Below are 115,343 nucleotides of genomic sequence, written 5' to 3'. Positions count from 1 at the left end.
GCTTGGCGAAGACCGCGAAACCCACGTTACGCAGCGCCTCCACCCACGGGCGGACGACATCCGCCCCGCCGGGGGTGACGTTGGTGAACACGGTCGCCTCCGCCTCGACGTGGGTGCCCGAGGTGTGCGAGAGCTCCCCGGCGCGGGCCAGCAACCACCGGCCGATGGCGTCGAAGCGGGGCCGGTACGCCGCGGTGGGGCGGCCGCCGAGGATGGCGCCCAGGCCCATGTCCAGGTTCGGGGCGTCCCACACGAGCAGCAGGTTGTCGGGGCCGCCGGTGGCCGGTGAGCCGTAGTGGTGGGTCGATTCGTGAAGGTCGCTCACGGTTGTCTCAATTCACAGAAAATAGGGGTTAGGCAGGCGCGTTGCTGCGCTGCCAGAGAAACTCGGTGATGGTGTGGTCCTTGTCCAGGCCCTTGCCCTCGAACTTGGTGATCACCTGCCGGTCCGTCAGCTGCGGGCACTGCGCCCACGGCCAGCCCCGGTACTCCAGCAGCGGCTCCACGTCGACGAGCTCGGAGATCCACTCCGCGTACCCGGCGTGGTCGGTGGCCACGTGCAGGACCCCGCCCGGCTTGAGGCGGGTGGCGATCAGGTGCAGGGTGCCCGACTGGATGATGCGGCGCTTGTGGTGCCGCGCCTTGGGCCACGGGTCGGGGAAGAAGATGCGCACGCCGTCGAGGGACGCCGGCTCGAACATCCGGGCCAGCACCTCCACGCCGTCGCCGCGCACCATCCGGATGTTGTCGATGCCGCCCCGGACCACCGACCCCAGCAGTTTCGCCAGGCCCGGCTTGTACAGCTCGACCGCGACGATGTTGGTGTCCGCCTCCAGCGGGGCCATCGCCGCGGTGGAGGTGCCGGTGCCGGAGCCGATCTCGAGGATGGTGCGCGCACCGGAACGGCCGAACCAGGCGTCGAGGTCGATGAGCTCGTCGTCGAGCAGCCGACCGAGGCGCGGCCAGTGCTCCTCCCAGAGCTTCTCCTGGTTCTCGGTGAGCGTGCCGCGACGGAAGCTCACGGCACCGAGGCGCGGGTAGTCGCGGTCGTCGCCGAAGTCGGTCTGCAGGGGGCGGCCGGCGGGCAGGTCGCCGAGCGGTCGACCGTCGCCGGAACCGGCGGCAGAACCAGCTGCGGAAGTGTCAGGAGAATCGGAGATAGACATCAGTCCCATTCTTCCCTTGTGATGGTCAAACTTCAATTTTCCCGCGCTGGTGACCGCGCAGGTGACAAGGGGGTAACAGGTTCGCCGGTGTGTGCCGTTGAAAGTAAATATATGGGAGACTGATTCGAATCGTCCCCGCCAGCCGACAGTTGTCGGTGTCTGTCCTCGTCGAAGGAAAGTAATGTCGCCCCGCCCCGCCCGCGTCCCGCACTATCTCTTCGTCAACGAGAACATCGGCGGTCACCGGACCGTCCACCGCTCCCTCAGGTCCATCCTCGCCGAGCGCGACGACGTCACCGTGGAGTTCATCGACGGCGAGGATCCCGGGCTGCTCGGGCGGATCCTCCGGGCCCCGGTGCCGCTGCTGTCCCGCCTGGACCTGGACCTGCAACCACTTCGCGGGCAGCTCGTGCACTCGTGGAACATGCGCCGCCGGGTCCGCCGGCGACTCGCCCGGGGCGGGGTGGACGCCATGCACGTCTACACCCAGAACTGCCTGCTCGGTGGAGCCGACCTGCTCCGTTCCCTGCCGTCGGTCATCACCACCGACAGCACCGGGCGGCTCAACGCGTTCAGCATCCCCTACCGCACCCCGACGAGGTTCACCGGGCCGATGAGCGTGTTCAACCTCCCCTTCGAGCGCCCGGTCCTCGATGCGGCGACGAAGGTGTTCGCCTGTTCCCGCGCGGTCGAGACCTCGCTGACCTCCCCGGACTACGAACTCCCACCGCAGCAGGTCGAACACCTGGAGATGGGCGTCCACTCGCCCTATTTCGCGCGGCCCCTCCCGCCCCGGGACCCTGCCCGCCGCCCCGGGATCGTGTTCGTGGGCACCTCGTTGGAACGCAAGGGCGGCACCCTGCTTCTCGACGTCTGGCGCAACCACCTCCGCGACCGCGCCGACCTCACCCTCATCACCCTGGAGACCCTGCCGCCGGAGGAGGGGCTGACGGTGATCAACGATCTCCAGCCGGGCGAGGACCGGTTGTGGGACATCCTCGCGGACGCGGACATCTTCTGCCTGCCCTCCCTCATCGACCAGGCCCCCAACGCCATCCTCGAGGCCATGGCCGCCGGCCTGCCCGTGGTGGCCCACCCCAACGGCGCGATCCCGGAGATGGTGATCGACGGTGAGACGGGGCTGCTCGTCGACGCCCACCACCCCGGGCCGGTCGCCGAGGCCCTCACCCGGCTCGTCGATGACCCGCAGCTGCGCGCCCGGATGGGGGCGGCCGGACACCGGCACGCCAGCGCGCACTACGACATGGCCGCCTCGGCGGAGACGATCCTCGCCGAACTGGCGCGGGCGGCGGACCTGCCCGCGGCCCCGGGGCCCGCGATGGAGTTCAGTGTGCACCGCGAGGTCGACGACGAGCTGCTCGCCCAGTGGCGGGAGCTGGCGGACCGGTGTTCCACCCGTTTCTCGTCGCGCCCCTCCTACGCCCTGAACTGGTTCCGCACCCTGGGTAAGGGGCGGCTGTCCGTGGCCACGGTCCACCGGGACGGCGTGCTCGTCGCCCTGCTGCCCCTGCACACCCGCAGCCGCCTCACGGTGACGGTGCGCCGGCTGACGGGCCATGGCCTGGGCACCGTCGGTGAGGCACTCGCGGAGGATGACGCCGCCCTGGTGGCCCTGGTCGACGGCCTGCACCGCCGACGCCTCCCGCTGGCGCTGACCCACCTGCCGGAGGATTCTCCGCTGGTGCGGGCCCTGCTGGATCACGGCGGGTGGACCCTCAACCATCAGCTCGATGACGTGTGCCCTGTCACGGTGCTTCCGCCGGGGACCACCGCCGCCGATCTGCGCAGCGGCCGTTCTCTCAAGCGCCTGCGCAGCGCCCGCAACCGGGCCGGCCGCGAGATGGGGGAGGTGACCTTCGAGGTGGTGCAGTCACCGGAGCACTTCGCCCGGGTGTGGCCGGAGATGGTCCGGGTGGCCGCCGTCGCCGAGGCGGCGGAGAAGGAGGCCCGTCTCAATCTCACCGCGGGTGTCCACGGCGAGTTCGCCCGGTCGTTCCTGTCGGAGGAGGCGGACCGTGGCGCGCTGCGGATCGTGCTGCTCCGGGTGGGTGGTCAGCTCGCCGCCTTCGACGTCATGATTCTCTCCGGTGGCCGGGCCGAGGCCTGGTTGACGCGATTCGATCCCGCCTACCGCGATCTGTCCGTCGGCCACCAGCTCATCGAGCACACGGTCAACGCCAGCGCGGAGGCCGGTATCACCGAGTTCGACCACATGATCGGCGAGAGTGACTACAAGGAACCGTGGCAGACGCAGTCGTACCATGTGAGCACGGTCGTGGCGGCCCCGTGGCGGGTGGCGCTGGTGTCCCTGCTCGCGGAGCGTGCGGTGCGCGGGCTCAGCGAATGGGCGCACGCGCGGGCCCATCGGGCCCGCAACGCGCTCGGATAAGCCGGGCTCCGGTTGCGGGCGGCGGGTGGACGGGTCATGCTGGGGTCACCACACGCTCCGGGGGAGGGCCGTTGGAGACACCCGACATGTTCATCCGCGCAGCCGACTGGGCCCACGCGCGCGAGTTCGGCTGCCCGGCCGGCGTCCAGCTGCGCCGCGTCCTGCACGAGCTCACCGGCCCGCCCCGGGTCGGCGCCTGCACCCTCGCCGCTCCGGTCCCGCTGGGGTGGGAGGGGATCCGGGAGGTCACCGTCACGTGGCCGGCGCTGAGCCCGGGTGTCGACGCCGCCGTGCTCGCTCACCCCGGTCCCCTCACCGCCGCGATCCGCGCCCGCGTCGAGGCGGGGCCGTGCCTCATCCTCGTCGTGCCCGACCTCCGGTCGCCGGAGCGGCTCCGGGCGGAGATCGAGGCCTCGCTGGTCACGGTGCGTACCCGGTTGCTCGCCGGGGAGCTGAACGCCCTGGCGCGCCGTCACCCCGGACATGCGGCGGCCCTGACCGCCATCGCCGGCGTGGCCCCGGCGCTGTCCGCCACACCCCGGGTCCCCCAGGTCACCGTCATCGGCCCCGACCCGGCGACCCGCGCCGTGGCGGTCGCGGACCTGTCCGGGACGGACCTGGTCGATCACGCCGAGGTCGACGCCGTCATCGCCGCCGCCCCGCCCGGCGGCTGGACCGACGCCGATGCCGTCACGCTCGCCGACGCCGCCCGGCGGACCGGCCGGCTCGTCTCCACCGCCCCGCTCCCCGCGGGCGTCGAGGGCACGGTGGTGCGTCCCGGCCTCCCGCTTCTCGACGCCCTCCACCTCGCCCTCGCCCGTCCCCGCACCCTCCCCACCGCCCGGCCGGGCGCCTGGGAGCGGGCGGCCGCCGGGCTGGAGCGACGCCGTCTCGCGCACGCGGACGCCGAGCTCACCCGCCTGCTCGACCGGGCCCGCGAGGACGGGGCCGGTGTCGCCGCGGATCTCGGGACCCTGGCCGCCGACCACGGGCGGATGCTCGGCCCGCGGCCCGACCCGCTGCCGGTCATGGCACAGGCCCTGCTGGTGGCCGCGGCCGCGGGCGTCACGGTGGGCCGACTCACCTGGGCGCTGCACCCGGCCGGGGCGGTCGTCGCCGGGTGCGCGGTGGCGGCGGTGACGGGCTGGCTGCGGTGGCGGTCGGGGCGTCGATACGCATGGGCGAGGTGGGCGGAGCGGGAAGGTGCCCACCTCCGGCGACACCTCGCCGCGCCGGGTATGACCAGCACCGGGCCTGGTGCGTGGCTGCGGCGGGAACTGGCCCGGGCGCAGGACTGAGTGGAGACGGAGGAGACGATGGAGCAGTGGTGGCTGAGCCTGCACGGGCTCGAGGTGATCGCGGCGGGTACCCCCGCGGGGGAGGGTGACCTGACCCTGCGGCTCGGTGGGGAGGAGTACGCGCTCGGGGCGGCGGGCGCCGATTCCGTCACCCTCAGCGACAGCAATGGAATTACCATTTACGCTGATCTGGACGGGGACGGAGAGATCGACCACATCTCCAGCATCCACGGCGACGGCGGATTTGACGTGTACTCGGCCGACCCGCACCGGGCGGCCTGGGGCCTGGCGGGTGGCGACGACCACACCGGAGCGGACGGACGGGCCGCATCGTGGGGTTTGCCCGCCGATTCCACCCCCGGAAAGGGGGCGCCGCGTAGTGGCGTAGATCAACAAACCGGCACATGGCTCCGAATTGAACAAGGATAAACGGGCTGGTCATCACCGCCGGATGATCCGGGACCCGGGAGAGGTGCCCGAGATCGTCCCGAAATAGATAACCTGTAAAAAGAGAACTCTGCCGAGTGACGCACATGTCAGGAGAACACATGACCACTGCCATCAAGGGCCTGCAGGGGCCTGCACCGACCGACAACGAGAAGCTCCTTTCCTGGATTGCAGAGGCAGTGGAGCTGTTCCAGCCGGAGAAGGTCGTCTTCGCCGATGGCTCGCAGGAGGAGTGGGGCCGACTGACCGCGGAGCTGGTGGACGCCGGCACCCTGATCAAACTCAATGAGGAGAAGCGCCCCAACAGCTTCCTCGCCCGCTCCAACCCGGACGACGTCGCCCGCGTCGAGTCCCGTACCTTCATCTGCTCCGAGAAGGAGGAGGACGCCGGCCCGACCAACAACTGGGCCGATCCGGCGAAGATGAAGGCCGAGATGACCGAGGTCTTCCGCGGCTCCATGAAGGGCCGCACCATGTACGTCGTCCCGTTCTGCATGGGCCCCATCGATGATCCGGACCCCAAGCTCGGCGTCCAGCTCACCGACTCCGCCTACGTCGTCCTCTCCATGAAGGTCATGACCCGCATGGGCAAGGACGCCCTGGACAAGATCGGCACCGACGGCGACTTCGTCCACGCCCTCCACACCGTGGGCGCCCCGCTCGAGCCGGGCGAGGAGGATGTGCCGTGGCCGTGCAACGACACCAAGTACATCACCCAGTTCCCGGACACCAAGGAGATCTGGTCCTTCGGCTCCGGCTACGGCGGCAACGCCATCCTGGCCAAGAAGTGCTACGCCCTGCGCATCGCCTCCGTCATGGCCAAGGAGGAGGGCTGGATGGCCGAACACATGCTCATCCTCAAGCTCAACTCCCCGGAGGGCAAGAGCTACCACATCGCCGCCGCCTTCCCGTCCGCCTGCGGTAAGACCAACCTCGCGATGATCACCCCGACCATCGAGGGCTGGACCGCCGAGGTCGTCGGCGACGACATCGCCTGGCTCAAGCTGCGCGAGGACGGCCTCTACGCCGTCAACCCGGAGAACGGCTTCTTCGGTGTCGCCCCGGGCACCAACTACGCCTCCAACCCGATCGCCATGAAGACCATGGAGCCGGGCAACACCCTGTTCACCAACGTCGGCCTCACCGACGACGGCGACGTCTGGTGGGAGGGCATGGACGGCGACAAGCCCGAGCACCTCATCGACTGGCTGGGCAACGACTGGACCCCGGACTCCGGCACCAACGCCGCCCACCCGAACTCCCGCTACTGTGTGCCGATCGAGCAGTGCCCGGTCGCCGCCCCGGAGTTCAACGACTGGCAGGGCGTCAAGATCGACGCCATCCTCTTCGGTGGCCGCCGCGCCGACACCGTCCCGCTGGTCACCCAGTCCTTCGACTGGGAGCACGGCACCATGATCGGCGCGACCCTGTCCTCCGGTCAGACCGCCGCCTCCGCCGAGGCCAAGGTCGGCTCCCTGCGCCACGACCCGATGGCCATGCTGCCGTTCATGGGCTACAACGCCGGTGACTACCTGCAGCACTGGATCGACATGGGCAACAAGGGCGGCGACCGCATGCCGGCCATCTTCCTGGTCAACTGGTTCCGCCGCGGCGAGGACGGCCGCTTCCTGTGGCCGGGCTTCGGCGACAACTCCCGCGTGCTCAAGTGGGTCGTCGACCGCATCGAGGGCACGGTCGAGGCCGACGAGACCGTCGTCGGCTACACCGCCCGCGTCGAGGACCTGGACCTGACCGGTCTGGACACCCCGCTCGAGGACGTCGAGGAGGCCCTGTCCACCTCCCCGTCCGACTGGGAGCGTGACATCGCCGACAACGAGGAGTACCTCGCCTTCCTCGGCCCGCGCGTCCCCTCCGAGGTCCACGAGCAGATGGGCAAGCTCAAGGAGCGCATCGAGGCCGCCAAGAAGTAGCCTCACACGCCTGTGAAGACCTCCGCCCTCCCGGCTGACCTCGGTCCCGGGAGGGCGGTTCTCTGTCCGGCTCCGGTGGTTGCGGGCGGGTCGCCGGGTGTGAGTACTTCCGCCGGGATTGATCCCGGCGACAATGCACAAACCCGGCGGGAATGGGGGTGGTCAGTTCTTCCGCAGCACCACCACGAGGTTGGACACACCGAACTCGCGGAGCAGTGGCACCCGGACCAGCCACCACGCCCACGACGGGTGGTAGCGGGGGAAGGTGGCCACCAGCTCCGCACCGGCCACGGACCGCGCCCAGCGCAGACCGTCGGCGCAGGACACGGCGAACAGGGACCGGCCGAACACGTTCTTCGGTTCCCGCCCGTGGCGGGCCGTGTAGCGGTCCCGGGCGAAGTCGCCGCCGACGTAGTGTTCCCACACGCCGGTCTCGTGGCCGCCGAAGGGGCCGAGCCACACGGTGTAGCTGAGCACGCACAGTCCGCCGGGGCCGGTGACGCGGAGCATCTCGTCGCCCATGGCCCAGGGGTCGGGGACGTGTTCGGCGACGTTGGAGGAGTAGACGAGGTCGAAGGCGTCGTCACGGAAGGGCAGGTCGAGGCCGGAGCCGCGGACGGCGCCGGGCACGGTGATGCCGGCGGCGGCCATCTCGCCGACGTCGGGTTCGACGGGGACATAGGTGGCGCCGCGGGCGGCGAAGGCGTCGGCGAAGTAGCCGGGGCCGCCGCCGACGTCGAGGACCCGGCGGCCGCGCAGTGAGGTGCCGAGCAGGTCGCGGTGCAGGGCCTCGAGCAGGGAGGCGGTGTCCCGGGCGAGGGGGCGGTAGAACTTCTCCGGTGTGGTCTGTTCGTGGCGCAGGGCCCGCAGCAGGGTCCACGAGCGGCGCAGGGTGGCGCGCTGACGGGTGGCTGACAGCATTCCTCCATGGTGCCATGTCCGGGTAGGCTGACCGTCGTCATGAAGATCCTTCTGTTGTGCTGGCGTGACTCGACCCATCCGCAGGGTGGCGGTTCCGAGCGTTATCTCGAGCGGGTCGGGGAGTACCTGGCGGCGCGGGGGCATGAGGTGGTCTACCGGACGGCGGGGCACACAGATGCGCCGCGCCGGTCGGAACGCAACGGGGTGCGGTTCTCGCGCAGCGGGGGCAAGTTCTCGGTGTACCCGAAGGCGTTGGGCGGGATCCTGCTGGGGCGGGTGGGCATCGGCACGTTGGGTGGCCTGGATGCGGTGGTGGACACGCAGAACGGCATCCCCTTCTTCGCCCGCCTGGTCACGGGTGCGCCGACGGTGCTGCTCACCCATCACTGCCACCGGGAGCAGTGGCCGGTGGCGGGCCCGCTGATCGCGCGGCTGGGCTGGTTCCTGGAGCGGCATGTCGCACCAAGGGTGTACCGGGGTGCGCCGTATGTGACGGTGTCGCAGGCGTCGAAGGATGATCTGGTGGACATCGGGGTCACCGCCGCCGACATCACGATCATCGGCAACGGCATCGATCCGGTGCCGGCGTCCGTGCCCACGCTGGCGCCGAGTCCGACGACGCATCTGGTGACTCTGTCGCGGCTGGTGCCGCACAAGCAGCTGGAGCACGCGATGGACACGCTCGCGGAGCTGTCCCCGGGTCGCGATCTGTGCCTGGACGTCATCGGTTCCGGCTGGTGGGAGGATGAGCTGCGGGAGTACGCGCGCCGGCGTGGCATCGCGGACCGGGTGACCTTCCACGGGCAGGTGACGGAGGACTACAAGCACGCCCTGCTCGCCCGCGCGGCGGTGCATCTCATGCCCTCGCGTAAGGAGGGGTGGGGCCTGGCGGTGGTGGAGGCGGCGCAGCACGGGGTGCCCACGGTCGGTTACCGCACGGCCGGTGGCCTGCGCGATTCCGTCCACGACGGGGAGACGGGTCTGCTCGCCGCGGACCCGGCCGAGCTCACCCGGTTCACCGCCCGCCTGCTTGACGACGCCGCCCTGCGCACCCGCCTCGGCACCGCCGCGCGGGAGTGGGTCACCGACATCTCGTGGGCGACGACGGGCGCGCGTTTCGAGCAGCTGCTGCGAGAACTGGCGGAATGAGCAGCCACCCGGCCAGCAGGAGCAGGCCGGGCCAGATCGGGCGGGCGGGGGCGGTGGTCTCCACGATCCGGTCGCCGTCGACGATGACCCCGACGCCGAGATCGGCGAGGGTGTCCAGGTCGCCGGCCCGCCACGCCTGGTGGGCGGCAACCCACCGGGGTGACGGCTGATCGACCACCTCTCCGTCGACCACCAGCGCCCCCGACTCGACGGCTGCCAGGGCCTTGTTCAGGGGGTGGATCACGGGCCGGCCGTCCGGGCGGTGGATGAGCGGGGGATGGTCGACGAGGAGGGTGTCGCGGCCGTCGGCACGCGCGACCAGCTCCTCGTCGACGTCGAGGTGCACCGGGGTCAGCTGGGCCAGCGCCCGCGGCGCATCGGGGACCTGGAGGAGCGCGAGGGCGATCGCCAGGCCGGCCGCCCAGGGACGTGACGACGCCGCCAGTGCCGCATAGGCGGGCAGTGCGAGGACGGTGAGTTTGCTGGCGTCGCGCAGCAGCCCGGCCCCCGGGATCTCCGCCACCGCCCACGCCAACGGGCCAGGCAGCAGCCACGCGGCCACCGCCCCGCCGAGGCCCAGCCCGGCGAGCACCAGCAGCGGGACGGGCACCCGACGGATACCGAGCAGGAGAAGCGCGAAGAGCGCCACCCCGGCGAGGGCGAAGCCGGACTCCCGGGAGGCGGGCACGGCGTCGGCGTTCCAGACCCCACCGAGGCCGAGAAGGGCGCCGAGGGTGCCCACGTGGGCCTCGGCACGCGGGGCGAATGCGGCGACCGAGTCGCCGGCGGCGGTGGAGCCGCCGAGCAGACCGGGGATGATCCACGGCAGAGAGCACGCCAGCCCGACCAGGACCGTCCAGCCCCGCCGCCCCCGCGCCACCGCCACGCCCGTGACCAGGGCGAGAAGCCCGCCGGTGGGGGTCAGCGAGGCGGCCCACATGGCCAGCCACGCCACCGGCCACCGGCCCGCGAGGGCGGCTGCGGCGATGAGCGGCAGCAGCCACCCGGCGATGACCAGCGACCAGTGGCCCTGCAGGAGTCGTTCAACGACGAAGGGGTTCCACAGCACCACCGTCACCGCGGCACACGCCCCGAGACGGCCGCCGCCGACCAGTCGCGCCAGCCACACCGCGCCGACCACCCCGGCGACGCCACCCGCGAGGATGAGCAGGCGGGCGACCCAGGAGGCGGGCAGCAGCAGGCCGGCCACCGCCAGCAGGCCGTCCTGGGGGACGTTGCGGGCGGCCAGGTCGCCGAGGCCGAGGGCCGACGGACTCAGGGCGGGGGAGTCGAGGACGAGCATGTCCCGCAGCGCGAGATCACCCGGCAGGGCCAGGGGCCACAGGAGCAGGGTGAGGAGGACGCCGGCGAGGGGGACCGCGGGCGTCGACAAGCGGGCGGGGCTCAGGGACGCTCCCGGCGGTGACGCACGATGGTGACCACGGCCCACGCGGCGACGAGGAAGGACGCCGCCTTCATCAGCACCGCGAAGATCTGCAGGACCCGCAGCCACGGCACGACCTCGTCCGCGGCGGCACGCTGCTGGGCGGTCGTGTCCCCGTCCCAGCGGCTCTCAGCGGCGAAGAGGACCCGGTCGGGGGAGGTGTCGAACGCCAGCTCCTCGGCCTGTCGCTGGTCGGTGGCCAGCTGGACGTGGACGTTCTCTGCGACATCGAGGATCGTGCCGGTGCGCGGCTCCACCCACAGGGTGCGTTCGACGGAGTAGAAGGGGCTGACCGCGACGATCTCACCGCCGGTGAAGCCGAAACGCGCCAGCTCCTCATCGGAGAAGAAACGGCTGGCCGGCCCGGAGGTGTGGCCCGCGCGGGTCATCGCCCGCTGCTCATCACTGAGCAGGCCGAACAACGCGCCCCCGGACGGCGGGGGCTCCGCGGTGAGCTCGGTGGGGTGGAGGTAGGCGCGGGCGACGGCCTCGGCCAGGGGAACGGCGGTGACGGTGTGGTGGAGCTCGTAGGCCTCGTGCCCGTTGTGTTCGCCCTCGCCGACGTAGTCGAGGGGAACGGTCAGCTGCGCGGTGGTGTCGAAGTAGTCGTAGGAGCGGCGCTCCAGGGTGAAGGGGAAGAAGTACTGCAGGCCGGTGCGGATGAACGGCTCCGGGGCCAGCTCGCCGGGCAGTCCCGGGGCGTCGATGACCAGGCGGCTGACGGGGTCGGACACCGGGTAACCGGAGGAGCGGGCCAGACGGACCTCGTCGTCGAGGCGGGCCGTGGGCTCACCGTCGAGCAGCAGCTCGCGGGTGGTCTCGGCGGTGATCTCGGTGCGGGTGTCCGTCGGGTGGGTCGTCGTGTGCTGCGTGGACACCGCCGCCACCTCGTCGACGAAGCAGGAGTGCGGGGCGAGATCCGGGGTGGCGCACTCGGGGCGGTCCGCGTTCGCCGGTGTCACGGTGTCGCCGGCGACGAGGGCGGAGGTCTCGGCGGTGCGGAAGGTGGCGTCGTAGTCCGTGGGCAGCGGTTTGAGCAGCTGGATGGTCAGCGGGGCGATGAACGAGCCGGCCATGAACAGCAGCGCCGCGACGAGGAAGGCGACGACGACGGATCGCCGGGACCGCGGGCGGACACTCCGGGTCGTCCGGGTAGTCCGGGTCTTCCGGGTCTGGGGCACGGCCGGTCCTTCCACTAAGATCGCCGGATAACTCCGGAAAGGCCATCGGGACAGCGGGAAAGGTGACGGCGTGAGCACACCGACGACACCTGCTGTGTCGGCCCCATCTTACAAAGCCGGGCGCATCTCCTCGCTGGAAGGCCTGCGCGCCGTCGCCGCCCTGGGCATCGTGCTCACCCACGTCGCCTTCCAGACCGGCCTCGACCCCACCAGCCCGGCCGGCTCCCTGCTCGCGCGCTTCGACTTCTTCGTCCCCGTCTTCTTCGCCCTCTCCGCCTTCCTCCTGTGGCGCCGGCACCGCGGCGACCACACCGCGGGCCGGGTCGGGCGTTACCTGTTCAGCCGCGCCGGGCGCATCCTGCCCGCCTACCTGGTGTGTGTGGTGGCGGTCATCCTCCTGCTGCCGGAGGCGTCGTCGATGAGCGGGACGCAGATCCTGGCCAACCTCACCCTCACCCAGGTCTACGTCCCCGACGCCCTGGCCCCGGGGCTGACACACCTGTGGTCGCTCAGCGTCGAGGTCGGCTTCTACCTGGCCCTGCCGTTGCTCGCCCTGAGCATCGGCCGTCTGCCCCGCCGCGGCCGGATCCTCGCGATCCTCGGGGTGGCGGTGCTCAGCCTCACCTGGGCGTTCCTCCCCTTCGTCGAGGCCAGCCCCGCCGAGGGGGTGCCCAACCGGCAGATCTGGCCCCCGGCCTACGGCGCGTGGTTCGCCGTCGGGATGCTCGCCGCCGAGGTGGAGGGTCGTGTCCCCGCCCGGGTGGACCGCCTCCTGCGGGCGCGGTGGCTGTGGTGGGCGGTGGCGATGGTCACCGCGTGGGTGGCCGGGCAGGAATGGTTCGGCCCCGTCGGCCTCACCCACCCGGAACCGGCCGAGTTCCTCCGCCGGGTGCTCGCCGGCACAGTCTTCGCCGCCGCCGTCGTGGTGCCGCACGCCCTCGCACCCGGCACCGGCTGGCTCACCTCCGCCCCGATGCAGGCCCTCGGCCGCTGGTCCTACGGCATCTTCCTCTGGCACGTGGCCCTGCTCTCCCTGGCGTTCCCCCTGCTGGGCGTCGGCCCCTTCCAGGGCGGTTTCTTCCCCGTCCTCGCCGTGACCCTCGCGCTGACGATCCCGGTGTCGGCCGCCAGCTATGTGCTGGTGGAGGAACCGTCCTCCCGCTGGACCCGGCGACTGCGGGCGCGGATCCGCGGCTCAGTCCCTGTCCACGCGCCCGGCAGCACGCACGCTAGACCCGCGGCGCACAGCCACGCCAGCACGTCCGAATCCCCGGCGTAGGTCCCGCTCGGCCACGGTCCACGCGCCAGCCACGCACCGGCGATGCCGACGAGCAGGGCGGCGAGCAGCCCGGCCGGGAAGACGGTGATCCGGCGGATGACCAGCGCCACCACCCCGGCGAGCAGGCCCGGCCACCCGGCGACCACGACCAGGCTGGCCGCCCCGAGGACCTGCAGGCCGATCCCGGACCCCGTCTCGGGCAGGTCGGGTGCCGGCCCGCGTCGCGTCCGGGCCAGGACGAGGACACACCCCACCGCGGTGAGCAGGGCGAGGATCCCGCCGCCGAACAGGAAGCCCCGGTAGGCGGGGTCGCCGGCGAAGGAGAACTCCACCGTGCCGGACACCCCGGCGGGCAGTCGGAAGGCCTGGCTGGCGGCGTCGACGGTCACCGGCTCCAGTGCCTGTCCGTCGACGGTGGCGCGTAGTCCAGGGTTGGCGGCCCTGCCCGTGAGCAGCAGGCGGTCCTCCCCGGCCGCGGTGATGTCCCGTCCGGTGGAGGTGGCCGGTGGGGAAGGCTCAGAGCCCTCCTCGGTCAGCGTCACCCACTCCGCGTCGGTGCCCAGGCGGTGGGTGCCCGCGGGCAGGTCGATGAGGTCGCCGGAGACGTGGACGGCGTCGTTGATGCGGACCTCGTGGTCGGTGGGGGCGTCGATACGCACGGTCATCGGGCGCGGGGCGGTGAACTCGCGGATGAGCACGCCGGTGTCCACCACCAGGCGCTGGAAGGCGAACTGGCGGACGTCCGGGGAGGTGTCGGGCACGGTGACCACCCGTTCGACCGGCGCGCCGTCGATGGACACCTCCGCGATGCCCACCGGGGTGGGCTCCGCCAGGGTGAGGCGCAGGGCGTCGGTGCGCCCGCGCAGGGCGATCTCGGTCGGTTCCTCGGCCTCGAGGGAGACCTCGACGGAGTTGATGCGCACGGTCGTGTCATCGGTGGCGGTGACCGTGACCACCGGATCAACCAACGGCTGATCGGGGCGGACCTGCAGCCACTGACCCTCGGCGGGGCCGGGGTGGGCCACCACGCGGTGTCCGGATGACCGTCGACGGCCGCGGTGAGCGAGCGCGCCGGGTCCGCCCCACCGAAGCTGGTGGCGTCCGCCGCGGAGCTGGCGGCGGTGACCTGCCCGCCGTGTTCGACGACACGGGTCAGGGGCCCGGCGGAGGGGTAGTCGGGGACGGCGTTGCGGACGTCGGACCCCTCGGCGAGGGTGGCCAGCGGGGCGGAGACCGCGCCGTCGAGGGTGCCGTAGTTGCGGACGGTAAGCAGCGGGGTGTCGGTGACCACGTCGGCGTCGGCGGCCACGAGTTCGCGGGGAGCTGGGCCGGAGTGGGCGTCGAGCAGCGCGAGGGACTCCCCGCCGCCGGCGACGCGGACCGGGTCGGCTGCGGAGAGGGCGAGGTCGGCGGACGGGTCGAGGATCACCACCTCGATCTGGCCGTCCGCGCCGAACTCCCGCACCGTGCCGCCGGCCTCGGCGAGCGCGTCGGCGTCGAGCGGGTCCATCGCGGCGACCCCCTCGGCGAGGTCGTGGCGGATGAGCACGGCGCCGATGCCCAGCCGGGTCAGTGCGGCGGCGCCGGCGGCGGGGTCGTCATGGAGCACGGCGAGCACCCCGTCGAGGCCCCGGATCGCCTCCGGGTGCACCAGCGGGACGGCATCGCGGGTGGCCCACGGGACGTCGAGCAGCGGCTGGGCCGGTTCGTCGCGGGTCCACCCCCAGTCCTGGCGGGCGAAGGAGGCGGGCGGGGTGATGAGCGTACGGGTGCCCGCGGCCTCGGCGTTGAGGAAGTTCGTCGCCTCCTGCCAGTACGCCGGCACGTGCTCGTAGGCCCCGCGTGGCAGGAGCCGGCCCGACCAGGCGGGAGCGAGCGCCGCGGCGACGACGAGGACGACCATGGCACCGGCCGCTTCCCGGCGTCCCGGCGACCACATCTGCGCCCGCGTCACCGGCAGGTTCAGCTGGGCGCCCAGCCCGGCCAGCCCCACGAGCAGCGGGAGGCGCACCAGCGGGTCGAACTTGTGCAGGTTACGCAGCGGGGCTCCGGCCCCGTCGAGGAAGGCCAGCCACTGGGCGGCGAACGGGCCGTGGGCCGCGCCGAGGACGGCCACGCCGACCAGGAGCATGCCCACCCACACCCGCCGGTGCGGGGTGGTGGGCAGGGTCAGCCCCCACAGGCCGAGCGCCGCGACGGCGACGGTGAACAGCACGAACGTCGGGGAGGAGACGAGTGCGTTGCCGGCGACCCGCTCGGTGTCGACGAACGGTGCCCAGCTCGTCGTGCCCCGGAGGATCTCGATGAGGTTGAGCCAGCGGGTGGTGACGAAGCTCGACTCGATGTAGTCCGTGAACGGTGCCGAGAAGCGCCCGAGGATGAGCAGCGGGCCGATCCACCACAGGCTGACCGCCAGGCACCCGGCCAGCCAGGCGCCCAGGGCCCGGCCCGCCCACCGGTCCCGCCGCAGCAGCCGCCACAGGAGGACCAGGCCGGCGGGGACACACGCCGCCAGGGTGGCCGTGGCATTGACCGCCCCCATGAGCGCGACCGGCAGCACCGCCGCCGCGACCGCCCGCCAGCCGAGCCGGCCGAACAACGGCACGAGTACCCAGGGGGCGAGCATGACCGGCCACGTCTCCGAGGAGATGGCCGTCAGCGTGGTCAGCGACCGCGGCGACAGGGCGAACAGCAACGCCGCCAGCACCCGGAACCCGGTCGTGCCCACCTGCAGGCGGGTGAGCAGCAGGAGGAATCCGGAGTAACCGACGCCCAGGACGAGCGTCCACCACAGGCGTTGGGCCACCCAGTCGGGGAGAAGATCCGTGAGCACGAAGAAGGCGCCGTGCGGGAAGAGGTAGCCGTAGGCCTGGTTCTGCAGCTGGCCGAGGGGGAAGATGTCGGTCCACGCGTGCAGGGCGCCGACGAGGAATCCGGCCGGGTCGACCGCGAGGTCATGTTTGGTGTCCGCCGCCGTCAGACCAGGGGACTGGAGGAAGATCACCACCGCCAGGACCACGATGCCCAGGGCATGGGGCAGGAGGGTGGGTGGGAGGCGGCGCTGCTGCGCCCGGTGCCTCATGGCGGTGGGGAGTCGCCGCGTCAGCCGCGGGTGCCGTACTCGGGGCCGCCGAGCAGGGCGTCATCGGCGGGGACGGCGTTGCCCTGCGGCACGGAGTCCTGCCCGGAGAAGGAGGCGATGCCGATCACGGAGACGACGCCGAGGGCCACACCGACGACCGTGCTGGCGACCGCCGAGCCCAGGGCGCGGCGGTTGACGGATTCGGAGCTGCGTGACATGGGTGCAGATCCTATCAGGACTCGGCGCCGGATTCGGTCTCCTGCTCCGGCGGCACGATGAACACCGGAATGCCGGCGTTCTGCAGGACACTGCCGGCGGTGGACGGCTGCCACAGGGACCGCCAGCCACTGACAGCCCGGGTGCCGGTGACGATGACGTCCGGGCGCAGCTCCCGGGCCGCATCCACGATCGCCGACCACACCGACGTCTCCGACTCGACCATGTGGGCCCGCGGCTCCAGCCCGAGGGACTCGGCGAGCAGGACGCCCTCCCGGCAGGTCTCCCGGGCGTCGGCGTAGGCGGGGTCGTCCTCGGCGGAGCTGGCCACCCACTCCGCCTGGTGCAGGCCCGACATACCGACGGTGCGGGCGGCGGTGCGGTGCAGGGGCTCCCAGGCGGTGAGGATCTCCACGTGGGTGGGCACGAGCAGCTGGGCGGCGTAGCTCATGGCACGTTTCGCCTCCCGTGACCCGTCGAAGGCGATGAGCATGGTCGTCTGCCGGTTCTGGTCGTCGGTCACGTGCGGTCCTCAATCCCGGATAGGAGAAAACTTGTCTTCTGCTTAAGTGTATCGCCAGGTCTGGGCCGTGCCGATGCCGCGCGGTACAGTCTCCTCTGGAATATCACCGCACCACCGTCACGAGGGAGGGACCCCATGCGCCACGCCGTAGGTCGGCTCGTCGCCGCCGTCACCGTGTCCACCCTCCTGGCCGCCTGCTCCCCGGGCGGATCCGACAGCGTATCGACGCCGCCCTCGACCCCCACCAGCGCCACTGCGGCGCCCGAAGCGGCGCCGCAGGCGCCGAAGGTGGGGCGGGGCACGACGGCGCAGAAAAGCGTCCCCCTGACCCCGGAGGAGCAGCGCGCGCAGGTGGCCTCGCTCATGGTCGTCGGCGTGACCGACTACGACGACGCGCTGGCGAAACTCCAGGAGGGTGCCGGCGGCATCTTCATCACCAGCTGGGCCAACCCGGAGCTGCTCACCACACCGGGGCGCAACATCGTCGCCCTGCGCGAAGCCGTCGGCCGGCCGTTCTCCGTGTCCATCGACTTCGAGGGCGGGCGGGTTCAGCGGCACTCCGGAATCCTCGGACCCCGCTACTCCCCGCGCCACCTCGCGGAGACGATGACGCCGCAGCAGGTGGAGGAACATGCCCGTCACCTGGGCAATTCCCTGCGCTGGCACGGCGTGACCGTCAACTTCGCGCCCGTGCTCGACGTGGACACCGCCGCCCTGGAGGTCGTCGGCGACCGCTCCTTCTCCCGCGACCCGCATGTGGCCGGCGAGTACGGTGCGGCCTTCGCCCAGGGGCTGCGTGCCGCCGGTATCGTGCCGGTGTACAAGCACTTCCCAGGCCACGGGCAGGCCAGCGGCGACACCCACCACGAGCTCGCGGTGACCCCGCCGCTGGACCAGCTCAAGGCCCACGACCTCGTGCCCTACACCGTGGCGCTGGCGGATGTTCCCGCCGCCGTCATGGTCGGCCACATGGTGGTGCCCGGCCTCGGTGACGGCCAGACCCCCTCGACCCTCGAGCCGGCGGCCTACGACCTGCTCCGCAGCGGCGACTACCCGGGTGGGGTGCCCTTCGACGGCCTCATCTACACCGACGACCTGTCCGGGATGCGGGCCATCACCGACCGGCACCCCCTCCCGTTGGCGGTGTCCCTGGCACTCGGCGCGGGAGCCGATCAGGCGCTGTTCTCCAACGTCACCGACTTCCCGGCGGTCATCGACGCGGTGGTGGCGGCGATCAACACCGGCCAGATCCCCGCCGGGCAGATCGCCGAATCGGCGCAACGGGTCCGACTCCAGCAGCGTGAGTCAGGCTTCTAGTTTTTCCCCGTATAAGTAGGTATTTCTCGTTTCGGCAATTACTGTGAGACGTGTGAGTGAGTCAAAGAGCCGGGATTCGGGCGGGCGAGGTGCCCGGGTCCTCATCGGTGTCATCGTCGGTCTGCTGGCCGTCTTCGGCATCGCCTACGGCGTGGATTACGCGCTGACCAGGGGCGATGTTCCCCGCGGCACGACCGTCGGCGGGATTGCCGTGGGCGGTATGAGCCCGTCGGGGGCCCGCGAGACCCTTGAACGCGAGCTCGGTGGCGTCGTCGACGAGCCCGCCGAGGCCACCGCCGGGGACATGACCTCGTCTTTCATCCCCGCGCAGGCCGGACTGTCCATCAACTGGGACGAGACCGTCGACCAGCTGGGCACCGAGTCCCTCAACCCGCTCGTCCGCCTCGGCGGCCTCTTCGGCACCGAGCGCGAAGCTGAGATTGTCTCAGACATCGACGAGGCACTGCTGACCCCCGAGCTCGACCGGGTCCGTGGTGAACTCTCCCGCGAACCCGCCGACGGCGCCGTCGCGCTTGTCGACGGCCGCGTCGACGTCACCGACCCTGTCAACGGCCAGACCGTCGACGGCGAGGAGCTGCGCTCCGCCGTCACCGCCGACTGGCTCAGGCCCGAGGGCGTGAGCGTCGAACCGGAGGTCACCGAACCCGCCATCGGCGAGGATGCCGTCACGGAGGCCGCCGAAGGCCCGGCCGCCGACGCCGTCTCCACCCCCATCGAGGTCGTCGGGCGGGACGACGTCACCGGCACCATCGCCCAGGACCGCCTCGGCGTCGTGGTCACCTTCGTCCCCGACGGTGAATCACTGCGCACCGACGTCAACACCGAGGCCGCCCAGATCCTCCTCGAGGAACAGCTCGCGGTCACCGAGTCCGAGCGCCAGAACGCCCAGATCAGCTTCTCCGGCGGCTCCCGCCAGATCACCCCGTCGGTCGACGGCGTGAAGATCAACTGGGAGCAGACCACGGAAGGCTTCGCCGACCGCGTACTCTCCGACGACCCGGACCAGCGCCGCTGGGATGCCGCCTACGAGGACGACCCGGCCACCTTCACCACCGAGATGGCCCAGACCGCCACCTTCGACGAGACCGTCGGCTCCTTCACCACCTCCGGTTACTCCGAGGCCTCCGGCATCAACATCTCCCGCGTGGCCTCCACCGTCAACGGCGCGATCGTCGCCCCCGGCGACACCTTCTCCCTCAACGGCTACACCGGACCCCGCGGAGCCGCCCAGGGCTACGTCGAGAGCGGCATCATCATCGAGGGTCGCGCCGGTGAGGCCGTCGGCGGTGGCATCAGCCAGTTCGCCACCACCCTCTACAACGCCGCCTACTTCGCCGGCATGGAGGACGTCGCCCACACCGCGCACAGCTACTACATCTCCCGCTACCCGGTCGGCCGTGAGGCCACCGTCTTCGAGGGCGCGATCGACCTGCAGTTCCGCAACAACTCGCAGTATCCGGTGCGCATCGAGACCTCCGTCGGCGGTGGCGACGTCACCGTCTCCCTCACCGGCGTCAAGACCGTCACCGTCGAATCCGTCAACGGCGGCCGCTGGGCACCCACCCAGCCCCGCGAGCAGCGCGTCTCCGGCTCCGACTGCATCCCCTCCGGCGGTGCCCCCGGCTTCACCACCTCCGACACCCGCATCATCCGCGACCTCGCCGGCAACGAGATCTCCCGCGAGACCCAGACCACCGTCTACGACCCGCAGCCGATCGTGCGGTGCTCCTGATGGCCTCCCCGGAGAAGGTCTTCGCCTACCCGTGGGCCGACATCTACCGCCTCTACGTGGCCAAGGTCGAGCGCAAGGGCCGCACCGTCGAGGAGCTCGAGGAGGTGCTCACCTGGCTCACCGGCTACGACAGTGAGCAGCTGCGCACCTTCGACGGTGACCTCCGGGCCTTCTTCGCCCAGGCACCCGCGATGACCCCGCACGTCGACCAGATCACCGGCGTCGTCTGCGGCGTACGTGTCGAGGACATCGAAGACCCTCTCATGCAGCAGATCCGCTGGGCCGACAAACTTGTCGACGAACTGGCCAAAGGCAAGAAGATGGAGAAGATCCTCCGGGGCTGATCTTTCCGGCGAGGTGCGCAGTGCGCGGCTGCGCACAAAAAAGGTGGAGACTGCGCACTCGAAAGTTGTACGCCGCGCGCTCGAAAGGTGGATATCGGGGCCCGGCAGTGGGGGTGGGGCACCCGGAATTCACGCGTATCTGATCGGCCTGCCGCATCCACCTGGGTTTTTGCCGAGGAGCGATGAAATCCGCGTGACTTCCGGGTGGGGGCACAACAATGGCCCGCATGCGGTGGGCATGCGGGCCGTGAATGGAGCCGGCGACGAGAATCGAACTCGCACTCTCAGCTTGGGAAGCTGATGTTCTACCACTAAACTACGCCGGCAGCTGCTCGGGAGGAGCTACCGAGGAAGTTTAGCACTGTGCCCGTGGGGTGCGGACAGCTGGGTCCTCGAGGGGCCGGGTACCGTAGACTGACCGACGTGCTTCTCTCCGATCGTGACATCCGTTCCGCCGTCGACTCCGGCGCGTTGGGTATCGAGCCCTTCGACCCCGCCAACATCCAGCCGTCGAGCGTGGACGTGCGCATGGACAAGTTCTTCCGGGTGTTCAACAACTCGAAGTACACCCACATCGATCCGAAGCTGCAGCAGGATGAGCTGACCAGCCTCGTCGAGGTCGCCGAGGGGGAGTCCTTCGTGCTCCACCCCGGCGAGTTCGTCCTGGCCTCCACCCTGGAGAAGTTCACCCTGCCGACAGATCTCGCCGGCCGCCTGGAGGGTAAATCCTCCCTGGGCCGCCTCGGCCTGCTCACGCACTCCACCGCCGGGTTCATCGACCCCGGGTTCTCGGGCTACATCACCCTGGAGCTGTCGAATGTGGCGAACCTGCCGATGACGCTGTGGCCGGGGATGAAGGTCGGTCAGCTGGCGCTGTTCACGATGTCCTCGCCGGCGGAGACCCCCTACGGCAGCGGTGCGCTGGGGTCGAAGTATCAGGGGCAGCGGGGGCCGACCCCGTCGAAGTCGTACCTCAACTTCCGCTGATCCGGTCGCGAGAAGCGCGCCATCGTTTCAGCACAATTTAAACTCATGTTCATGTGAGCGGGGTACAGTACCTCCTCATGCGTATGACTGTGATCGGCACCGGATACCTGGGTGCGACCCACGCGGCGTGCATGGCGGAACTCGGCCATGATGTGCTCGGCGTGGACGTGGACACCGCCAAGATTGAGTCGCTCAAGGCGGGCACGGTCCCGTTCTACGAGCCCGGGCTGCCGGAGGTGCTCACCCGCAATCTGGAGGCCGGTCGACTCGACTTCACCACCGATTACGCGGAGGCGGCACGGTTCGCCAACGTGCACTTCCTCGGGGTGGGCACGCCCCAGAAGCGGGGCTCCTACGCCGCGGACATGACCTACGTCCGCGCCGTGGTCCAGGACCTGGTGCCGTTGCTCGAGGGTGACCACATCATCCTGGGCAAGTCGACCGTGCCGGTGGGTACCGCCGCGGAGCTGCAGGAACTGGCCGATGAGCTGGCCCGCCCGGGAACGACGGTGGAGATCGCCTGGAACCCGGAGTTCCTCCGCGAGGGCTACGCCGTGAAGGACACGATCACCCCGGACCGCATCGTCCTCGGCGTGCGCAAGGAGGAGTCGCGCGCGGAGGAGGTGGCCCGCGAGGTGTATGCCACCCCGATCAGCCAGGGCACCCCGTTCCTGGTCATGGACCTGCCGACCGCGGAGCTGGTGAAGGTCTCGGCGAACGCGTTCCTGGCCACGAAGATCTCCTTCATCAACGCCGTGTCCGAGGTGTGCGAGTCCTCGGGCGGTGACATCACCGCCCTGGCGGACGCCATCGGTTTCGATGAGCGCATCGGCCGGAAGTTCCTCGGCGCGGGCCTCGGTTTCGGCGGTGGCTGTCTACCGAAGGACATCCGGGCGTTCATGGCGCGGGCCGGTGAACTGGGCGCGGATGACGCGCTCACGTTCCTCCGCGAGGTCGACGCGGTCAACATGCGGCGCCGGGACCGCGTGGTCCACCTGACCCGCAAGCTGTCGGGAGGCAACCTGCTGGGCAAGCGGGTCACCGTCCTCGGTGCGGCCTTCAAGCCGAACTCGGATGATGTGCGCGACTCCCCGGCCCTGTCGGTGGCGGGTTCGCTGTCCCTGGCCGGCGCCGCCGTGAGCGTCTACGACCCGGAGGCGATGGACAACGCCCGCAAGGTCTTCCCGACGCTCGACTACGCGGAGACCGTCGAGGAGGCCCTCGACGAGGCCGACATCGTCGTCCTGGCCACTGAGTGGCAGCAGTTCCGTGACCTGGACCCGGTTGCCACCGGCGAGCTGGTGAACAACAAGGTCATCATCGACGGCCGGAACGTCCTGCCCGTTCAGGCGTGGCAGGACGCGGGCTGGAACATCCAGGCCCTCGGCCGCAACCTGTAGGTCAGTACCCGATACCGAGCTCGTCGAGGACGGCGGCCAGGCGGGACGGGTAATCGGTGATGATGCCGTCCACGCCTGCCTCGATCTGCTCGCGCATGGTGGATTCGTCGTTGATGGTCCACGGCACGACCATGAGTCCGTTGGCGTGGGCGGCGGCGATGAACTCCGGGGTGGCCACCGGGTGGTAGTCCGCGTCGCCGGCGTTCGCACCGTAGGGCTGGGCGTATCCCGGCGACAGCACCTGGACGTCCAGCTGCCTGGCGGCGGCGATGATGTCGCCGTCCACGGCCGCGTGGTCGACCTCGCCGATCCACGGGGATCCCTCGAACCAGGTGGATTCGTCCCACAGCAGGACCAGCGGAATCTCCGGGGCCTGGGCACGCACGAGGGGGAGGGAGCGCCAGTCGAAGGACTGGATCATGGTGCGTCCGGAAACGCCGTACTCCTCGATGACCGGGAGGATCGCGTCGACGAACTGCTCCGGGGTGGCGGAGCGCTCCCGGTCCTCCCCCTCGATCTTGGTCTCGATGTTGTAGTGGACCGCATCGTCGTCACGGGTCAGCTCGAAGACGTCGCGCAGCTGGAGGAGCTGGTTCGTCTCGGGGTGGACGGCGTCCGGGTGACCCGGAAGCGGGAGGTTGCAGTTGAGCGTCTGCAGCTGGGCCCAGGTCAGGTCCCTGACCAGGTCGCCGACGTAGGGGAAGTCCGGGTCGTCACCACCGACGGGGGAGGTGTCGGTGCACTTGTCGGCCTGGATGACCGGATCGTGCCACACGACAGGTACGCCGTCGGCGGAGATGACGATGTCGAACTCGAGGGTGGTGACGTCCAGCTTCTGGAATTCGACCAGGCCCAGGGCGGATTCCTCGGTCCATTCGCCGCGGCCGAAGCGGTGGGACTGGAGGTCGAAGGTCTGTGGCAGGTTGGCGGCCGGGTCGACGGTTGGGACGGTGGAGGACAGGTCACTGCTGAGCCCGGAGGAGGGCGGTGGCGAGGATCGCGCGATGAGGTGTAATGGCCGTAGTGTCGCGACCTCGGCTGGCGGTGCGGTGACGATGAGATAAATAGTCAATGAAGGGCGTCATTAGGCTGGTCCGCATGGCCTCACCCTTCGAGCTTAGCGACGCCCCCGTCACCGCCCTGCCCGGCTATCGCCGGACCTTCGGTACCGGCCGCATGACCCTGGGGCTCATGCTGCCCATCGACGCCGGGCGGCCGGAGACCCCGGACGTGGACCCGCACACCCAGATCGACCTGATCCGGAAAGCGGAGGCCGCGGGCGTGGCGGCGGTGTACCTGCGGGACATTCCGTTGCGGGACCCTGACTTCGGTGATGTGGGCCAGGTGTGGGACCCGTTCGTCTACCTGGGGTACGTGGCGGCGTCGACAAGCGAGATCGCGGTGGGGACCGCGGCGGTGGTGGTGCCGGTGCGACATCCGCTGCACCTGGCGAAGGAGGCGGCGAGCGTGGACCGGCTCAGTGGAGGACGGTTCCTGTTCGGCGTGGCCACGGGTGACCGGAGTTCGGAGTTTCCGGCGTTCGGCGTCGAGGAGGGTGACCGCGGCGAGGTGTTCCGCGAGCACCTGGGCGTGATGAACCGCGCGTGGACGACGGAGCGGAAGGGGATCCGCTGGTCAGGTGGACGGATGTGGGGCGGTGACATCGTGCCGAAACCGACGGCCGTGCGCCCGCCGCTGATCACCGTGGGATCCTGCCAGCAGTCCATGGCGTGGAACGCGGAGCATTCCGACGCGTGGCTGACCTATCACCGGGATCCCGTGACGCAGGCGAAGTATCTGGCGCAGTGGCGCGAGCTCGCTGGCCCAGACAAGCCGTTCGCGCAGTCGATGTCGCTGGATCTGCACCCCGATCCGGACGCCCCGCCGGCCACCATCAAATTCGGCTACCGCGTGGGGCGGAATTGTCTGGTTCAGCTCCTGATGGATCTGGAGAAAATGGGGGTCGATCACGTTGTGCTGGGGTTTAAACGTGGCACTCGTCCGGCGCCGGACATGCTCGATGAGCTGCTCGAATACGTAGTACCAACACTAGCCCTGAGCTGAACCTGAGTTGGGTATAGTTTTACTCTCACAACTTGCTATGTCATGTATCCCTGCCGGTAAAGTGTCAATTTGATTCGGAGATGTTGTGAAATTGTGACCGTTTTCCCAGGGGAAATGGACGCGCCCACGCTCCGGACCTTTCGAGATCGGCTCTGGCAGAAATGAGAATCATGTCCATATACCTCAGCTCCCTCGCGGGCAGAAGGGCGGGCCTCCTGCGACTGATCGTCGCCGTCGTGGCCACCCTGGTGCTCATCCTGGGACTCATCCCGGCGGTCGCCCAGGCACAGAATTCGGACGGTGAGGTGCCCGACGTCCCCGTCGCCGAAGATGACTCCACAACCGACGAGGTTGTCATCGATGACACGATGACTGATCCGGAGGCCACCGTTCCGGATGCCACTCCCGGCACTGAGCCGGACGGTCTCGCCGAGGACATCAACGACATGATCATGCCGCTCCAGCAGACGACGGGGCCGGTCGTGATTGACAGGGTGCGAATCCTGGAATCCAACGATCCGATCCGTCAGTGGGAGAGGATCATCATCGGATGGGACTGGTCCGCGCCCGACGGTGTCCAGGACGGTCAGGAGTTCTCGGTGGCCTTCCCCGTGGAGCTGGAAATCACCGCCGACGAGAATTTCGCTCTGGTGGACACCGACGGCACTGTCGGCGGTACGTGTGTGGCTGTGCGCGCCACGGACGTCGTCACCTGCACGTTCAACAACGCCTTCGTGGACAAGGATGACGTCAACGGAACCATCGAGATCCGGGCCCACGCCGAAACTGTGACGGATGTGACCGAGGTGTCGTTCACCGACAGCAACTCCATTGAGCATGTCGTCGAGCTCGGTGAAGAGGGTATCCTCCCAGAGCTGATCGACATTAATCCTGAGGTGTACAAGCAGGGCTGGTACGAGGGTGACGGCATCACCGGCAACTGGCAGATCTGGATCCCCGGTAGCGATCTCCAGGGATACAGCGGTGACCTGGTCATTCAGGACGACCTCTCCGGACTTGAGCACGTGTACGTGGATAGGGGCCGCGAGAGCTCCGTCTGGACCTTCACCACGCTAGATGACGGCAGTCTGCAGCTGGATGAGAAGGTCGGCGACCTCAACGCGACGTTCGACCCTGACGGTCAGTCCATGACCATCACCCTCCAGGAGCCGGCCGGTGGCTGGAATTCCGACCACGTCTACCGAGTCCGGTACATGACCGAGACCAGCGACGGGGAGCCGGCAGATTTCGACGAAGCCACCACGAATTCCGCATCTGTCGACGGGCGAGAAGTGAATTCCCGGATCTGGCGGGTCTCCCAGGCTGACGGCACCATCTCCGGCGTTGACCGCAGGTCCTTCGAGGTGGCTAAGCGTCTCGACGCCCCCGACGACGTCCGTGCCCTCATCCCGGCGGGCACCATGTTCACCGTTGAGGCGACCTACGAGCTGAACGGCGAGGCGCAGACTGAGACCATTCAGGTCCCGCTCGACGGCTCCGCCGCCGGCAAGGAGTCCCTCCCCGCCGGCACCGTGGTCACCCTCACCGAGATCAATCTCCCGGAGATCCCCGGCGTGACCTTCGGTGAGCCGAGGTTCTCCGCCACCAACGACAATGACGAGAACGTCGAGATTTCCGCTGACGGCCGCACCGCGACCGTCACCATCATCGAGTCCGACAACGTCGACGTCACGCTGACCAACACCGCCGATGTCGCGACCGGTGAGTTCCTGGTGACCAAGACCGTCACCGACGATGCCGGGGAGAACACCCCGGAGGAGTTCACCATCAACTACGTCTGTGACGCGGACAGCGTCGACGGCACCATCGTCGCCGGCGAGGAGAACTCCGTCACCGTCGCCGATGGCGAGACCGCCAAGGTCGGCGACTTCCCCGGCGGCACCACCTGCCGCGTCACCGGTGAGGACGACGCTGAGGTCGACGGCTACACCCTGACCATCAACAGCGGCGAGGCCGTCACCGTCGTGGCCGGCGAGCAGAGCATCATTGAGGTCATCAACTCCTACTCCCAGCTCGGCTCGTTCGCCGTGACCAAGGAACTCGGCGGCCTGACCGGCAGCTCCGCCCGCGACGACGAGTTCGAGCTCCAGGCCACCTGGACCGTCGACGGCGTCGAGGAGACCCGCGAGTTCACCGTCCGCGCCGGCGAGACCTACACCGACTTCCCGGATCTCCCGGTCGGTACCGAGGTCACGCTGAGCGAGACCGCACCGTCCAACACCCTCGTCGCCCGCTGGAATACCCCGGCATTCTCCTCGAATACCCCGGGTGCCGTGGTGGACAACGGTGACGGCACCGCCACCCTGACCATCCAGCCGGACTCGGTCGACGAGGCCACATTGGTCACCGTCACCAACTCGGCCAACCCGCCGTGGTGGTGGATCCTCGTCCCGCTCATCCCGATCATCGGTTCCAGTGCGGGTTCCTCTGAGGGATCCTCCGCCGCCGGTTCCTCCGGCTCGTCCGAGGGTTCCTCCGGCTCCTCTACTGACACGCCGGACGCCCCCGGCACTCCGGACCAGCCGGACCAGCCGGACCAGCCGGGTCAGCCGGAGACCCCCGAGCAGCCGGGCACGCCGGGAACCCCCGGCACCCCGGACGCACCTGAGAAGGGTGAGCAACCGGGCGTCGGCAAGCAGGAGCAGGGCAAGCAGGAGCAGCCCCAGGCTCAGCCGCAGCGCACCCTGGCGCAGACCGGTGCCTCCGTGCTCGGGCTGATCGCCCTGGCGCTCGCACTCGGCGTCGCCGGTGTGTTCCTCATCCGCCGCGGACGCGCATAGCGCTCCGCTGAGCGGGATCGGGACGGGCCCGGCAGGAGAGATCCTGCCGGGCCCGAACTGCTTCTTTACTGCTTGTAGCTGACCAGGAAGTTGCCCAGTCGTTCGATGGCGTTCTCCAGCTGGGAGGCCCAGGGGAGGGTGACTACGCGGAAGTGGTCGGGTTCGGGCCAGTTGAAGCCGGTGCCCTGGACGAGGAGGATCTTCTCGGCGCGGAGGATGTCGAGCATGAGCTTCGCGTCGTCGTGGATCTCGTAGACGTTCGGGTCCAGGCGGGGGAAGGCGTAGAGGGCGCCCATGGGTTTGGTGACGGAGACGCCGGGGATCTCGTTGAGCTTCTCGTAGGCGATGTTGCGCTGGTTGAGCAGGCGTCCGCCGGTACCGGTGAGTTCGTAGACGGACTGGCGTCCGCCGAGAGCGACCTGGATGGCGTGCTGGGCGGGGACATTGGGGCACAGGCGGGTGCCGGCGAGGAGTTCGAGGCCCTCGATGAAGCCGCGGGCGTGGTCCTTCGGCCCGGTGATGACCATCCAGCCGGCGCGGTAGCCGGCGACGCGGTAGGCCTTGGACAGGCCGTTGTAGGTGATGGTGAGCAGGTCGGGGGCGAGGGTGGCGATGGAGATGTGCTCGGCGCCGTCGTAGAGGATGCGGTCGTAGATCTCGTCGGCGAGGATGAGCAGCTGGTGTTCGCGGGCGATCTCGACGATCTTCTCCAGCACCTCACGGGAGTAGACCGCGCCCGTGGGGTTGTTGGGGTTGATCACCACGATGGCCTTGGTCTTCTCGGTGATCTTGGCGCGGATGTCCTCGATGGACGGGTTCCAGTCGTCGGTCTCGTCGCAGAGGTAGTGCACCGGCTTGCCGCCGGCCAGCGAGGTGGCGGCGGTCCACAGCGGGTAGTCGGGGGCGGGGATGAGGACCTCGTCGCCGTCGTTGAGCAGCGCCTGGGTGGTCATGGTGATGAGCTCGGAGACGCCGTTGCCGAGGAAGACGTCGTCGACGTCGAAGTGGGGGAATCCGTCGATGAGCTCGTAGCGGGTGACGATGGCCCGGCGGGCCGGGATGATGCCCTTGGACGTGGAGTAGCCCTGGGAGGTGGGCAGGGCGGCGATCATGTCGCGCATGATGACGTCGGGGGCGTCGAAACCGAAGGTGGCGGGGTTGCCGGTGTTGAGCTTGAGGATGCGGTGGCCGTCCATCTCCAGGCGCTCCGCCTCCGCCGCCACGGGTCCGCGGATCTCGTAGAGGACGTCCTTCATCTTGTCGGACTGGTCGAAGACGCGCGGGCTGCGTCGGCGGATCGGGTTCGGGGAGTCGGTCTCACTCATGACGACCATGTTGCCACCTGCGGTGACGGGAGGAAAGAAAGGCAGGGCTACTTCTGCCGCTTCTCGATCGCCTTGTTGACGAATCCCAGCGCCCGCGTGGTCAGCTCCTCCGTCTGCACCCGACGCTGCGCCCGCAGCTCGGCGAGCCGGTCCTGCTCCGACAGGCGCAGCTCGGCGGCCCGCAGCTTCTCCGCCGTCCGCAGCTCCCGGATGCGCTGCTTATCGACGGCGCGCGCACTCGGCACGTGCCACTCCGCCGGCCCCACCTTCATGACGTAGAGCAGGATCCACACGACGGGGACGAGGAAGAGGAGGACGGCGGCGAAGGGGGAGGCCATCGCCCCGAGGACGCCGGTGCCGGCGAGAGCGCCAACGGTGGTCAGCCCGAGAACGCCGGCGCGGGTCTTCCGGCCGTCGCGGTGCGCGGCCTCGATCTCCTGGGCGCTGTAGAGCTGGTCGACCTCCTGGCCCACCGGGCCCTGGAAGTGGGGCAGATCAAGGAACAGGGGCTCGAGTTCGCCCTGGAACTGGGCGGCGGCGATGTCCTGGCAGCGGGTGTCGTACTCGTCGATGGTGAGACGGCCCTCGGCGAACGCGCGGCCGAGGGAGGCCATGGCGGCGGAACGCTCGGCGTCGCTGAGTCGGACGCTGCGGGCACGGTCAGAGGTGTCGAATCGATAGCTGCCAGTCACGGGTCCGAGTCTAGCGCCGGGATTCCCGGTTGCCATCGGGGTCATCCCTGATTTGTGCTGGCAGGAAACGTCCAGCAGGCTCCCGGGTATCGCGGAAGGTGATTGCTTAAATTAATCTGAGAAAATCAACTGAGAGGGTGCTGACGATGTGGAACAAACTGGCGGAGAACGTGACCACCTGGCGTTGGTGGTACGTCATCCCGGTGTTCCTGGCACTTCCGCTGGCCAGCGCCGCGGCCACCCTGCTGGGCATCGTCGCCGGTCCCGGGGTGCTCACCGCCTGGGCCGGCCCGCTGACCCTCCTGCTTCTGGGAATCTTCGCCCTCGTCATGGTCCGGGTGGTGTCCCGCCGGTGGCCCACCGTCCAGGATCTGGGGCTGCGCCGTGGGTTGAGCCGGCGGGATGTCGTTGTGGTGCTCGCCGTGTTCCTCATCTCCCACGCCCTGTTCTGGGTGCTCGGCAGGATCGGCGGCAGTTCCGAACTCAACAACGCCGAGAAGCTGTTCGCCGACTCCGGTTTCACCGGCCCGCTGCCCACCGTCATCGCCGCCATGCTCGCCAGTGTCATCCTGGCGCCGGTGGTGGAGGAGCTGGTCTACCGGGGAATCATCGTGCGCACCCTCCATGACTCCGTCTGCGGCCGGGTCTCCTCCGCGGTGGCCACCACGGTCGCCGTGACGGTCAGTGCCGTCGCCTTCGCCTTCCCGCATCTCGGCGGTTCCCTGACGGGTATCGACGCCCTCGCCTACATCCTCACCGGCGCCTTCTTCGGCATCGTCTACGTCCTCGCCGGCTCACTCACCGCGACGATGGTCGCCCATTCCCTGCAGTCCATGGCCGCCTTCGGGCAGATCCTCATCTTCGGTCGGGGTGACGCCGATGTCTCACCCGTCGTGTGGATCCTCGTCTTCGGCTGTCCGATCTGGGTCTATCTCTGCGCCCGCGCGCTCGCGGCGGTGCTCCCCGAGCGCGCCTGAGCCTGTTCGCCGGGGGTACGGACGTTCGCATATTGAACGCGAGAAGGTCGGGGTGAGCAGCGGGGATGGTGTGTGGGGCGCCAAAGGGGCCTGACCGCTGGTTTGTGAGGGGGTACGGCGAATGCACCCGAAGGTGGTCCGTGCCACAATTCTGGTCATGACTGTCTCCCATGATCAGAAAGTAGCCGTCGTCACCGGAGCTTCCGGCGGAATCGGCGCCGCCACCGCCGCGGCCCTGGCCAGGGACGGGTGGCAGGTGATCGTCGCCGCCCGCCGCAAGGACAAACTCGACGCCGTCGCCGCCGAGATCGGGGGCACCGCCATCGAGCTCGACGTGACCTCCGAGGAATCCGTCAACGCCTTCGTCGCCCAGATCGACCGCATCGACCTGCTGGTCAACAACGCCGGCGGCGCCAAGGGCATGGATTCGATCGCCGACGCCGACCTCGACGACTGGACCTGGATGTACGAGGTCAACGTCCTCGGCACCGTCCGCCTGACCAAGGCACTGCTGGACAAGCTCATCGCCAACGAGGGCCACGTCATCAACATCGGCTCCATGGCCTCCTTCACCGCCTACCCCGGCGGGGCCGGTTACAACGCCGCCAAGTTCGGCGAGGGCGCACTGACCCGCGTCCTGCGTCTCGAGCACGTCGGCGACCCTATCCGCGTCACCCAGATCGACCCGGGCCGCGTCGAGACCGACTTCTCCCTCGTCCGCTTCAAGGGTGACCAGGAGAAAGCCGCCGCCGTCTATGCTGACAAGCTCAACCTCACCGCCGCCGACGTCGCCGAGGCGATCCGCTGGGCCGCCTCCCAGCCCGCGCACGTCAACATCGACCGTATCCACATCATGCCGCGCGACCAGGCCTGATCCAGGCCTGATCACCGCCTCCAAGGAGCCCTCCATGGCTGTATCCCCCCTGCTCGCCATCGAGCGCCCGCAGCTGCCCCGACCGACCTTCCGGGAGATCCTCCGGGACCTCGGCCCCCAGGAGATCGGCAACGGCCTGGTCGCGCTCATCTTCTCCGCCTCCGGGCCGATCGCGGTCATTCTCGCGGCGGCCGCGGCCGGCAACCTGTCCCCGGACCAGACCTCATCGTGGATCCTCGGCGCCTTCCTGGGCAACGGCATTCTCACGCTGTTCCTCACCTACCTCTACCGCTCCCCGCAGGCCTATTTCTGGACCATCCCGGGTACCGTCCTGGCCGGTGACGCCCTGACCCACCTCACCTTCGGGGAGGTCATCGGCGCATACCTGGCCACCGGTGTCCTGGTGTTCCTGCTCGGCTGGACCGGCCTGATCGGCCGGATCATGGCGGCCCTGCCGCCGACGATCGTCATGGCCATGGTCGCCGGCATCTTCCTCCGCTTCGGCCTGGACCTGGTTAACGCCTCCATCACCGACCCGCTCATCGCCATCCCGATGGTCCTGGTGTTCGTGGGCCTGAGCATCATGCCGCGCGTGGCGGCCGTGGCTCCGCCCGTCGCACTCGCGGCCGTGGTGGGCACGGCCATCGCCATCGTCGCCGGGCGGCTGGAGTCCGGGATCCTCGACGACGGCATCGTCGCCGCCCCGGTGTTCACCGCCCCGGAGTTCTCCTTCGCGGCCATGACCGAACTGGTCCTGCCGCTGGCGATCACCGTGGTCATCGTCCAGAACGGCCAGGGTGTCGCGGTGCTCAGCGCCGCCGGCCACAAGCCGGGCGTCAACCTCGCTGCCGCGGCCAGTGGCCTGTGGTCGATCCCCAACGCGTTCATCGGCAACGTCACCACCTGCCTCACCGGTCCGACCAACGCGCTGATCACCTCGGGGCCCAACCGGCACCGCCACTACGCCGCTGCCATGGTCACCGCAGTCGGGGCGATCGTCGTGGGTGCCCTGGCACCTGCCTTCGTCGGTTTCATGCTCGCCATGCCCGTGTCATTCATCGCCGCCCTGGCCGGCATCGCGATGCTCACCCCGCTGAAGAACGCCTTCCTCGCCGGGTTCTCCGGCCCGTTCTCCACCGGCGCGCTCATCTGCTTCCTGGTCACCGTCTCCGAGATGACCCTGCTGGGCATCACCGCCCCGTTCTGGGGAATCGTGTTCGGCTGCATCATCGCCTACCTCATGGATCACGCCCCGAAGAAGTTCGCTCCGGTCCAGCGGACCGAGCCGACCGAGGTGGAGGATGCCGCTGAGGACGAGGGGGATGAGATGGTCGACAACGTCGAGGACGGCCTGGATCCGGATGACCACTACCGCCGGGACGCCGCCGGGAAGCGCGAGAGCTGTGAATCCACTGGGAAATAAGTATCACCATTGCTCGGCTTCAACGACCGGGAGTTCACAGACTAAACAGTGAAACCCCAGGACAGCCGGGCCCGACGCCACCACCGCAGCAGACGGTGAGCAGGCGTCGGGCCCGGCATTCCTCTTGCCAGGAGGCTTACGGTGGAGGTAACAGCCCATCCGAGTAACGCCCGACAATGCCCAAGGAGGACCCCGCCCATGCCCCAGTAGTCCGCAGGCCATCTCATCGCCGCATCCCTGGAGGCGCACGGCGTCGACCGCGTATTCAGCGTCCCCGGCGAAAGCTACCTCGACCTTCTCGACGGTCTCCACGACTCCGCCATCACCAACGTCGTCTGCCGCCAGGAAGGTGGCGCGACCTACATGGCCGAGGCCGTGGGCTAGGCCACCGGCCGACCCGGCGTCGCCATGGTCACCCGCGGCCCGGGCGCCGCCAACTCCTTCGTCGGCCTCCACCTCGCCTGGCAGGACGCCACCCCGCTGGTCCTGTTCGTCGGACTCGTCCCGGTCAACCACCGCGACCGGGAGGCGTTCCAGGAGTTCGACCCCCGGGCGTGGTTCGGCACCCAGGCCAAGGAGTGTTCATCCTCGACGAGGCTGACCGCGCCTCCGAGTACGTCGCCCGCGCCTTCCACATCGCCAGCACCGGACGGCCCGGCCCGGTGATCATCGGCGTGCCCGAGGACGTGCTCACCCACACCGCCGACGCCCCGGTCATCCCGCCGATCCCGGTCGCCGAAGGCGCGGTCAGCGACGATGACCTCGACGAGCTCACCGCCGCCCTCAACTCCGCGGAACGCCCCGCCATCCTCCTCGGCGGACCCCGGTGGACGCCCGAAGCCGCCGCCCAGGTCACCGCCTTCGCGGAGAACAACCACATCCCCGTCCTGTCCGACTGGCGCGCGGCCGACCGCATCCCCGCCGACTCCCCGGTCAAGGCCGGTGAAACCGGCTATGGCCACGGTCGCTTCACCACCACCATGCTTGACGACGCCGACCTGCTCCTCATCCTCGGCGGCACCCTCTCCGACGTGCCCACCGACGGTTTCACCCTCCGCCAGGGCCTGGACGAGCAGAACTGGATCATCAACCCCGACCCCGAGCTGCGCCAGCACAGCGGCGCCGTCACCCGGCACCTCGTGGCCGCCCCGGTCGCGTTCGGCCGGGCCGTCGCCGACCTGCGTCTCGACCCCGCCACCGACTGGAGCGCATGGACCGGCACGGCCGTTGAGGAGCACCGCGCGACGGTCGCCTTCACCAACCCCGGGGAGAACCGGGAGGGCACGGCGGACATGACCCTGGTGATGAAGGCACTGCGCGAGAAGCTGCCCGAGGACGCCAACGTCACCTTCGGCCCCGGCACCGCCTTCTACACCGACGGCCGGGGTGCGAACGAGGCCCGCCTGTCCTTCTTCCACCCCACCGAAGAGAAGATCGCCGAGGGCACCCGGATCCTCGGCGAGGTGTTCACCTAGGCGCTCGGGTAACTACTCGGGTAACTACTCGTCCGATTCGAACTGCGACTGGTGGAGGCGGGGTGGTACGCGCCCTCCGCCTTGAGCAGCTCGGCGTGCGTGCCCTGCTCGACGATGTGGCCAGGGCGGCGTTGGGTCGCGACTTCGGCACTGGACCGGCAAAGGCACTTTTCTGTCTACTTTGGGCCTTCCCGGCCCCGATTTTCGACCAACCTAGACACAAAAGTGCCTTTGTCAGCGCTAAACAGTCACCGGTGGATCCTCAGCGAGCTTCACCTCGGGATCAGCCCGTCGGGACCACTGTTTAATGATTCCTCCTCCATACATCGAATCGCCCTTTCGACAGACTGATCCCGACAGTCGGTTGGGAACGTTCGAGAAACCGGCTAGTCTTCCTTGGGCTTCGCCAGAGGAACGGCGCCACCAGGGGCAGGGGGGACGGCGGTACCAGGGGCCGGTGGAACTGCGGGCGATGGTGGCGTAACTGAACCAGGGATCTGTGGGGCCGGCGGAGTTGGAGGCGTCGGAGGCACAGCCGCCCCGGGTGCCGGTGGAACTGCCGCGCCGGGTGACTTTGGGGCAGATGGCGTGGGTGGAACTGCAGCCCCCGGAGCCGGAGGGGTGGCGTTGCCGGGTGCCGGTGGAACTGCGGCACCGGGTGCCTTGGGGGCAGATGGCGTGGGCGGAACTGCAGCCCCCGGTGCCTTAGGGGCAGAAGGAGCTGTTGGCACGGATGCGCCCGGTGCAGGCGGAACTGAAGTACCCGGTGCCTTGGGTGTCGCAGGCGCCGGCGGAACTGCAACCCCCGGTGCCTTAGGGGCAGAAGGAGCTGATGGTACGGATGCGCCCGGTGCAGGCGGAACAGAAGTACCCGGCGCCGGCGGTCCTGCTGCCCCTGGCGCCTTCGGGGTTGAGGGAGCGGGTGGAACGGCAGCGTCAGGCGCTGGGGGAGTGGCCCCGCCCGGGGCCGCGGGTACGGCCGACCCGGGAGCACCAGGAGCGCCGGGACCACCAGGAGGACCAGGAACCCCCGGTACAGCTGGGTCGCTCGGTGTAGACGGTGTACTTGGGGCGCTCGGCTCCGGCTCCGGCTCCGGTGCCGGCGCAGCCAGCGAGCTCGGGTTGGGCGCAGTGGTGTCCTCCTTCTTCGGCGTCAGGCCCAGATCGCGCGAAGGATCGAGGCGTTGCGGGGTTTCCAGGAAGGCGGGTTCGCGGGCGGGTGGGAGTGCGCCGTCGACAAGCACGGAGTCGCGGAGCATGACGGCGACGTCCTTGATCTCGGTGCGGGTGGAGTCGAGGGCTTTGACGCCGCCGGTGAACATGGTGTTGCAGAAGGGGCAGCCGGTGGCGATGTCCTCGGCGCCGGTGGCCAGGGCCTGTTCGGTGCGGAATTCGTTGACGCGTTGGCCGGTGGTCTCCTCCATGAACATGCGGGCGCCGCCGGCACCACAGCAGAAGGCGGTGTCGCGGGAGTGGTCCATCTCGCGGAGTTCGGCACCGGCGGCGGAGACGAGTTCACGCGGCGGGTCGTAGACCTGGTTGTGGCGGCCCAGGAAGCAGGGGTCGTGGTAGGTGACGGGCTTCCGGTTCTCGGGGCCGCGCGGCACGGGGGTGAGCAGCTTGTCGCGGACGAGGCGGTTGAGCAGCTGGGTGTGGTGGAAGACGTCGAAGTGGCCGCCGAAGTCGGGGTATTCGTTGCGGATGGTGTTGAAGCAGTGGGGGCAGGTGGTGATGATCTTGCGCTGGCCGGCGGGGACACCGTCGAAGGTGTCGTTGAGTGTGGCGATGTTTTCGGTGGCGAGCATCTGGAAGAGGAACTCATTGCCGGCACGCCGGGCGGGGTCGCCGGTGCAGGTTTCTCCGGTGGACAGGACGGCGTATTTCACGCCGGCGGTCTGGAGCAGTTCGATGACGGCGCGGGTGGTGCGCTGGCCGGCCTCGTCGAAGGCGCCGGCACAGCCGACCCAGAAGAGGTACTCGGTGTCGGCGAAGTCGTCGACGTCGTCGCCGATGACGGGGACGGTGAGGCCGTCGCGGCGGGCTTCCTCGACCCAGGAGGCGCGTTCGGAGCTGTTTCGGCCCCACGGGTTGCCCTTGGTCTCCAGGTTCTTGAACAGGCCGGTGAGCTCGGAGGGGAACTCGGAGTCGGCGAGGACGCGGAAGCGGCGCAGGTCGGCGATGTGGTCGATGTGCTCGATGTCGACGGGGCACTGGTCGACGCACGCGCCGCAGTTGGTGCAGGCCCACAGCACGTCGTCGGGAATGACGTTCGCCATGCTGAGGACGTCGACACCGGCGTACTCATTGCCGACGGCCGCGTCCCGGATGTCCGTCATCAGCAGCTTGGGGTTGAGCGGCTTCCCCGTGTTCCAGGCGGGGCAGAGATCCTGGCAGCGGCCGCATTCGGTGCAGGTGGAGGCGTCGAGAAGCATCTTCCACGATGCGTCACCGAGCGTGCCGACGCCGAGGATGTCCTCGTCGTCGACATTGTCCAGCGTCAGTTCCTTCCGCCCGGAGTTCATCGGCTTGAGGGGGCCGTTGGCCTTCCGGCCGTCGGCGTTGCGCTGGAAGAAGATGGTGAAGAAGGCCAGGAAGCGGTGCCAGCCCACACCCCAGGTGAGGTTGCGGGCCATCAGAATGAGGAAGGCCATGCCGCCGAGCAGCTTGAGCAGAGCGAACGCGGAGACCATCTCGGTGGAGGCGGGCAGGAGCCGGGCGAGGTGGACGGAGAGGAAGTCCGCCCACGGGCTGCCGCCACCGAACGTGGCGATCTTGCCGGCCTTGACCAGCAGCATCCCCAGGCCCTCGAGCAGCACGATGGCCTCGATGGTCCGCGCCGCCGTCGCGTTCGAGCTGAAGAAACGTGAGGCGCGGGACGTGGTGCCCTGCCGGAGGCGGATGACGATGAGGGCGAGGATGCCCGCGACCGTGCCCACCGCGAGGACCTCCTCGACGAAGTGGTACACCGTCCAGTCACTGAGCAGCGGCCAGCCGCCGACCGGGTTGAACGTCTGGATAAACGCCTCGAACCACACGATGACACCGAAGAGAAATCCCACCATGACCAGCCAGTGCGCGACGTTGACCATCGGCCGACCCTTGAAGTGGGTGTGACCGAAGATCTCGACGATCATCTGCGCCAGACGACGCCCCGGGCGGTCGGTGTGGCTGCCTGACGGCAGCGGCTGGCCGGAGCGGATGTGGCGGAACACCCCCAGCGCGGCGACGAGGAAATAGATGAACGCCGGAAGCGCGACGACGAGGCCGATGATGCCCAGCACGGTCGTGGTGGGGGTGATGGCGTCGGGCTGCATGGTCGATCACGGTCCTTCGAGGTGACGGTTCATCAAGTCATGGTCAACCTTATCGGTGGGGTGGGACATCCCCGAAGCGATGACGGGGTTTCATGCACCTGTGCCGGTGCGGGTATGAAGAAACGGGCGCGATCCGTGGTCCGGAGACCTCGGATCGCGCCCGTTCCACTAAGGGGCAGTTTTTACATTGCCGACATAATCCAGATCACCAGAGCGATGATGGCCAGAATACCGACGATGGTCCAGATCAAACCGCTTCCGCGCATGATGTTTCTCCTTCGGGGTGCGTCTAACTTTTCTGTGGACAACTTAGCCCCGTCAGTATGGCATAAGCCGTATGTGATTCCTCAACCGATCAGTAGAAGTACACTGCCGCGTCATCGCCTCCGGTACACGCCACCAGGACGTCTCCGCGCTGCTCACAGCCCAGTTCATAGGTTTGTCCGGTGACCGGGCTGCTCACCGAGATGCTCGGCGGGAGATGGTCCCGGATGTTGTCGGTGGTGGCGTTGAGTCCCGAAATGACTGTGTTGTGGACCGCGGAAACAAATTCACAACTCGTGTTCGAGTTGGCTGCCCAGATGTTCGTGCCCCAGCCGTCGCCGTAGATGCAGACCGTGGCGGGCTGGCCGTCGATGGTCACCTGCGACCCGACGGGCTCATAGGGAAGGTCGTCGCGCGTCGGGTTGCCACCGCCCGGGGGAGGAGTGTCCCCCGGCGGGGTCTCGGTGACCGTCTCCGTGGCGGTCTCCTCCGGGGCGTCGGTGGTCGTGGAGGCCTGGGTCTCGGCGGTGGTGGTCGCTTCGGTGGTCGTCTCGTCCGCAGTGGACGTGACGGTTACCGGGGCCGCCTGCTCATCGTCGCTGCTGCCGCAGCCGACCAGGGTGGCGGCGGTGAGGGCGAGGACGGTGGCGTAGGTGCGGAGGTGGCGCATGGTTCTCATGTGGTGCTCCCTTGAATCGGCCTGAGTTTTTCGGAGACTACGGTTAAAAGCTTTACTGGGCTTTTCGGGTGGTGTTGTTTGTCTCGTAGTCCTGCTCGTATTCGATCGGGGGAACGTCACCGATCGACGAGTGCAGATGCTGATTATTATACCAATAAATCCAGGATGCAGTCTCCGTTTCGACCTCCTTGGCATCCCTCCATGTTCGTGCAGGGTCGAAGTCGATGAGCTCGGTTTTGTAGAGCCCGATCGTTGATTCCATCATCGCGTTATCCAGGGCGTCTCCCACCGAGCCGATCGAGCCCTGCACACTGGCCTCGACAAGGGCATCGGTCAACGCCAGCGAGGTGTATTGGGCGCGTTCAACCAGTCGATGCAACACCGCCTGTTTGAAGCAACTGTAGTTGCTCGTCGAAGACTTCAGCGGGGGTACGCCAGCCGAGGACTTTGCGGGGCCTGTTGTTGAGCACCAGAGCGATAGCTTCGAGGTCCTCAGCGGACCAGCGGGACAGATCGGTGCCCTTTGGGAAGTACTGGCGCAGCAACCCGTTCGTGTTCTCGTTCGTGGGCCGCTGCCAAGGCGAATGCGGATCAGCGAAGAACACCTTCGTGCCGGTGTCCAGCGCGAACTGCGCGTGAGCGGACAGTTCCTTGCCACGGTCCCAGATGAGCGTTTTGCGTAGCTGGATGGGAATCTTCGTCATCGACGCGGTCAGGGCGGTGTTCATCGCGCGGGCGCCGTAACCGCCCAGCGACGCGCCGTTCTTCACAGGTGGGCTCTCGCCCCAGCCTTCCAGTCGAGGCAGATGGACCAGCAGCGTGGCCCTGCTGGACCGTTCGATCACCGTGCCGATGGCGGACCGGCCGGTGCCGATGATCAGATCCCCCTCCCAGTGCCCGGGGACCGCCCGATTCGCGGCTTCAGCAGGCCGTTCGCTTAGTACGACGTCCGCGGTGACATGCCCCTGCGGCTTGTTCTGAGATCGTGCCCGCGGCTGGCGCAACGCACGGCCGGTTCGCAAGCATGCGACCAGGTCCCGTCTGAGCGCGCCGCGGCCCTCGATGAACAACGACTGATAGATCGCCTCATGGCTGATGCGCATGGACTCATCATCGGGGAAGTCGATCCGCAACCGATGAGAGATCTGCTCCGGACTCCACGCCGTCGCCCACCGACGATCCTGCCGGTGCGGCTTATTGCGACCTTTCCAATCTGCGGTCACCGGTCCAGCAACGACCGTTCCATCAGCACGCTTCACAGACCCGTCGAGGCGTTCCTGGACATACTCGCGAAGTCGATCATTGACGACGAGCTTGGCCGCTTTCGGACGCTTGGCCACCTGTTGCGCCTTCCACTGCGCCACCGTCGCCCGGTACTCCTGCACGCCGCCACGCGTGGCGGCATTGCGACGCAACTCGCGTGAGATCGTTCCCGGATCCCGCCCCAGGGCACGAGCAATCTCGCGCACCCCCTTGTCCTTGGCGCGCATGATCGCGATCTCCTCACGCTCCTCGAACGACAGGTATCGGCCGGTGGGCTCTGCCAGTGAGATCGGGGGCATGCCGCCAGCGTGACGAAACCAGCGGGTGCCGACCGGGACCGACACGCCGACAGCCAACGACGCTTCCGCTGTCGTGACGCCCTTCGCGATTGTGTGCCAGAACTGACGTTGCACCACACGCGACGGATCCGGCCTGCCCGGAGAACGCATCGCCGGACGCAACGCCCGGTCCGCACGCCACTGCCGACGCACCCCCTCCGGAACATCACTAGTCTTCCTGCTCCAGTCCGCCGTTGCCATCGTTGAACACCTCCGCGATCAAGGTGTTGCGACGACCACTTGAATCCGCCTTGGGCACCCGCATCCGAGTGATGGACGACACCGGTGGAGGTGAAGTCCATCTTCGTGCGCCGGCGAGAAAACAGGGCGTGTTCCAGGGCCATGAGCACCATCCGGGTGTCCATCACCTGAGTCACGACCCAGCCGAGGATCATCCGTGAGTACGCGTCGACGATGAAAGCGACGTAGCAGAATCCCTTGCTGGTCCACACGTAGGTGAAGTCCGCGATCCACCACTGATCCGGGTGTGACGGATAGGTCCACCGCCGGTTGACCCGGTCCGGGTGCCGGCGGTGCTCGGGGTTGGCCACCGTCGTTTTCTTGCGGTGCATCCCCCGTGAGACGCCACGGATTCCGGTGATCTTCATCAGTCATTCGACCTGGTCCCGGCCGATGGTCATACCGTCGCGAATGGCGGCCTTCCAGAGTTTGCGCCGGCCGTAGACCTTGCGATTGTCCTCCCACAGCCGAAAGATGCGGTGGGCGGCGTAAGCCTCATCCAACTCAGCTTCTGTGGGGCCGAAGTCGCGGGCCTGGTGGGCGTAGAAGGTGCTCGGGGCAATCGTAATGCCGTGGGCAGAAAGTGTGGCGCAGATTGGCTCGACCCCGAAGCGGTGGCGGTAGGTGCGGATGAAGTCCCCAATCACCGAAGTGTGCGGTCGAGCTCCGCCTGGGCGAAAAAGCTGATGCCGTCTTCAAGATCTCGTTGGCCCGTCGCAGTTTGGCCATCTCCTTGGCCTGCTCCTCATAGGCGGCCTGGAGCTGCGCGTAGGATAAGGACCCAGGCTTTGGAGCCGGGACCTGCTTTTCTTGTTTGCGGATCCAGTTGCGCAGGGTGGATTCCTTCACGCCGAGCAGCTCGCCGATCTCCCGGCGGGCGCCGGCCTTGGAGATGTCGCCTTCCTCAACGCGCTCGAAGTACATGCGCACCGCGCGCTCCTGGGTGGCGGCGTCGTACTTGCTGGGTCGTGCCATGCTGATCTTCCTCCTAGGGTAAAACCTAGTCTCCGACCAACCCAGGCCGCCTCACTCAAAAATTCAGGCCGATTCAATTGTGGCTGGCCTGCCGGGGCGGGGTTCATCGACCAGCCCGTCGAGGCGCTTGGCGATGAAGCGAGAGCGCCACTTGCCCACGGTAGGTAGCGAGACCCCCAACCGTCTGCTTACTTCCGAGTTCGAGGCCCCGGTCGCACATTCCAGCACGATCCGCGACCGGAGCACAAGGTCCTGCGCCACTTTACGTCGTCGGACCCACCGCTCCAGCTGAGCGCGTTCATCGTCGGACAGGTGCAGCTCGGCTAATGCAGGTCCTCGTTGTACCATGCGCCAATCATACTGGAAACTACCAACGAATTAACGACGCAGGACACTAGTTAACTTCAGCATGGGTATCAACCGCCAGACCGTGCTGTCTTCTACCAAAATTAACATTCTGTACAACAACCACAGGTAGTAACTATTCTGCAAAGATTTCAATCATCACGATTCTCCGCTCTGACGTGATTGTGGAACAGCTACATATCAATTCTGAGGGAAAGTACCCTAGGACTGGGGAGCTACTCTGTTCCTATCGGCGCAGCGAATTCGGCGCCCTTGATACCGAGATCCCCTCACATGAAGTAGCAGGAGTGAGAAGCTATTTCTTCCGCGCGAGAGCCGCCAAGCTCAGAGCCAAGCCGACGACGGCCCAGACAGCCAACACCAGCAGCTGGTTCACCTGAAAGTCGGATCCCTCGGTCAAAGAGGCCCGCATCAGGTCCGCGGCCGGGCGGAAAGGCAACCAGTCGTGGACGGACTGGAACCACCCTGGCAGGCGGTCCGCAGGGAAGGCGATCGGAGAAAAGAGCAAAATGACAAAAACCAACACCTGCGCCGCCAACACCACCTGGGACGCCGGTAAGGACACCGCCATGGCGTACCCTACCGCGGTCGCCATCAGGGCGATCACGAATGATACCCCAATCAGCAGACCCCAGGAGATTGACAAGGAGAGGTCGAAGTACAGCGAGCCGACCGCGATCGCAATCGCCACACCGGGCAGCGCAACAACTAACCACACCAGCAAGTCTCCCATTAGCAGCATCCAGCGCGGGACAGGAAGCGAGCGCAGGTAGGTCATAGTTCCGTCTGTACGGCGCTTCACTATCTCCTGGGGCACGAACACTAGTCCGACCATCAATAACAACGTTGTCGGCACGCCTGTGGTCAGGAAGGTGGCTTCGTCCGTGGCGATATCTGGAATCAGGAATCCGAACCCGACGATCATCCCCACCGCAAGGAGTACTTGAACGGAAACAATCAGCGGAATCTGGACTCCGGCCTTCGCCAGGTAAAGACGCAAGAGAGCGACGAACACAGCGCCATCGCGGGGACGTTCCACAATCACAGCGGTTGCATTAGACATTCGCGAGCCCCTTTGCACCGGTGTCCTTGTTGGCAGTCAGGTCCAGGTACACATCTTCCAAGGTCATCGGGCTCACGCTGAAGGACTCCAAGCGCCCGGCCGCCCGCTGTGCGATTGCCCAGGTTGTCGCCGCTTCAAGCTGTTCCATCCTCAAAGTCAGTGCAGTTCTTCCCGCAGAGTGGTGCACCTTTTCCACCAGGAACGGCTTTTTCCCATCTACGTCACCTCCGGAGTACGTCAGGCGAACCAGATCCGAAGGACCGCGCAACTCGTCGATCGTTCCTTGCGCAATCACAGTACCCTTCTCCAGGATCACAAGTTTGTCCACGATCTGGTCTATCTCGGCGACGTTGTGTGTAACAAGCAAAACGCCCGCGCCTTCGTCAGCCCGACGACGCACAGCCGACCACAGGAGGCGGCGACGATGCGCGTCCACATCGTTCGTGGGTTCGTCCAGGACCAGAACTGGAGTCGGGGCGACCACCGACATCGCGAAGGATGTCAACCGACGGATACCACCGGACAGTCCGGCGCCTTCCGGCAGTGCTCGCCGATCTAGCCAAGGACGAATCTCCAACTCGTCGGCCAGAGCTTCTACTGCTTGCTCGACGTATTCACTGCGGCCCCCGCGCAGCTTGGCGCTGATTTCGATCGCGCCGCGCGGCGTAAGCCCCTCGACCGGCGCCTGAGACTGCGACTGCACCGACACCTGTCGGCGAGCGCGGGCGGGATCGGCAACCGCATCGACTCCTGCGACGTGGATGCGACCCGAATCCGGCTTGAGCAATCCCACGATCTGGGAGACCAGGGTGGTTTTGCCGGCACCGTTGTGCCCGAGTAGCCCCACGACCTGACCAGGCTCGACAGACAACGAGATGCCATTGTTTGCTTTCACTTTTCCGAATGAGCGGTGGATGTCGTCCACCACAATTGCTGGATGCTGTGTAGTCATCCTCACGACTTCCTCAATTCCGATACTCTTGGTACTTACATACTTATGGTATTACAGTTCCATCGGTATCTCAAGTTTTAATGGAATCGTTTTCCGGGAGGGCACGTTCCCGAACACAGCTACGCCTCGAAGCGCTCAGCCGTAACCTTTACCGGCTCTTCAGGATTTAGAGTGCGTTGATCTTGGTGTGCAGCTGTCCGGAGTGGATCAAGGATCGCAAGATGTAGTGCCCGAGGTTCTTGAACCCCAGAGCGATGCCGCGCAGATGCTCCAGGCGCCCGTTGATCGCCTCGACGGGCCCGTTGGACGCGCCGATATCGAAATACGCCAGCACGTCCTTCTGTCGCCGGTACAGCGTGTTTCCCAGCTGCTTAATCTCCTCTAACCCTTTCGGCATCGTCGATGAACGCAGCGTGCTGATCACCTTCCGCATTAGCTTCTTGCCCTCGGCTTTCTTCGGGTGCTGATAGGCGGCGATGATCTGCTGATACACCGACCACGTCACCTCCAAAGCCACGTAGTCTTCGTCGGTGGCCCACAGTTGCTCGAGTCGCCGATGCTGTCGATCAGTGAGGAAGTCAATCCTGGTCAACAGGGTTTTCCGGTTCTTATACAACGGATCGTTTTTCTTGGCCCGCCGCCCGGTGGTCATCCGCTGCAGGCGCTGCCGGCACACGGTCAACTTGTCGGCGGCCGGGTGCACCACGTGAAAGGGATCCATCACCGCCTGCGCCCGCGGCAGGGCCTGTTTGGTGGCGGTGGCGTAGCCGGCAAACCCATCCATCGTGACAACCTCGACCCGGTCGCGAAAGCCCTGCCCACGCTGGCTGAGCCAATCGCTCAGTACCGCGGCGCTACGACCCGGGACCATGTCCAGCAACCGGGCCGGTCCGGCGCCGTCGATGACGGGGGTGATGTCGACGAGCACGGTGACGAACGAGTCCGGCTCACCGGCCCGGTGTGTGTGCTTCCACACGTGCTCGTCCACGCCCAGCACGCGTACCCCGGCAAGGTGGCCGGGGTCGTCGTAGACCAGGTGCCGGCAGGCATCCAGGGCGAGGTCGTTGACCAGGTCCCAGCCCAAGCCCAGGGCTTCGGCGGTGGCGGAGATACTCATTTTGTCGATCGCCAACCGTTGCAGAATCCAGCGGGTCACCCGGCGAGTGACGGTGCGCCCGCGTTCGGCGCAGGCCAGTTCGCCCTGGTAGATCCGCTGGGCACAGGACTGATTCAGGCACAGGAACCGCGGCACGCGTACCTGCAGCCTGGTGGGGAAGCCGACGACGGGAAGATCGGTCAGCCGGCGCACGACGTGATCACGCAGCCGGCCTGTGTGTCCGCAGCCCGGGCACTTGTCGCAGGAGTCGATGGGACGAGCACTGATGACCGTGAACTCGCCGGCATCCGCGGCATCGGTGATCGTTAATCCCAGCTCCGCGGTGCGGCAAATGGTGTCGGCGACGAGGTTGAACGTAGGCTGCATTGTAGGGTCCTGGTTCGGTCAGATGGTTGTGTGGTAACTCTCATCTTGTACCGGCCAGGGCCCCTACATGTTGTGCTACCCCGACATATCACTTCCCGCTAATTACGCACTCCAGATCCGGATGAGCCGATAATCCACAGCTTTGCCGCGTTCGATGAATGTTGAACGCGGCACAATACTTTGAGCAGGTAAACTGATGAAAGAAGGCTACGTTAGCCCGAGAAGACAGCACCGCCCCAATGCAAGACATCACGTGAGAGATACGATGAAAAAACCACTGACCCGTGAGGAGAAGCAGCTCCAAACGCGCGAGCTCTTAATTGACTCGGCTCGAACTGTCTTTTCACGCGATGGCTACCACGCCGCTCGGCTGGAGGTGATCGCCACCGAGGCGGGATTCACGAAAGGGGCCGTCTATTCCAATTTTTCGGGCAAACCGGAGCTCTTCCTGGCCGTGATCGATGCGAACCTAGATATATCTCTGGACAACCCCGACATGACTGTGGTAAACGCGTATCATGGCCGGTACCCACTTCCACCTGAAACTCAAAAGCTGATCGACACGGCCCAGGGCTTCGCGCTTGCCACCCTAGAATTCACCGCCGCGGCCGCACGCGACTCGGAGCTGCGCCCACAGATCACCGCCAGGCTCAGCCGCCAGCTTGATTCCTACACCCGCGATGCCGCAAAGAGCCGTTCCGACGACGATCCCCTGACCGCCGAAGAGCTTGGCTTTTTCCTTTCCGCGCTGGAGCAGGGCACAAGTATCCACATTCTCGCCGGCGGGATCCCCGTCGACCATTCCGCTTACACCGAAGTCGTCGAACGGATTACGCGACGAGCGTGATTTAGGGGGTGAATCGGTGTTCCCAAGGCTCGACCAGAGGAGTTCGTCACCGACGTTAACCGGGTCCGCAACGGTCGTGTCGATAAAGCCGGGAGAATCACCATCCGCTGGGCCGGGCGGATGCGCTACCTGGGGATCAGGCGGAAGTGGAGGGCATACCCACCTTGACGATCGCCGATGGCGACCATGCCGTGATCTCAGATGCGGACACCGGGCTGGTCATCGCCGAGCATGACCTGGTCCAGCAGCGCTGCCAGGAGCGGGTTTGTGGTCGGGGTGTTCCGATGAGGTGGTAGGGCCTGTCTCCGCGCACATGGTAGGGGCCGATATCCCAACGGATACCGGCCCCCAGGTGCGCTCGCGACGGGACTACTTAGCCGTCATGACCGACGTTCTCGCGATCGGCCTGAGCTAAGTGACGGCGCATGTCGTAATCACCTATCTGCACTCGGCGCCCGTTGTTGAGTCGGCTGACCAACGAATCCGCCCCGACACGATTGGGCAGGACCTCCACCCAGTACGAGGCGGAAGACTGCGACGAAATGATCGTCGGGAGTCTGCCGTCCCGGTCGATTACGACCTTGGTCAGGTCTTCTTGCCCACGCTGGTCAATGCTCAAGGTGAGGAAGTCGTCGATGATGAGGACATCGACATTCATCATCTTCTTCATCGCATCGGCATACCGTTGATCCGTCGGTGAGTAGACCGCAAGCTTTCCCACCAACTGATCCAGCCGTGAGTACGCCACCGAGAACCCGGCTTGGCACGCCGCAACGCCGATGGCACAGGCGATATAGGTCTTACCGGCCCCGGCGGGGGCGAACAAGTGCACATTCGCTGGATTCTCCCGCCAGTTGGTCGCGGCAACGCGTTTGAGCTGGCGCTCATTGATGCCGCGTACTGCCGCGTTGATCAACTCACCCAGGCTGGCCCGCGGGTAGCGGAAATGCGCCTGCGTGATCGCTTTGGCGATGTTACGTTCACGTCGCTGCTGATCGGTGACATCGACCGCGCGCAGGAACACCTCCTCCGGCAGGGCGTCGGCATAGTCGTCGCTGGTGACCAGGTCGAAGAAATTCTCCGCGAACCGTGACAAGCGCAGTGACCGGAGTTTTCTACGGGTCGTTTCATCGATGTCGATCATGAGTTACCTGTCCTCCTGATCGGCATCGAAATGGCTGCCAGGCCGGATAAAGACCGCATCATGCAACCGGGACAGATCCACCTGCCGCGGCGCGTTGGATGCGGGGTGTTCCGGCGTGGCGGTGGGGCGGGCATGGGCGATGTCGGCCTGGAGGCGTTTGAGTACCGACATCGTCGGCGCGAGTTTCTTGTCCACCAGCTGCTGGCAGGCCGGTTCCAGTGTGGCCTTGTCGTGCTTGCGGCCAAGATTGGCCAGAATATTGCGTGACTGTGTCAGCCCGCGGGGCACACTCGCCCGGTTGCGGTCCAAGACCATGGTGATCACCGTGGTCGTTGCCGGTCCGAAGGATCCTGCCCAGGCCGCCTCACCCTCGAGAGTCGGGAAGTGCCGGTGTCCCTCCGACCCTAGTCCAGAAAAGTGACCTGGGCCACGGTCTGTAAGGGTTAGATGCAGACGGGCACCGCGCGGGCGTGGGAGACCATCTCCTCCCAGTCGACGATCTTCTTGCGCTCGCGGCCCTCGGCCTCGCCGAGGGCGCGCTCTTCGGCGTCGAGGCGGTACCAGCCCTGCCAGGTGGTGTAGGCGATGCCGCGGGCGTCGAGAAGCTCGACGATGGCCTCCGGACCCTCGTGGGTGCGCGGGGTGAGGTTGCCGGCGACGGCGTCGGCGATGAGCATGTCGGTGGTCTGCTTCGCGTCGGACTTGGTGTTGCCGATCAGGCCGATGGGGCCGCGCTTGATCCAGCCGGTGGCGTAGAGGCCGGGCACGTGCTCGGCACCTGAGTTCGCCAGGACGTGGCCACCGTCGTTGGGGATGACGTTGGTGGTGGTGTCGAAGGGGACACCGGGGACGGCCTCGGAGCGATAGCCGACCGCCCGGTAGACGGCCTGGACGGGCCAGTCGGTGGTCTTCCCGGTGCCGCGGACGTTGCCGGTGCCGTCGAGTTCGGTGCGTTCGGTGCGCAGGCCGACGACGTGGCCGTCCTTCTCCAGGATCTCCGTGGGCTGCTCGAACAGGTGGATCTGCAGGGTGTGCGGGGCGAGCTTCGGCTCGCGGATGGCGTAACCCTCGAGAATCTGGCAGGCGAGGTCCTGGGACTTGGATGCGCGGCGGGCTTCCTCGGAGGCCTCGTCGTAGTCGATGTCCTCGGGGTCGACGACCACGTTGATGTTGTCGGAGTGGTCGAGCTCCTTGAGCTCCTGCGGGGTGAACTTCACCTGGGCGGGGCCGCGGCGGCCGAAGACGTGGACTTCGGTGGCCTGGTTGTTCTTCAGGGACTCGTAGACATTGTCCGGGATCTCGGTGACCTTGAGCTCTTCGGCGGTCTTGGCCAGGATGCGGGCGACGTCGAGGCCGACGTTGCCCACGCCGATGACGGCGACCTGCTTCGCGGACAGGTCCCAGTCGCGGTCGAAACGCGGGTTGCCGTCGTAGAAACCGACGAAGTCGGCAGCGCCGTAGGACTCGGGCAGGTCGACACCAGGGATGTTCAGGGCGCGGTCACGGACGGCACCGGTGGCGAAGACGATGGCGTCGTAGTACTCGCGCAGTTCCTCGACAGTGATGTCCTTGCCGATCTCGATGTTGCCCAGCAGGCGCAATCGCGGTTTGTCCAGCACGTTGTGCAGCGACTTGACGATGCCCTTGATGCGCGGGTGGTCCGGTGCGACGCCGTAGCGGATGAGGCCGAACGGGGCAGGCATCTGCTCGAAGAGGTCGACGTAGACCTCACGCTCCTCGTTGCGGATGAGCTGATCGGAGGCGTAGATGCCGGCAGGGCCGGCGCCGATGACGGCGACGCGCAGGGCGGAGGAGTTCTGTTCGGTCATGCTGCTCACCTTTCGGGAGGCCTGGTTCGGGTTCGTCATGCGGCACTTCATAGACCGCTTGGTCTGTGAAAGTAGCAGGGGGTGCGGGGCGAGTAAAGACTTCCGGGCTATTTATTCAGATCTTCGTGCATGTAAGTATACAGATCGGTCTAGTTGGAACAGGGCCGGTTGTGTTCTATATGGGCAGGTCAAAGCGGCGAAATGACAGCCCTCCCCGTCTCAAAATCCCGTCCGGATGAAATTAAAGGTTGAACAGACAGAGTGGTCCGCCTAGTTTCAATTCTGGACGGCGGGAAACCGCATAGGCTCCCGGCAACAGGCTCGGCGAGTAACCCGGACCATCCTGGTTCATCAGGAAACAGACCGAGTAGTTCACAACCTTTCAGGAGAACAGCGATGTCAACCACCGTGACGGAGAAGCCGACGGTCAGCGACGCGGGCGTCGATAAGCGGCCGAAGCGGGCGCGCAAGCCCGAAGGCCAGTGGAAGATCGACGGCACGGCGCCGCTCAACCATGTCGAGGAGGTCAAGCAGGAGGAGGACGTGCTCGCGGTCAAGCAGCGCGTCATCGACATCTACTCCAGGCAGGGCTTCGACTCGATCCCGGCGGATGACCTGGCGCCGCGATTCAAGTGGCTGGGCATCTACACGCAGCGCCGCCAGGATCTCGGCGGTGAACTCACCGGCCAGGTGCCCGACGCGGAGCTGCAGGACAAGTACCTCATGATGCGCGTGCGTTTCGACGGCGGCCTCGCCTCCCCTGAACGCCTCCGCGCCGTCGGCGAGATCAGCCGCGACTACGCCCGATCCACCGCGGACTTCACCGACCGGCAGAACATTCAGCTGCACTGGATCCGCATCGAGGACGTCCCCGCGATCTGGGAGAAGCTCGATTCCGTCGGGCTGACCAGCATCCTCGGCTGCGGTGACGTGCCGCGCATCATCCTCGGTTCGCCGGTTGCGGGCGTCAGCGCGGAGGAGATCATCGACGCCACCCCGGCGATCGAGAAGATCCAGCGCGACCTGCTGCCCGACCCGGAGTTCCACAACCTGCCGCGCAAGTTCAAGTCCGCCATCTCGGGCCATTCCCGCCAGGACGTCACCCACGAGATCCAGGACGTCTCCTTCATCGGATCCGTCCACCCGGAGCACGGCCCCGGTTTCGAGTGCTATGTCGGTGGCGGCCTGTCCACCAACCCGATGATCGCGCAGTCGCTCGGCGCGTGGATCCCGCTGGAGGAGGTCCCGGAGGTGTGGGCCGGCGTGGCCCGGATCTTCCGGGACTACGGTTTCCGCCGCCTGCGCAACCGCGCGCGCCTGAAGTTCCTCGTGGCGCAGTGGGGGGTGGAGAAGTTCCGTGAGGTCCTGGAGAACGAATACCTCGGCCGGAAGCTCATCGACGGACCCCACCAGCCGATCAACCCCGGCTACCGAGACCACATCGGGGCGCACCCGCAGAAGGACGGCAAATTCTACCTCGGCGTCAAGCCGACCGTGGGCCACACCACCGGCGAGCAGCTCATCGCCATTGCGGAGGTCGCCGAGCGCTTCGGCATCGAGCGCATCCGCACCACCGCCGAGAAGGAGCTGCTCTTCCTCGACGTCGAGCGCACCGACCTCGCACCCCTGGCCACCGCCCTCGATGAGACGGGCCTGTTCTCCAAGCCCAGCGAATGGCGCCGCAACATCATCTCCTGCACCGGCCTGGAGTTCTGCAAGCTGGCGCACGCCACCACCAAGTCCCGCGCCGTCGAACTCGTCGACGAGCTGGAGGAGCGCATCGGCGACATCGACGTGCCCGTCCGCATCGCCCTCAACGGCTGCCCCAACTCCTGCGCCCGCACCCAGGTCGCCGACATCGGGTTCAAGGGGCAGACCGTCACCGACGCCGACGGCAACCGCGTCGAGGGCTTCCAGGTCCACCTCGGCGGATCGATGAACGTGGGCGCCAACTTCGGCCGCAAGGTCAAGGGCCACAAGGTCATCGCCGACGAGGTGGGGGACTACGTCGTCCGCGTGGTCAGCCACTTCCAGCAGCAGCGCACCGAGGGCGAGACCTTCCAGGAGTGGATCCAGCGCGCCGACGAGGAGGACCTCAAGTGAGTTTCCGCCGCACCCCCAACCCCAACCGCAACCACCCGCTGTTCTGCCCCTACTGCGCCGGGGAGGAACTCTTCCCGGCGGTCGAGGACGACTTCGCGTGGTCCTGCTCCGACTGCACCCGCGTGTTCTCCGTCCGCTACCACGGGCAGGACGACCCGCTGCACCGGCCCGCGGCGGCCCGCTCCACCAGTCAGGCCCTGCAGGAGTCCCTGGCCCGCCACGGTCACACTGCGGTACTGCCCGGATCGGGAGAGACTTCTTCCGGAGCCCCGGCACCGGACGCCGGGCAGGACGCACAGAAAGTGGTGAGCAACCGATGAGCACCAGCATCAACCTCCTGGGAGGCGCAGGCAGCACAGGCACAGGCGCGCCCGGCGCCGGCGCGCCCCGCGACCCAGAGGTCAGCCCCGCCGGCCCGAAGACCACCGAGCCGCTGGCCGAGGACACCGCCCGACGCAACACCGACCTGGTCGACGAGTGGGCCGACCGCCTCCACGATGAGACGGCCGGGAACATCCTCGACTGGGTCCGGGAGCACGCGCCGGGCCAGGTCGCGGTGACTCTGTCGATGGAGAACACCGTCCTCGCGGAGCTGGCCGCCCGGCACCTGCCGGACGCGGACCTGTTGTTCCTGGACACCGGCTACCACTTCCCGGAGACCCTCGACGTCGCCGGTGAGGTGGATGCCCGTTACCCGCAGCGCCTGGTCACCGCCCTGCCGCTGCTCAGCCGTGCGGAACAGGACGAGGCCTACGGTCGCGACCTCTACCGCGCCAACCCGACAGCCTGCTGCCGGATGCGCAAGGTCGAACCGCTCGCGGTGAACCTGAGCCCCTACGCGGGCTGGGTCACCGGACTGCGGCGGGCCGACGGGCCGACCCGGGCCCAGGCGCCCGCGTTGAGCCTGGACGCCACCGGCCGGTTGAAGATCTCGCCGATCATCACCTGGTCGCTGGCGGAGACCGAGGCCTACATCACCGACCATGACCTCATCCGGCACCCGTTGACCACGCAGGGTTACCCGTCGATCGGGTGCGCCACCTGCACCCTCCCCGTCGCCGAGGGCGACGACCCCGGGCCGGCCGCTGGGCCGGCAACGCCAAGACAGAATGCGGACTCCACTCATGACCACAGCACTTTCCACCCAGCTCTCCCCCCACCTCAAGGACCTCGAGAACGAGTCCATCCACATCCTCCGGGAGGTCGCGGGGCAGTTCGACAAGATCGGCCTGCTGTTCTCCGGCGGCAAGGACTCCTGCGTGGTCTTCGAGCTCGCCCGTCGCGCCTTCGCCCCGGCCACCGTGCCCTTCGAACTGCTCCACGTAGACACCGGCCACAACTTCCCCGAGGTCCTGGAGTTCCGTGACCGGCTCGTCGCCGAGACCGGCGCCCGCCTGCGGGTGGCCAAGGTGCAGGACTGGATCGACCGTGGCGAGCTCGCCGAACGCCCCGACGGGACCCGCAACCCGCTGCAGACCGTCCCGCTGGTGGAGACCATCGCCGAGCAGGGCTATGACGCCGTCCTCGGGGGCGCCCGCCGCGACGAGGAGCGGGCACGTGCCAAGGAGCGGGTGTTCTCCGTGCGTGACTCCTTCGGCGGCTGGGATCCCCGCCGCCAGCGTCCGGAGCTGTGGAGCCTGTACAACGGCGAGAAGCTGCCCGGCGAGAACATTCGGGTCTTCCCCATCTCCAACTGGACTGAGGCGGATGTGTGGGAGTACATCGGTGCCCGCGGCATCGAGCTGCCGGAGATCTACTTCTCCCATGACCGCGAGGTGTTCCAACGTGACGGCATGTGGCTGACCCCGGGTGAGTGGGGTGGCCCGCGCAAGGGCGAGGCCCTGGAGACCCGCCGCGTGCGCTACCGCACCGTCGGCGACATGTCCTGCACCGGCGCCGTCGAGTCCGACGCGTCCACCATCGACCAGGTCCTGGCGGAGATCGCCACGTCCACCCTCACCGAGCGCGGCGCCACGCGCGCCGATGACCGCCTGTCCGAATCCGCCATGGAAGACCGCAAGAAAGAGGGCTACTTCTGATGTCCGCCCCCACGCTGAACGCCCCGACCCACAACCCCACCGCCACCGACGTCATCGCCGACCGGGAGACCCTGCGGCTGTGCACCGCCGGCTCCGTCGACGACGGCAAGTCCACCTTCGTCGGGCGCCTGCTCCACGACACCAAGTCGGTGCTCGCCGACCAGCTCGCCTCCGTCGAGCAGACCTCCGCCGACCGTGGTTTCGACGGCGTCGACCTGTCCCTGCTCGTCGACGGCCTGCGCGCCGAGCGTGAGCAGGGCATCACCATCGACGTGGCCTACCGCTACTTCGCCACCGACAAGCGCACCTTCATCCTCGCGGACACCCCAGGCCACGTGCAGTACACCCGCAACACGGTCACCGGCATGTCCACGTCCCAGGTGGTCGTCCTGCTTGTCGACGCCCGTCACGGCGTCGTCGAGCAGACCGTCCGGCACCTGACCGTCGCCGCGCTCCTCGGCGTCAAGACCGTCATCCTCGCCGTGAACAAGATCGACCTCGTCGACTACTCCGAGGACGTCTTCCGTGCCATCGAGGCCGACTTCACCGCCAAGGCCGCCGAACTCGGCGTCGACGACGCGCACGTCATCCCGATCTCCGCCCTGCGCGGTGACAACGTCGTCGAACCCTCCACGAACATGCCCTGGTATCCGGGGCCGACCGTCCTGGAGATCCTGGAGAACGTCACCGTCCACCGCGGCCGCGCCCATGACCTGGATCTGCGTTTCCCCATCCAGTGGGTCATCCGCGAGCACGCCAGCGACTACCGCGGTTACGCCGGCCGCATCGAGGCCGGTCAGGTCAGCGTGGGTGATGAGGTCACCCTCGACTACGGTCGCACCACCACCGTCACCGGCATCGACTCCGCCGACGGCCCCGTCCGGCAGGCCGTCGCCGGCGACTCGGTGACCCTCCTGCTCGCCGACGACATCGACCTGGTCCGCGGCGACCTCATCTCCGGCCCGTCCCACCCCGAGTCGGTCCGTCGTTTCCACGCCACCGTCGTCGGCCTCACCGAACGCGCCGTCAAGGCCGGCGCCCCCGTGAAGGTCCGCTACGGCACCTCGCTGGTCCGCGGCCGGGTCGCCGCCGTCGACCGCGTCCTCGACATCGACGGCGTCAGCGACACCGAGGCACCCGAGACCTTCGGCCTCAACGACATCGCGCACATCAGCGTCGAGGTCGCCGCCGAACTCCCGGTCGAGGACTACGCAGCGCGCGGCGCGGTGGGCAACTTCCTGCTCATCGACCAGTCCGCGGGCACCACCCTGGCGGCCGGCCTCGTCGGCCACCGCCTGCGCTAGGAGCCACCATGACCGCCCTGATCACCCTCTCCCACGGTTCGCGCCACCCCGGTGCCGAAGCCGGGGTCCGCAGGTTGACCCGCGCCGCCGGCGAGCTTCTCGACGTCGCCGCGGTCGCCGCCCACCTCGACTTCACCGAGCCGTCCCTCCCGGACGCCGCCCGCGCCCTGGCGGAGTGTGGTCACCGCGCGGCGGTCGTCGTCCCCCTCCTGTTCACCCACGCCTTCCACGCGCGCCACGACGTCCCCGCCGCCCTCGTCGAGGCCCGTCACGCCAGCGGCCTCGACCTCCACCTCGCCGACGGGCTGGGCACCGGCGACCTCGTCGCCGAGGTCCTCACCGCCCGCCTCGCCCTCGACGCCCCGGACGGCGCGCACGTCGTGCTCTACCCGGTGGGAACCTCGGACGCGGCGGCAGCGGCGGGCGTCGAGAAGCTCGCCGCAAACGTGGGGGAACGCTCCGGACACAGCATCCAGGTCGTCCCCGCCACCGGCGGGCGCGGCAGCGGGGGAGCGGGCGTCCTGGAGGCCGCCACCGGTCACGACGCCGTGCACCTGCTGCCGCTGTTCGTCACCGACGGACTGCTGCTCGACCAGGTCACCGGGCAACTCGGACGAATGCAGGCCGCCACCGGCACCCGCCTCACCTCGTCCCCGCCCCTGACCACCGACCTGGCCCGCGTCGTCGCCCGACGCCACAGCGCCGTCGCCCCAGCCCTCACCTGAACAGGTCGTCCCCCATGAAAACGCTCATCCTCATCGCGGTCGCGGGCCTGGCGGCCCAGCTTGTCGACGGCGGCCTCGGCATGGGCTTCGGCGCCACGTCGACGACCATCCTCATCCTCCTCGCCGGCCTCGGCCCCGCCCAGGCCTCCGCGGCCGTCCACGTCGCCGAACTGGGCACCACCCTCGTCTCCGGCGTCAGTCACTGGCGCTTCGGCAACGTCGACTGGCGCGTCGTCGTCCGCCTCGCCGTCCCCGGCGCCCTCGGTGCCTTCGCCGGCGCCACCGTCCTCTCCTCCCTGAGCACCGACGCCGCCCGGCCACTCACCGCCGCCATCCTCGCCGCCATCGGTGTCAACCTCATCTGGCGGTTCTCCCGCGGCCGCGTCCGCCGCTCTCTCGACAACCGCCCCCACTCCACCGGCTTCCTCGGTGGCCTCGGCATCTTCGGTGGCTTCATCGACGCCTCCGGAGGCGGCGGCTGGGGGCCGGTCACCACCTCCACCCTCCTCTCCCTCGGACGCACCGAACCCCGCCGCGTCGTCGGTACCGTCAACACCGCCGAATTCCTCGTCACCACCGGCGCCACCCTCGGCTTCGTCGTCGGCCTCTGGGACGAGATGGTGGCCAACCTCGCCGCCGTCCTCGCGCTCCTCATCGGCGGCTCCATCGCCGCACCCGTCGCCGCCTGGATAGTCACCCGCCTCAACCCCGCCGCCCTGGGTGGCGTCGTGGGCACCCTCCTCGTCGTACTCAACCTCCCCGCCGTCCTGGCGTTCATGGGGGTGGAGGGGCCGGCCGTCTGGGTGGTCCGTGGCCTGGTCCTGGCCGTCGGTCTGACGCTCAGCTGGGTCGGTGCCCGCCGTGCCCGCCGTAACGCCCTCGACGCCGTCGTGGTCACCGGCGTCGACGTCGAACCGGCCGGTGGCTCCGGGGCCACGGTGGAGCTGGCGGAGGGACGGGTGCGGTAGGTTTCCCGGCATGAGAATCTGGTCCCTGCACCCCCGCCACCTCGACCAGAAGGGACTCGTCGCCTGCTGGCGGGAGACCCTGCTCGCCCAGAAGGTCCTGGCGGGCGGCACCACCGGGTACCGGAACCACCCGCAGCTGGAACGGTTCCGGGCGGCTCCCGATCCGCTGGCCGCCATCGGTTCCTACCTCCGCGGGATCCACGCGGAGTCCCTGGACCGCGGATACCGTTTCGACGCCGCGAAGATCCTCACAACGGGTGGCTCCGAACAGCTGGAGGTCACCACCGGGCAACTGAGCTACGAGGCCGACCACCTCCGAGCCAAGCTGCTCGTCCGGGATCCCGCGCTCAGTGACCTGCTGCCGGAGGAACCCGAACCGCACCCGCTCTTCCGAGCCGTCCCGGGGGACGTGGAATCGTGGGAGAAGCGGTGACATGTATGGGGGAGCCGTCATGATAAATCGGGGAAATGCCCGGCGATGTGCTGTGATCTGTGCGACAGTATGTCGCAACTGCCAGGATCTCCGAAGGGACAGATCATGAGTACGAAGCACACCACCACCGAGAAGGAACGGCCACGGGAGACGAAGTCCCGTGGCATCGGTGACCGGATCCTCACCGGCATCGAGACCCTGGGCAACAAACTGCCCGAACCGTTCACCCTCTTCCTCATCCTGTTCCTCATCACCGGTGTCGCCTCGACGATCATGGCGATCCAGGGCATCCAGGTGGCGGTCCCGGGGTCCGATGAGGACCTCACCATCCGGGGCCTGTTCACCGGAGAAGGTCTGACCTGGCTGACCACCACCATGGGTGAGAACTACATCGGATTCCCGCCGCTGGTCACCGTCCTGCCGATCCTCCTGGCCACCGGTGTCGCCGAGCGGACCGGCATGCTGTCGGCCCTGATCCGGAAACTCTTCGGCTCCGCCAAGAAATGGATCCTGCCCTACGCCGTCGGCGTGGTGGGTGTGACGGCGTCGATCATGGCGGACGCCGCCTTCGTCGTCGTCCCGCCCCTGGCCGCGATGGTGTTCAAGGCCGCCGGCCGACACCCCGTCGCGGGCCTGCTCGGTGGCTTCGCGGCCGTGGGCGCCGGATACTCCACGGCACTGTTCCCCACCAGCCTCGACGCCCTGTTCGCGGGCATCACCAACGCCGTCATGGCCACGCTGCCGGGCATCGCCACCACCGAGGTCAACCCGGTCTCCAACTACTACTTCAACATCGCCTCCGCGATCATCCTCGGCCTGCTCGCCGGCTTCATCACCGACCGGGTCCTCGAGCCCCGCATGATCCGTCAGGACATCCCCACCGAGGAGTCCCTCGAGGGGGAGGACGCCTCCCAGCGCGGTGACCGTGACACCGAGGGCAACGAGCTCTCCCCGACGCTGACCAGGCAGGAGAACCGCGGTCTCGTCGCCTCCCTGGTGGCGGCACTGGTCCTGACGGTGGTCTTCCTCTGGGCGTTCCTCATCCCGGAGTCACCCTGGCGCAATGAGGAGGGGTCGTTCCTCCCGCAGTCCCCGTTGCTGCAGTCCATCGTGTTCATCGTCTTCGCCTACTTCATGGTGCTCGGCATCGTCTACGGCCTGTATGTGGGCACCGTGACGTCGGTGGCCGACATCGTCGAGATGATGGGGCTGGCCATCAGGGACATGCTCAGCTTCCTGGTGCTCGCCTTCATCCTCGGCCAGTTCGTCGCGCTGTTCGCCTGGACCGGCATCGGTACGTACACCGCGGTCAAGGGGGCGGCGTTCCTCGAGTCGATCGGTCTCACCGGCTTCGGCGCGATCCTCGCGTTCATCGTCCTTGCGTCGCTGCTCAACCTGCTCATCATCTCCGGTTCGGCGATGTGGACGCTCATGGCGGCGGTGTTCGTGCCCATGTTCGCCCTCATCGGTTTCGAGCCCGCCTTCACCCAGGCGGCCTTCCGTGTCGGCGACTCCGCCACCCAGGTGATCACCCCGCTCAATCCGTACATGATCGTCATCCTCGGCCTGCTCCGCCGCTACGAGCCGGAGGCCGGCCTGGGAACCCTGATGTCCCGGTTGGTGCCCTTCGTCATTCCGTTCTGGCTGGCGTGGGCCGGTCTGCTGGCGATCTGGTACTTCGCGGATCTGCCGCTGGGACCGGGTGCAGAGATCTTCCTGCAGCAGTAGGTAGCGTCGACAGTCATGGATGACCGGACCCGCCCCTCGACCGCTTTCCTCGACCACGCCACCGCCGGCATCACCGCGCGGATGGCGCAGGTCACCGCACCCGACGTGCTTCTCGACGCCTATCCGGCCCAGCGCAGCACATGGGCTGCGGCCACCGAGGCCGCTGACGCGCTGGAGCCTGCGCTCACCGAGTTGCTCACGGACCTGCACGCCCACCCCGAACTCGCCTTCGAGGAACACCGTTCCCAGGCGGTGCTGGTCGAGCTGCTGGAATCGCGCGGCTTCACGGTGAAACAGGGTGTCCACGGGGTGGGCACGTCATTGCGCACCAGCTACTCCACGGCAGGTTTCGATCCTGCCCGTCACCGGACCGTCGCGATCATGGCCGAGTACGACGCCCTGCCCGGCATCGGGCACGCCTGCGGACACAACATCATCGCCGCCGCCGGCGTCGGGGCGTTCCTGGCGGCGGTGTCGGCTCTCACGGAGTCGGACACCGACGGCCGCCTCGTCCTGCTGGGCACCCCGGCGGAGGAGGGACACTCCGGCAAGGAGTACATGATCCGGGGAGGGATGCTCGACGGCATCGACATGGCGATCATGATCCACCCCTTCGGCTACGACATCGCCAGCCACGCCTGGCTCGGCCGACGGACCCTCACCGCCACGTTCCACGGCGTCGCGGCGCACGCCAGCTCGCAGCCGTTCATGGGCCGCAACGCCCTCGACGCGGCCTCGCTCGCCTACCAGGCGATGGGCCTGCTCCGACAGCAGATGGCGCCGAGCGACCGGCTGCACGCGGTCATCACCGACGGGGGACACCGCCCGTCGGTCATCCCGGAGACCGCCACCTTGAGCATCTACGTCCGCTCCCTGCTGACCGATTCGCTGGTGGACCTGTCCTCGCGCGTCGACGACATTCTCGACGGCGCCGCACTCATGACCGGCTGCACTGTCGACCGGACCTGGGACGTCCACCCCGCGACGCTGCCCATCCGCAACAACCAGGCGCTCGCCACCCGCTGGACCGACACCCAGGCCCTCCGCGGTCGGGTCGCCGTCCCCGCCGGCATCGTCCCGGATTCGCTCGCGGCCTCGACCGACTTCGGCAACGTCTCCCAGCTGGTCCCGGCCATCCACCCGATGGTCAAGGTCTCACCCTCCGACGTCGCACTCCACACCGCGGCCTTCGCCGAATGGGCCGCCAGCCCGGAGGCCACCCACGCGGCAGTCGACTCGGCGGCCGGACTCGCGCAGGTGGCGCTCGACATCCTCGCCGATGACGACCTCGCCCGCGCAGCCCGGGAGGAATTTGAGGCGGCCGGTGGGACGTTCAGTGTCGCGGAGGAACTGGGGTAGGTCCCGAGAATGCAACAACCCCGAGCACAAGGCTCGGGGTCGTGGGGTAAAGTGCGTCGATCTACATCGACGCTCACTACGTCAAGGCTAGCATCTATCTCAATGAGGGCAAAAGATGAATTGGACGCCATGCTCGGAGCCGCCCGCTTCGAGAAGTACTTCGCCGTTGCAGGCGAAGATGTGGAAAAGGCCGTCCAGTTGTACCGATGGAACACCCGCCTGGCGGGCGCGTTCCACTCCCAGTTGTCCTACTTCGAGGTCCCGACATTTTTCACGCAGGACGGCAGAACTCGCACTGACGATCACCAGCGCCGCCGCGAAGTAACACTGTCATGTCGGGGTGTCCGCCGGTCCGCTCTGTGATGCCGTCGTGAGTTCATCAGAGGTCGAGTCCGTAGACTTCCCGGCATGGATCGAATTCTGTTTGTCGCCGCCGTGTCCGAGGAAGCCGCTCATCTGCCGGAGGGGGCTGATCTGCTGGTGACGGGGATCGGTACGCTGCCGGCGGCGATCACGTTGACGGAGGAGCTGTGCACGCGTCGGGCGGAGGGGCGGCTGCCGGAGCGGATCGTCAACATCGGTACGTGTGGGGCGCTGCGGGATGAGATCCCGAACGGTGTCTACGAGATCGACCGGGTGCACAAGCATGATTTCCAGGTGGTCATGGAGTCGGACATCGCCTTTGATGCGTTGCCGCGGGAGATCACGCCGGCGACCACGGGTCTGTTTCCGACGGCGCAGCTGGCCACGGGGGACACGTTCGTGGAGGACTCGGTGACCCGGGACCGAATCGCCGCCTCCGCTGGTCTGGTGGACATGGAGGGGTACGCGGTCGCGGCTGTCGCGCACCGTTTCGACCTGCCGGTCACGCTGCTCAAGCAGGTCAGTGACCGGGCGAATGAGGAGACCGCACCGGCGTGGGCCGATGCGGTCGAGGGCGGTGCGGTGGAGCTGGCGGGCGCGGTGCGCCTGCTGCTGTCCGAGCGGTAACTACACCGGCTACTCCTCCTTGGTTCCCTCGTCCTCGGTGCGGCGCAGGCGCGGGAAAATGCGGCTGCCGGCCTTGCTGGCGGCGGTGGAACCGGAGGGGCGGGCGGAGGGGTTGCGTCGGCCCATGGAGGTGAGCTTGTCGCGGACGTTCTCGAAGGCCTCGCGGGAGGTGATGGTGCTGCCCTTGGCGGTGGCGATCTCGATGTCGTCGATGGTGATCTCGCCGGCGCGGAGGGCGACGAGTTCGGAGTGGTAGCGGAACCACACGGCGATGGTCGCGGCCACGGGGACGGCGAGGAAGGCGCCGATGATGCCGAAGAGGGTGGAGCCGACGGTCACGGAGAGCAGGACGATCGCCGGGTGGAGGTTCATGGCCTTGGACTGCAGGACCGGCTGGAGGATGTTGCCCTCGATCTGCTGGACCAGGATGATGAGCGCCAGGACGAGCAGGGCGTTGGTGACGCCGTTGGTGACCAGGGCGATGATGACGGCCAGGGCACCGGCGGTGAAGGCACCGACGATGGGGATGAAGCCGGCGAAGAAGGTGATCACGGCGAGGACGAAGGCGAGGGGGACGCCGAGGATGACCAGGCCGATGCCGATGAACACGGCGTCGACGAGCGAGACGAGTGCCTGGGTGCGGATGAAGCTCGCGAGGGTGTTCCAGGTACGGGTGAGCATCTCGGTGAGGTGCCAGCCGGCGTTGGCGCCGGTGTACTTGCGCAACCAGGGGAGGAACTTCTCGCCGTCCTTGAGGAAGAAGAACGTGAGCACGAGCATGACCACGATGGTGACCACGATGGAGGTGGCGGCGGACAGGCCGGTGAACACGCCGGAGGCGATGTTGGAGGACTGTTCGCGGACGTAGCCGACGACGTCGTTGAGGGCGTTCTGGAACTCGCCGAGGTCGAGGTTGAGCGGCGGTCCCTGCGCCCATTCGGTGATCCGGTCGACGCCCTCGGAGGCCTGGTCGACGAGGGTGGCGCCCTGGTCGCGGACGATGGGGGTCATCGCGGCGATGATGCCGCCGAAGACGGCGAAGAAGCCGACGAGGGTGGCCAGGGCGGCCAGCGCCGCGGGCAAGCTGGCCTTGCGGCGCAGGAAGCTGGAGACCGGCCACAGGACGGTGGTCACGAGGATGGCCAGCAGGATCGGCAGGAGGCCGGCCCACACGGCGCCGAGGAGCTTGCCGGCGATGTAGGCGGCGATGACGAAGATGATGAAGCGCAGCGCCCAGCCGGCGGCCCACCGGCCGTCGCGGCCGATGAAGACCGCGCGGTCGGTGACGTCGTCGGCGTCGTTGGGCTCCGGCTTCTCGTCGGAGACGTCCCCGATGATCTCGGAGACGTCCCGCGTGTCGATGCCGCTCTCGCCGGGGACCTGGGGATCTGGATCAAGTGGATTGTTCATGAGAAATCCTATTGTGCCAGATAATCCATATTTGTCAGTGGTGAATCAGGGGCGGTCGATTCCTGTCGTGCCCAGGACGCCGAAACGGTGCATGGTCACCGACAGGGCCTGTTCCAGCAGGAAGGGCAGGAGTTCGCGGCGGCCGTTGGCGAGCACCGGCTGGTCGAGGATGACGGAGCCGGATTCGACGGCCGCCGCCCACAGCGCATCATCCACGGAGCCGAGCGCACGGATCCGGGCACCCTCGTAGCCCTTGACCTCGGCGGCGAAGGCCTCGTCGGAGATGGTCCGGGCGTGGACGCCGGCGCGGGCCAGGTCGGCCGCGGCCTCCACGTCGCCGGAGATGTCCACCGCGGTGCCGGTGCGCAGGGCTGCCAGCTGGAGACGGAGGACGTCGCGAAGCACGGCACCGGAACCCACCCGCACCCGCAGGGGCTGGAGCAGTGGGCGATACCGGAAGATGTTGGCCTCCGAGCGCAGGGCGGTGAGGTCGTGCTCGGCGCCGAATTCCTCGCGCCAGGCCAGGGCGTCGAGTTCCGCGGCGGCGCGCAGCCACCCGAGGTCGTCCTCGGAGACGAGGCCGGCCCAGTCGCGGAGCAGGCCGGCGACGTCGGGGGTCAGCTGCTGCTGTGCGTGGTCGAGTGTGCCCTCGGTCCACGTGCCCTGCTGGGGGACGTAGTTCGGGCCGCCGGCTTTGGCGCCGGCGCCGATGACGGAGTTCTTCCAGCCGCCGAAGGACTGACGCTGGACGATCGCGCCGGTGATGCCGCGGTTGACGTAGGCGTTGCCCACCTCGACGTGGTCGATCCACCAGTCGATCTCGTCCTGGTCGAGGGAGTGCAGGCCGCCGGTGAGGCCGTAGCCGGTGGAGTTCTGCCACTCGGTGGCCTCCTCGAGTGAGGAGGCGTGCATGATGCCCATGACGGGGCCGAAGCACTCGTTGGTGTGGAACCAGGAGCCGGGGGCGACGTGGTCGCGGATGCCCGGGGACCAGAACAGGCCCTCCTCGTCGAGCTGCTTCGGCTCGAGCAGCCATGTCTCCTCACCGTCGAGTCGGGTCAGGCCGCGCTTGAGCTTGTCGCCGGGCGGTTCGATGACACCGTTCATGGTGGTGGAGATGTCGGTGCCGGGGCCGACGCGCAGGGTGGACACGGCGTCGACGAGCTGGGAGAGCAGGCGGTGGGAGTCCCCGGCCTGGCCGACGAGGATGACCAGGGAGGAGGCGGAGCATTTCTGGCCGGAGTGGCCGAAGGCGGACTGGTAGATGTCCGCGACCGCCAGATCCGGGTCGGCTGCCGGGGTGACGATGATGGCGTTCTTGCCGGAGGTCTCCGCGCTCAGCTCCATCTCGGGGCGCCAGGAGCGGAAGAGGGCGGCGGTCTCGGAGGCGCCGGTGAGGATGACGTGGTCGACGTCCTCGTGGGAGATGAGGCGCTGGCCGGCGTCGGCCTCGTCGGCGCGCACGAGCTGGACCAGGTCCTCGTCGATGCCGTGGGCGGCGAGGCCGCGGTGGACGGCGTCGACCATGACCTGCGAGCAGGCGACGACCTGCGGGGCGGGCTTGATGATCACCGCGGACCCGGCCGCCAGCGCGGAGAGTACGCCGCCGGTGGGGATGGCGACGGGGAAGTTCCACGGCGGAGCGACGACGGTCACCTGGTGCGGGGTGAACACGGAGCGTGCCCGGTCGAGCTGGCGGGCGGACTCGGCGTAGTAGGTGGCGAAGTCGATGGCCTCGGAGATCTCCGGGTCGGACTGGTCGACGGTCTTGCGGCCCTCGTGGGCCATGACGGTGACCAGGTCGCCGCGCGCGTCGGCCAGTTCGTCGGCGATGGTGTCGAGGACGGCGGCGCGTTCGGCCCCGCTTCTCGACGCCCACCCCTTCCGCGAGTTCTGCGGCGCGCCCCACGGCGGCGTCGACACGCGCCGGGTCGGTGACCTCCTCCGCGTCCGCCGGCTGTGGCTCGGCGGCCAGCGCGTCCAGGGCCCACGCCCGGTTGGCGCGCAGGGCGGGGTCGGTGTCGGGTTCGTTGACGAAGCGGCCCGTCTTCGGTGCCTGCCGGCCGGATTCGGCGGTGCGGTCCTGGGTACGGCGGGAACCGGCGAAGGTGGACCAGCGGGTCTCCACGGCGCGGCGGAGCACATCCTCCTGCAGGTCGAGCGGGGAGGGTCTGGGCCCTCCACCTCGGGGGCGAACATCGCGTGGAGGAAGTTCTCCTCCGAGGCGTTCTCCTCGAGGCGGCGGACCAGGTAGCTCACGGCGACGTCGAAGTCCTCCTTGTGCACCACCGGGGTGTACAGGATCATCCGGCCGAAGACCTCGTGGACCGCGCGGGCCTGCTCGGGGGCCATGCCCTGCAGCATCTCCGCGTCGACCTGGCGCTCCACGCCGCGGGCGACCGCGAGTTCCCAGGCGAGGGCGACGGTGAAGAGGTTGTGACTGGCCACGCCGATGCGGATGTTGTCAGCGTGCTCGGGGCGCAGGACCCAGTCGAGCAGACGCAGGTAGTTCGCGTCCACCTCGTCCTTGGTCTGGTACGGGGCCTGGGTCCAGCCGTGGACCTCCGCCTCGACCTTCTCCATCGAGAGGTTCGCGCCCTTGACCAGGCGGACCTTGATCGGCGCACCACCGGCCCCGACACGGGTGGCGGCGAACTCCGCCAGTTCCTGCAGCGCGTCGAAGGTGTCCGGCAGGTAGGCCTGGAGCACGATGCCGGCCTCAAGGTCCCGGAACTCGTCCTCGTCGAGCAGCTCGGTGAACAGGCGGATGGTCAGGCGGAGATCCTTGTACTCCTCCATGTCCAGGTTGATGAACACGCCCGCCTCGGCGGCCGCCCGGTAGATGGGGCGCAGCTGATCCTTGAGCCGCACCAGGGAACCCTCCAGGTCCCACGGGTTGAGCTGCGCGCACAGGCTCGACGCCTTGACGGAGACGTAGGTGACGCGCGGGTTGTTCACCAGCGCGAGGGTGCGCTCGCGGCGGCGCTCCGCTTCCTCGTCACCGAGGACCGCCTCGCCGAGGAGGTTGAGGTTGAGTTCCGTGCCCTCGTCGGACGCCTTGTCCAGCAGCTTGTCCAGCGCCTTACCGTCGGCGTCGAGCACGAGGTGGCCGACCATCTGCCGCAGTCTCGCCCGGGCCAGTGGCATCACCACCTGGGGGAGGACCCGGCCCATGATCCCGCCCAGTTTCAGGGCGGAATTATTGAGCGTGCCCAGGAAATCCGGCCCGGCGGGCATCCGGGCCAGGGCGCTGGCGGCGGTGCGGTCATCCTCCGGGCGGGCGACCCGGTCGACGAACTCCATGGTGAACTGCACGCCCTCCGGGTCACGGACCAGGGCGGCGAGCTGCTCGGTGGCGGAGGTGCCGCCGGCATCCGCGTCGGTCTCCTCGAGCCACGCGCGGGCGCGTTCCACGGCGGCGGGCAGGACGGTCTCGACGTCGCCCCGGTAGGTGTCGTTCTGGTTGTTGGTGGTGTTGTCGGTGGACATGCTGGGTCCTCTCGGAAGTGTGCTGAACAGGTGTGGGTACGGGTGTTCAGCGCACGACCGGCGGACGGTCGCTGGCATGTCGGGTGCGGGTTCGATGGTCGTTCACGGCCGTGCACCGCCTTTCCGTTCACGCGCCCGCTGATCGCCCCTGGGTGTGGGCGAGATATGTGACGGGCGTTACTGTCCGCCGAGTATACGGATGAATCCACATCTGCTGGTGGGCGGGGAGGGGCCTGGTCTGTTTTCATGGGGGCCATGGATGTCCTCGCGTTCTCCACGGTGCCCGCCGTTCCCGACGGGGGTGATGGGGTGGAGGTGATCACGGAGCCGGCCGCCCACATCAGTGAGGCGCTGGCCGACCTGGCCGACGCCGGTCTCACCGTCACCGGCCCGTCGGTGACCATGACGCATCCGCTGGCCCGGCACCTCTCCCGCACCGCGGTCATCCACCGTTTCGAGCGCCCCGCGGACTACACCGCCCGCGGTCTCGTGGAGTTCGCCGCCTGGGCCATGGACCTCAACTGTGTGTTCCGCATCGGCAACGGCCCCTTCCGCAACGTCGACGGCGAGAATCTGCTCGCGCCGGGCAACGAGGTCAAGGTGCCCGTCCATCCGGAGGCGCGCAACCGGCGCCTGCGCAACCTGCGGAGCCTGCGGGAGGCCGGCTACTACCTCAACGAGGAACTGCCGGCCGTGCCCGCCGACGCGGAACTCATCCTCCGCGATCCCGCCGAGGTGACCCACCGGCTGTGTGCGCTGTCCGTCATCGCGGTCGCCGCAGGGCACCTCCTCCGGGGGTATCTCCCGCCGGCCGACGACCTCATCGCGGGGGTGGACCTGCGTTTCACCGCCCGGGAGCAGGGCTTTCTCGATGCGATCTTCAGCGGCCGCACCGGGGTCACGCCCGCCCTGACCGCCGAGGCCGTCACCTTCCGGGACGCCGCCTTCGCCGCCGAGGCGCTCGGCTGGGCCCTGACGCTTGTCGACGCCCCTCCCTCCCGCACCACCGCCTGGTCCTTCACCGCCGACGACTGGCGTGACGCCACCGACCCCGCCCTGCCGGGCGAGGTCCTCGACGCCGGCTGCGCCGTCGTGCTCGCCGGCACCGGGGTGCTGCGTGACCCGTCCCGGATCCTCGAGGCCCTCGACCTGGTGCATGTGGTCCACCACAGCCTCGAGGTGGGGGCAGGGGCCGGGGTGGGGGAGTATGACTGGGCGACCGGCTCCCTGCCGCTCGTCGCCCGTGCCTGGACCCGGGCGCTGGCGTGGATCTGCGCGCCGGGCAGCGGGTGGGGTGAGGCGGAGAGGTTGATTTAGGGTCTGTGGCCTGGAGAGAAGAAGAAAGTTGAGTCGATCGGGAACAACTTCGGCGCGTGGCCCGTTGTACCGAGTGTCAGATTGAGTGCGGTCGACTCAAGGCGCCTGGTACAGTGGGCGTCGTAAAGTTGAGCCGCAGGCAGTCAACTTCAAGCGAAACCCACAACAGGAGGAAACACACATCATGGGACGTGCAGTAGGAATTGACCTCGGTACCACCAACTCGGTGGTCTCCGTTCTGGAGGGCGGCGAGCCCGTCGTCATCGCCAACGCCGAAGGCTCCCGGACCACCCCGTCCGTCGTCGCCTTCGCCAAGAACGGCGAGGTCCTCGTCGGCCAGTCCGCCAAGAACCAGGCGGTCACCAACGTCGACCGCACCATCCGCTCCGTCAAGCGCCACATCGGCACCGACTGGAACGTCGACATCGACGGCAAGGAGTACACCCCGCAGGAGATCTCGGCCCGTACCCTCATGAAGCTCAAGCGGGACGCCGAGGCCTACCTGGGCGACGAGGTCACGGACGCCGTGATCACCGTCCCCGCCTACTTCGAGGACGCCCAGCGTCAGGCCACGAAGGAAGCCGGCCAGATCGCCGGCCTCAACGTGCTGCGCATCGTCAACGAGCCCACCGCCGCCGCCCTGGCCTACGGCCTGGAGAAGGGCGACAAGGAGCAGACCATCCTGGTCTTCGACCTCGGTGGCGGTACCTTCGACGTCTCGCTGCTGGAGATCGGCGACGGTGTCGTCGAGGTCCGTGCGACCGCCGGTGACAACAAGCTCGGTGGCGATGACTGGGATCAGCGCATCGTCGACTGGCTGGTGGAGAAGTTCAAGTCCTCCCACGGCATCGACCTGACCAAGGACAAGATGGCCCTGCAGCGTCTGCGCGAGGCCGCCGAGAAGGCCAAGATCGAGCTGTCCTCCTCCCAGCAGGCCTCCATCAACCTGCCGTACATCACCGTCGACTCCGAGAAGAACCCGCTGTTCCTCGACGAGACCCTGTCCCGCACCGAGTTCCAGCGCATCACCCAGGACCTCCTGGACCGCACCAAGGAGCCCTTCAACCAGGTGATCAAGGACTCCGGTATGTCGATCTCCGACATCGACCACGTGGTCCTCGTCGGCGGCTCCACCCGTATGCCGGCCGTGACCGACATGGTCAAGGAGCTCACCGGTGGCCGCGAGCCGAACAAGGGCGTCAACCCGGACGAGGTCGTCGCCGTCGGCGCCGCCCTGCAGGCCGGCGTTCTCCGCGGTGAGGTCAAGGACGTGCTGCTGCTCGACGTCACCCCGCTGTCCCTCGGCATCGAGACCAAGGGTGGCGTGATGACCAAGCTCATCGAGCGCAACACCACCATCCCGACCAAGCGGTCGGAGACCTTCACCACCGCCGAGGACAACCAGCCCTCCGTGCAGATCCAGGTCTTCCAGGGTGAGCGCGAGATGGCCACGGCCAACAAGCTGCTCGGCTCCTTCGAGCTCGGCGGCATCGCCCCGGCACCGCGTGGTGTCCCGCAGATCGAGGTCACCTTCGACATCGACGCCAACGGCATCGTCCACGTCACGGCCAAGGACAAGGGCACCGGCAAGGAGAACACGATCAAGATCCAGGACGGTTCCGGCCTGTCCCAGGAGGAGATCGACCGGATGGTCAAGGACGCCGAGGCCCACGCCGAGGAGGACAAGAAGCGCCGCGAGGAGCAGGAGACCCGCAACAACGCCGAGTCCATGGTCTACCAGACCCGGAAGTTCATGGAGGAGAACTCGGACAAGGTCTCCGAGGACATCAAGACCAAGGTCGAGGAGGCCGCCACGGAGGTCGACGAGGCCCTCAAGGGCGATGACCTCGACGCCATCAAGGCCTCCGTGGAGAAGCTGTCCACCGAGTCCCAGGAGATGGGCAAGGCCATCTACGAGGCCGAGGCCAACGCCGGCGCCACCCAGGCTGACGCACCGACCGCCGACGACAACGTCGTCGACGCCGAGGTCGTCGAGGACGAGACCCCGACCGACACCACCGACACCGACACCGGTGAGGAGAAGAAGTAATGACCCGACCCGACCCGATGCCCGATAACCCGGGCGACCAGGACCAGACTGACCCGGAGGTGACCACTCCGGATCGTGCGGAGGAGGCCGCCGACGAGGCGGCACGGGCCGCCGACGAGGATCCCGAGGCGACCGTCGGCCAGCCCGACGGTGACGTCGACCCGGCCGTCGAGGCCGAGATCGAGCAGGCCCTCGCGGACATCGACGCCGAGTTCGAGGAACGGACCAACCCGGACCACGACGGCGACGGAGAGGTCACCGACATCGAGGCCCAGCTCGCCGAGCGGACCGACGACCTCAAGCGCGTGAGCGCCGAGTACGCCAACTACCGTCGGCGCACCGAGCGGGAGCGCCAGGGCATCATCGACACCGCCAAGGCGTCGGTGCTGACCAAGCTCCTGCCGGTCCTCGACGATCTCGACCTGGCCCGCCAGCACGGCGACCTGGAGACCGGACCGCTCAAGGCCCTCGGTGACAAGCTCACCGAGACCCTCACCGGCTTCAAGCTGGAACCCTTCGGCGCCGAGGGCGACGCCTTCGACCCGGAGATCCACGAGGCCGTGCAGGACCTGTCCGCCGGCGAGGACAAGGCCGTCGGCACCGTCCTGCGGCGCGGTTACCGCGTCGGCGACCGCCTGGTCCGCACCGCGATGGTCATCATCGCGGACCCGGCCCCGGCCGCCGAATAGCACCACCCTGCTTCACCACCGCGCCGCCGCTGACCGGCGGCGGCGCCCCTATTCCCACAACTCAAGACACCAACTCTCAAGGAAAGGAGGAGATGCCCAGTGACTGTTCATCGTGAATGGGCAGACAAGAACTACTACGCGGATCTGGGGGTCTCCTCATCCGCATCCGCCGAGGACATCAAGAAGGCCTACCGGAAGCTCGCCCGGGAGAACCACCCGGACAAGAACCCCGGTGACAAAGCTGCCGAGGACCGCTTCAAGAAGGCGGCCGAGGCCTACGACGTCGTCGGTGACGCGGAACGTCGCAAGGAGTACGACGAGCTGAAGTCCATGCTCCGCGGCGGCGGATTCGGTGGCTTCGGCGGAGGCGGAGGTGCCGGATTTCCCGGCGGGTTTCGTCAGACGACGGAGGACTTCGACGTCTCGGACATCTTCGGACAGCGCGGATCGCGAGGATCCGGTGGAGGATTTTCTGAGGACGGCGGCCTGGGCGATATCTTCGGTGGCCTTTTCAACCGCGGCGGCGGTCCTCGCCACGCAGCTCGGCCGACGCGGGGGGCCGACGTCGAAACGGAGATCACCCTGGACTTCCGGGAAGCGGCCACAGGGACCACGCTTCCGCTCCAGCTGAGCGGCGAGGCCCCCTGCAACACCTGCCACGGCTCCGGCTCGAAGTCCGGTCACCCCACCACCTGCCCGGTGTGTTCCGGAACCGGCTTCACCAGCGAGAACAAGGGCGCCTTCGGGTTCTCCGCGCCGTGCACCCACTGCGGCGGCAGCGGCGAGGTCATCACCGACCCCTGCCCGACCTGTCAGGGCTCCGGCACCGTCCACCGCACCCGCTCCATCACCGTCCGCATCCCGGCCGGGGTCATCGACGGGCAGAAGGTCCGCCTCGCGGGCCAGGGTGAGGCGGGGCCGAACGGAAAACCGGCCGGCGACCTCTTCGTCACCGTCCACGTCCGGCCCGACAAGGTGTTCACCCGCTCGGGCGACGACCTGGAGATCACCATCCCGGTGTCCTTCGCGGAGCTCGCCCTCGGCGACACCGTCACGGTCCCGACTCTCGACGCCCCGGTGAAGGTCAAGGTGCCCGCCGGCACGCCCAACGGCCGCACCCTGCGGGTCCGCGGCCGCGGTGTGCCCAAGCGTGGCGACGCCGCCGGGGATCTCCTGGTCACCGTCGAGGCGACGGTGCCGAAGAATCTCGACGCCGCCGCCACCAGTGCCCTGCGTGCCTACGCGCAGGCCGAGAAGGAGTCCGGTTTCAACCCCCGCGCGGGCTGGGCCGGCAACGCCTGAGACACCAGATGAAGGAGGTGAACGGACATGGCGGACCAGGATAAATCGGCGACCAACGACCTCGGAGAGGTGTTCGTCATCTCGGTCGCGGCGGAGCTGGCGGGCATGCACGCCCAGACGCTGCGCACCTACGACCGCATCGGGCTGGTCACCCCGGCCCGCACCCGGGGCGGCGGCAGACGCTACTCCCGCCGGGACATCTCCATGCTGCGGAAGATCCAGCGGCTGTCCCAGGATGAGGGCGTCAACCTCGCCGGCATCAAGGCCATCATCGAACTGACCCAGGACAATGACCGCCTGCGGGCCGAGCTCGACGAGGCACGGGAGGAGAATCAGCTGCTGCGCACCCGGGTGGCCCGGCAGCAGAACGGCCGGCGCCGCGGCGAGCTGGTCCACGTCCCGCGCTCCACGGCGCTGGTGATGTGGGAGCCGCGGGCGGCGGGGCGTCGATAAGCGGGACTTCCCAACCCTGCGGGGGTGGGGGTGGCCGCTGACGCCGGGTCCTGCGGGGGAGCGCAGGTGAACCGCCTGCCAATGTTGCTAATTCCCCCCTTTGCAGGAGGGGTGGCACAGATCTTCGCAAATGTGGCGCGGAGCACAGTAGGGTGTGGGTACCGTCACACGGACCAACCATCACGCTCCAGCGAAAGGGCTGTTCAACCATGACCGTCTACGCCAACCCCGGTACCGAGGGTTCGATCGTCAACTACAAGGACCGCTACGACAACTACATCGGCGGCCAGTGGGTCCCGCCGGTCGACGGCGAGTACCTGGACAACGTCACCCCCATCACCGGCGAGGTGTTCTGCCAGGTCGCCCGCGGCAAGGCCGCCGACGTGGAGAAGGCCCTCGACGCCGCCCACAAGGCCGCCCCCGCCTGGGGCAAGACCTCCCCGGCCGAGCGCGCGCTCATCCTCCACCGCATCGCGGACCGCATGGAGGAGCACCTCGAGGAGATCGCCGTCGCCGAGACCTGGGAGAACGGCAAAGCCGTCCGAGAGACCCTCGCCGCCGACATCCCGCTGGCGATCGACCACTTCCGTTACTTCGCCGGCGCCATCCGCGCCCAGGAGGGTCGCCTCTCTCAGCTCGACGACAACACCGTCGCGTACCACTTCCATGAGCCGCTCGGCGTCGTCGGCCAGATCATCCCGTGGAACTTCCCCATCCTCATGGCCACCTGGAAGATCGCCCCGGCACTCGCCGCCGGCAACGCCATCGTGCTCAAGCCGGCCGAGCAGACCCCCGCCTCGCTGCTCTACCTCATGGACATCATCGGCGACCTGCTGCCGGACGGTGTGCTCAACATCGTCAACGGCCTCGGCGAGGAGGCCGGCGTCGCCCTCTCCGGCTCGGACCGCATCTCCAAGATCGCGTTCACCGGCTCCACCGCCGTGGGCAAGCTCATCAACAAGGCCGCCGCCGACAAGATCATCCCCGTCACCCTCGAGCTGGGCGGCAAGTCCCCGTCCATCTTCTTCCCGGACATCATGGACGCCGACGACGCTTTCCGTGACAAGTGCCTCGAGGGCTTCGCCATGTTCGCCCTCAACCAGGGTGAGGTCTGCACCTGCCCGTCGCGTGCGCTGGTCCACGAGTCCATCGCCGACGAGTTCCTCGCCCTCGGCGTCGAGCGCGTGAAGAAGATCAAGATCGGCAACCCCCTGGACACCGAGACCATGATGGGCGCCCAGGCCTCCCAGGAGCAGATGGACAAGATCTCCTCCTACCTGGAGATCGGCCCGCAGGAGGGGGCGGAAACCCTCACCGGCGGCAAGATCAACTCCATCGACGGCCTGGAGAACGGCTTCTACATCGAGCCCACCGTGTTCAAGGGCGACAACACCATGCGCATCTTCCAGGAGGAGATCTTCGGCCCCGTCCTCTCCGTGGCCACCTTCAAGGACTACGACGAGGCCATCAAGATCGCCAACGACACCAACTACGGCCTCGGCGCCGGCGTGTGGTCCCGCAACGGCAACACCGCCTACCGTGCCGGCCGTGACATCCAGGCCGGTCGCGTCTGGGTCAACCAGTACCACGTCTACCCGGCCCACTCCGCCTTCGGCGGCTACAAGGAGTCCGGCATCGGCCGCGAGAACCACCTGATGATGCTCGACCACTACCAGCAGACCAAGAACCTCCTGGTGTCCTACGCCGAGGAGCGCGCCGGCTTCTTCTAGTCCCGCGCCAGGGAGCCGAGGTTCGCCAGGAACTCCGGGTCCTCCCAGTAGCTCGAGTGACCCCCGGTGGGGTCACCGGTCCAGACCCGCGCCCCGAACTCCGGGGATGTCGGGTCTTTTCCGTGTATCCCGTCGATCGGGGTGGTCACCAGCCCGATGGGATCGCGCGGGTTGGTCACCGCATGGACCTGCGGTTCCTCGCCGATCAGCTGCAGGTCGCTGGCGTGGTTCACCCCGACGCCGGGGCTGCCCACCAGGACGAGGTCATCGGCGTGCAGCCCGCGTGTCGACGCCGCCCCTCCCGCCGCCTCCCCCGCCACGACGGACCCGTAGCTCCACGCCACCACCGTCCGGTGCTGTCCGGGGTTGCGCGCCGCCAGGTCCGCCTGGAACTGCCGCAGGTGTGGGGCGGCGTGCTCGGCCACCGACCGGGGCACCCCGTGCGCCAACGAGGAGGGTGCGGTGTAGCCCAGCCACAGGACGGTGGCGCCACCTGTCGCGGCGGCAACCGAGCGGGCGCGGTGGATCTGGGTCGGCCAGCCCTGCGGGTCGGAGGATCCGACGCCCGCGACGATCGTCGTCACCGATGCGGCGGTGTCCAGCGGGCCGACCGCGGCCACCAGGTGGCCGTCCGAGGTCTCCAGCAGCCGCAGGTCGGGGTGCTCGGCGGCCAGGGTGGCGATCTCCGGGGAGGCGTCGAGGAGGGCCAGTTCGTGGATCGCGTCGACGGACAGCTCCCCGGCATCCCCGAGGCGGCGCACCGGGCCGGGGGTCAGCTGCGTGCACAGCAGGTCGATCTGGCGGGCGCAGGTGAAGTCGAGCAGGTCGCCGAGACCGCGGAGATCCCGGAGCAGAAGGGTGACCAGGGGAGCGGTGTCGGTGAACCGGTCGGCGACCTCGATGGCGCGGGCGACGGCCTCGTCCAGATCGGCCTGCAGGGCGGCGGCGACATCGAGGACATCGGCCACCTCATGCATCTGACCTGCGGGAACAGACAGTGGGGTAGTGAGATGATGGAGTCTGACAATGGTGGCGGTGGCGGCGTCACCGGCGAACCCGGCCGCCGGAATGTCCTCCCACTCCCGGCCCAGGAACGACACCTGGTCGAGCAGGCGACGGGAGTCAGCGGTGAGGGTGACGGCGGCGGTGCGGAGGGAGGGGGCGTCGAGAAGCGTCATGGCGCACCGCCGAGCGAGCGAGCCAGGGAGGCGTCCAGGGCGTCGACGTGGGCGGCGAAGCGGGCGGTGTCCCGCAGCTGATCACGCAGCTGATCCCCGGCGAGACGGTGCGCGAGCGACCAGGAGTCGGCGGCCCGGCGCAGGGCGGCCGCCGTCCGACTGCCCGGCGGCAGGGACGGCGGGGTCGGATCGTCGAGCGGGCGGGTGAGCAGGGAGGTGATGAGGTCGCGAGCGGTGGTGGTGAGCAGGAGATGATTCATGGCGTCAGTGTGGGCGAATAGGGGGCGTCTGCCAAGCGCGCTCCCGCCGGCTTGTGGATAACTCCCCGTTATCCACATATCGTGGTGCCCATGCTCATCGGAATCGTGCAGTTGCAGTCAGGCCCGGCTATCCTCGACAACCTCGCGCTCGCGCAGGACAAGGTCCGGGAGGCCGCCGGCCGCGGGGCGAGACTCATCGTCCTGCCCGAGGCCACGAGCCAGGCCTTCGATTCTGGGGCGGCTGGATGAACAGGCCCAGGATCTCGACGGGGAGTTCGCCACCGGGCTGCGCGACACCGCCCGCGAACTGGGGGTGACCGTCGTGGCCGGTATGTTCCGGCCCGCCGACACGTTGGAGAGGGACGGCAAGACGATCCACCGGGTGTCCAACACCGCGCTGATCACCGGCCCGGACCTGCACCGTGGTTACGACAAGATCAACACCTTCGACGCCTACAGCTACCGGGAGTCCGACACCGTCCGGCCGGGTGAGGAGCTGGTGACCTTCGACGTCGACGGCGTCACCGTCGGCGTGGCCATCTGCTACGACGTGCGTTTCCCGGAGCTGTTCCGGGACCTCGCCCGCGCGGGGGCCGAGGTCATCGTCGTACCCACCAGCTGGATGGACGGGCCGGAGAAGCTTGACCAGTGGCGCATCCTCACCGCCGCCCGGGGCCTGGATTCCACGGCCTGGATCGTCGCGGCCGGCCAGGCCCGCCCCGGCGGGGAGGCCGTCGCCGGGGAGGCCAGCGGGCCCACCGGCATCGGGCACTCGTGCGTGGTGGGGCCGACGGGGCGTCGAGAAGCGGAGGCCGGGTACGGGCCGGAGATCCTGCTCCACGAGATCGACCTCGAGCAGGTGGGCAAGGCCCGGAAGTCACTTCCCGTGCTGTAAGGGCGGCCAGTCGTTGGTGGCCTCCCACGCCTCCGTCTGGATGAGCTCCGGCGGGGTGCCACCGGCGATGAGGGCGGCCTCGGAGGCCCGGACCCCCGCGGCGTCGCCGACGATGAGCACGTCCCGGTCCGCCCACGCGCCGTAGGACGCCACAACGTCACCGACCTGCCCGGCGACCTGCAGGTGCAGGCCACGCGGGGCGCGGGAGGATTCCGTCGCGCCGACCCACCACGTGTCCTCCTCGTGCTCGACGACGGGCACGACCGAGAGCCAGGAACTGACGATCGCCAGATCCCACAGCCCCATGAGGTCGTAGAGCTCACCCGGGTACTCCGCGGAGACGAACAGGTGGACGCGGGGACGGTGCTCCCAGTCGAGCATGTCGAAGAGCATCGCGCGCAGCGGCGCCAGGCCCGTGCCGTGCGCGATCATGAGCACATCCCGCTCGCCGCTCAGATGCAGGGTGCCGCGGGCAGCGCCGAAGGTCCAGTAGTCACCCGGTTTCGGAGTGGCCAGCAGCTGCGAGATGTCCGGGGCACCGTTGCCGTCTGCGGCATCCAACGCCCGGACGTGGAACTCCAGTTGGCCGAAGTCATTGCTCGGCAGGGCAGGGGAGAGCATCCGCCACACCCCGGGCAGGTACGACGTGGTCACCGGCAGGTGCTGCCCGGCCCGGTAGTCCACCGGCAGGCCGGCCTCGAGCCGGACGACGCTGATCCGGCGGGTTCGACGCTGCACCCCGAGAACCTCCGCGGAGAACGCCGGGGCGGTGCCGGCCAGGTCCGCCTCGCGGGCGGCGGCGGCCATGACGGAACACACCGTGTCGAGGGCGCGGGTCGCCGCATCGGCCCGGGGGATATCCAGGGAGTGCAGGCCGTGGGAGAGGGCGCCGGCGAACGCCGGGTAGATGTCCGCGGGGAACCCGTGCCGACGGTGGTCGCGCCCCAGCTCGCGCAGACGGTCGAGGACCTCCGCCGGGACGGCACCGGTAGCGGGGGTGCGTTCGAGGACCCAGGCGCAGGCGTCGGCGAGCTCGAGGTGCGTGTGGCGCAGGGAGATGGGGAAGACCTGCCGGGACTCCAGGACGTCCTGGTAGAGACGCTGCTGGACGGCATCCCGGAACTCGGCGCTGCGCTCGCGGAGGACGGTGCCGGTCTCGGTCAGGGTCTGCATGGTCTCCATTGTGCCCGGCTGCAGCCGTGACCGGTCAAGGGGTGTCGGCCGTGTCCCAGAACTCCGGCAGCAACCGATCGAACTCTGTGTGGTGGTCCATGGGCAGGGAGTGGGTGCCGTCGGGCCAGACGGTGACCGTGGCGTCGGGAAGCAACGCCCGGATTCGGTCGGCCGCGTCCGTTCCGCTCAACGACTGGCGGCCGCCGAGGTCGAGGCGCACGGGCATGTCCAGGGCGCGCCACTGCTCGTCGTCGAGGGTGCGGGGCATGGGCAGTTGCGCCGAGTACCCCTGCGAGGCGGTGTCGATCATCCGGGCCATGGGGGAGTCGGCGCGGACCTCCTCGACGGTTGTGCCGCCGATTTCCGCGAGGGCCCGATCGCGCCAGGACGCCGGCACAGGCAGGGTGCTCACCGCCGCCCAGAAGTAGGTTGCGGCCGGCAGCGGGGAGATGACGAGCACCGGTTCCATGAGCGCGAGCGAGGCGACCCGGTCCGGATGCCGGGTGGCGAACATGGCGGCCTGGGCCCCACCGAAGCTGTGCCCGACGACGTGGGCGCGGGTGATGGCCAGCTCATCGAGCACCTCGAGGTAGGCGTCCGCCTGCTCATCCGCGCTACCCAGGGGCAGCCGCTGGGTGGAGAACCCGGCGTCCCCGAGCGGGTCGAGAGCGTAGAGGGGGCGGTCGCCGATCCACCCCGGCAGGTTCTCCACCCACTGGGCGGAACCGGAGGAGCGCCCCGGGATGAGCAGGACAGGTTCTCCGTCGCCGGGCCAGTGGAGGGCGTGGACGACGCCGTGGTCGGTGGGGACGTCGAGGCGTTCGGGGGCCACGGGCAGGGTGGCGAGGAGCTCTGCGTGGGCGGCGCGGTAGTCCGCGAGGGCCTCGGTGCTGCGCCAGTGGCCGACCTCGGGGTGAGCTCGCAGCAGGACGGTGGTGGAGGTGATCGCGATGAGGGCGATAATCGCGACGGCCACCCGGGAAAGAGTGCGACGGCAGGTCATGGGGGCCTCCTGGAAGTCCAATACGTTCGTATTGCTTTCACGCTTCACTCTACCTGCGGGCGGCTACGATCGGCACCATGCGAAGCTCCGCCCCCGATATCCTCGTCGCCGTGTGGCAGGTCATCGCCACCCGCGGTATCGACGCCGTGAGCTTCCGGTCTGTCGCCGCCGCCGCCGACGTCTCCGTCGGGCGGGTCCAGCACCACTTCCCGACACGCACCGGCCTCATCCGCGCCGCGGCCCGCCACATGATCGATTCCGCGTCCGAGGCCTTCCCCGAAACCGACGCCCGGACCCTGCTCACCCACCCTTTCTCAGGTGCCGAGGGGCGGCGGTCCGGAACCGCGGTCTACTATGCGTTCGTCGCGGCGTCGGCGACCGACCCCGAGATCCGCCGGACCCTCCGTGACGCCCGCGCCGGGGTGTCCGAGGCGCTCGCCCGGGAGGTGGGGAAGTCCGCGGCGACCCGACTGCTCGCGTTGGCCGAGGGCCTGACCCTCCACATCCACCTCGGGATGCTCACGTCCGCGGCTGCGCAGACACTCATGGGGGAGGCCCTCGACGCCTGTCGCCGGGAGTGACGCCGGCGCGGGTCATGTCATGGCTAGAATTGCATGAACAAGTACCCGACCTCCGAGGAGCCCGCGATGATCGAGTTCGACCGCGTCTCCCGCACCTACCCGGGGAGTGCACATCCGGCGGTCGAGGAATTCTCCCACCGCGCGGAGCCCGGCTCGACGACCGTCTTCGTCGGCCCCTCCGGCTGCGGCAAGACGACGCTGCTGCGGATGGTCAACCGGATGGTGTCCCCGGACACCGGCCGGGTGCTGGTCCGGGGTGAGGACGTCGCCGGGGTGGACCCCGTGAAGCTGCGCCGCTCCATCGGGTACGTCATGCAGCACTCGGGGCTGCTGCCGCACCGGACAGCGCTGGACAACGTGGCCGCAGTGGCGGAACTCAACGGAGTAAGGCGTGCGCAGGCCCGCGAACGTGCCGGAACCATGCTCGAACTCGTCGGCCTCGACCCCTCCCTGGGTGACCGGTACCCCTCAGAGCTGTCCGGCGGGCAGGCGCAGCGCGTCGGCGTGGCCCGCGGCCTGGTCGCCGAGCCGGACATCCTGCTCATGGACGAGCCTTTCGGTGCCGTCGACCCGGTGGTCCGGCGCGGGCTGCAGGAGGAGATCCTCTCCCTCAAGGAAACGATGTCCACCACCATCCTCATGGTCACCCACGACATCGACGAGGCCTTCCTCCTCGGCGATGAGGTCGTCCTCCTCGGTGACCGTGCGCACGTGGAACAGGCCGGGCCGCCCTCGGACTTCATCCTCGCCCCGGCTTCCGATGTCGTGCGCGACTTCACCGGGGCGGACTCCCGGCAGCTCTCGGTCGAGGTGCGCGACGGCCGCCAGCTGGTCGTCGACCGCAACGGGCGTGTCCAGGGGGTGCTCGAATGAGGTGGGAGTGGATCGGGGACAACCTCGGGCGGATCATCGACCTGACCTGGGCGCACATCAACCTCTCGTGGCCGGCGATCCTCGCGTCCTTCCTCCTCGCCCTGCCCGTCGGCTGGGTCGCGCACCGCTACCGGGCGGCCCGTGAGGTGCTGGTCATCGCCACCGGCCTGCTCTACGTCATCCCCTCGCTGGCGCTGTTCGTGGTCATGCCGCTGATCATCGGCACGTCGATCCTCTCGCCGGTCAACGTCATCGTCGCCATGACCCTCTACGGCCTGGCGCTGCAGGTCCGCTCCTCGGCGGATGCGTTCGGCACCGTGCCCGAGGACGTTCGCCAGGCGGCCGTGGCCACCGGCTACCCGGCCTGGAGACGAGTCCTCAGCGTGGAGCTGCCGCTGGCCGGCCCGGCGCTGCTCTCCGGCATCCGCGTGGTCTCCGCGTCGACGATCTCGCTCGTCTCCGTCGGCGCCCTCATCGGCGTGTCCTCCCTGGGCACCCTGTTCACCGAGGGGTTCCAGCGGTCCTTCCCCACCCAGATCATGGTGGGCCTGCTCGGCACCGTCGTCCTCGCCGTGCTTTTCGACGCCGCCCTGGTCCTCCTCGGCCGCCTCCTCCTGCCGTGGGCGAGGAGGGTCGGATGAACCAGTTCGCCGCCGCCTGGCAGTACATCCTCGACCCCGCCAACCGGGCCCTCATCCTCGAGCGCACCGCCGACCACCTCTTCTACACCGTCCTGGCCGTCGGTTTCGCCCTGCTCATCGCCGTTCCCATCGGCCTGTGGGTCGGCCACACCCGCCGCGCCGCCGACGCCGTCCTCGCCGTCTCCGGAGCCCTGCGCGCCCTGCCGTCCCTCGGTCTGCTCACCTGGCTGACCGTCGAGCTGAGCTTCGGCGTGCGCATGCCCGTCATCCCCGCGACCATCGTCCTGGTCATCCTAGCCGTCCCACCCCTGCTGGCCGGCATCGTCGCCGGCATGGTCTCCGTGTCCCCCCGCGTCGTCGACTCGGCCCGGGCCGCCGGCTTCAACGAACGCCAGATCCTCACGCGCGTGGAACTGCCGCTGGCCGCCCCCGTGATGGTCGGCGGCCTGCGCTCCTGCGTGGTCCAGGTGCTGGCGACGGCCACGGTGGTCGCCTACATTGGGTTGTCAGGACTTGGCCGATATCTCATCGACGGACTGGCCCTGCGGGACTACCCGCAGATGCTGGCTGGCGCCCTGTTGGTCACGGCGCTGGCACTCGTGGTGGATCTCGTCCTGGCAGCCGTACAGAGAACTCTCCGACCCCGAGGACGTGCCTCATGAAGATCCGCCTGACCACCGTCACCGCCACCACCGCCCTCCTGGGCCTCGCGCTGACCGCCTGCTCCTCCACCTCGGATGACCCGCTGGCCACCGACTCGACCGGGACCGCCGCCGCCGACGAGGACACCATCGTCATCGGCACCGCCAACTTCCCCGAGTCGGAGATCATCGGTCAGGTGTGGGCCGCCGCCCTCGAGGACGCCGGTTTCGACGTCGAGGTCAGCTCCGCCATCGGCTCCCGCGAGGTCTACCTCCGCGCCCTGGAGGAGGGCAGCATCGACATCGTTCCCGAGTACACCGGCAACCTCGCCCAGTTCTACGAGGCCGACCTCGCCGCCGGCGCCAGCTCCGACGACGTCTTCGCCGCCCTCGAGGGCGTGCTGCCCGAGGGCATCACCGCCGGGGAGTACGCCGAGGGCGAATCCAAGGACTCCTACCGCGTCACCCGCGACCTGGCGGACGAGCACGACCTGAGCACCCTCGCCGACCTGAACAACCTCGACCAGGTGCGCGTCGCCGGCAACCCGGAGCTCGCCGAGCGCCCCTACGGCCCGCCCGGCCTGACCGACGTCTACGGCGTCGACGCCGCGAAGATCACCATGGTGCCGATCTCCGACGGCGGCGGCCCGCTCACCGTCGCTGCGCTGACCGAGGGCACCGCCGAGGTGGCCAACATCTACACCACCTCCCCGTCCCTGGACTCCGAGGGCAACGAGGTCGACCTGGTCACCCTCGAGGACCCGGAGGGCATGATCCTCCCGCAGAACGTCCTGCCGCTCATGCGCGCCGGCGACGTCCCCCAGGACGCCATCGACGTCATCACCGGCGTCAACGGGCACATCACCACCGACGCCCTCGTGGCGATGAACCTGCGCAACATCGGTGAGGAGAAGGCCGAGCCGCCCGTCATCGCGCGCGACTTCGTCGACGAGCACGCCTGATGCAGCTGCGCTCCATCCGCCCCTGGGGCGGTGACCCGGTCGACGTGACCGTCGAGGGGGACCGCATCACCGCGGTCACCCCGGCTGCCGGCGCCGGGAATCCCGGCCTGCTCGCCCTCCCCGGTTTCATCAACACCCACGCCCACGTGGACAAGAGCTGGTGGGGCCGGCCGTGGGTGTCCTACGTCGGGGAGGACTCCACCCAGGGGCGTATCGCCCACGAACGCCGACACCGCGACGAGCTGGGCATCCCCGGCGTCCCCGTCACCGAGCGGGTGCTGCGCGAATTTCTCCGCCACGGCACCACCGCCGCCCGCACCCACCTCGACGTGGACCTCGGGGTAGGGCTCGACAGCATCCACGTCGCCCGTGAGGCGGCCGCGGCACTCGACGGGGCGATCGAGCTGGAGATCGTCGCCTTCCCGCAGGACGGGGTCATCCGCCGCGGCGGCGTGCTCGAGCTGCTGGAACAGGCGGCGGCCGAGGGCGCCGACCACATCGGCGGCCTCGACCCCTGCGCCATCGACCGCGACCCTGTCGCCCAGCTCGACGGCATCTTCCGGGTTGCCGACCACCACGGCTGCGGCCTGGACATCCACCTGCACAGCGGGGGAGACCTCGGCGCCTTCGAGTACGAGCTCATCATCGACCGCACCCGCGCCCTCGGGATGGCGGGGAAGGTGAACATCTCCCACGGCTTCGCCCTCGGCGAGCTGGACCCCGCCGCGCAGGAAAGGATCCTCGACGGCCTGGCCGAGCAGGGGATCACCTGGAGCACCGTCGCCCCGGTCAGCTCCGCCCCGCTGCCGTGGCGGGAGATGCTCGACCGCGGCATCGGCATCGGCCTGGGCACCGACGGCATCCGTGACCTGTGGTCACCCTACGGCGACGGCGACATGCTGAAAATAGCCCTCGCCTTCGCCCGGCTCCACCGGGTCCGTCATGACGAGGATTTTGTCACCGTCGCCCAGCTGGCCACCTCCCGGGCGGCCGGGTTCGTGGGCCGCGAGGTCCACGACATCGTCCCCGGCGCCCGCGCCGACCTCGTGCTTGTCGACGCCGAGAACGTCCCCGACGCCGTCGTCCGCACCCCGGCCCGGCACACCGTCATCGCCGGTGGTCGGGTCGTCGTCGCCGATGGCGAGTTGGTTATCTGAGGTCCGATTGACAGACCCTGCGGGTAGTCCTATTCTTTGACCTGTTAGCCCCGTGTGGACCGCTGGCTTTTGCTACGTCGCCGGGGCTTTGACTTACGGGGGTGAGTTCATGAAGGACGCCTGGATCGAGCAATGGCTGGGGGCTCCTCGATTTCAACGGTATGTAGATGTCTGTAACGGTGATCGTGCACAGGCGTTGAAGCTGTACGAATGGAACGTGGCTTTAGGGCAGGCGTTGATGCGTGATATTTCACATTTCGAGATCGCGCTGCGTAACGCATACAACGAGACGATGGAATCTAGGTGGCCTGGGAAAAGCCATTGGTTGCTGGACCCGGACTCGCCTGCGGTCACCCCTATCTGGCGGATCAGGAAGGACCGGTCAGGTCTCAAACGGGGAACCGACGTTAACTATCAGAATCGTCGGGCAGTGGATGGGGCGATCAGAAAGTGTGGTGGCAACAGTGCTACTCCGGGAAAGGTGATGGCTGAACTTAGTTTCGGGTTCTGGCGGCAGCTCACGTCAGCATCACATGAGAAGTCGGTCTGGGTGCCCTTTCTCCATCACGCGTACCCGGCGAAGACTGATCGTGCGAGTGTCGACCAGGTGATCGGCACCATCAACACGGTGAGGAACAGAATCGCCCATCATGAACCGATTTTCGATCGTCCTGGGAACCCGGAACAGGAACCAGGTCAGCTTCACCCCGCTCTCATGCGAGTTTTAAGCATGATCAATCCCGAAGTAGCGGAACACCTCGGTCCAACGTCCACTGTCCAGGCGGTGCTGGCGCAGAAACCCTGACCCCGTCTGCCAGGCTCGCGCATCCTTGCCGGAAACAGCACTGATCCCGACACCTGGAAGGCCAGGATGCGCGAGCCTGGCGGTTAGTCGATCTCGTAGCCGGAGACCGGGCCCTGGTCCGCCGGGATCCAGCCGAGGGCCGGGGCGACGTGGTCGGCGAAGGCCTGCAGGATGGACAGGTTGGTCTCCACGCCCATCTGGTTGGGGATGGTGAGCATGAGGGTGTCGGCGGACATGACGGCGGCGTCGGCACGCAGCTGTTCGATGAGCTGGTCGGGTTCGGCGGCGTAGGTGCGGCCGAAGGTGACCGGGGTGCCCTCGCCGAGGGAGCCGATCTGGTCGCGGCCGGTGGCCTGGAGTCCGAAGAGTTCGCGGGAGCGGTCGTCGACGATGGGGAACACCGAGCGGGAGACGGACACGCGCGGGGTCCAGTCGTGGCCGGCGTCCTTCCAGGCGGCGCGGTAGCGGTTGATCTGCTCGGCCTGGAGGTCGCCGAGGGAGGAGCCGTCGGCCTCGGAGACGAGGGTGGAGCTCATGAGGTTGACGCCGTCGCGGGCGGCCTGTTCGGCGGTGGAGTGGGAGCCGGCGCCCCACCAGATGTTGCGGCGCAGGCCGGGGAGTGGGGGAAGACGGGCAGCGGGGTGCCGGCCTGGTACATGCGCGGGTACTGCTCCTCGGCGGGGGCGGCGGTGGCGACGCCGTAGCCGTCGATGGCGTTGAGGAAGGTCTCGAACTTCGTGCGGGCCAGGTCGGCGCCGTTGGGGGCTTCGGCGCGGTAGCCGAAGGATTCCCAGCCGCGCTGGGCGGGCTCGGGTGAGCCACGGGAGACGCCGAGGGCGACGCGGCCGTCGGAAAGCAGGTCGAGTGCGGCGGCCTCTTCGGCGAGGTAGAGGGGGTTCTCGTAGCGCATGTCGATGACGCCGGTGCCCACCTCGATGTGTGTCGTGGAACCGGCGATGGCGCCGAGCAGCGGCATGGGGGACGCGCCCTGCGGGGCGAAGTGGTGGACGCGGAAGTAGGCGCCGTTGACGCCGATCTCGTCGGCCGCGCGGCCCAGCTCGACGGCCTGTTTCAGGGTGTCGGCGGCGCCGGGGCCGGGTTGGCCGCCGATGGCGTAGTGGCCGAAGCTGAGGAATCCGAAGGCTTTCATGTCTCTCCTAAACCAGGTGTGTCAGTCGTTGCGCGGCGACTCTACCGGCCAGCCGGCCCGCGCGGGTGGCGCCGACGGTGGAGGCGGTGGAGCCGTAGCCGACGAGCAGGATGCGCCGGTCGCGGGCAGGTGTCACCTCATCCTGCATGAGGATGCCGCCGTCGCGCTCGCGCAGCCGCATCGGCGCGAGGTGGCGCAGGGCGGCGCGGAAGCCGGTGTTCCAGAAGATGACGTCGACGTCGAGGGTGGTCCCCGCCGGCAGCGGGTCCCACGATTCCGGCACCTGCAGCTTGTCGCTTCTCGACGGCCCGAGTCCCCCGGCCTGCGTGCTCTCCGGCACACCGAAGACCACGCCGTCCGGGGTGATGCGGTCGAACATGCCGCGGGAGACGAGCGTGCCCGCGCGCACTCCGTCGAGGTAGGCGGGCCACTGGGGGATGCCGGTGGTGCGGACGACCGAGGCGGGTGCCTGTCCCGAGTGAGTGCGTTCGCGGACGGCCTTCTCCACGGCCAGGCCCCAGCCGGCGTCGAACTCGCGGCGGGTGAAGTTCGGTGGGCGGCGGGTGGCCCAGATCGTCTCGGTCACCGGGGCCAGTTCGAGGAGGAACTGCACGGCGGACAGGCCGCCGCCGACGATGAGGGTGCGCAGGCCGGCGAAGTCCTCCTTGCGCCGGTAGTTCTTCGTGTGCAGCTGCCGGCCCCGGAATGTCTCGATGCCGGGCACATACGGGATGTAGGGGTTGTCCCAGGTGCCGGTGGCGTTGAGGAGAATGTCGGCGGTGAAGCTCGTGCCGTCGGCAAGCGTGATCCGCAGGGGTGCGGTGGGGTCGTCGCCGGTCGGTTCGACGCGGTGGACGGCGGCCGGGCGGGCGACGTCGAGGTCGAAGGTGTCCTCGTAGGCTCCGTAGTAGTCGGTGACCAGCCGGGAGGCGGGGACGTCCGGATCGGGGCGGTCCATGGGCAGGCCGGGCAGGTCCGCGATGCCGTGTGCCCGGCCGAGTGTGAGGGAGTCCCAGCGGTGGCGCCAGGCGCCTCCGGGGCCGTCGTTCGCATCGAGAACCACCATGTCGTCCCGCCGGACGCCGCGCCGGAGGAGCTCGTGGGCGGCGGAGAGGCCGGCCTGACCCGCGCCGATGACGACGGCGGGAATGTGGCGGTGCTGCAGGTCGGCGGGGTTCATGCCTGTCATCCTACGCCTGTTATATGACATGTCAACAAGGTATGTGGCATGACCACTGTGATGGAAACCATATTCAATAGAAAAAGTGATGGACCGCATAGGTTCATTTATGTACGGTGGGGGCACCCCCGACCGACCCCCAACGATTGGATACCCATGACTGACACCACCTTCCGCGCCGCCGTCGTCGAGGACTTCGGCCCCGAGCTCAACCTCCGTGACGTCGAGATGCCCACGCCGGCCCGCCATCAGGCCCTGGTCAAGCTCCAGGCCTCCGGCATCTGCCACACCGACCTCCACGCCGCCGAGGGTGACTGGCCGGTCAAGCCCGAGCCGCCCTTCGTCCCCGGCCACGAGGGTGTCGGCGAGGTCGTCGAACTGGGCCCCGGTGACCACTCCGTCAAGGTCGGCGACATCGTCGGCAACGTCTGGCTCTGGTCCGCCTGCGGCGAGTGCGAGCACTGCCGCACCGGCTGGGAGACCCTGTGCAACAAGGCCGAGTACGGCGGCTACACCGTCAACGGCTCCTTCGGCACCTACATGCTCGTGGACACCCGTTACTGCGCCCGCATCCCCGAGGGCTCGGACCCGGTGGAGGTCGCCCCGATCCTCTGCGCCGGTGTGACCGTCTACAAGGGCCTCAAGGTCTCCGAGACCAGGCCCGGCCAGTTCATGGTCATCTCCGGCGTCGGCGGCCTCGGCCACATCGCCGTCCAGTACGCGGTGGCCATGGGCATGCGCGTCATCGCCGTCGACATTGCCGACGACAAGCTCGAGCTGGCCAAGAAGCACGGCGCGGAGTTCACCGTCAACGCCAAGCACGCCGACCCCGCCGAGGCCGTCCAGGAGTTCACCGACGGCGGCGCCCACGGCGTCCTCGTCACCGCCGTTCACCCGCAGGCGTTCGGCCAGGCGATCGGCATGGCCCGCAAGGGCGGCACCATCGTCTTCAACGGCCTGCCCCCGGGAGACTTCCCGGCCCCGATCTTCGAGATCGTGTTCAAGGCCCTGACCATCCGCGGTTCCCTGGTGGGTACCCGCCAGGACCTGGCCGAGGCACTCGACTTCTATGCCCGCGGCCTGATCAAGCCCACCGTCTCCGAGTGCTCGCTCGATGACGTCAACGCCGTGTTCGAGGAGCTGCGCCACGGCAAGGTCGACGGACGCATGTCCATCCGCTACTAGCGGCGTCGCACGCCTGACCCCGCCATCGCCGACCGCCCGGGTCGGGGATGGCGGGGTGGACGCGTTAAGGTAACTGCACACCCGTACAACTGCATCAGCGCAGCGCACACCCCACCCGGTGGCCGGTGCGCACCGGAAGGAAGTGAACAGCGCCGTGGATTACACCCCGTACAGCCTGCTTATCGACGTCGGCTGGATCTCCCTGCTCATGGTCATCGGCAACGTCCTGCGGCGCAAGGTGGGCCTGTTCCAGCGTCTGCTCATGCCGGCCTCGATCACCGCCGGCCTCCTCGGCCTTCTCTTCGGCCCCGAGGTCCTCGGCCTGATCAACTTCTCCGACCAGATCGGCACCTACACCTCGATCCTCATCGCCTTCGTCTTCGCGTCCATGGCGTACTCGATGGACCTGACCCCCTCGGTGCGCACCGGCGCCCGGCAGATGTGGTCGTACTCCACCGGCATGTTCATGGGTCAGTGGGGCCTGTTCATCCTCCTCGGTGTCTACCTGTTCCAGCCGTTGTTCAACACCGAGGACTGGTTCGGCATGATGCTGCCCGTCGGCTTCGTCGGTGGCTTCGGCACCGCCGCCGCCGTCGGCTCCTCGCTGGAGGAGGCCGGCGCCGTCGCCGCCAGCTCGCTCGGCTTCATGTCCGCCACCGTGGGCACCCTCGCCGCCATCATCGGCGGCCTCATCTTCGCCAACTGGGGCATCCGCACCGGCCGCACCTCCACCATGCCGGACAAGCTGCCCTGGGACCTGCGGTCCGGCTACATCGACGACCTCAGGCAGCGCCCCTCGATCGGCAAGGCCACGACCAACCCCTCCGCCATCGAGCCCCTGGCCCTGCACCTCGGTTTCGTCCTGCTCACCGTCCTGGCCGCCTACCTGGTCAACGGGTTCATCACCGGCATCTTCCCCAACGTCTCCATCCCGCTGTTCGCCATGGCCTTCGTCATCGGCCTGCTCGGCCGTGTCCTCCTGGGTGCCCTGGGCAGGAAGGACTACCTGGACAAGGAGACCGTCAGCTCCATGTCGGGTGCCGCCACCGACTACCTCATCGCCTTCGGTGTCGCCTCCATCGTCCCGGCCGCCATCGCCGACTACTGGGTGCCGCTGCTCGTGCTCTTCGTCCTCGGCGTCGTCTACTGCTGCTTCATCTTCTTCGTCCTCTCGCCGGAGTTCTTCGGCGAGAAGTGGCTCGAGCGCGGCATCTTCTCCTGGGGCTGGGCCACTGCGGCCGTGGCCACCGGTATCGCGCTGCTCAAGATCGTCGACCCGAAGCTCAAGTCCGGCACGCTCAACGAATACGGCGTGGCCTATGTCGGTTTCGCACCCTTCGAGATCGGCATGACCATCCTCGCGCCGATCGCCGTCCTCGCCGGGCTCACCGCCGGGCTGGGTTGGCTCTCGCTCATCATCGCGGTCGGTGTCATCCTCGTGCCGATCTTCCTGAAACAGACCCCGGGCCGCCAGAAGAAGAAGGCGGCGTCGGTGGGAAGTTAGCCCCGGCCGAACGTCGCCGGGTCCACCGGTCGCTGCGCCCGTGGCAGCCCGGCGACGACGAGCAGATAGGAGTCGGTGACCAGATCCGCCAGGAACTGGTTACCGGCTCCTTCGGCGTTGAGGACTCCGTCGGCCACGGAGATCCAGTGGCGTTTGTTCATGTGCCAGCCCGGAGTGATCCAGGCGTGGGTGTGTCTGAGCATCTCAGCCTCGAAGGGGTCGGCCTTGAGCGTGACCACGCCGCGGGTGAGCATGGCGAACATCTTCCCGCGGACCTTCCACACCTCGACGTCGGCGTTGTGGCCGTCGAAGGGGAAGGTCTTGTCGGTGCCGGGGAGTTCGGCGGCGCGGGAGCGGGCGGCGTCGAAAAGCGGGAGAAGCGGCATGGCACCATCCTGCCCCACGTTCTAAACTTGAGCGTGCCCGACTCAAAAAAGTTTGCCTTGAGTGGAACAGACTCAACTCTTGACGCGTTACTACTAGTAGATAACCGATGAAAGAGAAAGGAAACGCAGCCCACATGAGCTCGTTCAACCCCACCACCAAGACGCAGGAGGCCCTGCAGACCGCGCTGCAGCAGGCCTCCGCGAACGGCAACCCGGACATCCGTCCGGCCCATTTACTCGCCGCCATCCTGGAGCAGCCTGACGGCATCGCCGCCCCGGTACTCAAGGCCACCGGCGTTGACCCGGACACGGTCCTCAAGGAGGCCCGCGAACTGGTCGATTCCTACCCCAAGGCCGAAGGCACCAACCTGGCCAACCCGAACTTCAATCGGGACGCCCTCAATGCGCTCACCGCCGCCCAGGAACTGGCCGGCGAACTCGGTGACGAATACGTCTCCACCGAGGTGCTGCTCGCCGCCATCGCCCGCGGTGAATCCGACGCCTCCCGGCTGCTCACCGGCCGGGGTGCCACCTATGACGCCATCAAGGGCGCCTTCCCGTCCGTGCGCGGCGCCTCCAAGGTGACCAACCAGGACCCGGAGGGGCAGTTCCAGGCGCTGGAGAAGTACTCCACCGACCTCACCGCCCGCGCGCGGGAAGGCAAGATCGACCCGGTCATCGGCCGCGACTCGGAGATCCGTCGCGTGGTCCAGGTGCTCAGCCGCCGTACCAAGAACAACCCGGTGCTCATCGGTGAGCCCGGCGTGGGCAAGACCGCCATCGTGGAGGGACTGGCCCGCCGCATCGTCGCCGGCGACGTTCCTGAATCGCTCAAGGGCAAGACGCTGATCTCGCTCGACCTGGGCTCCATGGTCGCCGGCGCGAAGTACCGCGGTGAGTTCGAGGAGCGGCTCAAGGCCGTCCTGGATGAGATCAAGAACTCCAACGGGCAGATCGTCACCTTCATCGATGAGCTGCACACCATCGTCGGCGCCGGTGCCTCCGGTGAGTCCGCCATGGACGCCGGCAACATGATCAAGCCGATGCTCGCCCGCGGTGAGCTGCGCCTGGTCGGTGCCACCACGCTCGACGAGTACCGCAAGTACATCGAGAAGGACGCCGCTCTCGAGCGTCGTTTCCAGCAGGTGTTCGTCGGTGAGCCCTCCGTCGAGGACGCGGTGGGCATCCTCCGTGGTCTCAAGGAGCGCTACGAGGTCCACCACGGTGTCCGCATCCAGGACTCCGCGCTGGTCGCCGCCGCCACCCTGTCCGACCGCTACATCACCAACCGTTTCCTGCCGGACAAGGCCATCGACCTGGTCGATGAGGCGGCCTCGCGCCTGCGCATGGAGATCGACTCCTCGCCGCAGGAGATCGACGAGCTCGAGCGCGTCGTCCGACGCCTGGAGATCGAGGAGGTCGCCCTGGAGAAGGAGTCCGACGACGCCTCGAAGGACCGGCTGGAGAAGCTGCGCCAGGAACTGGCCGACGAACGCGAGAAGCTCGGTGAGCTGCAGACCCGGTGGATGAACGAGAAGGGATCCATCGACAAGGTCCGCGGCGCCAAGGAGGAACTGGAGCAGCTTCGCCAGGAATCCGAGATCGCCGAGCGGGACGGTGACTACGGTAAGGTCGCCGAGCTGCGCTACGGCCGCATCCCGGAGTTGGAGAAGGAGGTCGCCGAGGCCGAGGCCGAGGTCGCCGACGGATCCAACAACGCCATGCTCTCCGAGGAGGTCACCCCGGACACCATCGCCGAGGTCGTCTCCGCCTGGACGGGTATCCCGGCCGGCAAGATCCTGCAGGGTGAGACGGAGAAGCTGCTCGCCATGGAGCAGGTGCTGGGCAACCGGGTCGTCGGCCAGCGCGAGGCCGTCGAGGCCGTCTCGGACGCGACCCGTCGCGCCCGCGCCGGTGTCGCCGATCCGAACCGCCCGACCGGTTCCTTCCTCTTCCTCGGTCCCACCGGTGTGGGTAAGACCGAGCTGGCGAAGGCGCTGGCGGAGTTCCTCTTCGACGACGAGCGCGCCATGGTCCGCATCGACATGTCCGAGTACGGCGAGAAGCACTCCGTCGCCCGGCTCGTCGGTGCCCCTCCGGGTTACGTCGGCTACGACGCTGGCGGTCAGCTCACCGAGGCCGTCCGCCGTCGCCCGTACACCGTCGTGCTCTTCGACGAGGTGGAGAAGGCCCATCCGGACGTCTTCGACGTGCTGCTCCAGGTGCTCGACGAGGGTCGTCTCACCGACGGCCAGGGTCGGACCGTGGACTTCCGCAACACGATCCTCATCCTCACCTCGAACCTGGGTGCCGGAGGCACCCGCGAGCAGATGATGGACGCGGTCAAGCACGCCTTCAAGCCGGAGTTCATCAACCGCCTCGACGACGTGGTCATCTTCGACCCGCTGTCCCAGGAGCAGCTGACCCACATCGTGGACATCCAGATCCGCCAGCTGGCCGCCCGTCTCCAGGGCCGCCGCCTGACCCTGGACGTCTCCGATGCGGCGAAGTCCTGGCTCGGCGAGCGCGGCTACGACCCGGCCTACGGCGCCCGGCCGCTGCGTCGCCTCATCCAGCAGGCGATCGGTGACCGCCTGGCCAAGGAGCTGCTCGCCGGCGACATCCGCGACGGTGACACCGTCCACGTCGACGTCGCCGAGGGTGGCGAGTCGCTGGACGTCTCCCGCGGTTAGTCCGCTTATCGACGCCGTCCGTACCTCACCCGGGGCGCGGAGGGCGTCGTCGTGTGATGGTCTGTTTTCCGGGTCGCCGGGATTGTGCAGTTCCGCCGTGATTGATCCCGGCGGAACTGCACAATCCCGGCGTACCCTCGGGGTCATGGCTAAGGATCCGATCAAGGACCGGGAACTTTACGAGGCGCTGCGCGACGACGGTGCGAGCCAGGAGAAGGCCGCCCGAATCGCCAACGCCGCCGCGAAAACCTCCCGCAGCAAGGTGGGGGAGAAGGGCGGTGAGGCGGGCAGTTACGAGGACTGGACCGTCGATGAGCTGCGTAAGCGGGCGGCCGAACTCGACATTGAGGGCCGCTCAGGCATGAAGAAGGGCGAGCTCATCGAGGCGCTGAGGAATCACTAGAAGTAGATGCCGCGGGCGTTGAACCACGGGACGGGGTCGACCGGGGTGGCGCCGTCGGGGTGGATCTCGAAGTGCAGGTGGGATCCGGTGGAGAAGCCGAGGTTGCCCATGCCGGCGATGGTCTGGCCCGCGGCGACGCGCTCGCCGACGGAGACGTAGAGGCTGGCCATGTGGCCGTAGACCGAGACGGAGCCGTCGTCGTGCTTGATGCGGATCCACTGGCCGTAGCCGGAGGCGGGTCCGGAGTCGATGACGGTGCCGTTCATGACGGCGAGGATCGGGGTGCCGATGGTGTTGGCGATGTCGATGCCGCTGTGCATGGTGCCCCAGCGCGGGCCGTACCCGGAGGTGAAGGTGCCTTCGGCGGGCCTGACGGTGGTGGCCGGGCCCTGGACGGTCTGGGAGACCAGCTCGGTGGCGGTCGAGGACAGGCCCGGGAAGGTCTGGGCGGAGGCAGTGGCGCCTCCGGCGATACCCGTGGTGGCCAGGCCGGCGGTGACGGCGGCGACGGCGATCCGGCGCGGTGCGGTAGCGAGGGTGCTGGGCTTACGGTGACGGCCGGTGGTCCGGCGCGAGGTGGACAAGCGCATGAGGCAACTTTCTGGCTGGTACGGGTGGTGCACTGGTGATGATGTGTACAGAATCGGTGACCGTTAGGTAACCGTTCCGTTATCAAGTTGTGACCACGCTAGACCGCGTGCCGCGCGATGTCCAATCCCATATCTGTTTTCATGCATATGTCCGCAGGTCAGGCGCCCGAAAAAGGTGCCCGGCCCTGCGGCCCTGCCTCTACTGATCCAGGTCCGGCATGCCCGCCACGTAGATGGCCTGGGCGAGGTGCTCGAGGGCGTCGATGAGAATGGAGGTCACCCGCACCTGGCGGGTCACGGGCTCGCCGTCGTACTCGTCGATGACCTCGTCCCAGGCGTCCTCGGGCACCGTCCGGGCGTGGTCCAGGACGGCCTCGACGCACGCCTCGATGTACTCGGCGGCCAGGCCCTGGTTGGCCACCTGGATCGACGTGGCCTCCTCGGGGGTGTGGCCGTAGCCGAGGGAGTCGCCGATCTCACCGAGATCGAAGCGGTCCCGGAATCCCTGGGTGGTCCACACCTGATCACTGTCGCGCAGGTGGGCGAGCTGCATGTCCAGTTCGCGGCCGGTGTGCCACAGCAGCCAACCGGGGGAGTTGGGGTGGCCGAGCGGGTGGGCGTTGAGTTCGGCGGGGGAGAGCTCGCGCAGCTGGGCCAGGGACCAGGTGACGCGGCCGGCGAGGTCGGTGATGGTGTCGTTGGCGTTCATGGCCCCAGGCTACCCAGGTCGGGTCATGGCGAATCGGCCCTCGTCACTGATGGTGAAGTAGGTGTCCGGCCCGCCGCCACGGGTGAGCGGATCGGCCAGGGTGGTCTGGTAGATCCCGTCGACGAGCAGCTCCGTGTCGATGTGGACCCCGACAACCTCGCCGAACACCATCCGGGTGCCGGTCCCCGTGCCGGCCGCATCGCGCAACTCCAGCAGCTGCGTCGCGCGGCACTCGAAGAAGACGCGGGCTTCGGCGACATGCGGGGCGTCGATAAGCGTGGAGGGGGCGGGCGTGAGCCCGGCCAGCGCGAACTCGTCGACATGCGTATCGACGCCCGCCGACGTCACGTTCATCGCCTCCGCCAGATCACGCGTGACCAGGTTCCAGCAGAACTCGCCTGTCTCCTCGATGTTGACCACCGTGTCCTTGGGGCCGTTGCTGGCGAAACCGATGATCGGCGGGGTGTAGCAGAACGCGTTGAAGAAGCTGTAGGGCGCGAGGTTGAACGTCCCGTCCGTACCGCGCGTGGAGATCCAGCCGATCGGCCGTGGCGCGATGATCGCGTTGAACGGCGAATGGGGCAGTCCGGTGCCGGCCGAGGGTTCGTAGAAGTGGCGGTCCATGCCCGCCAGCCTAGGTTGTTGCCATCAGTTCAGTGCTCGCTGTATGGTCAGTGCATGCTGACCATTGCCTCGCGTCTCGACGTCATGAACCGGCTCGGCAGGGCCATGGCCGACCCCACCCGGTCCCGCATCCTCCTCAGCCTGCTGGACCGCCCCGGTTACCCCGCCGAACTGGCCGGATCCCTCGACCTCACCCGCACCAACGTGTCCAACCACCTCGCCTGCCTGCGCGACTGCGGCATCGTGGTCACCGAACCGGAGGGGCGTCGCACCCGCTACGAGATCGCCGACCCGCACCTGGGCCGCGCCCTCACCGCCCTGCTGGAGACCACCCTCGCCGTCGACGAGGACGCCCCCTGCCTCGACCCGGTCTGCCCCGACGGCTGCCACGACACCACCGTGGGGGAACCGGCATGACCTCCGCGTGCGGATGCTCCGCCCCCGAGCCCGCCGCCCCGGGAGCCGGGTTCTCCCTCGAGACCGAGCCACTGACCCCCTGGTGGCGGGACCGGTCGGTCCTCATCCCCGTCGCCTCCGGCCTGGCGCTGGTGGCCGGATTCCTCCTCGAGTGGTTCACCACCGCCGGGGCGGCGGCCACCGCCCTGTTCTGGGTGGCGCTGCTGCTCGGCGCCTCCCAGTTCGTTCCCGGCGCCGTACGCGGCCTGGTCACCTCCGGGCGGCTGGGCATCGGCCTGCTCATGACCGTCAGCGCCGTCGGCGCCGTCCTCCTCGATTTCGTCGAGGAGGCGGCGGTCCTGGCGTTCCTCTACTCCATCGCCGAGGCGCTCGAAGGCCGCGCCATGGACAAGGCCCGGTCGGGACTGCGCGCCCTCCTGGCACTCATCCCCCGCGCCGCCACCGTTGTGGTGGCCGGTCAGCCGCAGACCGTCCCGGCCGAATCGCTGGCCGTCGGGGATGTGCTCCGGCTCGCCGCCGGCGAACGACTGGCCACCGACGGCGTCGTCCGTACGGGACGCAGCAGTCTCGACGTCTCCGCGATCACCGGCGAATCCATCCCCGTCGAGGTCGGCCCCGGTGACGAGGTGCCGGCCGGAGCCATCAACACCACCGGTGTCCTCGAGGTCGAGGCCACCGCAGCCGGTACCGACAACTCCCTGACCACCGTGGTCACCCTCGTCGAGCAGGCACAGCACGAGAAGGGTGAGCGCGCCCGGATCGCGGACCGGATCGCCCGGCCCCTGGTCCCCGGGGTGCTCATCCTCGCCGTCGCCGTCGCGGCGATCGGATCCCTGCTCGGCGACCCGGGTGTGTGGATCGAACGGGCACTCGTCGTCCTCGTCGCCGCCTCACCCTGTGCCCTGGCGATCTCCGTGCCGGTCACCGTCGTCTCCGGCATCGGCGCAGCCAGCCGATTCGGCGTGGTGGTCAAGTCCGGTGCCGCCTTCGAACGCCTGGGCACCATCCGGCACCTGGCCGTGGACAAGACCGGAACGCTCACCCGCAACCGCCCCACTGTCACCGCGGTACTCACCGCCGACGGGATCGCCCGGGAGGACGTGCTCCGCTGGGCTGCCGCCCTGGAGAACCACAGCACTCACCCGCTGGCCGCCGCCATCACGGCCGCCGCGGACGACATTCCGGAGGCCACCGCCATCGAGGAGACCGCCGGCCGGGGAGTCACCGGACTCGTCGACGGTGCAGCCGTCCGGGTCGGACATCCCCGCTGGTTGGCCGCCGGGGAGCTGGCCGCCCGGGTCGAGGAGCTGGAGAAGCAGGGGATGACCGTCGTCATCATCCACCGTGACGACGTCCCCGTCGGTGCCGTCGGCGTCCGGGATGAGCTGCGGGCGGAGGTCACGGGGGTCGTCGATACGCTCACGTCCGAGGGGATCGGCGTCACCATGCTCACCGGCGACAACGCCCGCACCGCCCGGGCTCTGGCCGCCGACGCCGGGATCACGGACGTGCGCGCCGAACTACGGCCCGAGGACAAGGCCCACGCCGTCAAGGAACTGGCACCCCGGGGACCCGTCGCGATGATCGGCGACGGCATCAACGACGCCCCCGCCCTCGCCGCCGCGGACATCGGCATCGCCATGGGCGTGACCGGATCGGACGCCGCCGTCGAATCCGCCGACGTCGCCTTCACCGGCGATGACCTGCGCCTCATTCCCCGGGCGCTCCGGCACGCCCGGCGCGGACACCGCATCATCAACCAGAACATCGCCCTGTCCCTGCTGATCATCCTCATCCTCCCACCGCTGGCGATCACCGGCGTCCTCGGTCTCGCCGCCGTGGTGCTGGTCCACGAGGTGGCGGAGGTCATCGTCATCATCAACGGTCTCCGGGCGGCCCGCAGCGGTCAGCCCCCGCTGGGACCGATCGCCGGCACCTCCATCGACACGAGTACCGAAGGACGCCAGCACGCCGGGACCCTGTCGCCGTAGCATGAATGCATGACCGGCAATACATCCGCAGACAACGTCGTCGCCCTCATCCTCGCCGGAGGCCGGGGCAGCCGACTGTCACCGCTGACCGACACCCGCCCGAAGCCTGCCGTCCCCCTCGCCGGCTGCTACCGGCTCATCGACGTGGCGCTGTCCAACCTCGCCCACTCGGGCCTGCGCAACGTGTGGATCGTCGAACAGTACCGGCCCGGGCTGCTCAACCGGCATCTCGCCGGCGGCCGCCCGTGGGACCTCGACGGCACCCGCCACGGCCTGCGCCTCATGCCGCCCGCCCAGCGTGACGACGACGAGGAGGACGGCTTCTCCCAGGGCAACGGCCATGCCCTCTACCAGCAGCTCGACGCCCTGCGGGAGCACGGCACCGACACCGTCATCGTCCTCAGCGCCGACCATCTCTACCAGCTGGACCTGCGTCCCGTCCTTGCCCAGCACCGCGACCGCGGCAGCGACCTCACCGTCATCACCACGCAGATCGCCGAGGACGCCTCCCGCTACGGCGTCGTCCGCGCCGACTCCGACGGGGTGATCACCGACTACTCCTACAAACCCGATGAGCCCGCCACCGACATCGTCGCCACCGAGGTGTTCATCTACCAGGTCGACGCCCTGGCGGATGCCATCGACGAACTGCTCGACGGCCCCGACGACGACGGCAGCGACCTCGGTGACTACGGCGAGACCATCGTCCCCCACCTCGTGGACAAGGGGCGGGTCCACGAGTACCGGATGGACGGTTACTGGCGCGACCTCGGCACCATCGACGCCTACTTCCAGGCCCACATGGAACTGATCACCGGCGAGGGAGTGGACCTCGACCGCCCCGACTGGCCGCTGCTCACCAACATCACCACCTGCGCACCTGCGCGTATCGACGCCACCGCCGACGTCACCGAGAGCCTCATCTGCCCTGGTGCCCGCGTCGCCGGCGAGGTCACCCACAGCCTCATCGGCCCCGGCGTCACCGTTGAACGCGGCGCAACCGTCAACCGCTCCGTCCTCCTCGGCGACATCACCGTCCCCGCCGGCGCCCACCTGGAATCGGTCGTCGCCGACCACGACGTCCACATCCCCGCCACACGCATCGGGCAGACCAAGCCCGGCCCGGGCAACATCACCGTCCTGGTCAACGAGGACTCCACCGATCAGGGTGACGCGCTCACGCCGTAGCTGCTCCGGGTGCAACAGATCCGTTCATCTGGCCTGGAAAACCGCCGCGAATGTGCCTTTCGGGGCCCAGATGAACGGATCTGTGCACTTTCAGCCGGTCAGCGCGGCCCACCCGGTGCCAAGTTCGCGCATCTGGCCCGGACAACCGCCGGATCAGCGTCGGCGGGTTCAGGTGGTGAATCTGGGACTCGCGGCATCCGCCGCAGCGGCCCCGCGCGTATGACAAGTGTCATCCCAACTACTGACGTACGGCCCTACCTGCGGTTTCTCTCATCGGTGAGACTTGAGGCATGAACAACAGCCAACCAGCCATCACCGTCACCGATCTCACCCGCACCTACGGTGCCGAGAAGAAGGACCAGGCGTTCACCGCCGTCAACGGCATCGGCTTCGACGTCCACCACGGCGAGGTCTTCGGCCTGCTGGGCACCAACGGCGCCGGCAAGACCTCGACCCTCGAACTCATCGAGGGGCTGTCCTCCCCGGACGGCGGTGAGATCCGCGTCCTCGGCCTCGACCCGGTGGCGGACCGTCAGCAGCTGCGGCCGGAACTGGGCATCATGCTCCAGTCGGGCGGGCTGCCCAGCCAGCTCACCGTCGCCGAGACGATGCGGATGTGGGCGGGCACCTGCTCCACCCCGCGCCCCATCGATGAGGTGCTTGCCGACGTCGACCTCACCCACCGCGCCGACGTCAAGGTCGGTGCCCTCTCGGGCGGCGAGCAGCGCCGCCTCGACCTGGCGTGCGCCCTGGTGGGGGACCCGAGCATCATCATCCTCGACGAGCCGACCACCGGCCTGGACCCGGAGTCGCGCCGCAATGTGTGGGACCTGCTCACCGGCCTCAAGGAGCGCGGCACCACGATGGTGCTGACCACGCACTACCTCGAGGAGGCGGACCACCTCTGCGACCGGATCGCCATCATGCATGAGGGCGAGATCCGCCTGGCGGGCACCCCGACTGAGCTGGTCGCCGAGGTCGCCGCCGAGATCACCGTCACCCTGCCCGCCGGTCATCCGCCGCTGCCGGAGCTGCCCGGCACCCAGATCACCCGGGCCGGGCATGACTACACCATCGCCACGAATCACCTGGCGGAGGACACGCTCGCCGTCCTCGACTGGGCCGCACACCACCGCATCGCACCTGCCGGGTTCGCCGCCCGCCCCGCCACCCTCGAGTCGGTGTTCCTGTCCATCGCGGGCCACGAGCACGCCACCGTCTAAGACTCGCCACCGCCCGAGAAACGACACCTGAAGGAGACCCCCATGTCCACCATCACCGAGACACCGACCACCCCCACCACCCGTACCAACCGATCCACCGCACTGTCGCGCACCACGTCCCTGGGGCGTGCCGAGTGGCTGCAGTTCCGCCGCAACCGCACGCTGCTGTTCATGGCCTTCGTCATGCCGGTCGTGTTCCCGGTCGGCGCCTACTTCCTGCTCCGCGGGAGCGGGAGCGAGGACTTCGCCACCGCCAGCGCCGCCGAGATCTTCCTGCTGTTCGCGCTCACTCTCGTGCAGTTCTATTCCGTGCTCTCCATGGCCACGACGCGCCGGGACGAGAAGGTGCTCAAGCGCTTGCGGACGGGTGAGGCCCGGGACCGGGAGATCCTCACGGCGATCTGCCTGCCCGGCAGTCTGGTCACCCTCATTCTCTCGGTGGTGTTCGTCGCGGTGCTCACCCTCGCGGGCGCCCCGTTGCCGAACACCCCGCTGCCGATGATCTCCTCCGTCGTCCTCGGCCTGGTCATCTCCTCGGCTCTGGCGCTGATCACCAGCGGGTTCACCCAGAACGCCGAGGCCGCCCAGATCACCTCGCTGCCGGTGATCATGCTGGCGATGGGATCCCAGGCCGCCGTCCGTGACCTGCTCCCGGACGGTGTCGCCCGCCTCCTGGATCTCACCCCCTTCGCGGTGGCCTCCGATCTCATGCAGGTCGGTTGGATCGGCACGACCACCGCCGGTGATCCGGACAATGGCACCTGGCGTCTGTTCCTCGTGCTCATCCTGTGGGCCATGGCCGCCGTGTGGGCCGCCGGGCGGACCATGCGCTGGGATTCGCACCGATAGGCTGGCTGGCGTGATCGACACCTTCCCCCACCCCGTCCGTACCTGGCGTCAGCTGGGCACGGCCGGGAAGTTCCTGTGGTACACGCGGCTGAGCCTCCAGCTGTCGGTGGTGTTCCTGCCGTTCCTCTTTCTGGTGGCGCTGGTCAGCTCCCCGGATGTTCCGGGCTGGCTGCACTGGACCGGTGCCGTGGTTCTGGTCGTGTCGGCGGTGTCCGCTGTCGCGGCGATCCAGGTGCGGGAGGAGCTCACTGATCAGCCCCGGCCCGACACCCGTGGTCTCTTCCTCGCCGGGCTGGCGGGGCACCTTCTCGTGCTGGCTGTCTGCCTGGTCCCGCAGTACCTCGACGTCTCCGACGGCATTCTCATCGGCAGCGCCTTCATCATCATGGGGCTGACCATGAACGTCTCGGTGGCGTTCATCCCCTTCCTGCCGCACCGCTGGTGGGTGGCGTTCGCGGTGACCGTGATCGTCGGCGGGTCGTTGTTGCGCACCATGGGGACGAATGCTGGCAGCATCTATTTCACGTTGTCGCCCGTCTTCTTCGTGGGGCTCACTGCGTTGTCGGTGTGGACGGCCGGGCTCATGCTGGAATCGGATCGCGCCCGCCGGTTGGAGGCGGACCTCAAGGTGAGCGAGGAGCGGCTGCGTTTCGCCCAGGAGCTGCACGACACCCTCGGTCAGCATCTGGCGGCGATGTCCATCAAGGCGGAGCTGGCGCAGAAGTTCGCCGAGCGGGGCGATGACCGCCTGCTCACCGAACTCGCCGATCTCCGCGCCCTCACCGGCACCACCCTGTCCGAGATGCGGGAGGTGGTCCAGGGCTACCGGTCCATCAACCTGGCCACGGAGATCGAGGGGGCCCGCGCCCTGCTCCGTGACGCCGGGGTGGAGCTGCATGTCACGGGCCACAGCGTCGACGTGCCGGAGTCGGCCCGTGAGCTGGCCGCCTGGTTCGTCCGCGAGACCACCACCAATGTCCTGCGCCATGCCGACGCCACCGCGGTGGCGTTGACGCTGAGCCCCACGCGGGTGCGGGTGCGCAATGACGGTGGGCGAGGGGGCGTCGATAAGCTCGGTGGTCTCGCCGCTTTGCGACGCCGCGCCGCCGACCTCGGCGCCCACCTCACCGTCGAGCACGGCGACGGGGACTTCACTGTGACCCTGGAGGGACTGTCATGATCCGCATCGCCATCGTTGACGACGAATCGCTCGTCGCCCAGTCCCTGGGAACCCTCCTCGGGCTGGAGGAGGACCTCGCCGTCGACGTCGTCTGCGCCTCGGGGGAGGAGCTGCTCGACTGGTGGCGCCGTCAGCAGACCACCGGCGGTGACCTGCCGGACGTGTGCGTCTGTGACCTGCAGCTCGGCGGTATCGACGGCATCGACACTGCCCTGGCAGTCGCCGAACTCACGCCGGGGACAGGCGCGCTCATCGTCACCAGCCACGCCCGTCCCCGCCAGCTCCGCCGCGCGCTGGCCTCCGGGATCCTCGGCTTCCTGCCCAAGACATCGACGTCCGAGGACTTCGCCGCCGCCATCCGAGCGGTCCACGCCGGCCGCCGGCACCTCGACCCCGAGCTCGCCGCCATGACCATCTCCGCCGGCGATTCCCCGCTCACCGACCGTGAGGCCGAACTGCTGGAGATCGCCGGCCGCGGCGGATCCGTCGAGGACATCGCCGCCGCCGCGCACCTCGCGCCGGGCACCACCCGCAACTACCTGTCCTCGGCGATGGGCAAGGTCGGTGCGCAGAACCGTTTCGAGGCCTACACCCGCGCCCGGGAGCTCGGCTGGGTCTGAGCACCGCGCAGCATCTCCCAGACCGGGCCGGTGAGCAGCCAGATCACCAGGATGATGCCACCGGTGACCCAGGCGCCGCGGAGCTGGTACGCGTCGGGGCTGGCGGCGAAGGCGATGACGATCTCGATGGCGATGACGGCGATGCCGATGGCGCCGACGGCGCGGAACAGTGAGAGCCATTCGTCGCGGACCGGGGTGGTGGAGACGGGCTTGGGGACGTGCTCGCCACGGACCTTGACCCGGTAGGTGCGGTCGGCCCAGCTGATCATGCGGTGGCCGAACATGACGGAGAAGCCGATGTAGAAGGCGGCCATGGTGTGGGCCCAGCTGGGGTGACCACCGGCGCGCAGGTCGAGGACGACGAGGGTGAGAAGGATGACGTCGACAAGCGGGGTGAGCAGGAAGGCCACCAGGCCGGCGCGGGGGCGGCGCAGCGGGTAGCGGAGGAGGAGTCCGAGGCCGACGAGAATCCAGAAGGTGATCTCCATGGCGATGATGGCGGCGACGATCATGACGAACCCTTTCTAGCACGACTGTATTAATCTCTGTCTGGCCGAGAGTAGCACGGGCGTAATAGAAGTCAAGGGGCTAGGCTGACTGTCATGTCCCGCAAGTCCGCCGAGCAACGCCGCGCCGAGGCCCTCGACGCCGCCCGCCGCATCATCCTCCGGGAGGGGATCGCGCAGGTCAGCGTCCGCAAGGTCGCGGAGGAGGCGGGCATGTCCACCGGCAGCCTGCGCCACATCTTCCCCCTCCATGACGACCTGTTCGTCGCGCTTCTCGACGACGGCGCGGACCACGCCCAGCCCCGCGTCACCGCCATCATCGAGCAGGGTTTCGCCGCGGGCCGTGCCCCGGTGGACGTCGCCGTCGACGCGCTCATCGAGATCGTCCCCACCCGCGACGACACCCGCCTGGAGGCCCTGTCCCAGCTCGCCGTGCTCTCCGCCCACTCCGGCAACGCCGACGTCGTGTCCTCCCGCCGGCGCGCGGGTGAGGGGCTGGACCGTCTCTGCGAGGCTCTCGGGCAGTGGTCGACACGGCCGGCCGACTTCGACGCCGTCGAGCTGCGCCTCATCCTCGACGGGCTGGTCCTGCGCCTGCTGGAACGCCCCGACACCGACGAGGAACGGGTCCGCGACCTGCTCCGGGGAGTGCTCCTGCGCATGGGACTGCCTGGCTCAGCGCATTCTCAGTTACGCCCCTAGACTGATCCGCATGAGCATTTTCGTGTCCGCGTCCGATCTCGTCCATGACATCTACCACGGCCACAAACAGACCGTCCTCGCCTCCCTGTGGGGCCCGGGCGAGGGGGAGGGACTGAAGATCTACCAGAAGGGGCACCTGCCCACCGCCCTGTTCTGCGACCCCGCCGCCGCACTCGCCGGTGTGCCGGGTTCGGACGTCGGCCGCAACCCGTTGCCCGAGTCCCACCACCTGCAGTCCTGGTTCCGGAAATGGGGACTGACCGAGGGCGGCCGGGTCGTGGTCTACGACGAGGGCCGCGGCATCCTCGCCGGCCGCGCCTGGTGGATCCTCCGCTGGGCCGGGGTGGACAACATCCAGATCCTCGACGGTGGCCTGCGCGCCTGGGAGAAGCTCGACCTGCCGGTCGTCGGCGGCCCGGGCAACTTCGCGGCCTCCTCCGACGCGACGGTCGTCGAGGGGCAGATGCCCGTGGCCACCATCGAGGACGCCATGAACCACAGCCGCAACGGCGGCATCCTCGTGGACACCCGCGAACGCAACCGCTTCGCCGGTCGCCGCGAGATCCTCGATCTCAAGGCCGGGCACATCCCCGGTGCCGTCAACGTGCCGGTCCGGGAACTGCAGAACGAGGACCACTCGATGCGCAGCCCGGAGGAGATCCGCGCCGTGTTCGCCGAGGTCGGGGTCACCGAGGGCACGGACGTCATCGTCTACTCGGGCTCCGGCAACCACTCGGCGTTCGCCCTGGCAGCGATGGAGGAGGCGGGGCTGACCGGTGCCGCCCACTTCCTCGGCGGCTGGTCCCAGTGGTCCGCCAACCCCCGCAACCCCGTCGAGCACGGCGATTAAGCCGATTCACCTGGTGCGTCAGCCCGGGCAGGCAGCCCCGCCCACTAAGGTCGTAGGGGATGGCCACCCTCGCATTCCTCCTCGCAGCAGCCTCCGCAGTCGGGGCTGCCGCTCTGTGGCGTCTGGATGCCCGCAAGCGCCACGCCACCGATGGGCCCGAGCCGGTTCCGGCGACCGTGCCGGATGCCGTGCCCGACCCTGAGCCGGACCCTGAGCCTGCGTCGATCATCGAGCCAGCTGCCCAGCCGGAACCGGAACCACAGCCGGACGCCGAGGGCACCTCGGAAGCAGCACCGGAGCGGCGTCGACACGGTCTCGCCATGCCGGGTGCGCTGCGCCGGGAGCGGCGCGCCTGGGCGGAGGAGAAGGGTTTCGATTTCGCACGCACCGACGATTACCTCAACGACGAGTGGTCCCGCGGGGCGGCGGCCACCGGCGCGGCCGCCCGCGACATCGTCAGTGGTCAGGCCTACGGCCACGAGATGGTGCTCATGGATCTCGGCGGCGTCAACGTCATGGCGATGCGTCGTGGCGCGGCGTCGGACGTCGTCGTCGATCTGCGTCGTGGGGATATGTCGCTGGCGGAGTCCTCCGAGGATCTCATCGAGGCGCTGCGGGTCGGTGACTTCACCATCTTCGCCACCGACACCGGTGTCGCGCAGCGGCTGGTGGAGGAACGCGTGTCCACCGCGCTCGAGGTCATGCCCGGGATCGTCACCGCCGTGTGGATGGAGTCCGACTGGGTGCTCGCGCAGACGGACCGCGGCTCGCACGCCGAGGACTGGGAGGCGATGCTCGCCCCGCTCGCCCTGCTTGCCGACGCCGCCCGTGCCCTCCCACCGAAATCCACCACGGCGCAGGTGCTCAACCTCGACGGACTCGACCCCACCCGGCACATGCCGCCGCCCGGGGTCACCGGGGTGAGCGTGCTGGAGATCGTCCGCTCCACCGGCGTCGATGAGGGGGAACGTCCCCTGGTCCAGCGCCCCGAGGAACCCCTCGATCTGCCGTCGCGGGTCCTGCCGGTGGCCCGTGGCGTCGTCGAGCCCCGCGAGGTGGGCACCGACGACGTCGACGCGATCGGTGAGGGGCGCCGCGATCACCCCGGGGACGTGCCCGGCACCCGGATGCCGCGGGACCTGAGGAAGGGCCCGTCGATCTTCGACGACCCGACCCACTAACCTTTAACTACGACCCCACCCCGACCACAGGAGCCCGCCATGACCCGAACCGATGTCGACACCGCCGCCCTGGCCGAGCTCGCCGAGCTGGTCAAGGAGCTGGCCATCGTCCACGGGAAGGTGACCCTGTCCTCGGGCAAGGAGGCCGACTACTACGTCGACCTGCGCCGCGCGACGCTGCACCACCGTGCCTCCCGCCTCATCGGGCAGCTGCTGCGCGAGCTCACCGCTGATTGGGACTATGTCGCCGTCGGCGGCCTCACCCTCGGCGCCGATCCGGTGGCCATCGCCGTCATGCACGCCGACGGCCGGGACATCGACGCCTTCGTCGTCCGCAAGGAGGCCAAGAAGCACGGCATGCAGCGCCGCGTCGAGGGGCCGGACGTCGTGGGGAAGAAGGTCCTCGTCGTCGAGGACACCACCACCACCGGTAACTCCCCGCTCACCGCCGTCGCCGCGCTGCGCGAGATCGGCGCTGATGTCGTCGGCGTGGCCACCGTCGTCGACCGCGCGACCGGCGCCGACGAGGTCATCCGCGCCGAGGGCCTCGAGTACCGCTTCCTGCTGGGCCTGGACGATCTTGGACTCGCTTAAAGGCCCCACCGAGTGGGGTGAGGGACGGCACGGTGTCGGTCCCTGGGAGGGGGAGCACCCCACCGACCCGCGTTACGACGCCGCCCTCCTCGCCGAGGGTGACACCCGCAACGTCGTCGACGCCTACCGCTACTGGACCCGCGAGGCGATCGTCGCGGACATCGACACCCGCCGGCACCCGCTGCACATCGCGATCGAGAACTTCGAGAACGACGCCAACATCGGCACCGTCGTCCGCACCGCCAACGCCTTCGCCGTCGACACCGTCCACATCGTCGGCCGCCGCCGCTGGAACCGCCGGGGCGCCATGGTCACCGACCGCTACCAGCACCTCATGCACCACCCGGACGTCCACTCGCTGCTCGTGTGGGCGATCCGCAACGACCTGACGGTCGTGGCCATCGACAACACCCCGGGATCCGTCCCCCTGGAGACCGTCGAGCTGCCGCGGGAATGCCTCCTGCTCTTCGGGCAGGAGGGGCCGGGTATCTCCCCGGAGGCCGCCGACGGGGCGCTGATGACCTGCTCCATCGCGCAGTTCGGCTCCACCCGCTCGATCAACGCGGGTGTGGCGGCGGGTATCGCCATGCACGCCTGGATCCGCCAGCACGGCGATCTCACGCAGGCCTGGTGAGCATGATTACGATGGGGTAACACTCATCTCGGCCACGACGACAGGACAACTGTGCAGGAGAAATGGGCGCACCGCGCCGATCTGGCGGAATCCGCCATCAACGAACGCCACGCGACGCGGCTGTGGGGCATTCCCCGCACCAATCTCGCCGTGGTGAGCTGGCCGCCGACCACCAAGGAAGGACTCTTCGTCCACTGGCACTACTGGTGGCAGGCCCACTACCTCGACTGCCAGGTCGACGCCGCCCTCCGCCGCGCCACCCGCGCCCGCCGCACCCGCATCCGCGACACCATCACCGGCATCCGGATCCGCAACCTGTCGAAGCTGACCAAGAACAACTACTACGACGACAAGGCCTGGCTCGCACTCGCCATGGACCGGGCCGGGCACCTGGACAAGGTCTCGCCGACCAAGGCGCTGGCACCGCTGGAGGAGAACATCGTCGCCGGCATCGACTCCCTCACCGGCGTCCTGCCCTGGCGGACGGGGAGACCTTCTACAACGTGCCCTCGAACGGGCCCGCCGCGATCATGATGGCGCGCACCGGCCGACTGGCCGAGGCACGCAAGGTCACCGACTGGATGTTCGACCACCTGCTCAACGACGACGGCCTCATGATGGACGGGCTGCGCATGCGCATGCACGGCCCTGAGATCGTGGAGAACCTCCACCCCTACTGCCAGGGTGTGGCGCTGGGCGCCTGCCTCGAGATCTCCCTGGCACTGCGCGAGCAGGCCGGCTTCGACCATACCGACGAGATCGTCGACGTCCACGACGCCGAGCGTGCCGACGAGGCCATGATCTACCTCACCCGCATCCGCGGACTCGTCCAGGCCGTCGCCGTCCACATGGCCACCCCGGCCGGCGTCATCGACTGGGACACCGGTGACGGTGACGGCGGCCTGTTCAAGGGCATCCTCGTGCGTTACCTCGCCGACGTCGCGGTCCGGCTGCCCGCCGACAGCCCCGCCAACCGGGCCGTGAAGAAGATCGCCGCCCGCCTGGTCACCGCCTCCGCCCACTCCGTGTGGAATCGCCGCCTCGAGGTCGACGGCCTGCCGGTGTTCGCCACCGACTGGACCGCCGACGCCCGCCTGCCCCACAACTACGGCCTCGCCCCGTCGACCCTCCCGGAGGCCATCGGCGTCATCCGCATCGACGAACGCGACCTCTCCGTCCAGCTCTCCGGCTGGATGCTGCTCGAGGCTGCGGCGCGGGTGGCCGGTGACACCGGCCCTACGGTGGGGTGACACGGGCGGGGGAGTCGTGGCGTCGATAAGCACGGCGAGCGGGAGCGAACGCGGGCATACTGGACGGTGACACTACCGACAACCCGGAGGAACTCTCTATGCCTATCGCAACTCCCGAGGTCTACGCCGAGATGCTCGACAAGGCCAAGCAGGGCGGTTACGCCTTCCCGGCCATCAACTGCACCTCTTCGGAGACCATCAACGCCGCTCTCAAGGGCTTCGCCGACGCGGAGTCGGACGGCATCATCCAGTTCTCCACCGGCGGCGCCGAGTTCGGCTCGGGCCTGAACGTGAAGAACAAGGTCGCCGGTGCCGTCGCACTCGCCGCCTTCGCGCACGAGGCCGCCAAGCACTACGGCGTCAACGTCGCACTCCACACCGACCACTGCCAGAAGGAGGTGCTCGACGAGTACGTCCGCCCGCTCATCGAGATCTCCCAGGAGCGCGTCAACCGCGGCGAGCTGCCCCTGTTCCAGTCCCACATGTGGGACGGTTCCGCCGTGCCGATCGACGAGAACCTCGAGATCGCCCAGGAACTGCTGGAGAAGGCCCGGAAGGCCCAGATCGTCCTCGAGATCGAGATCGGTGTCGTCGGCGGCGAGGAGGACGGTGTCGAGGCCAAGGCCGGCGCCAACCTCTACACCACCGCCGAGGACTTCGAGAAGACCATTGACGCCATCGGCACCGGTGAGAACGGCCGCTACCTGCTGGCCGCCACCTTCGGCAACGTCCACGGCGTGTACAAGCCGGGCAACGTCAAGCTGCGCCCGGAGGTCCTCCTCGAGGGCCAGCAGGTTGCGCGTAAGAAGCTCGGCCTCGGCGAGAACGACCTGCCGTTCGACTTCGTCTTCCACGGCGGCTCCGGCTCCGAGAAGGAGAAGATCGAGGAGGCGCTGCGCTACGGCGTCATCAAGATGAACGTGGACACCGACACCCAGTACGCGTTCACCCGCCCGATCGTGAGCCACATGTTCGAGAACTACAATGGCGTCCTCAAGATCGACGGCGAGGTGGGCAACAAGAAGGTCTATGACCCGCGTTCCTACCTCAAGAAGGCCGAGCAGGGCATGTCCGAGCGCGTCGTCGAGGCGTGCCAGGACCTCCACTCCGTGGGCAAGTCCGTCTCCAAGTAACACCCCTTCTCCGCTGCTCAACCCCGCCTCGTGCGGGGTTGTCCGCGTTCCCGGGTAGGTTGTGATTCATGGCGAAACTGAGAATCGGCACCCTCGAACGCCTCCGGCAGATTGAGGGATCCCTGGAGTCGCGTGCCCGCCGCGTCCGCAAACGCTGGCTGGCGATCCTGCAGGCCGCCGTCGGTGCCGGCCTGGCCTACTGGGTGGCGCAGGCCGTCTTCGGCCACGACTCCCCCTTCTTCGCCCCCATCACCGTGGTCATCATCCTCGGGCTCTCCGGTGGCGACCGCATCAGACGCGCCGTCGAACTCGCCATGGGCTGCACCATCGGTGTCGGCCTCGGTGACCTCCTCGTCCTCTACCTCGGGCCGGGCGTGTGGCAGATCTCCATCATCGTCGGCATCTCCCTGCTGGTCGCCTCCTTCGCCTCCAAGTCACCCCTGGTGAGCAACCAGGTGGCCATCGGCGCCATCCTCATCGCCACGATCATGCCGCCGGGCACCGAGGGCGGCGGGCCCGCCCGCATGCTCGACGCCATCATCGGCGCGATCATCGGCCTGGCCACCATCGCCCTGCTCCCGTCCTCACCCCTGAACTCCGGGCGCCACGAGGTGGCCAAACTCCTCGGCATCGCCTCCTCCGTCCTCGATGACGTGGCCACCGCCCTGGACAAGGGCGAATCGGGGGAGCTCGACCGGGCCATCCACGCCGTCCACAACACCCAGCCCGACATCAACAACATGCTCGCGGCCGCCAAGGTGGGCCGCGAGATGACGAGCCTGTCCCCGCTGATGTGGGGTGCCCGCCGCCGCGTCCGGTCGCTGGAACGGATCCTGCCCGCCGTCGAGCAGACCATGCGCAACGCCCGCGTGCTCGCCCGCCGTGCGCTGGTCCTCTGTGATGACGGCGACCGGGTGAGCACCCGCCTGGTCAACATCGTCGACGAGCTCGCGGACATCGCCGCCTCCCTGTCCGACCTGTTCGACGGGGAGGCGGACGCCGTGGAGGCCACCCAGATCCCCGGCCTGGTCCGGCGCCTGCAGATCCTCGCCGCCAGCGCCGACATGTCCGCCATCCGGGAGAACGGCGTGCTCTCCGAGTACGTCATCCTCGCCCAGTCCCGGTCCATCACCGTCGACCTCCTCGAGGTCTGCGGCTGGTCGCGGGAATCCGCCATGTCCGCCCTCGCCCCGACATCGGAGACCCCGGCCTACCCGCACGAACGGTGGCCGGGGATCCACGAGGACGACGACTGAGGTCGGGAGATGACAGAGCCCCCGGGGTCTGACCGTGGTGGTCAGACGCCGGGGGCCTTCTGTTGCCGGTGGTTACCGGACGGGCTGCGGAACCTTAGAGGTTCTTGCGGCCGTCGCGGTCGGTGACCGGGCGATCCTTGTCGTCGAGCAGGTCGCGGTCACGGTCGGCGACGTTGCGGCCTGCGCCGTCGACCTCGATCTCCTCGTGGGCGACGTCCTCACGGACGGTCTCGGTGTCGCGGACGGTCTGCTTGTCCAGGCGGACCTCCTCGACCGGGACGGTCTCCTTGCTGACGTTGACGCGCTCCTCGTGGAGGGTCACGGAAGCCTCGTCGTCGCCGAGCTGGCCACCGCGGTGTGCGCGGGCGTCGTCAGCGTCGATCGGGTTGCGCTCGATGCGCACCTCTTCGCGCTCGACCGGGACCTCGACGGTCTCGGTGTCGTGGACGACGTACTTGCGCAGACGGGCCTGGCCGGTCTCGACGCGGTCCTTGTCCACGTTGAGGCGCTCCTCGGAACGGACGATGGAGTCGCCGTCGGTGAGGTCGCGGTCACGGTCGGTGACATCGCGGTCGATGCGGTTGCGGTCAGCATCGACGAAGTCACGGTCATCGCGGGCGTCGAAGCCGTCGGCCACGGTCCCGGCGGCGCCGACGGTACCGGCGGCACCAGCGGTGCCTGCGGCGGCGGTGCGGTCATCGCGGAGGCGGTCGTCGCGGTCCCAGTTGCGGCGGTCGGAGTCGTAGGTCTCGACGTTCTCCGTGCCCTCGATGCCGTAGTGGCGGTACATGGTGTCCTGGTCGTTCTCGGACAGGTGGGCATCGTCGTCGATGTTCGGGGCATCCTCGATGCGGTCCTTGGTGAAGGCCAGGCGGAGGTCCTCGCCGTCGAGACGGTGGCCGCGCAGCGGCACCAGGCTGGAGCTCATGCCGAAGAGACCGTGGCCGACCTCGACGAAGTCCGGCTGGCCGGTGGCGTCGTTGATGTAGACCTCCTTGACGGAGCCCAGCTTGTCGCCGTTCTTGTCGTAGGCGGTGGCGTTGGTCAGATCCTGGACGTTGCGGTTAACCATGATGTGTCCTCTCAAGATTGTTGCCCCCTCCGTGTGGCGGTCGAGCAACAGCCGGTTGCCGGGGAGGAAGCGTGGGTTTGTCTTAAGTGGCGTTGCTCCATCGACGGTAGGGAAATCTGCGGGGGTGGGGCGGAGTGCCCAGCCGAAGGTTGACGAATCAAGTAATTTCTTCCTGACTCTCCTTGACGTCGTCGGCGAGATCCCTACAATGGCTGGTTTTGTCCCGGACCGCGGTGGTGGCCCGTCGTGGCCGTGGTGGGAGTCACACTGTCTGACCAGGCTCATGTGTGATGCGCTGGGTATTGCGGACACGATCGGTCGGCGGGGTCCGGGCGCGGAAAGACGACATGTCGAAGATTGCATGTGTCGAACATGAAGTCTCAGATTTATTAAAAATCGCCGAATGTGAGCTTTATCACACGGGGGTGCGGGCGGTCATTTTCCCGAGGCCCGGCGTCGCCCGCCGTCGCCGTCGGACGCCGGGCAGCGGATGCTCAGGGGCGCACGACCTGCAGATCGCGCAGATGGCGGTAGAAGGTGACCCGTTCCAGGGCGCGCGGGTGACGTACCCCGTCGACGGTGACGCCCAGGGCCGGGCCGCCTGCCTGTACGGCACGGCCGGTGAACAGGGTGTCCGGGTCCACCTTCGGCGTCCGCGCCTGCCCGCGGGAGAATCGGCGGAGCACCGGCCAGGTGGTGATCCGCTCCCGCCATCCGGCCGGGGGCAGCACGGTCCGGCCGGCGACGATGCCCGGGGCGTCGAGCATGGGGACCAGGCGCGCGCCGACGACACCCCCGGCACCTTCGTGGCGCACGAGGACGTCATCGTCGACGATGATCTCGCCGGTGATTTCCGGGGTCTCCCAGTCGGTGATGGTGGCGGAACCGGCGACGGCCACGCCGGCGTCGGTGCGGATGAGGGGGACGGGGCGCACCGTCCCGGTCATCGCCAGCTCCAGCGCCGCCTCGCCGGATGTGGGCAGCCCCCAGTTCCGGGCCGCCGTGGAATCAGACGACGAGGGCACGAAGCCGACCTCCGCCCAGAGATGGTCGGCCCGCATGAGGCGGGTGAGCACGGCGGACAGGGCGGCATCCGTTCCGGCGACGATGACGCGGAGCCGCTCGGGCAGGTGCGGTGCCTGCGGGGCCGGGCCGGGGGTGCCCAGATGGGCGACGTCGGGCCGGGCGGCGATCTCGTCGAGGGAGGGGGTGGGATCCTCGGGCAGGATCTGGGTGGTGGCCTCGTCGAGGAAGCGCAGTGCGCGGCGGGAGGGGACGTCGTCAAGCGTGTGGGTCTCCACACCGGCAGGGGCGGGCGGGGAGGCGTCCCCGCAGCGCAGGTAAAGCACTCGCATGAGGTGTGATAGTACGCCGGAGAGAGTAGGGAGTAGAATCAACCTCCGGCCACGGCTGCATACGGCCTGGAGTTGTCGACGAATGAGCGGAAGTGACGCAAACAAATGGCTGCAATCGTGATTGTCGGTGCCCAGTGGGGCGACGAGGGCAAGGGCAAGGCCACGGATATTCTCGGCGGCCTGGTCGACTACGTGGTCAAGCCCAACGGCGGTAACAACGCCGGCCACACCGTCGTCGTCGGCGGCGAGAAGTACGAGCTCAAGCTCCTTCCCGCCGGTGTGCTCTCCGAGAACGCCGTCCCGATCCTGGGCAACGGCGTGGTGATCAACCTCGAGGCGCTCTTCGAGGAGATCGACGGACTCGAGGCCCGCGGCGCCGACGCGTCCCGGCTGAAGATCTCCGCCAACGCCCACCTCGTGGCCCCGTACCACCAGGTCATGGACCGCGTGCAGGAGCGTTTCCTGGGCAAGCGGGCCATCGGCACCACCGGTCGCGGCATCGGCCCGACCTACGCCGACAAGGTCTCCCGCGTGGGCATCCGCGTGCAGGACATCTTCGACGAGTCGATCCTGCGGCAGAAGGTCACCTCCGCTCTCGACATCAAGAACCAGGTCCTGGTGAAGATGTACAACCGCAAGGCGATCGACCCGGAGGAGATCGTCACGTACTTCCTGTCCTACGCGGACCGCCTGCGCCCGATGGTCGTCGACGCGGAGTACATGCTCAACAAAGCCCTCGACGAGGGCAAGCGCGTCCTCATGGAGGGCGGTCAGGCCACGATGCTCGACGTCGACCACGGCACCTACCCGTTCGTCACCTCCTCCAACCCGACCGCCGGCGGCGCCAGCGTGGGTGCGGGCATCGGTCCGACCCGCATCACCACCAGCCTGGGCATCATCAAGGCGTATACCACCCGCGTCGGCGCCGGCCCGTTCCCGACGGAGCTTTTCGACAAGTGGGGTGAGTACCTGCAGACCGTCGGCGGCGAAATTGGCGTGAATACCGGCCGCAAGCGTCGCTGCGGCTGGTACGACTCGGTGATCGCCCGCTACGCCTCCCGCGTCAACGGTTTCACCGACTACTTCCTGACCAAGCTGGACGTGCTCACCGGCATCGGCGAGATCCCGATCTGCGTGGCCTACGACGTCGACGGGGAGCGTTTCGACGAGATGCCGCTCACCCAGTCCCAGTTCCACCACGCGGAGCCGATCTTCGAGACCATGCCCGCCTGGGACGAGGACATCACCGGCTGCACCACCTTCGAGGAGCTGCCGCAGAAGGCCCAGGACTACGTCCTGCGCCTGGAGGCGCTCTCCGGCTGCCGCATCTCCTACATCGGCGTCGGCCCCGGCCGCGACCAGACGATCGTGCGCCACGACGTCCTGGCGGATTAACTCAGTGCCTATGCCACCGACCAGCGCACTGTTCCTCGGGAGCGGGGAGTTCGCCGAGGAACTCGCCGTGGCCTTCCGCCGGCTCGGCGTCGAGGTCCGTACCGCGGACAACGACGCCGCCCGCGACCCGGAGGGGCTCCGGGCGCTCGTCGACGAGCACCACCCGGACTTCATCCTCCCCATGATCGAGAACACCGCCGTGGAGGTCCTGGCTGAGCTGGAGGCTGCGGGCGATGTCGTCGTCGTACCCTCCGCGCACGGCTGCGAGCTCGCCGCCGCCCGCGACACGCTGCGGCACACCGCCAACCAGGATCTGGGGCTGCCGACGACGGCATACCGCTTCGTGGACAACCGGGCGGACTTCGATCAGGCGGTCGCGGACCTCGGCCTGCCCTGCATCGTCAAGCCGGCGACCTTCTCCGCTGGGCCCGGGCACACCGTCATTCGCGGAGAAGGGGAAGTCGACGCGGCGTGGGACAACGCGCGCGGCGACGGCGACGACGTGATGGTCGAACGTTTCGTCGATTTCGACTCCGAGATCACGCTCCTGGCCGTGCGCTCCGTCGACCCGGCCACCGGCAAACTGGCCACCTGGTTCTGCGAGCCGATCGGCCACATCAACCACGACGGTCGGCTGCTCGAATCCTGGCAGCCGACGGCCCTGAGCCCCGCCGCGCTGGACAACGCCCGCTCCATGGCCGCGCGGATCTCCAATGCGCTCGGCGGCCGGGGTGTCTTCGCGGTAGAGATGTTCGTGTCCGGCGACGACGTGTACTTTTCCGGGGTCACCCCCCGCCCGCACGACGTGGCGACGGTGACGCTGAGTTCCCAGCGTTTCTCGCAGTACGACCTCCATGCACGGGCGGTCCTCGGGCTGCCCATCGACACCACGCTCGTCTCCCCGGGCGCCTGCACGATGCTCTACGGGCCGGTCAACGACCTCGCCGCCGCTCTCGCGGTTCCGGAGGCCGACGTCCGCCTCTACCGCGACGAGCGGGCCATGGTCCTGGTCACCGCAGAAACCGTTGACAGCGCCCGCAGCCGGGCGGCTCAGGCCTCGGAGGCGGCGACCCGCAGCATCGGCTGATGCAGGATTCCCTCGTCGTCGAAGACGTCGCCGACGGGCTCGAACCCGAACCCGCGGTAGAACTCCACCAGCGGGACCTGGGCGTCCAGGACCACGTCCCGGCCCTCGGCCAGCCCGGTCGCTGCTTCAACGAGCTGTCCGGACAGTCCCGTGCCCCGCGCCGACGGCGTCACGCACACCCGTCCCAGCCGCAGCCGGGCGCCGTCGGGGAAGACCCGTGCAGTCCCCAGTAGCTGCCGCCCGGCGACGTCCCAGGCCAGCAGATGGACGGTGTCCGGATCCGCGTCCACGTCGTCGATCTCCGCGTACGGGCAGCGCTGCTCGTGGACGAAGATGTCCACCCGCAGCTTGTAGAGTTTGTGGACCTCGAGCGGTGACAACGCCGCGAGGGGGTGGGCGGCGATGAGAGTGTGCACGGTGAGCCTCAACTCTTGTGGGTCGTGGGGGAATCGACGGCGATCTGGTCGGCCGGCCGCTTCTGGCGGGGCACGACGACGAGGATGGCGACGAGGGCGATGAAAGCCAGGAGGGCATTGAATCCGATGCCCACCATGCCTGCCTCGCGTAACGCCACATTGTACTGCACGCCCACGAAGGGGATCAGCTCCCGCAGGGCAGGCACCCCGGTCTCCTCCAGCGCGGTGAAGATGGCGGTGGAACCCGCGAGACCGAAGGCCGCGCCAAGGGAAGAAGCCATCTTGAACAGTCCCGCGCCGGAACCGGCGTACTCGTCCGGGAGCGAGGAGAGGGCGGTGTCCGTCGCCGGGGTGGCGAAGAAGGCCAGTCCCAGCCCGAACAGGGAGAAACCGATCGCGGCCATGATGATGTAGGAGGTCTGGTAGAGGTTGGTGAACATGAGGAAACTGATGGCCACCAGCATCGTCGCGGCGCCCAACGCCATGGGCTTGCGGGGGCCGAGCTTCTGCAGCATCTTCTCGCCCA

100 protein-coding genes, 1 tRNA gene, 7 pseudogenes and 1 other annotated feature (2 of these 109 cut by a window edge) are annotated in these 115,343 nt (G+C 68.4%); of the genes and pseudogenes, 66 read left to right on the top strand and 42 right to left on the bottom strand.

Translation table 11 applies throughout. The features are described from left to right. Both QP029_RS03105 and trmB read right to left on the bottom strand, forming a co-directional pair. Positions 1–325, bottom strand: the start of a protein-coding gene (locus QP029_RS03105) for an NYN domain-containing protein (RefSeq protein ID WP_284875408.1). It extends 353 nt beyond the left edge of the window; the window shows 325 of its 678 coding nt (coding positions 1–325); the start codon lies at positions 323–325; its stop codon lies beyond the left edge, outside the window. 28 nt (positions 326–353) lie between these two features. Continuing rightward, positions 354–1,166, bottom strand: a complete 813-nt coding sequence (gene trmB, locus QP029_RS03100; protein ID WP_284875407.1) for a tRNA (guanosine(46)-N7)-methyltransferase TrmB — start codon at positions 1,164–1,166, stop codon at positions 354–356. A 181-nt stretch (positions 1,167–1,347) separates the two neighbouring features. Between trmB and QP029_RS03095 the strand changes: the two genes are divergently transcribed. The 4 genes from QP029_RS03095 to QP029_RS03080 all read left to right on the top strand — a co-directional run bounded on the left by QP029_RS03095 (position 1,348) and on the right by QP029_RS03080 (position 7,252). Next, positions 1,348–3,576 carry a GNAT family N-acetyltransferase gene (locus QP029_RS03095; RefSeq protein WP_284875406.1) on the top strand — a complete coding sequence of 743 codons (2,229 nt, stop codon included), beginning with the start codon at positions 1,348–1,350 and terminating at the stop codon, positions 3,574–3,576. Between the two features lie 86 nt (positions 3,577–3,662). Then, complete coding sequence (locus QP029_RS03090) at positions 3,663–4,874, top strand: hypothetical protein (protein WP_284875405.1); 1,212 nt, start codon at positions 3,663–3,665, stop codon at positions 4,872–4,874. A gap of 18 nt (positions 4,875–4,892) precedes the next feature. Further along, positions 4,893–5,303: a hypothetical protein gene (locus QP029_RS03085; protein ID WP_284875404.1), complete on the top strand. Its 411-nt coding sequence runs from the start codon at positions 4,893–4,895 to the stop codon at positions 5,301–5,303. Between the two features lie 119 nt (positions 5,304–5,422). Continuing rightward, positions 5,423–7,252, top strand: a complete 1,830-nt coding sequence (locus QP029_RS03080) for a phosphoenolpyruvate carboxykinase (GTP) (RefSeq protein WP_284875403.1) — start codon at positions 5,423–5,425, stop codon at positions 7,250–7,252. A 162-nt stretch (positions 7,253–7,414) separates the two neighbouring features. Here QP029_RS03080 and QP029_RS03075 read toward each other — a convergent pair whose 3' ends face one another. Then, positions 7,415–8,173 carry a class I SAM-dependent methyltransferase gene (locus tag QP029_RS03075; protein ID WP_284875402.1) on the bottom strand — a complete coding sequence of 253 codons (759 nt, stop codon included), beginning with the start codon at positions 8,171–8,173 and terminating at the stop codon, positions 7,415–7,417. A gap of 39 nt (positions 8,174–8,212) precedes the next feature. Between QP029_RS03075 and QP029_RS03070 the strand changes: the two genes are divergently transcribed. Next, complete coding sequence (locus QP029_RS03070; protein ID WP_284875401.1) at positions 8,213–9,322, top strand: glycosyltransferase family 4 protein; 1,110 nt, start codon at positions 8,213–8,215, stop codon at positions 9,320–9,322. Here the strand turns inward: QP029_RS03070 and QP029_RS03065 are convergent. Together QP029_RS03065 and QP029_RS03060 are read right to left on the bottom strand one after the other, a co-directional pair. After that, positions 9,255–10,715, bottom strand: a complete 1,461-nt coding sequence (locus QP029_RS03065; RefSeq protein ID WP_284875400.1) for an MmpA family trehalose lipid delivery protein — start codon at positions 10,713–10,715, stop codon at positions 9,255–9,257. The genes QP029_RS03070 and QP029_RS03065 overlap by 68 nt on opposite strands. 11 nt (positions 10,716–10,726) lie before the next feature. Then, positions 10,727–11,947 (bottom strand): porin PorA family protein, encoded by a 1,221-nt coding sequence (locus QP029_RS03060; protein WP_284875399.1) that lies wholly within the window; start codon positions 11,945–11,947, stop codon positions 10,727–10,729. Positions 11,948–12,017: 70 nt separating this feature from the next. On the opposite strand from QP029_RS03060, the gene QP029_RS03055 reads away from it, so the two are divergent. Continuing rightward, positions 12,018–13,226 carry an acyltransferase family protein gene (locus tag QP029_RS03055; protein WP_284875398.1) on the top strand — a complete coding sequence of 403 codons (1,209 nt, stop codon included), beginning with the start codon at positions 12,018–12,020 and terminating at the stop codon, positions 13,224–13,226. Positions 13,227–13,887: 661 nt separating this feature from the next. Here the strand turns inward: QP029_RS03055 and QP029_RS03050 are convergent. The 3 genes from QP029_RS03050 to QP029_RS03040 are packed head-to-tail and all read right to left on the bottom strand — an operon-like array spanning position 13,888 to position 17,017. Next, complete coding sequence (locus QP029_RS03050; RefSeq protein WP_284875397.1) at positions 13,888–16,308, bottom strand: alpha-(1->3)-arabinofuranosyltransferase domain-containing protein; 2,421 nt, start codon at positions 16,306–16,308, stop codon at positions 13,888–13,890. Between the two features lie 20 nt (positions 16,309–16,328). Further along, a complete protein-coding gene (locus QP029_RS03045; RefSeq protein ID WP_284875396.1) occupies positions 16,329–16,526 on the bottom strand; it encodes a DUF2613 domain-containing protein in 198 nt (65 codons plus the stop codon). Between the two features lie 14 nt (positions 16,527–16,540). After that, on the bottom strand, positions 16,541–17,017 hold the full coding sequence (locus tag QP029_RS03040; RefSeq protein ID WP_284876136.1) for a universal stress protein: 477 nt from the start codon (positions 17,015–17,017) through the stop codon (positions 16,541–16,543). Positions 17,018–17,182: 165 nt separating this feature from the next. Here QP029_RS03040 and QP029_RS03035 point away from each other — a divergent pair, with 165 nt between their 5' ends. Genes QP029_RS03035 through QP029_RS03025 form a run of 3 tightly spaced genes read left to right on the top strand, consistent with a single transcriptional unit; the run spans position 17,183 to position 20,461 of the window. Further along, positions 17,183–18,364, top strand: coding sequence for a glycoside hydrolase family 3 N-terminal domain-containing protein (locus tag QP029_RS03035; protein ID WP_284875395.1), 1,182 nt, complete (start codon positions 17,183–17,185; stop codon positions 18,362–18,364). A gap of 52 nt (positions 18,365–18,416) precedes the next feature. Then, complete coding sequence (locus QP029_RS03030; protein ID WP_284875394.1) at positions 18,417–20,117, top strand: VanW family protein; 1,701 nt, start codon at positions 18,417–18,419, stop codon at positions 20,115–20,117. Continuing rightward, positions 20,117–20,461 (top strand): DUF2200 domain-containing protein, encoded by a 345-nt coding sequence (locus tag QP029_RS03025; RefSeq protein ID WP_284875393.1) that lies wholly within the window; start codon positions 20,117–20,119, stop codon positions 20,459–20,461. The genes QP029_RS03030 and QP029_RS03025 overlap by 1 nt, the downstream gene beginning before the upstream one ends. A gap of 252 nt (positions 20,462–20,713) precedes the next feature. On the opposite strand, the gene QP029_RS03020 is transcribed toward QP029_RS03025, so the two are convergent. Then, positions 20,714–20,787, bottom strand: a tRNA-Gly gene (locus tag QP029_RS03020). Between the two features lie 97 nt (positions 20,788–20,884). Here QP029_RS03020 and dcd point away from each other — a divergent pair. Further along, positions 20,885–21,448: a dCTP deaminase gene (dcd, locus tag QP029_RS03015; RefSeq protein ID WP_284875392.1), complete on the top strand. Its 564-nt coding sequence runs from the start codon at positions 20,885–20,887 to the stop codon at positions 21,446–21,448. A gap of 77 nt (positions 21,449–21,525) precedes the next feature. Then, the gene (locus tag QP029_RS03010) at positions 21,526–22,848 is read left to right on the top strand and encodes a UDP-glucose dehydrogenase family protein (protein WP_284875391.1); all 1,323 of its coding nucleotides are present in this window, start codon (positions 21,526–21,528) and stop codon (positions 22,846–22,848) included. A gap of 1 nt (position 22,849) precedes the next feature. Here QP029_RS03010 and QP029_RS03005 read toward each other — a convergent pair whose 3' ends face one another. Further along, a complete protein-coding gene (locus QP029_RS03005) occupies positions 22,850–23,920 on the bottom strand; it encodes a glycerophosphodiester phosphodiesterase family protein (RefSeq protein ID WP_284875390.1) in 1,071 nt (356 codons plus the stop codon). Between the two features lie 26 nt (positions 23,921–23,946). Here QP029_RS03005 and QP029_RS03000 point away from each other — a divergent pair, with 26 nt between their 5' ends. Further along, positions 23,947–24,912: an LLM class oxidoreductase gene (locus QP029_RS03000; protein ID WP_284875389.1), complete on the top strand. Its 966-nt coding sequence runs from the start codon at positions 23,947–23,949 to the stop codon at positions 24,910–24,912. Positions 24,913–25,082: 170 nt separating this feature from the next. After that, on the top strand, positions 25,083–27,713 hold the full coding sequence (locus QP029_RS02995; RefSeq protein WP_284875388.1) for a DUF5979 domain-containing protein: 2,631 nt from the start codon (positions 25,083–25,085) through the stop codon (positions 27,711–27,713). 65 nt (positions 27,714–27,778) lie between these two features. On the opposite strand, the gene QP029_RS02990 is transcribed toward QP029_RS02995, so the two are convergent. Next, complete coding sequence (locus QP029_RS02990; protein WP_284875387.1) at positions 27,779–29,038, bottom strand: pyridoxal phosphate-dependent aminotransferase; 1,260 nt, start codon at positions 29,036–29,038, stop codon at positions 27,779–27,781. 47 nt (positions 29,039–29,085) lie between these two features. Further along, positions 29,086–29,730, bottom strand: a complete 645-nt coding sequence (locus tag QP029_RS02985) for a DUF1707 SHOCT-like domain-containing protein (protein ID WP_284875386.1) — start codon at positions 29,728–29,730, stop codon at positions 29,086–29,088. A 146-nt stretch (positions 29,731–29,876) separates the two neighbouring features. Between QP029_RS02985 and QP029_RS02980 the strand changes: the two genes are divergently transcribed. From QP029_RS02980 to QP029_RS02960, 5 genes and pseudogenes are all read left to right on the top strand, one after another. Then, positions 29,877–30,707: a type II CAAX endopeptidase family protein gene (locus QP029_RS02980; RefSeq protein WP_284875385.1), complete on the top strand. Its 831-nt coding sequence runs from the start codon at positions 29,877–29,879 to the stop codon at positions 30,705–30,707. Positions 30,708–30,864: 157 nt separating this feature from the next. Then, the gene (locus QP029_RS02975) at positions 30,865–31,581 is read left to right on the top strand and encodes an SDR family NAD(P)-dependent oxidoreductase (protein ID WP_284875384.1); all 717 of its coding nucleotides are present in this window, start codon (positions 30,865–30,867) and stop codon (positions 31,579–31,581) included. Between the two features lie 34 nt (positions 31,582–31,615). Beyond that, positions 31,616–33,004, top strand: coding sequence for a benzoate/H(+) symporter BenE family transporter (locus tag QP029_RS02970; protein WP_284875383.1), 1,389 nt, complete (start codon positions 31,616–31,618; stop codon positions 33,002–33,004). 225 nt (positions 33,005–33,229) lie between these two features. Then, positions 33,230–33,670: pseudogene (locus tag QP029_RS02965) on the top strand (thiamine pyrophosphate-binding protein). Then, positions 33,583–34,479 (top strand): acetolactate synthase large subunit family protein, encoded by an 897-nt coding sequence (locus tag QP029_RS02960; protein WP_284875382.1) that lies wholly within the window; start codon positions 33,583–33,585, stop codon positions 34,477–34,479. Before QP029_RS02965 ends, QP029_RS02960 begins: the two are co-directional and overlap by 88 nt. A gap of 386 nt (positions 34,480–34,865) precedes the next feature. On the opposite strand, the gene QP029_RS02955 is transcribed toward QP029_RS02960, so the two are convergent. From QP029_RS02955 to QP029_RS02915, 10 genes and pseudogenes are all read right to left on the bottom strand, one after another. After that, a complete protein-coding gene (locus QP029_RS02955; protein WP_284875381.1) occupies positions 34,866–37,793 on the bottom strand; it encodes a heterodisulfide reductase-related iron-sulfur binding cluster in 2,928 nt (975 codons plus the stop codon). Between the two features lie 355 nt (positions 37,794–38,148). Further along, positions 38,149–38,736 carry a hypothetical protein gene (locus QP029_RS02950; RefSeq protein WP_284875380.1) on the bottom strand — a complete coding sequence of 196 codons (588 nt, stop codon included), beginning with the start codon at positions 38,734–38,736 and terminating at the stop codon, positions 38,149–38,151. Between the two features lie 52 nt (positions 38,737–38,788). Then, positions 38,789–39,118: an integrase core domain-containing protein gene (locus tag QP029_RS02945; protein ID WP_432418699.1), complete on the bottom strand. Its 330-nt coding sequence runs from the start codon at positions 39,116–39,118 to the stop codon at positions 38,789–38,791. Next, on the bottom strand, positions 39,099–40,538 hold the full coding sequence (locus QP029_RS02940; RefSeq protein ID WP_432418698.1) for an IS30 family transposase: 1,440 nt from the start codon (positions 40,536–40,538) through the stop codon (positions 39,099–39,101). The genes QP029_RS02945 and QP029_RS02940 overlap by 20 nt, the downstream gene beginning before the upstream one ends. Positions 40,539–40,621: 83 nt before the next feature. Continuing rightward, a pseudogene (locus QP029_RS14255) lies at positions 40,622–40,909 on the bottom strand (DDE-type integrase/transposase/recombinase); the annotation flags it as partial. A gap of 39 nt (positions 40,910–40,948) precedes the next feature. Then, positions 40,949–41,224, bottom strand: a complete 276-nt coding sequence (locus QP029_RS02935) for a hypothetical protein (protein WP_284875379.1) — start codon at positions 41,222–41,224, stop codon at positions 40,949–40,951. After that, positions 41,132–41,262: a sequence feature (AL1L pseudoknot), on the bottom strand. It overlaps the preceding gene by 93 nt. A gap of 353 nt (positions 41,263–41,615) precedes the next feature. Continuing rightward, positions 41,616–41,900 (bottom strand): helix-turn-helix domain-containing protein, encoded by a 285-nt coding sequence (locus tag QP029_RS02930; RefSeq protein WP_432418697.1) that lies wholly within the window; start codon positions 41,898–41,900, stop codon positions 41,616–41,618. 313 nt (positions 41,901–42,213) lie between these two features. Then, positions 42,214–42,981 carry an ABC transporter permease gene (locus tag QP029_RS02925; protein WP_284875378.1) on the bottom strand — a complete coding sequence of 256 codons (768 nt, stop codon included), beginning with the start codon at positions 42,979–42,981 and terminating at the stop codon, positions 42,214–42,216. Then, positions 42,974–43,909 (bottom strand): ABC transporter ATP-binding protein, encoded by a 936-nt coding sequence (locus QP029_RS02920; protein WP_284875377.1) that lies wholly within the window; start codon positions 43,907–43,909, stop codon positions 42,974–42,976. The genes QP029_RS02925 and QP029_RS02920 overlap by 8 nt, the downstream gene beginning before the upstream one ends. A 190-nt stretch (positions 43,910–44,099) precedes the next feature. Then, positions 44,100–45,416: an ISL3 family transposase gene (locus QP029_RS02915; protein ID WP_284875376.1), complete on the bottom strand. Its 1,317-nt coding sequence runs from the start codon at positions 45,414–45,416 to the stop codon at positions 44,100–44,102. Positions 45,417–45,612: 196 nt separating this feature from the next. On the opposite strand from QP029_RS02915, the gene QP029_RS02910 reads away from it, so the two are divergent. Further along, on the top strand, positions 45,613–46,263 hold the full coding sequence (locus QP029_RS02910) for a TetR/AcrR family transcriptional regulator (protein WP_284875375.1): 651 nt from the start codon (positions 45,613–45,615) through the stop codon (positions 46,261–46,263). A gap of 373 nt (positions 46,264–46,636) precedes the next feature. Here the strand turns inward: QP029_RS02910 and QP029_RS02905 are convergent, their stop codons facing one another. The 3 genes from QP029_RS02905 to QP029_RS02895 form a co-directional block, all read right to left on the bottom strand. Then, on the bottom strand, positions 46,637–47,407 hold the full coding sequence (locus tag QP029_RS02905) for an ATP-binding protein (RefSeq protein ID WP_284875374.1): 771 nt from the start codon (positions 47,405–47,407) through the stop codon (positions 46,637–46,639). A gap of 3 nt (positions 47,408–47,410) precedes the next feature. Continuing rightward, a complete protein-coding gene (locus QP029_RS02900; protein WP_284875373.1) occupies positions 47,411–47,731 on the bottom strand; it encodes a hypothetical protein in 321 nt (106 codons plus the stop codon). A 119-nt stretch (positions 47,732–47,850) separates the two neighbouring features. Then, positions 47,851–49,236 carry an FAD-dependent oxidoreductase gene (locus QP029_RS02895; RefSeq protein ID WP_284875372.1) on the bottom strand — a complete coding sequence of 462 codons (1,386 nt, stop codon included), beginning with the start codon at positions 49,234–49,236 and terminating at the stop codon, positions 47,851–47,853. 396 nt (positions 49,237–49,632) lie between these two features. On the opposite strand from QP029_RS02895, the gene QP029_RS02890 reads away from it, so the two are divergent. From QP029_RS02890 to QP029_RS02835, 12 genes and pseudogenes are all read left to right on the top strand, one after another. Then, positions 49,633–51,339: a nitrite/sulfite reductase gene (locus QP029_RS02890; protein WP_284875371.1), complete on the top strand. Its 1,707-nt coding sequence runs from the start codon at positions 49,633–49,635 to the stop codon at positions 51,337–51,339. Beyond that, complete coding sequence (locus tag QP029_RS02885) at positions 51,336–51,659, top strand: hypothetical protein (protein WP_284875370.1); 324 nt, start codon at positions 51,336–51,338, stop codon at positions 51,657–51,659. The genes QP029_RS02890 and QP029_RS02885 overlap by 4 nt, the downstream gene beginning before the upstream one ends. Continuing rightward, a pseudogene (locus QP029_RS02880) lies at positions 51,656–52,467 on the top strand (phosphoadenylyl-sulfate reductase). Before QP029_RS02885 ends, QP029_RS02880 begins: the two are co-directional and overlap by 4 nt. Then, positions 52,464–53,378, top strand: coding sequence for a sulfate adenylyltransferase subunit CysD (cysD, locus tag QP029_RS02875; RefSeq protein ID WP_284875369.1), 915 nt, complete (start codon positions 52,464–52,466; stop codon positions 53,376–53,378). Before QP029_RS02880 ends, cysD begins: the two are co-directional and overlap by 4 nt. Then, positions 53,378–54,682, top strand: a complete 1,305-nt coding sequence (locus tag QP029_RS02870) for a sulfate adenylyltransferase subunit 1 (protein WP_284875368.1) — start codon at positions 53,378–53,380, stop codon at positions 54,680–54,682. The genes cysD and QP029_RS02870 overlap by 1 nt, the downstream gene beginning before the upstream one ends. Before the next feature lie 8 nt (positions 54,683–54,690). Next, the gene (locus QP029_RS02865; protein WP_284875367.1) at positions 54,691–55,407 is read left to right on the top strand and encodes a sirohydrochlorin chelatase; all 717 of its coding nucleotides are present in this window, start codon (positions 54,691–54,693) and stop codon (positions 55,405–55,407) included. Positions 55,408–55,421: 14 nt separating this feature from the next. Continuing rightward, on the top strand, positions 55,422–56,375 hold the full coding sequence (locus tag QP029_RS02860; RefSeq protein WP_284875366.1) for a sulfite exporter TauE/SafE family protein: 954 nt from the start codon (positions 55,422–55,424) through the stop codon (positions 56,373–56,375). A 10-nt stretch (positions 56,376–56,385) separates the two neighbouring features. Then, entirely contained in the window at positions 56,386–56,808 is a 423-nt protein-coding gene (locus QP029_RS02855) for a pyrimidine dimer DNA glycosylase/endonuclease V (RefSeq protein WP_284875365.1), read from the top strand. A gap of 105 nt (positions 56,809–56,913) precedes the next feature. Continuing rightward, positions 56,914–58,536 (top strand): AbgT family transporter, encoded by a 1,623-nt coding sequence (locus QP029_RS02850; RefSeq protein WP_284875364.1) that lies wholly within the window; start codon positions 56,914–56,916, stop codon positions 58,534–58,536. Between the two features lie 15 nt (positions 58,537–58,551). Then, complete coding sequence (locus tag QP029_RS02845) at positions 58,552–59,895, top strand: M20 family metallopeptidase (protein ID WP_284875363.1); 1,344 nt, start codon at positions 58,552–58,554, stop codon at positions 59,893–59,895. A gap of 102 nt (positions 59,896–59,997) precedes the next feature. Beyond that, entirely contained in the window at positions 59,998–60,258 is a 261-nt protein-coding gene (locus tag QP029_RS02840) for a hypothetical protein (RefSeq protein ID WP_284875362.1), read from the top strand. Positions 60,259–60,303: 45 nt separating this feature from the next. Continuing rightward, entirely contained in the window at positions 60,304–60,885 is a 582-nt protein-coding gene (locus tag QP029_RS02835) for a nucleosidase (protein ID WP_284875361.1), read from the top strand. Positions 60,886–60,894: 9 nt separating this feature from the next. Here QP029_RS02835 and QP029_RS02830 read toward each other — a convergent pair whose 3' ends face one another. Then, a complete protein-coding gene (locus tag QP029_RS02830) occupies positions 60,895–62,295 on the bottom strand; it encodes an AI-2E family transporter (RefSeq protein ID WP_284875360.1) in 1,401 nt (466 codons plus the stop codon). Between the two features lie 45 nt (positions 62,296–62,340). Next, a pseudogene (locus tag QP029_RS02825) lies at positions 62,341–65,784 on the bottom strand (proline dehydrogenase family protein). Between the two features lie 255 nt (positions 65,785–66,039). Between QP029_RS02825 and QP029_RS02820 the strand changes: the two are divergent. The 6 genes from QP029_RS02820 to exaC all read left to right on the top strand — a co-directional run bounded on the left by QP029_RS02820 (position 66,040) and on the right by exaC (position 73,325). Beyond that, the gene (locus QP029_RS02820) at positions 66,040–67,101 is read left to right on the top strand and encodes a DUF4272 domain-containing protein (RefSeq protein WP_284875359.1); all 1,062 of its coding nucleotides are present in this window, start codon (positions 66,040–66,042) and stop codon (positions 67,099–67,101) included. 184 nt (positions 67,102–67,285) lie between these two features. Further along, positions 67,286–69,151, top strand: coding sequence for a molecular chaperone DnaK (dnaK, locus tag QP029_RS02815; protein ID WP_284875358.1), 1,866 nt, complete (start codon positions 67,286–67,288; stop codon positions 69,149–69,151). Beyond that, positions 69,151–69,840, top strand: coding sequence for a nucleotide exchange factor GrpE (gene grpE, locus QP029_RS02810; RefSeq protein ID WP_284875357.1), 690 nt, complete (start codon positions 69,151–69,153; stop codon positions 69,838–69,840). Before dnaK ends, grpE begins: the two co-directional genes overlap by 1 nt. Positions 69,841–69,939: 99 nt before the next feature. Next, entirely contained in the window at positions 69,940–71,142 is a 1,203-nt protein-coding gene (gene dnaJ, locus QP029_RS02805; protein ID WP_284875356.1) for a molecular chaperone DnaJ, read from the top strand. A gap of 27 nt (positions 71,143–71,169) precedes the next feature. Continuing rightward, positions 71,170–71,595, top strand: a complete 426-nt coding sequence (locus tag QP029_RS02800; protein ID WP_284875355.1) for a heat shock protein transcriptional repressor HspR — start codon at positions 71,170–71,172, stop codon at positions 71,593–71,595. 209 nt (positions 71,596–71,804) lie between these two features. Then, positions 71,805–73,325: an acetaldehyde dehydrogenase ExaC gene (exaC, locus tag QP029_RS02795; protein WP_284875354.1), complete on the top strand. Its 1,521-nt coding sequence runs from the start codon at positions 71,805–71,807 to the stop codon at positions 73,323–73,325. Here exaC and QP029_RS02790 read toward each other — a convergent pair. Both QP029_RS02790 and QP029_RS02785 read right to left on the bottom strand, forming a co-directional pair. Then, complete coding sequence (locus QP029_RS02790) at positions 73,322–74,503, bottom strand: alpha/beta hydrolase (protein WP_284875353.1); 1,182 nt, start codon at positions 74,501–74,503, stop codon at positions 73,322–73,324. The genes exaC and QP029_RS02790 overlap by 4 nt on opposite strands. Then, positions 74,500–74,763, bottom strand: coding sequence for a hypothetical protein (locus QP029_RS02785; RefSeq protein ID WP_284875352.1), 264 nt, complete (start codon positions 74,761–74,763; stop codon positions 74,500–74,502). The genes QP029_RS02790 and QP029_RS02785 overlap by 4 nt, the downstream gene beginning before the upstream one ends. A 90-nt stretch (positions 74,764–74,853) precedes the next feature. Between QP029_RS02785 and QP029_RS02780 the strand changes: the two are divergent. Then, positions 74,854–75,658 (top strand): annotated as a pseudogene (locus QP029_RS02780) (carbon-nitrogen hydrolase family protein). Here the strand turns inward: QP029_RS02780 and QP029_RS02775 are convergent. Together QP029_RS02775 and QP029_RS02770 are read right to left on the bottom strand one after the other, a co-directional pair. Beyond that, on the bottom strand, positions 75,641–76,831 hold the full coding sequence (locus QP029_RS02775) for an FAD-binding oxidoreductase (protein WP_284875351.1): 1,191 nt from the start codon (positions 76,829–76,831) through the stop codon (positions 75,641–75,643). The pseudogene QP029_RS02780 and the gene QP029_RS02775 overlap by 18 nt on opposite strands. A gap of 34 nt (positions 76,832–76,865) precedes the next feature. Further along, positions 76,866–77,807 carry an alpha/beta fold hydrolase gene (locus tag QP029_RS02770; protein WP_284875350.1) on the bottom strand — a complete coding sequence of 314 codons (942 nt, stop codon included), beginning with the start codon at positions 77,805–77,807 and terminating at the stop codon, positions 76,866–76,868. A gap of 104 nt (positions 77,808–77,911) precedes the next feature. On the opposite strand from QP029_RS02770, the gene QP029_RS02765 reads away from it, so the two are divergent. The 7 genes from QP029_RS02765 to QP029_RS02735 all read left to right on the top strand — a co-directional run bounded on the left by QP029_RS02765 (position 77,912) and on the right by QP029_RS02735 (position 83,494). Then, positions 77,912–78,415 (top strand): TetR/AcrR family transcriptional regulator, encoded by a 504-nt coding sequence (locus QP029_RS02765; protein WP_284875349.1) that lies wholly within the window; start codon positions 77,912–77,914, stop codon positions 78,413–78,415. 66 nt (positions 78,416–78,481) lie between these two features. Next, positions 78,482–79,288, top strand: coding sequence for an ABC transporter ATP-binding protein (locus tag QP029_RS02760; protein ID WP_284876134.1), 807 nt, complete (start codon positions 78,482–78,484; stop codon positions 79,286–79,288). Beyond that, on the top strand, positions 79,285–79,929 hold the full coding sequence (locus tag QP029_RS02755) for an ABC transporter permease (protein WP_284875348.1): 645 nt from the start codon (positions 79,285–79,287) through the stop codon (positions 79,927–79,929). The genes QP029_RS02760 and QP029_RS02755 overlap by 4 nt, the downstream gene beginning before the upstream one ends. Continuing rightward, positions 79,926–80,591, top strand: coding sequence for an ABC transporter permease (locus tag QP029_RS02750; protein WP_284875347.1), 666 nt, complete (start codon positions 79,926–79,928; stop codon positions 80,589–80,591). The genes QP029_RS02755 and QP029_RS02750 overlap by 4 nt, the downstream gene beginning before the upstream one ends. Continuing rightward, entirely contained in the window at positions 80,588–81,532 is a 945-nt protein-coding gene (locus tag QP029_RS02745; RefSeq protein WP_284875346.1) for an ABC transporter substrate-binding protein, read from the top strand. Before QP029_RS02750 ends, QP029_RS02745 begins: the two co-directional genes overlap by 4 nt. Further along, positions 81,532–82,689 (top strand): amidohydrolase family protein, encoded by a 1,158-nt coding sequence (locus tag QP029_RS02740; RefSeq protein ID WP_284875345.1) that lies wholly within the window; start codon positions 81,532–81,534, stop codon positions 82,687–82,689. The genes QP029_RS02745 and QP029_RS02740 overlap by 1 nt, the downstream gene beginning before the upstream one ends. A gap of 109 nt (positions 82,690–82,798) precedes the next feature. After that, positions 82,799–83,494 (top strand): Abi family protein, encoded by a 696-nt coding sequence (locus QP029_RS02735; protein ID WP_284875344.1) that lies wholly within the window; start codon positions 82,799–82,801, stop codon positions 83,492–83,494. Between the two features lie 83 nt (positions 83,495–83,577). On the opposite strand, the pseudogene QP029_RS02730 reads toward QP029_RS02735, so the two are convergent. Together QP029_RS02730 and QP029_RS02725 are read right to left on the bottom strand one after the other, a co-directional pair. After that, positions 83,578–84,644: pseudogene (locus tag QP029_RS02730) on the bottom strand (LLM class flavin-dependent oxidoreductase). A 7-nt stretch (positions 84,645–84,651) separates the two neighbouring features. Further along, complete coding sequence (locus QP029_RS02725; RefSeq protein WP_284875343.1) at positions 84,652–85,824, bottom strand: NAD(P)-binding domain-containing protein; 1,173 nt, start codon at positions 85,822–85,824, stop codon at positions 84,652–84,654. 156 nt (positions 85,825–85,980) lie between these two features. Between QP029_RS02725 and adhP the strand changes: the two genes are divergently transcribed. Both adhP and QP029_RS02715 read left to right on the top strand, forming a co-directional pair. Then, positions 85,981–87,009 (top strand): alcohol dehydrogenase AdhP, encoded by a 1,029-nt coding sequence (gene adhP / locus QP029_RS02720; RefSeq protein WP_284875342.1) that lies wholly within the window; start codon positions 85,981–85,983, stop codon positions 87,007–87,009. Between the two features lie 154 nt (positions 87,010–87,163). Beyond that, the gene (locus QP029_RS02715) at positions 87,164–88,513 is read left to right on the top strand and encodes a sodium/glutamate symporter (protein WP_284875341.1); all 1,350 of its coding nucleotides are present in this window, start codon (positions 87,164–87,166) and stop codon (positions 88,511–88,513) included. Here the strand turns inward: QP029_RS02715 and QP029_RS02710 are convergent. After that, positions 88,510–88,899, bottom strand: a complete 390-nt coding sequence (locus QP029_RS02710) for an MmcQ/YjbR family DNA-binding protein (RefSeq protein ID WP_284875340.1) — start codon at positions 88,897–88,899, stop codon at positions 88,510–88,512. The genes QP029_RS02715 and QP029_RS02710 overlap by 4 nt on opposite strands. 134 nt (positions 88,900–89,033) lie before the next feature. Between QP029_RS02710 and clpB the strand changes: the two genes are divergently transcribed. Both clpB and QP029_RS02700 read left to right on the top strand, forming a co-directional pair. After that, positions 89,034–91,592: an ATP-dependent chaperone ClpB gene (clpB, locus tag QP029_RS02705; RefSeq protein ID WP_284875339.1), complete on the top strand. Its 2,559-nt coding sequence runs from the start codon at positions 89,034–89,036 to the stop codon at positions 91,590–91,592. Positions 91,593–91,737: 145 nt separating this feature from the next. Continuing rightward, entirely contained in the window at positions 91,738–91,995 is a 258-nt protein-coding gene (locus QP029_RS02700; protein ID WP_284875338.1) for a DUF7218 family protein, read from the top strand. Here the strand turns inward: QP029_RS02700 and QP029_RS02695 are convergent. The 3 genes from QP029_RS02695 to QP029_RS02685 all read right to left on the bottom strand — a co-directional run bounded on the left by QP029_RS02695 (position 91,992) and on the right by QP029_RS02685 (position 93,918). Beyond that, on the bottom strand, positions 91,992–92,585 hold the full coding sequence (locus tag QP029_RS02695; RefSeq protein ID WP_284875337.1) for a M23 family metallopeptidase: 594 nt from the start codon (positions 92,583–92,585) through the stop codon (positions 91,992–91,994). The genes QP029_RS02700 and QP029_RS02695 overlap by 4 nt on opposite strands. A 199-nt stretch (positions 92,586–92,784) precedes the next feature. After that, entirely contained in the window at positions 92,785–93,294 is a 510-nt protein-coding gene (locus QP029_RS02690; protein ID WP_284875336.1) for a DinB family protein, read from the bottom strand. 9 nt (positions 93,295–93,303) lie between these two features. Beyond that, positions 93,304–93,918, bottom strand: a complete 615-nt coding sequence (locus QP029_RS02685) for a flavin reductase family protein (protein ID WP_284875335.1) — start codon at positions 93,916–93,918, stop codon at positions 93,304–93,306. Positions 93,919–93,972: 54 nt separating this feature from the next. Here QP029_RS02685 and cmtR point away from each other — a divergent pair, with 54 nt between their 5' ends. The 7 genes from cmtR (at position 93,973) to QP029_RS02650 (ending at position 101,386) form a co-directional block, all read left to right on the top strand. Then, positions 93,973–94,335 (top strand): Cd(II)/Pb(II)-sensing metalloregulatory transcriptional regulator CmtR, encoded by a 363-nt coding sequence (gene cmtR, locus QP029_RS02680; protein WP_284875334.1) that lies wholly within the window; start codon positions 93,973–93,975, stop codon positions 94,333–94,335. Then, positions 94,332–96,326: a heavy metal translocating P-type ATPase gene (locus QP029_RS02675; protein ID WP_284875333.1), complete on the top strand. Its 1,995-nt coding sequence runs from the start codon at positions 94,332–94,334 to the stop codon at positions 96,324–96,326. The genes cmtR and QP029_RS02675 overlap by 4 nt, the downstream gene beginning before the upstream one ends. 9 nt (positions 96,327–96,335) lie before the next feature. Next, the gene (locus QP029_RS02670; RefSeq protein WP_284875332.1) at positions 96,336–97,514 is read left to right on the top strand and encodes a glucose-1-phosphate adenylyltransferase family protein; all 1,179 of its coding nucleotides are present in this window, start codon (positions 96,336–96,338) and stop codon (positions 97,512–97,514) included. A gap of 290 nt (positions 97,515–97,804) precedes the next feature. Further along, positions 97,805–98,737, top strand: a complete 933-nt coding sequence (locus QP029_RS02665) for an ABC transporter ATP-binding protein (RefSeq protein ID WP_284875331.1) — start codon at positions 97,805–97,807, stop codon at positions 98,735–98,737. A 42-nt stretch (positions 98,738–98,779) separates the two neighbouring features. Beyond that, a complete protein-coding gene (locus QP029_RS02660; RefSeq protein WP_284875330.1) occupies positions 98,780–99,586 on the top strand; it encodes an ABC transporter permease in 807 nt (268 codons plus the stop codon). Between the two features lie 10 nt (positions 99,587–99,596). Further along, positions 99,597–100,766, top strand: a complete 1,170-nt coding sequence (locus tag QP029_RS02655) for a sensor histidine kinase (protein ID WP_284875329.1) — start codon at positions 99,597–99,599, stop codon at positions 100,764–100,766. Next, on the top strand, positions 100,763–101,386 hold the full coding sequence (locus tag QP029_RS02650) for a response regulator transcription factor (RefSeq protein WP_284875328.1): 624 nt from the start codon (positions 100,763–100,765) through the stop codon (positions 101,384–101,386). Before QP029_RS02655 ends, QP029_RS02650 begins: the two co-directional genes overlap by 4 nt. Here the strand turns inward: QP029_RS02650 and QP029_RS02645 are convergent. Next, a complete protein-coding gene (locus tag QP029_RS02645) occupies positions 101,353–101,898 on the bottom strand; it encodes a hypothetical protein (RefSeq protein WP_284875327.1) in 546 nt (181 codons plus the stop codon). The two genes, QP029_RS02650 and QP029_RS02645, sit on opposite strands and share 34 nt — an antisense overlap. A gap of 90 nt (positions 101,899–101,988) precedes the next feature. On the opposite strand from QP029_RS02645, the gene QP029_RS02640 reads away from it, so the two are divergent. From QP029_RS02640 to QP029_RS02605, 8 genes and pseudogenes are all read left to right on the top strand, one after another. Next, the gene (locus QP029_RS02640; RefSeq protein WP_284875326.1) at positions 101,989–102,594 is read left to right on the top strand and encodes a TetR/AcrR family transcriptional regulator; all 606 of its coding nucleotides are present in this window, start codon (positions 101,989–101,991) and stop codon (positions 102,592–102,594) included. A 10-nt stretch (positions 102,595–102,604) separates the two neighbouring features. After that, positions 102,605–103,444, top strand: a complete 840-nt coding sequence (locus QP029_RS02635) for a sulfurtransferase (protein WP_284875325.1) — start codon at positions 102,605–102,607, stop codon at positions 103,442–103,444. Between the two features lie 59 nt (positions 103,445–103,503). Further along, positions 103,504–104,625: a type III secretion system chaperone family protein gene (locus tag QP029_RS02630; protein ID WP_284875324.1), complete on the top strand. Its 1,122-nt coding sequence runs from the start codon at positions 103,504–103,506 to the stop codon at positions 104,623–104,625. Positions 104,626–104,664: 39 nt separating this feature from the next. Beyond that, positions 104,665–105,219, top strand: coding sequence for an orotate phosphoribosyltransferase (pyrE, locus tag QP029_RS02625; RefSeq protein ID WP_284875323.1), 555 nt, complete (start codon positions 104,665–104,667; stop codon positions 105,217–105,219). Continuing rightward, the gene (locus QP029_RS02620) at positions 105,206–105,853 is read left to right on the top strand and encodes a TrmH family RNA methyltransferase (RefSeq protein ID WP_284875322.1); all 648 of its coding nucleotides are present in this window, start codon (positions 105,206–105,208) and stop codon (positions 105,851–105,853) included. Before pyrE ends, QP029_RS02620 begins: the two co-directional genes overlap by 14 nt. 51 nt (positions 105,854–105,904) lie before the next feature. Next, positions 105,905–107,103: pseudogene (locus QP029_RS02615) on the top strand (glycoside hydrolase family 76 protein). Positions 107,104–107,201: 98 nt separating this feature from the next. Next, positions 107,202–108,236: a class II fructose-bisphosphate aldolase gene (gene fbaA / locus QP029_RS02610; protein ID WP_284875321.1), complete on the top strand. Its 1,035-nt coding sequence runs from the start codon at positions 107,202–107,204 to the stop codon at positions 108,234–108,236. A 68-nt stretch (positions 108,237–108,304) separates the two neighbouring features. Beyond that, entirely contained in the window at positions 108,305–109,492 is a 1,188-nt protein-coding gene (locus QP029_RS02605; RefSeq protein WP_284875320.1) for an FUSC family protein, read from the top strand. Positions 109,493–109,586: 94 nt separating this feature from the next. Here the strand turns inward: QP029_RS02605 and QP029_RS02600 are convergent, their stop codons facing one another. Together QP029_RS02600 and QP029_RS02595 are read right to left on the bottom strand one after the other, a co-directional pair. Next, complete coding sequence (locus QP029_RS02600; protein WP_284875319.1) at positions 109,587–110,564, bottom strand: PRC and DUF2382 domain-containing protein; 978 nt, start codon at positions 110,562–110,564, stop codon at positions 109,587–109,589. Positions 110,565–111,058: 494 nt separating this feature from the next. Beyond that, a complete protein-coding gene (locus tag QP029_RS02595) occupies positions 111,059–111,919 on the bottom strand; it encodes a diacylglycerol kinase catalytic domain-containing protein (RefSeq protein ID WP_284875318.1) in 861 nt (286 codons plus the stop codon). A gap of 105 nt (positions 111,920–112,024) precedes the next feature. Here QP029_RS02595 and QP029_RS02590 point away from each other — a divergent pair, with 105 nt between their 5' ends. Together QP029_RS02590 and purT are read left to right on the top strand one after the other, a co-directional pair. Further along, positions 112,025–113,314 carry an adenylosuccinate synthase gene (locus tag QP029_RS02590; protein WP_284875317.1) on the top strand — a complete coding sequence of 430 codons (1,290 nt, stop codon included), beginning with the start codon at positions 112,025–112,027 and terminating at the stop codon, positions 113,312–113,314. Positions 113,315–113,324: 10 nt separating this feature from the next. Further along, positions 113,325–114,401 (top strand): formate-dependent phosphoribosylglycinamide formyltransferase, encoded by a 1,077-nt coding sequence (gene purT / locus QP029_RS02585; RefSeq protein ID WP_284875316.1) that lies wholly within the window; start codon positions 113,325–113,327, stop codon positions 114,399–114,401. On the opposite strand, the gene QP029_RS02580 is transcribed toward purT, so the two are convergent. Both QP029_RS02580 and QP029_RS02575 read right to left on the bottom strand, forming a co-directional pair. Then, entirely contained in the window at positions 114,365–114,817 is a 453-nt protein-coding gene (locus QP029_RS02580; protein WP_284875315.1) for a GNAT family N-acetyltransferase, read from the bottom strand. The two genes, purT and QP029_RS02580, sit on opposite strands and share 37 nt — an antisense overlap. A gap of 8 nt (positions 114,818–114,825) precedes the next feature. Then, positions 114,826–115,343: the end of an MFS transporter gene (locus QP029_RS02575; protein WP_284875314.1), read on the bottom strand. It continues 997 nt past the right edge of the window; only the last 518 of its 1,515 coding nucleotides appear in the window; its start codon lies off the right edge, out of view; it ends in the stop codon at positions 114,826–114,828.

Origin of the sequence: Corynebacterium suedekumii (assembly GCF_030252185.1) — a bacterium.
GTDB lineage: Bacteria > Actinomycetota > Actinomycetes > Mycobacteriales > Mycobacteriaceae > Corynebacterium > Corynebacterium suedekumii.
Note: the sequence above shows the minus strand (reverse complement) of the source record. Positions and strands in the feature narration are given on the sequence as shown.

Coding starts and splice junctions, on each gene's coding strand:
- QP029_RS02860 (WP_284875366.1), top strand. CDS start 55,422: ATGAAAACGCTCATCCTCATCGCGGTCGCGGGCCTGGCGGCCCAGCTT.
- QP029_RS02840 (WP_284875362.1), top strand. CDS start 59,998: ATGAGGGCAAAAGATGAATTGGACGCCATGCTCGGAGCCGCCCGCTTC.
- grpE (WP_284875357.1), top strand. CDS start 69,151: ATGACCCGACCCGACCCGATGCCCGATAACCCGGGCGACCAGGACCAG.
- QP029_RS02650 (WP_284875328.1), top strand. CDS start 100,763: ATGATCCGCATCGCCATCGTTGACGACGAATCGCTCGTCGCCCAGTCC.
- QP029_RS02930 (WP_432418697.1), bottom strand. CDS start 41,900: ATGGTACAACGAGGACCTGCATTAGCCGAGCTGCACCTGTCCGACGAT.
- clpB (WP_284875339.1), top strand. CDS start 89,034: ATGAGCTCGTTCAACCCCACCACCAAGACGCAGGAGGCCCTGCAGACC.
- QP029_RS02605 (WP_284875320.1), top strand. CDS start 108,305: ATGGCGAAACTGAGAATCGGCACCCTCGAACGCCTCCGGCAGATTGAG.
- QP029_RS02775 (WP_284875351.1), bottom strand. CDS start 76,831: ATGCAGACCCTGACCGAGACCGGCACCGTCCTCCGCGAGCGCAGCGCC.
- QP029_RS02975 (WP_284875384.1), top strand. CDS start 30,865: ATGACTGTCTCCCATGATCAGAAAGTAGCCGTCGTCACCGGAGCTTCC.
- QP029_RS03025 (WP_284875393.1), top strand. CDS start 20,117: ATGGCCTCCCCGGAGAAGGTCTTCGCCTACCCGTGGGCCGACATCTAC.
- dnaK (WP_284875358.1), top strand. CDS start 67,286: ATGGGACGTGCAGTAGGAATTGACCTCGGTACCACCAACTCGGTGGTC.
- QP029_RS02685 (WP_284875335.1), bottom strand. CDS start 93,918: ATGGACCGCCACTTCTACGAACCCTCGGCCGGCACCGGACTGCCCCAT.
- QP029_RS03070 (WP_284875401.1), top strand. CDS start 8,213: ATGAAGATCCTTCTGTTGTGCTGGCGTGACTCGACCCATCCGCAGGGT.
- QP029_RS02735 (WP_284875344.1), top strand. CDS start 82,799: ATGAAGGACGCCTGGATCGAGCAATGGCTGGGGGCTCCTCGATTTCAA.
- trmB (WP_284875407.1), bottom strand. CDS start 1,166: ATGTCTATCTCCGATTCTCCTGACACTTCCGCAGCTGGTTCTGCCGCC.
- QP029_RS02980 (WP_284875385.1), top strand. CDS start 29,877: ATGTGGAACAAACTGGCGGAGAACGTGACCACCTGGCGTTGGTGGTAC.
- QP029_RS02940 (WP_432418698.1), bottom strand. CDS start 40,538: ATGGCAACGGCGGACTGGAGCAGGAAGACTAGTGATGTTCCGGAGGGG.
- QP029_RS02970 (WP_284875383.1), top strand. CDS start 31,616: ATGGCTGTATCCCCCCTGCTCGCCATCGAGCGCCCGCAGCTGCCCCGA.
- QP029_RS02990 (WP_284875387.1), bottom strand. CDS start 29,038: ATGAGTGAGACCGACTCCCCGAACCCGATCCGCCGACGCAGCCCGCGC.
- exaC (WP_284875354.1), top strand. CDS start 71,805: ATGACCGTCTACGCCAACCCCGGTACCGAGGGTTCGATCGTCAACTAC.
- QP029_RS02905 (WP_284875374.1), bottom strand. CDS start 47,407: ATGATCGACATCGATGAAACGACCCGTAGAAAACTCCGGTCACTGCGC.
- adhP (WP_284875342.1), top strand. CDS start 85,981: ATGACTGACACCACCTTCCGCGCCGCCGTCGTCGAGGACTTCGGCCCC.
- QP029_RS02725 (WP_284875343.1), bottom strand. CDS start 85,824: ATGAACCCCGCCGACCTGCAGCACCGCCACATTCCCGCCGTCGTCATC.
- QP029_RS03035 (WP_284875395.1), top strand. CDS start 17,183: ATGCGCCACGCCGTAGGTCGGCTCGTCGCCGCCGTCACCGTGTCCACC.
- QP029_RS02635 (WP_284875325.1), top strand. CDS start 102,605: ATGAGCATTTTCGTGTCCGCGTCCGATCTCGTCCATGACATCTACCAC.
- QP029_RS02750 (WP_284875347.1), top strand. CDS start 79,926: ATGAACCAGTTCGCCGCCGCCTGGCAGTACATCCTCGACCCCGCCAAC.
- QP029_RS02950 (WP_284875380.1), bottom strand. CDS start 38,736: ATGAGAACCATGCGCCACCTCCGCACCTACGCCACCGTCCTCGCCCTC.
- QP029_RS02850 (WP_284875364.1), top strand. CDS start 56,914: ATGAGTACGAAGCACACCACCACCGAGAAGGAACGGCCACGGGAGACG.
- QP029_RS02765 (WP_284875349.1), top strand. CDS start 77,912: ATGCGAAGCTCCGCCCCCGATATCCTCGTCGCCGTGTGGCAGGTCATC.
- QP029_RS03080 (WP_284875403.1), top strand. CDS start 5,423: ATGACCACTGCCATCAAGGGCCTGCAGGGGCCTGCACCGACCGACAAC.
- fbaA (WP_284875321.1), top strand. CDS start 107,202: ATGCCTATCGCAACTCCCGAGGTCTACGCCGAGATGCTCGACAAGGCC.
- QP029_RS02760 (WP_284876134.1), top strand. CDS start 78,482: ATGATCGAGTTCGACCGCGTCTCCCGCACCTACCCGGGGAGTGCACAT.
- QP029_RS03090 (WP_284875405.1), top strand. CDS start 3,663: ATGTTCATCCGCGCAGCCGACTGGGCCCACGCGCGCGAGTTCGGCTGC.
- QP029_RS02690 (WP_284875336.1), bottom strand. CDS start 93,294: ATGAACGCCAACGACACCATCACCGACCTCGCCGGCCGCGTCACCTGG.
- QP029_RS02865 (WP_284875367.1), top strand. CDS start 54,691: ATGACCGCCCTGATCACCCTCTCCCACGGTTCGCGCCACCCCGGTGCC.
- QP029_RS02660 (WP_284875330.1), top strand. CDS start 98,780: ATGTCCACCATCACCGAGACACCGACCACCCCCACCACCCGTACCAAC.
- QP029_RS03010 (WP_284875391.1), top strand. CDS start 21,526: ATGCGTATGACTGTGATCGGCACCGGATACCTGGGTGCGACCCACGCG.
- QP029_RS03045 (WP_284875396.1), bottom strand. CDS start 16,526: ATGTCACGCAGCTCCGAATCCGTCAACCGCCGCGCCCTGGGCTCGGCG.
- QP029_RS02745 (WP_284875346.1), top strand. CDS start 80,588: ATGAAGATCCGCCTGACCACCGTCACCGCCACCACCGCCCTCCTGGGC.
- pyrE (WP_284875323.1), top strand. CDS start 104,665: ATGACCCGAACCGATGTCGACACCGCCGCCCTGGCCGAGCTCGCCGAG.
- QP029_RS02600 (WP_284875319.1), bottom strand. CDS start 110,564: ATGGTTAACCGCAACGTCCAGGATCTGACCAACGCCACCGCCTACGAC.
- QP029_RS02645 (WP_284875327.1), bottom strand. CDS start 101,898: ATGATCGTCGCCGCCATCATCGCCATGGAGATCACCTTCTGGATTCTC.
- QP029_RS02915 (WP_284875376.1), bottom strand. CDS start 45,416: ATGCAGCCTACGTTCAACCTCGTCGCCGACACCATTTGCCGCACCGCG.
- QP029_RS03040 (WP_284876136.1), bottom strand. CDS start 17,017: ATGCTCATCGCCTTCGACGGGTCACGGGAGGCGAAACGTGCCATGAGC.
- QP029_RS02595 (WP_284875318.1), bottom strand. CDS start 111,919: ATGCGAGTGCTTTACCTGCGCTGCGGGGACGCCTCCCCGCCCGCCCCT.
- QP029_RS02925 (WP_284875378.1), bottom strand. CDS start 42,981: ATGTCTAATGCAACCGCTGTGATTGTGGAACGTCCCCGCGATGGCGCT.
- QP029_RS02995 (WP_284875388.1), top strand. CDS start 25,083: ATGTCCATATACCTCAGCTCCCTCGCGGGCAGAAGGGCGGGCCTCCTG.
- QP029_RS02895 (WP_284875372.1), bottom strand. CDS start 49,236: ATGACCGAACAGAACTCCTCCGCCCTGCGCGTCGCCGTCATCGGCGCC.
- QP029_RS02640 (WP_284875326.1), top strand. CDS start 101,989: ATGTCCCGCAAGTCCGCCGAGCAACGCCGCGCCGAGGCCCTCGACGCC.
- QP029_RS02890 (WP_284875371.1), top strand. CDS start 49,633: ATGTCAACCACCGTGACGGAGAAGCCGACGGTCAGCGACGCGGGCGTC.
- QP029_RS02845 (WP_284875363.1), top strand. CDS start 58,552: ATGGATGACCGGACCCGCCCCTCGACCGCTTTCCTCGACCACGCCACC.
- QP029_RS02670 (WP_284875332.1), top strand. CDS start 96,336: ATGACCGGCAATACATCCGCAGACAACGTCGTCGCCCTCATCCTCGCC.
- QP029_RS02800 (WP_284875355.1), top strand. CDS start 71,170: ATGGCGGACCAGGATAAATCGGCGACCAACGACCTCGGAGAGGTGTTC.
- QP029_RS03085 (WP_284875404.1), top strand. CDS start 4,893: ATGGAGCAGTGGTGGCTGAGCCTGCACGGGCTCGAGGTGATCGCGGCG.
- cmtR (WP_284875334.1), top strand. CDS start 93,973: ATGCTGACCATTGCCTCGCGTCTCGACGTCATGAACCGGCTCGGCAGG.
- QP029_RS03095 (WP_284875406.1), top strand. CDS start 1,348: ATGTCGCCCCGCCCCGCCCGCGTCCCGCACTATCTCTTCGTCAACGAG.
- QP029_RS02665 (WP_284875331.1), top strand. CDS start 97,805: ATGAACAACAGCCAACCAGCCATCACCGTCACCGATCTCACCCGCACC.
- QP029_RS02910 (WP_284875375.1), top strand. CDS start 45,613: ATGAAAGAAGGCTACGTTAGCCCGAGAAGACAGCACCGCCCCAATGCA.
- QP029_RS02590 (WP_284875317.1), top strand. CDS start 112,025: ATGGCTGCAATCGTGATTGTCGGTGCCCAGTGGGGCGACGAGGGCAAG.
- QP029_RS02740 (WP_284875345.1), top strand. CDS start 81,532: ATGCAGCTGCGCTCCATCCGCCCCTGGGGCGGTGACCCGGTCGACGTG.
- QP029_RS02870 (WP_284875368.1), top strand. CDS start 53,378: ATGTCCGCCCCCACGCTGAACGCCCCGACCCACAACCCCACCGCCACC.
- QP029_RS02700 (WP_284875338.1), top strand. CDS start 91,738: ATGGCTAAGGATCCGATCAAGGACCGGGAACTTTACGAGGCGCTGCGC.
- QP029_RS02855 (WP_284875365.1), top strand. CDS start 56,386: ATGAGAATCTGGTCCCTGCACCCCCGCCACCTCGACCAGAAGGGACTC.
- QP029_RS02820 (WP_284875359.1), top strand. CDS start 66,040: ATGGATGTCCTCGCGTTCTCCACGGTGCCCGCCGTTCCCGACGGGGGT.
- QP029_RS02830 (WP_284875360.1), bottom strand. CDS start 62,295: ATGAACAATCCACTTGATCCAGATCCCCAGGTCCCCGGCGAGAGCGGC.
- QP029_RS03000 (WP_284875389.1), top strand. CDS start 23,947: ATGGCCTCACCCTTCGAGCTTAGCGACGCCCCCGTCACCGCCCTGCCC.
- purT (WP_284875316.1), top strand. CDS start 113,325: ATGCCACCGACCAGCGCACTGTTCCTCGGGAGCGGGGAGTTCGCCGAG.
- QP029_RS02790 (WP_284875353.1), bottom strand. CDS start 74,503: ATGACGCTTCTCGACGCCCCCTCCCTCCGCACCGCCGCCGTCACCCTC.
- QP029_RS03050 (WP_284875397.1), bottom strand. CDS start 16,308: ATGAGGCACCGGGCGCAGCAGCGCCGCCTCCCACCCACCCTCCTGCCC.
- QP029_RS02785 (WP_284875352.1), bottom strand. CDS start 74,763: ATGAATCATCTCCTGCTCACCACCACCGCTCGCGACCTCATCACCTCC.
- QP029_RS03075 (WP_284875402.1), bottom strand. CDS start 8,173: ATGCTGTCAGCCACCCGTCAGCGCGCCACCCTGCGCCGCTCGTGGACC.
- QP029_RS02695 (WP_284875337.1), bottom strand. CDS start 92,585: ATGCGCTTGTCCACCTCGCGCCGGACCACCGGCCGTCACCGTAAGCCC.
- cysD (WP_284875369.1), top strand. CDS start 52,464: ATGACCACAGCACTTTCCACCCAGCTCTCCCCCCACCTCAAGGACCTC.
- QP029_RS02675 (WP_284875333.1), top strand. CDS start 94,332: ATGACCTCCGCGTGCGGATGCTCCGCCCCCGAGCCCGCCGCCCCGGGA.
- QP029_RS02710 (WP_284875340.1), bottom strand. CDS start 88,899: ATGCCGCTTCTCCCGCTTTTCGACGCCGCCCGCTCCCGCGCCGCCGAA.
- QP029_RS02630 (WP_284875324.1), top strand. CDS start 103,504: ATGGCCACCCTCGCATTCCTCCTCGCAGCAGCCTCCGCAGTCGGGGCT.
- QP029_RS02755 (WP_284875348.1), top strand. CDS start 79,285: ATGAGGTGGGAGTGGATCGGGGACAACCTCGGGCGGATCATCGACCTG.
- QP029_RS02835 (WP_284875361.1), top strand. CDS start 60,304: ATGGATCGAATTCTGTTTGTCGCCGCCGTGTCCGAGGAAGCCGCTCAT.
- QP029_RS02955 (WP_284875381.1), bottom strand. CDS start 37,793: ATGCAGCCCGACGCCATCACCCCCACCACGACCGTGCTGGGCATCATC.